The organism is Ignavibacteriota bacterium (assembly GCA_019637995.1).
Taxonomy (GTDB): Bacteria; Bacteroidota; Ignavibacteria; order Kapaibacteriales; family UBA2268; genus JANJTB01.
This window is the reverse complement of sequence record JAHBUQ010000002.1, coordinates 634,387-749,729: the sequence shown is the minus strand read 5'-3', so window position 1 is coordinate 749,729 and position 115,343 is coordinate 634,387. Positions and strand designations below refer to the sequence as shown.

Genomic DNA, 115,343 nt, shown 5'->3' with positions numbered 1-115,343 from the left:
TTATTCTGTCGGTCTGTAGAATAAGGTGGTCCAAAAATTATATATACCATACCTTTGTCAGTAAGCCATCCATCCTGAAAGGACTTAAAGGCACGATTAGCGTAATCAATTCTCGAATAGTAATCTTCGAATGCCTCATTTCTATCCGTTCCCGGTGAGGGATCAAGCTTTTTCCAGAATGCTTCAAATCTCTTTTGCTTCTCACCTGTAGTAGTAGCCTCATTTATAAAATCTATATCAGATCCAAATGCAACATATCTCAATTGACGTACGGCTATATCTAAATCTGCCAGAACACTGCCGCCAATAGTTCTTAAATATGTAACTGATCGCTGAGTAACAGCAAGCGTAGTGCCAGATTTCAGGTCATTAGTTGTATCTTTTTCTTTTGCTGTTATGCGTAAAATATAAGTTCCGTTTGTCATTTCATCAACCCTTGGAATATGGATGAAAGTCTGGTTTTTATCATTTCCGGCAAATTTTCGTATCCTGTCGCTGAAGGCAATAGTTTCGTTTTTGCTGTTAATAAATTCCCATACATAATCAACTGAATCCAAATCTTTGCGAGGTTTGTAGGATTCAAAAAAAGCAAAAAAACCATTTGAGAAATTACCGATATTGTCAGATATATGTGGTGTAATTTTAAATTTTCCACCGATATCTTCAATCGAACTTAGAAGCAAAATACCACTTAAGGAAAAATCAAATTCACCAAAATCCAGTACTGTGATGATTCTGTTCTTCTCATGCAACTGTTTGCTGAATTTATCGGTAATGCTTGCATTAACACGATACTTCCCGGGCATTAAGTTGAATATAGATTGAGTATAATCAAATCCAGCAGTACCGCCTCGTGTTACAAAATAATCTTCCTCCCGCAAAGTTCGCTCATAGCGACTTGATTCAATACGGTTACCAAGTGTGTCTGTTATACGAATATCAACATCATAAGAAGCACCAAAAACACCACCGCTTTTTACAAAATTAAGTGTTTGGTATGGCACCAACACATATACATCCACTCTTCCGGTATTTAAAGTGTCACCCTGAAATACAACCACATCAAAGTAGAAATTTTCTACTACTTCTTTAGGGATTCTTTGACTGAAAATTAATCCTGTGCTTAAGAATAATAATATAGTTGTAAGTATGTATTTCTTCATAATTATAGAAAAAATTTATATTAATTTATTTACAGTAAGACAAAAAAAATCAATATTTATTTGTTATTAGAAGGAAATATTTTTTTTCACCAAGTCAGATTATTCTAAATATTTAATTTCATCAAATTTTTCAATACTAAATTCCAGATTTTTATTCAATGAATATGTAATTTTTCTTTTTGCTTTGGGCTGGGTATTAAGTATCGGAAACTCTCGAATGAGTTTACTTTTACTTATATAAAAATGGTCGTTACCGCCGTAGCCATAAGCTAAATCAGAATCAAGAGGGGGCAAATCATAACGCCTGAAAATTTTGCCATCGAACTCATAGCCTACTATATCAACAAAACCCTTATATGAGTTATTAATACAAAGCAGCATAATTTCCGGTTTGGAATTGCCGTTTAAATCTCCGGTCATTGTTTCATAGATCGAACCCTCGATTTCATCATCTATTTTGCCAAGTAATTGACTATTCATACTTAACCGGATACACAAATATCTGATGCTGCCATAACCTCCGGTGGCTATAAAATATCGGCGATGTTCAAATTCAATATTCTTGGAGAAGCTAAGCTCTTCACCATTTACTGCACTTACTTCAATTGCTGTATCATCAAGCGACTTGAGCTTTTCGCTACACGACACTATTGTAATTGATAATAATAAAATAATAATTGATTTGAGCTTCATTTAATAATATTGTTCAAATTAGAAAGTCAGTTAAATTTTACTTAAGAAAATTATTCAAAATTACTAAATTTATGATTGAAAAAAAAAATATTTATTAATTTTGAAACAAAAGGTGATTTTTTATTGTAAAATTCTAAAATAAATCCCAGCCGAAATTTTCTTCCAAATAACCAATAACAGAACCTACCACAAATAATAATCCGAATAAAAGTACTCCTAAAGCTACCATATTGCTCTCGCTTGCAATTACAAAATTCTCGGAATTGTTTGGCTGGTATTGTATTTTTACCCGATAATTAACCTGATAAGCCGGCGGATAACTCCCGCGATTATGTTTCTTCCTGATGATATTGCCATAAATATCCTTAAACTCAAATACTGGATAATATATGTAATTATTATAGGAGTCAGAATTCATACTATATTCTTCTATCAATTCTACTACTAAGGCTTCTGTTTCAACTGAATTTGCAATGAATTCCCGTTTCTTTTTGAAAAGGTATATTGATATAGCTATAAGAATTATTCCTATAACCGGTATAAAGTTATCCATTAGCAACCTTGAATATTTTAATTAAATATAACTACGTAAATATTCAATTCCTATTATAATATTATGTATAAATGTCAAAATAAAGGCACTATAGTTACGATATTCTGTCATTTTTATATGTAAAAATGACAATATGACAATATAATGTCATAATTTTGAAAAATAATCAAAAATCGCTTTGTTATATCAAAAAAAAATGATAATTTTACATTTGTAAGTTTGACTGATTTTGAGAAAAAATATCATGAATAATGTTATCAAACAAATAACGGTAATTTTAGTGCTGCTGGTTGGCTTTAAAGCTTATGGTGAAGACAACTCAACGTGCTATGATTGTCACGATGATTCCGGCATTACTATGGAAAGAAATGGCATAACAGTTCCATTGACTGTAAAACGATTTATTCTTCCCCGTTCAGTCCATGGAAGTTTGAAATGCGTTGATTGTCATGAAGGTTTCGACCCGTTTGATATACCGCACAAAACTCCAATGAATAAAGTAAACTGTATAAGTTGTCATACAAATCCTGAAAAAGACCATAAGTTTCACCCACAGATGCTTGGTGCAAAAGGAACCGGTGGTAGTGCTGATGTAAACTGTAAAGGATGTCATGGAACACATAATGTAGTATCTAAAAAATTGCCTACATCAGAATTTCACTTTACTAAATCAACTGAATTTTGCGGAAGATGTCACCCGAAAATAATGCAAGAGCATCTTGTATCAGAGCATTTTGTTGAATTGACTCACGACAACCCTAATGCTCCGACTTGTATTTATTGCCACTCACAACCTGTAACAAAACGTCATCTTTTAGATAAGCGTCAGCTTAAGTTGAATCAAGAAAAGCTTTGTCTTGATTGCCATATGAATCAACCCCATAATCCAAGTAAATACGCAAAAACACTTGTTGACTATGAAAAGAGTGTTCATGGACAAGCGATTCTGAGAGGTAATGCTGAAGCCGCCGTTTGTGTGGACTGTCACGGCGCTCATAGACTTGAGAAAGAAGATATTCCTACTTCAACAATTCATAAGTCAAATATTCATAACGTGTGCGGCAAATGTCATAGAGACATTACTGATGAATATATGCTTTCGATTCATGGTCAAGGTGTAATAAAGGGTTTCAAGGATGTCCCTACTTGCACATACTGCCATGGCGAGCATAACATTCATGCAGTACCGGATGTACCTGAGCAAGCATTTACAACTTCCGGGATGAAATTCAATGTCGTTGTAAATAATAAGATGGTTTATTGTGTAGCTTGTCACTCTGACGCTGCTATGATGAAGAAGTACGGGCTTGCGACAGTTGAAGATGCTCACAAATGGATGCCTAATCAGGTTAAGCACTGGGAAACAGTGCGCTGTGTTGACTGCCACGCTTCACACGAGGGAAAGGATTTACATCATAATATTCTTGACAGGAGTAAAACTGTCAAACAATGTGAAGAATGCCATTCTACTAATTCCAGGCTTATGTCCCAGCTTTATGTTCACGAGAAAAAGCAATCCAGAATGAAATACGGATTTGTGAACGGCACACTTCTCAGTGATGCTTACGTCATTGGAACAACAAGGAATATTTATTTAGATACTCTGAGCGTTATCATTTTTGCAATGACATTCTTAGGTATCGGTATTCATGGATTCTTACGTTGGAAATCTAAGAAATCAGGGAACAATAAATGAAAAAAGTACTTTTATATCCACTTTGGTTAAGAATTTGGCATTGGTTTAATGCCCTACTATTTATAATTTTGATTGTTTCAGGAATTAGTATGCACTATTCCGATACAAATGAACTGTTCCTGCCATTTAGCATAGCGATGTACACTCACAATATCGCAGGTGTGATAATAAGTGTGATATTCCTTTTTTACACAATATTCAATATCGTCAGCGGGAATTACAAACATTACATACCAACTATGCAGAACATGTTTGAAAGAATGTTCAATCAGGGCAAATATTATGTTTATGGTGTATTTATGGGGCATGATCACCCATATCATACCAGCGAAAAACTGAAATTCAATCCTTTGCAACAACTGACATATTTTGGAATTATGTTTTTTCTTATGCCGGTGGTAATCATCTCGGGGTGGCTACTTATGTTTCCCGAGCTTGCTCCTGCAAATGTTATGGGCATGGGTGGAGTTTGGCCCATGGCGATTTTACACATTGTTGTCGGGTTTTTCCTTAGTGTATTTATGTTCGGGCACATTTATCTTGCCACTCATGGAGAAACTATTTCTGCTAACTTTAAATCTATGATTGACGGATACCATCATTTGCACGAAGAAGAACCTGAAAAACTGATTATCAAACATGATGATGTTACCGAATATACTGATGATACTGATATTGTTGAGGCACACGAAGATTATGAAGTCAGGAAAGAAGAAGACATAGATTACAATCCTGAAACTAAAGAGATAAAAAAGAAATAATATTTCACTATTATTTTACAAAAAAAAGTGGGAGATTTTTGGCAAAGTCTCCCACTTTTTTAATTTTGTAATAGTCAAACGAATAAGAATTAACAATATACAAAATCCAAATTTCAAAAATATGATTTATTCGGATAAAGCAACGATAAATTACTCAGCACTTACGCTATTATTAGTTTTAGCTACAGCTTTTGGGCTTAGTTTTTCTTTAACATCACTTTCTAAATCTTTGTAAAGCTCAGGATTTTCGATTAATAGTTTTCTCAATCCGTCACGTCCCTGAGTTCTTTCGTTTTTATATGAATACCATGATCCGCTCTTAGCTACGATGCCGAATTCAGTGGCAACATCAATCAAATCGCCCATCTTTGAAATCCCTTCATTGTACATGATATCAAATTCTACTTCTTTGAACGGAGGAGCGACTTTATTCTTGACAATTTTGCAGCGAACACGGTTACCTGTAATATCCTGCCCATCTTTAATAACTTCCTTACGGCGAATATCAATTCTCACTGAAGCGTAAAATTTCAGAGCATTACCGCCGGTAGTTGTTTCAGGATTGCCATAAATCACACCAATTTTACTTCTGAGCTGATTTGTAAAAATTACTGTAGTTTTGGATTTGCCGATAGCAGCATTTAGCTTTCTCATAGCCTGAGACATAAGTCTTGCCTGCGAACCCATTTGTGCATCGCCCATATCGCCTTCGATTTCAACTCTTGGAGTAAGTGCCGCTACTGAGTCAACCACGATAACATCCAATGCCCCGCTTCGTACAAGCGTTTCAACGATTTCGAGCGCCTGTTCTCCGAATTCAGGCTGTGAGAGAAGCAAATTATTCAGGTCGAGTCCAAGTCTCTGAGCGTAATTAATGTCAAGAGCGTGCTCGGTATCAACAAAAGCTGCTAAACCGCCGGTTTTTTGAGCCTCAGCAATTACATGGAGGCACACAGTTGTTTTACCCGATGACTCGGGACCAAAAATTTCTATTATTCTGCCACGTGGCACACCACCAATACCTATTGCCGCATCCAGAGAAAGGCAACCTGTGGATATTGCGTCAACCTGAACGACCTGCTGGTCATTGAGGCGCATAATTGAGCCTTTACCATGCGCTTTTTCTATCTGGTCTATCGCTATTTGAACTGCTTTCAGCTTCTCGCTAACTGATTTACTTGCAGACGAAGTGATTTCTTTTGCTTGTTCTTTTGCCATAATTATTATTTGTTTTGGTTAAAAATTTAAAAAACAAAATTACGGAAAAAAAATCTAATTGAAAAATTATATTAATTATTTGAGAAAACTGTAATGTTGTTTATAATAAAATGTAAAATTTTTGCTTCTACATCTTCACAAATTTCTCGACAATGGAGCAAGCTCCATTGCTGCAATTAATCCTGATGAAATACACTCCTGCCGGCAAATGAGATAGGTCAATTCTTAGTAGCTCAGACGCCCCCGTCTGAGTATTTTTCATATTATTCACAGACGAGGGCGTCTGTGCTACCTCCAATCCAAGCATATCAAATATTTGCACTTTATCTACTGCTGCAAAGGGCTGAAGCCCTTTGTTGCTGAGTTGGATTGTAATAAAATCGCTTGCGGGGTTAGGGAAAATCATTAAATCAGAATTAATCTTATCCTTTATTGAAGTATTTAAAAAATTAAACTTACCTATTAATCCTTCATTAATACTTGATACGTATATTGTTTTTTCATCTTCAATATAAATATCTTTAATGAATAAGTCATGATTAAGTGCGCTTCTGATAATATTAATATCTTCAAAATCATTATAAGAGTAGTAAGTATGGAATGAATTATGTGTAATTATCAGGTTATTCCTAATTTGTATATTTTCAAGTTGCGCAGATGTTATAGTAGAATCAGACAATATATCAAACCAGGTCTTTCCATTATCAGTAGATTTTGCTATCCATTCGTAATATTTAACTCCAACTTCTGTATCAAGTCTTTCCTTCGAACCTACTGTAATAATATTACCGGTAGGGCTGACTTCAAAATCCTTAATATATTGCTTTTCTGTATGTATATCAAATAATTTTTGCCATGAACTTCCAAAATCTTCTGAACTAAAAAAATGATAGTGATTTAAGTAAAGATTTCTTGTATCTCTAATATTTGTTAATGCATATATTTTGTTATTCCTTAATTTTGTTACACGATAAATAATTGATTGATAATTAGTATCTAATCCATAACTTTGTAAATTTTCAATATATAAATTCTCCCAGCTATTTCCATTATCACTTGATAAAAAAAGACTTGTTTGTCCACCAATATTAACATTGTTGGTAGTTGCTAATACTATATTATCAACACAATCAATTCTTCCAAAACGCTGATCTTTCGTTGTTAGAGTGTCATTTACTAATATAGAGTTGTCAAAGTCAATTTTACTAATAATTCCATGAGCTCTTGCCAATAGTACATTGTCTGAAGTTGTGATGGAAGCACTAATCTGCGCAGTCATGCTATCCAAATAATGTGTTTTAATTAGTTTACCATCCTTTTCTATAAAAATATATTTGGATGTATCCTTCAATATGAAATTAAAAATATTTTCTCCTTCAGATAAATAAATGAAATTACTATTGTCGAATCTAAAAGTTACTAAAAAATTATTGTTATATTTTGTAAGTGATGTCATTCTTATTGGTTGAGTCGTATTCAGTAAATCTTTAAAATTGAATATTTGTTTATAAGTATATTCTGAATTTAAGATAACTGGTAAAAAAAATGTATTCAACAATATTACAACTATCAATCTTTTTATGTTTTTCATGATACTACTCCTCGGTTAAATCGGGCTAATTATCCTCAAGCCAAAAAAAGAATAATTAGCCCTACGGTTTTTATAACTAATTAACTAAAAGTCTTCCTTTACTCTTGGTATTCTTTAATTTATCATTTATTAAATAAAGATACACACCTGTTTTTAAATTTTCTAATTGAATCAAAAAGTATTTTTCTTCTCTAGAATTAGTCAAAATCATACGACCTAATAAGTCATATATTTCGATTATGTAATTATCATTCTTTAGAATTTCCAAATTAATTAACGTATTAATATCCAGGTTGTCACTTGTCAAATCATTGTGCATAAATTGCTTGCAATTTGGAGGTGGGGGATCAAAAATTGAATCCTTATCACAAATGTAAATACAAGGCCAAGGAGCTAAGTAACATTGAGATGGGGCACCTTCCGGAATATATGCATCAATTAATTCATACTTTGGATATGTATCCTTTACTAAATATTGCTTCCAACAGCATTGCGGATTCACATCAGGACAATACTTAATAATTTCTACACCATTTTCAATTCCTCTGAACCAACATGGAATATTTACTGCTCTATAAATATATGGATTTTCTGAATCATAAGAAATATCATATTCTTCTACCATCCAGTCATTTAATTTTGTTAATGCAAAAGTATAAAAAGCTTCTACACCTTTCATATTAAGACATGGAGACTGACAGTTTTCATGATAGTAAATCTCCTTTATTTGAACATCATAAGCATTAATTAACTGATAGTGATGAATGCATTGAGCATGCCTATGCCAAAAAATAATTGTAATGGTACATCCAAAAGGAATATCAGGACAAAAATTGATGAATTCATTCCATTCGATAACCAATACTTCTAAAGCCCATTCAGAATTTGGGCAATCCATAGGGCATGGAGGTGGTGGTTCTACCGCTTTGATTTGTAGAAATAAAATTATAAATACAAATACTATTAATATAATCTTTTTCGTTTTAAATTCTCCGATATTTTTCAAAAAATATTTAATTTTTATTAGCTCAACAATTTCACATAAGAAATTGTCAAAAATTCAAAAAACGGACTTCAGGTTTTAAAGCGAAGTCGCTGCTGTTTCCCTTTTTTGCGACAGAAATGATTTATATTTTGTAAATCTTATCTGCCGCTAAATCGTAATTCCGGGAATTTTAAGCTCCTCAAATAAAATAAATATTTTAATTTTGTGAGAATACTTTTCGTTGAGAATTCGTTGAGAATTCGTTGAGAATTCGTTGAGAATTCGTTGAGACAAAATTTATTAAACAAAAAATCTATATTCAGTTGAAGTAATAAAGGAGAGATTAAGCGTTTGAAATATGCAGATAACAATATGGCAAAAAGATATATTTTTGCCCCAAGAGTTAGGGCAATGTTACTATAAATTTTATGATATTTACTAATCAAAATCATATTTTTTCTTAGTTACCATTATCTTTTTACTAAAATAAGTAATTTCTGAATATTATACAAATAAAATTTTAAATCTATCAATTCATTAAAAATAATATGGATTATATGGTTGATTTTAAAACAAATAATACAAAAAAGCCCCCGAGAAGTACATTGAATGTATCTTCTGCGGGGGATATATGTATGAGGAGAATGCTTTTTGTATTATTTTCTGCTATTATCTCTTCAGATTAGTGGTTTCATTCAGAATCTGGTCGCTGAGTGTGATTGTACGGGCAGCGGCTTCATAAGCACGCTGAGTAGAAATCATATCAGTGAACTGTACAGTCATATCAACATTTGACTGCTCAAGTGCCCCACCTGCTACTGCAGTAGATGGAAAAATATCAACTGCTGTACCGACATTAGGAATACCGCTGTTTGGTGATTCACGGTAGAAGTTTGCACCATTACGAACAAGTCCTTCGTTGTTTGTGAATTTTGCAAGCGCTACCTGCCCCAATCTTTCAGACTTGCCATTTGTAAACGCACCCCAAACCTGACCGCGACTATCAACTGAAAGGTCAATCAAACCGCCAGCCTGATAACCGTCCTGCTCAGTAAATGTTGCTGAGTTTGGAGCGGCATAATTTGTTATACCTGCTGTAATTTGATTAGGATCTGCAAGCTGAACAACAATATCATTATCAAATCTGCCCGGTAGCAATGTATCGAGGTCTGCCTGAAGCAAACTGAGTGAAAATGGAGCCTGAATTGTACCATCCGTATTAAATGCAATTTGACTTATAACGGCAGGAGTTGTATCATTCAAATCAATATCAACTCCATCAATCTGAGCCTGAATAGCATAAAAGTCATCTGTTGGGTCTAATGGGTCAGCACCTACATCAAAAGTAAATGTCAATTTGAGCTCGTGCACACCACCAACGTTATCATAAACACTTATAGTAGTTACTTTTTCAGCACCATTGGGGTTATTTGCATTCAAATTGCCTGTCATTTTAACAATCTGGGTCTGATTAGGTGCAGAGATGATATTATTTGGAATATTCAAATTTCCTACTGTACCGACTAAGTCATTGACTCCGTTAGTTTTGCTAACAATACCCGAGGCATCAGCTTTAACAGAATAGCCTTGCAGAATAGCACCTGTTGATGAGTCAACAAGGAATCCATTTTTATCACGGCTTACATTACCTGCACGGCTGTACATATTCTGTCCGTTTAGATTATAGATAAAAAAGCCTTCACCTTGAATTGCAAGATCCAGCGGGCGATTTGTAGCTTCGATTGTACCCTGAGCCATATCCTGAGAAATCGAACCGAGTTTGACACCAAGTCCAAACTGCAATGGGTTAGTTCCTCCTGTACCAATACCGTCAACACTTTCAGGAGAGCGACCCTGGCTTACAACCTGATAGAACTGCTCTTCAAAATTTGCGCGGTTACCTTTGTAACCAATAGTATTTAAGTTTGCCAAATTATTCGAAATTGTATCGAATTTTAGCTGGTGAGCTCTCAGAGAGCTTGCACCGATAGAAAGTGACCTTGAAATAGCCATTTTTAATTCCCTCCGGAATTTATAAATTTAACATAATATTTTATTCAAAGAATGAATCCCTCTGTCGTTCAGGATTCGGAGGGTTTCCGGCTTAATGATGCAATTGCTCAGAAAGCAGGTCCAACCCTAAAAAAAGTCAGGCAAAAACTGCCGAATCAATTTTCGTAACGATTCCGTCATCCATATTATCCCTCATGAACATTGTAATAACAGTTTTGTTTGGGATATTGACAATGAATGCCTTCTCGTCCAACATTACAAGTGAATCTATTGATTGCTTCACTTCTGCTTTTTCAATTGCACTTTCAAGTCTGGTAATCTCTCCATCCGAAAGCCCAATATCTCTGCTTGCCATTCGGGTCAAAGCATGCCCCGAGAATTTGATTTTGCCGAGTTCTTCAGCAAAAACTTCGCTAAACGGCGTCCCGTGATTTACTCTGCCTCCTTGATTTTCGATGAAGTTGCCTTCACCTACTCCTCTTACCGGCAGAAAAGGAACGGATACACCGCCAATTTCCAACATATTATCCTCCGTCTAAATAGTTCATAGCTTTAGTTTCCTGATATATCTGAAATACTGTTTAATGCAAGTTCGGTACCATTAATTACAAGCATTGTACCCTCTGCTTTGAATCTTACAGACTCAATTTTACCAAATAAAAACGTATATGCAGAGAAGTTGCCACCAATTTTGTCTTTACCTTCGACGCTGAAAGTATATTTACCTCCGCCTGCAGTGCTTCCACTGTCAGTAGTTCCGTCCCATAGGATTTTGTGACTGCCCATGTTTAATTTCTCATCAGAGAGTTCGATTTGCTTGATAATTCTACCCCCGGCATCACGAATGACAAGTCTTGCTGACTCAACGTTAGTAGGCAGGTCATATCCAAGAGTCGGTTTATTGATTCCGTCATAATCAAATGTGTTGGTCATGGCTTTGGCATTCTTGCCTATCATACCCGGGAGAGCAGAGTTTGCAATAGTTTGGGTTAGTACACTATTAGAGTAAACTTGCTCTTCAATGAGCGACCTGATATCAACCAACTGCTCAAGCTGAGAAAACTGTGCAAGCTGAGCCGCGAATTCCTGATTGTCATAAGGCTTAAGAGGATTTTGGTTCCTTAGCTGAAAAGTGAGCAATTTCAGAAATTCGTCTTTTCCGACGACACTCTGAGAAACGGCTCCACTTCCTGCGGCAAGAGCCGGAGTGGCAGTATTCATGCTGATTCCTTCAGTCATTTATGCAACCTCCTGTTGCTAAATTAGTAAATTATATATATTGTTCTATGTAATTGCCCTGATCAAATCTCTGCCTTGTTTTCGGCTCGATATCAATGGGCTCTTTTTCATTGAGTATTTTATCCATATCAAATACCCCTGATTTATTTCTGTTACCGGTTTCGTTATTTCTATCCCTTTGCGCAGAAGCATCCTTTTTCTGCTCGCCGGTAAAATGATTGATATTTATATTTTCAATCTTAACGCCGTTTGATTCAATTTTATCCCGAAGATTCGCAATATTACTTTCAATTGCTTTCGTTGTTTCACGGCTGTCAGCTTTGAAATTCAATTTTACACTATCTTCAGATACATTGATTTCCACAAATATCGTACCAAGTGACTTTGGAGTAAGAATCAATTTAGCTGTACCGATATAGTTTCCGCTTGAATTTGAAACTATATCACTAAGAATTCCCGGCATATTGCCAAGCTTAACCCTTGTAAATGTCATATACGAAGGCATTTCAGGTTTAGCTTGAGTCTGATTTGAAGACTTAAGCTGCCTTGATGAAGCATTTTCCAAATTCTTGATGAATGGATTTGATGCTTTTTTCTGAAATTCTTCTGACTGATTGCTGTTGCTATTTTTATCTGTATTTCCAAATCCTGTATAATTTTCGCCACCATTATTTGAATTTGAAAATTCACTTTGCTTAGATAAGCTTGAACTTTTAACTTCAGAAGCAGGACTAATTTCTACCTTCTTAATAGAATTTTGAACTAATTCAGGCTGATTAACATTATTATTAATCATTGAAGTTATTGAAGAAACAGGCTCTTTGAGTTCAGTGAGCTTGTTGGAAATCATAACATCATCTTTGCTGGTAATTTTGTCAGTAAAAGTAGGTTTATCCTCCTGCAACGATGCTTTTAACTCGCCTGAGTCTGAACTTTCAATTAATGATGCAGAATATTGTACATTTGATTCCTGAATTTCAATTTTCGGAGAATTTGATGGATTCTTATCATTTTGAGTTTCACTTTTAAATTTCGGAGTACTATTTATTGGTGAAATGTTTTGAATATTTTTATTATTTGAATTAATTTCAATTTGCAAATTATCAGAAGCTGAAGTATTGAACATATTATCAAGCAATTTCGCAATTTTCGGAATATCATTTTTTGGGCTTAGTTCTGCACTATTCTTAGTTTCTTCAATTTCTGTTTTGATGCTGTCAGAATGTAATATTTTCAGTGGCTCTGTGCTTTTAGTATTCTGTTCAAATTCACTTAATTTACCATTACTGATAATATTCTGTACAAATTTCATATTATTAATTTGCAGATTAAGTTCACCTTTGGATATATTTTCAATCGGCTGATTATTAAGAAATTTCGGCTGAATATTTATCGGATTAAAATCTTTTCCTGTGAATAAACTATCCACGAACCGAATATTATTCAATCTCAAAAGTACATCGCTATTCAGTGCGCTGCTTTTAGTACTGAAATCTTTATTTGGCGGTAAGTTATTATCATTCTTTGATAGTTCGGTATTGTCAGGCTTATTTATAACAATATCTTTAGAATTTACAATTTTATCGGTTGGAGGGGTTTCAATATTTAATTTTAAAGGTGATTTTACATCCTGTAAGATTACTTTTTCAGTTTGCGAAACGACCGATTCCCGCTTAATTTCAACTTTTATATCTTTAATATCTGATTTATAATCAATTAGCTTCGCTTCATTTGATGAAATATTATTCTCAGTTTTCACTTGTTTCGGATTAATATTTACAGCTTCAGCAAAATTCTGCTTAATATTAACGCGTGGAATTATGGTATCCGGTCTGACTTCAGATTTCACGTCTTTTGAATCAATCGGCTTTTCCGGAGTGAATGCATCTTTTAAAATATTAACCCCGTCAGATTTCGCTTCTTTAGGATTAATATTTACAGCTTCAACAAAATTCTGCTTAATGTCAACTCGGGGAATTATGGTATCCGGTCTGACTTCAGATTTCACGTCTTTTGAATCAGTCGACTTTTCCGGAGTGAATGCATCTTTCAAAATATTAACCCCGTCAGATTTCATTTCTTTCGGATTAATATTTACTGCTTCAGCAAAATTCTGCTTTATATTAACGCGTGGAATTTTGGTATCAGGGCTGATTGCTGATTTCAATTCTTTTGATTCAGTCGGCTTTTCCGGAGTAATTGCATCTTTCAAAATGTTAACGCCGTCAGCCTTCACTTCTTTCGGATTAATATTTACAGCTTCAGCAAATTTTTGTTTGATATCAACGCGTGGAATTTTGGTATCAGGGCTGATTGCTGATTTCAATTCTTTTGATTCAGTCGGCTTTTCCGGAGTGAATGCATCTTTTAAAATATTAACCCCGTCAGATTTCATTTCTTTCGGATTAATATTTACAGCTTCAGCAATATTTTGTTTGATATCAACGCGTGGAATTTTGGCATCAGGGCTGATTTCAGATTTTACTTCATTTGAATCAGTCGGTTTTTCAGGAGTAATTGCATCTTTCAAAATATTAACGCCTTCAGATTTCATTTCTTTCGGATTAATATTTACAGCTTCAGCAAAATTCTGCTTAATGTCTACTCGGGGAATTTTGGTATCCGGTCTGATTGCTGATTTTACTTCATTTGAATCAGTCGGTTTTTCAGGAGTAATTGCATCTTTCAAAATATTAACGCCGTCAGATTTTAGAATTTCAGAATTGCGATTTGATACAATATCTGCTTCAATTTTATCTGAAACAATTAGATGTGCAGGTGATTTTTTCGATGAAGTATTATCAGAAAAAACATCTGCTTTGTCAGAATTCTGCCCTGAATATTCTTTGAATCCTCTGCCAACAATTTCTTCGTTAAGCAAGGACAATTCTTTTTTAACAATATGCTTTAAAGGTCCTCCCTTTTCACTGGAATAATCTTTTGTTGGTAAATCACTTACATTAATTTCAAAATTGTTTTTTTCTGCAAAATTCAAGTTAGAAACATGATACTCATTGAAATCATTTGTCCCGGTCAATTCAGATAAATTTTTAGAATTTACTTTTAGAATATCTGATTTAAGTAAATCTTTTGGGTTCAAATTATGATTTTCACCATTTTCAAAAAAAGTGTTTTTCCCTGATGTTGCAAATAGAGATGTTTTTTCGGTCTTGTTTGCATCATTGCCAGCCAAATTGCTTTCCGAAATACCCAATAATCCCGAGAAGCTTATAGCAGGATGCTTGCCACCGGACTTTTCAGCCGTAGCAGATTTAGATTTTTTAATCAACTTGCCGATTAAAGAATCAGCATCAAATTTTAAAATATTCGTAAGCATTTGTGCATCCTGCATTCATAATATTAATAATTTCCTTTAAGCAGTATTTCGGCAGCAAATTCCGGTTTCATAGACTCCAGTACTTTGCCTGCTTTCTTTGGTTGCATTAGCTTGAGAATTCTTGCGGCATCCTTTCCGTCAAGTCTTTCAAGAATTTTAGCAACCTCTGCCGGTCCTGTGTTATTGTAAATTTTTGCAAATTTTTGTATATTTTCATCGTTCAGCGAATCAAGTTTTTCATATCTCAGAGAGTCAGTATCATTAACCAATTCTCTTGTTTGCCTAAGCTCAACCAAAACCTTACTCATCTGATTTTTTAGTAATTTAACCGAATCCCGCATTTGATTTTCGATATCATTGAATTCGACAATTCTTTTCACTAAAGCAGAAATTGAATCGCTGTAAACTTTCACAGTTAAATTTTTATATTCTAGACTGTCTTTTAGAGCATTGGTCATCAATTTCAAAGAATCATAGGTCAAAATAACTTCATTAGTATCGGATTCCTCACTCGATATAGCCAGCGAATCGGTGCCGTCTTTTTTCTTCTTATCATCAGTCTTGTGAGCCAATTGCGCTTTAATGTCTTTTTTTGGAGCAAATCCTAACAGTTCAGGATACAAGTAGTAGATTCCGACAAAAGTCCCTATCAGGAGCACAAATGTTCCTAATAATATCGCTACTGCCGTAAATAACTGCTTTTTATCCATTATGTTTATCTCTGTTTTTCATAGTAATCTGTAAACCAATTTCATCCAAAAATGCGCCCTCTTCCTTTTTTTGATTTTGATCATGGGCTAACTTTTGCTTATCTTTAAGTTTATCAATAACTTTTTCATCCTTCATAGCACTGGTTAACTTTTTTCTTCTCAGGTTTTCGATCTCCAGCACCTGTTTCTTCTCTTCGTTTAGTCTTTCAATTTCGTCATTCAAAAAATTTATATGATTATTTTTATTTTGCAAATCGGCAGCTTTTATTTTGCCTTTTTGAGTGCCGAAAAGCACTTGTTTTTTCTCTTCGTTTTGCTGAATTTCCTGCTCTTTTTCATTCCGGATTTTCACAATCTGATTAAGCGATTCAGTTGCTTGATTAACTTTATCAGCTCTGTATTTCAGAACAGACTCCAGCTTAAAATTAAATTTTTTCGCCATTTTAAATTATTTTAATTCATATATATAATTATGATAGTTTATATGCTCCAAATATTGTTAATTCAAATTTGCTTTTGCTTTAAATGCTTTAATATCCTTAATATTAAATATCTCAAGTATTTGCTTTACAGCTAAATCAAAATCAGTATGGTCATCAACTTCCTGCTTCAGAAAATTATTAATAATATCATAAAATTGAATTGCCTTATCTGTTTTAGGATTTATTCCTTGCTGATAAGCTCCGACACTAATCAAATCTTCAGCAGCTTTGTAAGTAGCAAGCATTTCCTGAAGAAACCTTGAAGCTTCTGCATGCTCTTTTGTAATGACATCGCTCTTGACACGACTGATACTTTCGAGTACATCAATCGCCGGATAATGCCCAAGAGAAGCAAGTCTCCTTGACAGAACAATATGACCATCCAGAATGCCACGAGCAGCATCAGCAATCGGCTCGTTCATATCATCACCTTCAACAAGTACAGTATATAGACCGGTAATAGAACCCTTGTCCGATGTACCAGCCCGTTCCATTGTTTTCTGAAGCAAACTGAATACACTTGGAGTGTATCCTTTAGTTGTCGGTGGCTCACCTATTGTCAAACCTACCTCCCGCTGTGCCATTGCAAGGCGTGTTGCACTGTCCATCATAAGCATTACATCCAAGCCTCTGTCTCTGAAGTATTCAGATATTGTTGTTGCCACAAGCCCTGCCTTAACTCTGACAAGTGGCGAAGAATCGCTCGTAGCAACAATAACGACTGACCTTCTTAAGCCCTCATCTCCCAAATCTCTTTCAATAAATTCTTTTACTTCTCTGCCTCTCTCGCCTATCAGTGCAATGACATTTATATCGGCTGATGTATTTCGGGCAATCATACCAATTAATGTGGATTTGCCTACTCCTGAGCCTGCAAAAATTCCTACCCTCTGACCTTTGCCAAAAGTAAGCATACCATCTATTGCTTTTATTCCTGTAGAAATCGGCTCGTTTATTCTGCTTCTTAGCAGTGGGTTTGGAGGTGGCGAATAAATAGAACGTGTCAAATTTATATCAAGAGCTCCTTTATTGTCAATCGGTTCTCCAAGCCCATCAAGGACTCTGCCTAAAAGACGGTCGCCTACTTTTACTGTAAGTTGTTTGCCAAGACCTACGATTTCCATACCCGGAGCTATACTTGAAACCTCACCCAAAGCCATAGAAAGTATTTTATTGCCATCTCTGAAACCAACGATTTCCGAACGGCATAGCTCTCTTCCTGAACGGTCTCTTAAAGAGCACACTTCACCTATGGGAGAAATAGGTCCGTCACTTTCAAGCACTAATCCGACAACTTTCTGAATTTTGCCTCTCATCACCAGAGAGTCAACAGTTTTCAGTCTGTCTGATATTTTTGCCTGCAATATGTCAGAATCAAGTGTAATCAAAAAATTAATTTCCTAATTGTATTCCTAATAGCGATGCCTGAATTTTCTCAAGTTGTGCTTCAATTGAAGCATCAATAATTCCGGCAGACGTTGTGATAATACATCCGCCTTTATTTATATGTTCGTCAGCATTAATTTCAATTTTTCTTGCAATTGCTTTATCTGAAATAAGTGAACTTTTTGCTGATTTCAGAATTTCAAGTTCACCCGGATTTACCGAAATCCTTAGAATCGCCTCTTCATCAATGCTCCTGATTGCTTTTTTAGCTTGTTGAAGAACCACTTCTGAGTCCAGTTCGATTTCCCTCATAAGTATATGTTTTGCGATTAATATTGCCGATGGCACAACTGATTCTTCCATTTTCACTATAAACCTGCTGAATTCTGACCTCAACTCCTGCGAAAGTGTATCGAAGCCACCAATCCAATCTTTATATTTTTCAACTTCATTTTGATAAGCAATCCCGGCAGCTTCATGGCCATCTGAAAATCCTTTGTCATAAGCTTCCTGAATTTCTAATTTAGCTTCATCAAGCGTCAATGTTGGCTCAGTAACTTTTTTTAAATCTATATTAATTGGCTGATTTGTATTTGAAACAACAAATTTCTCAGTAAAGACTGTTTTCTTGGCTTGTTCCTTTTTTCTTTCAGCCATCAGAGTGGCTGTACGTCTTCTTTTTTTATGCTCATTAATAAATGCCTGCATATCTGAGGATTTGCCTGAAAACTCTTCATAATGAAAATTATCAGTAAGCCCTACTTTTGCGTGCCTTGTAGTTCTGGGAATATTTATTGTTACTTCACTCAATTTTACATCACCAATTACGATTAAACAAACACATCTTCTTTACCTCTACCGCCGACTGATATTTCTTCGCTTTCTTCCAATTCCTTGATAATATCAACTATTCTCATCTGAGCAGATTCAACATCCTTCAGTTTAACCGGTCCCATATATTCAAGTTCTTCTTTCACCACAGCCGAAGCGCGCTCTGACATATTCTTAAATATCTTGGTTCTGATTTTATCATCAGAAACTTTAAGAGCCATAGCAAGGTCTTTCTTGTCAACATCACGAAGAATTCTCTGAATGCCTTTATCATCAATGAGTATAATATCTTCAAATAAGAACATAAGTCTTTTTATTTCTATAGCCATATCCGGTTTCTTCTCTTCAATTCTTTCCAGCATAAGCTTAGCCATAGCATTATTACTCTTATTGAGGATATTTGCTACAAGCTGTGAGCCGCCTGCCTGTGCAAGATTCTGTGAAAGAGTCTGCTCAGCGATTTGGTCAACTACATGTTCAATTTCTGAAACAAGCTGAGGTGAAACCTTTCCGATTGTTGCAATTCTAATTATGGTTTCTGTCTTTAAATCATCTTTGAATTCAGCTAATACTTCAGCCGATTGATCCGGTGGGAGATGAGAAATTATAAGCGCAATTGTCTGAGGGTGTTCTTTGGATAAGAAGCTTGCTAACTGCTGCGGGTCAGACTTTTTGAGAATATTGAATCCACGGATTGTAGTCAAAACACGGATTTTTTCAATTATTTCCTTAGCACGATCGTGTCCGTAAGATTTCTCAAGTAGTACCTGAGCATATTCAAGCCCACCTTCAACCATATAGCTTTGGGCTGACATCAATTGATAAAATTCTTCTATAACATCATCAATTGAATCAGGACCTAAGTCTCTCAAATTTGTTATTTCTACAGCTAACATCTCAACTTCTTTGATTTCAAGTTCTTGAAATACTTTCGCTGCGACATCTACATCCAAAGACATCAAAAGAATTGCGGCTTTCTGTTTGCCGGTTAAATCCTTTATGGTTCTTTTTTCTTCCGCTGTTTCTGTTTTTGCCATAATTAATTTATCATTTAATTTTACTTTTTCGGTCTTTCGTCAGGATCCTGACTTATCATTATTCGAATTAATCGAGCAGCATCTTCAGCTTGTTTATCAATAAAATCCTGTACTTTATTGCGTAATTCAAGTTTCATAAGATTTTCTTCGTCCAACTGTGCATTCTTACCACTATACATTCCTTTTTTCGATATCGAACCTTTTTCAGGATACAAACTTGATTCAAGCATAAGATTATCGTCACTTAAGGGCGACCTTGATTCACCTTCAAGCAATAGCTGCTCGGGTAGCTCAGAAGGAAGTAGCATAAGATTATCGTCAAGATTAAGCTCATCAACAATTTGCTGTTGCTGTGCTTCTGAATCTATATCAACCGAAAGTTCAGCCTTGCCCGGTAGTTCCATAGCAATTCTGACTCTTTCCTTTATCATTTTTGATTGCATAAATTTATACATCAGAAGTACAGTTATGAGTATAATACCAACAAGCAGCATTAGCTTTTGGTTGTAAGGCTCTTCGTACCATTCGAGTTTTGGAGCGATTTCATTTTCGAATTCGTCCATATTTGTATCAAATCTTATGTTGTTAACTGTGATTTGGTCGTTTCTTGCAGGGTCATAACCAACAGCATTTTTTATAATGTCGGTTAATTTTTGCATCTCCTCATCAGACCGCTCTTCGTAAGTTATGGACTTTTTACCCTCATTTTCGGTTACTTTTGGAATACTGTTCACAACTGCAGCTACGGATAATCTTTTAACATGACCAACGCTATGAACTATAAATTCTGTATTTTGAGGTATTTCATAATTTAATACAGAATTTGACTGAGCTCGGTCATTAACAACAGCTAAATAGTAGAGAGAATCAGTTGATTTAGAATCTTCTGTTATTATCTGTTCACTTCTTATGACCGCTCTGTCGGGGTCAAAATCAGTTTTAGTCTGCTCAATTCTTGTAAAATCAAGCTCGGCATTAAGTCTTACATTTGAATTCCCAACACCTAATACATTATCAAGTATTGCTTGCGCCTTATTTGTGAGATGTTCTTCGACTTTACGCTGCTGGTCAAGCTGTTTGGCTGTCAATCCTGCAGCAGTACCACCTTCAGTATCCTGAATTGAAAGCAATTTACCCTTGTGGTCAATAACAGATACATTGTTTGTTGCCATACCTTCAACACTGGTTGCAACTAAAGTCTGTATGGCTTCAACTATTTTTGAGCTCAAATTTCTGCCGCTTCTTAATTGCAATGTAACCGAAGCTGTAGGTATTTTCTGATCTTCGGTAAATAATGCTCTTTCGGGAACTACAATATGAACTCTGGCTTTTTTAATCTCTTCGATGGAGCCGATTGTTTTTGAAAGTTCCCCTTCAAGTGCTCTTTTATGATTTAATTTCTGTACAAATTCACTCATACCAAGATTTGTCTGATCGAAAAGTTCATACCCGACAACACTTGTTTCGGGAAGTCCCTCAGCGGCAAGTGCCAGCCTGGTATCCATTACAATGTTTTTATCAACAGTGATTGTTGCACCATTGTCTTTAATCTGATACTTAATTCCTCGCTCTTTTAGATTTTCGGTAATTTTACCTGCATCAGCACCTTCCAATCCACTGAAAAGTACTGCCTGCTCTTTTGTTCCTGTTGATATTAAAAAATATGCAAGTGCAAAAACAACCAAAGCCGGAATTATTACTATTGCAGCTTTCTGGACTATTCCTAACTTTCCGAAGAATGATTTTACCTGATTTTGAATATCGTTGTCAGCCATTTTTGTTCCCTGTGGTTAATATTATTGCATTCTCGAAACTTCACGATACAAGTCAAGTCCTTTGTTACGTAATTCAAGTAGAAGTTTAAATGAAGTAGCAGCTTTGTTAGAAGCAATCATAACATCGTGCAAATCAATTGGTTCGCCCCTTATAAAAGCTTCTGTCTTATTGCCAGCTTCTTTTTGAAGTGAATTTACATCGCTGACCAATTCTTTTAGTGTTTCGGCGAATCCACCTTTGTTGTTATAGCCTATAGAACCGGTATTAGGCGGTGTAATTTTTAAGCCGTCTTGGTTGGCATTTCCAATTCGATTTGTATTATCATTTTTGAAGTTGTCCATCAATCCCGGACTTAAATTTTCCATCATTGACTCAGGATTGAAATTCTTTGGGTCAATATTGTCAAGACCCGCTGCTTTCATAACATTTCCGGGGATAATTCCTCCCCCTAAGCCTATACCTTCTATCATTTGTGAATCCTTTCAATTTATTTTTTATTTGTCAATCCTTGACTAAATTCTTCCGTCTATCAAACTTCCTTTCTGAATAGCGGAATTTTGCAATTTACCGGCTCGAGTAAAGACTTCATGAGTCATTAGCTGTTTGGAACTTTCAGGAAACATATTTACAAAAAATTTCCTCTCGTCACCAGTAACAATTCTTTTATGATTATATTTTTCAAGTGTTGACGCTTGAGTGTTATTCTCAGACAGCTTCTTTACAGAGCTGTTCGATTTGACTTCAATTGCGTCGTTTCTCAGAGTATTTAAATTATATGCACGTTGTAAATTAAATGTATCAATTTTCATATACAATATCCGACTATTTTATATTTCAAGTGAATATTTAGCTATATTTTTTGCTGCTTCAGTAACTTGAACATTAGCTTCAAATGCCCTTTGAGCAGTCATCATTTCTACCATTTCAGTAACGATATTTATATTCGGCACTTCAACATACCCCTTATCATTTGCATGAGGGTGTGCCGGGTCATAAATCAATCTTGGAGGCGTCTCATCTTCTTCTGTTTTGAACTGTAAAACATTACCCGCATTTGCTCTTGATCGAATATTGCCACCATGGCTCATATCTGTACCTGATAAAGACAGCTGGTCTTCAAGCATATTATCAAACTTACGCTCTGTAACTTTCTGAGCAACCACAACCTGCCGTTTGTAAATGTTACCCTCAGCATCTCGGGTTGTATTTACATTTGCAATATTATTTGCTACAGCTGAAAGGCGAGCTCTTTGAAGGCTCATTCCTTTGCCACTGATATCAAGTGATGAAAATAAATTTTCTGCCATTATAAGCCAATCGGTTATTATTCTACAAAATTATGATTGAGAAGCTTGTCCTGTTATAGCTGAACTCAAACCCCTGAAATATTTTCCAAGCATTTGAGATGTAAACCTCATTCTAATCTGATTTCTTGCAAGCTCACTCATCTCTTTATCAATATTTACATGGGTTTCACCGGAGTGATATGTCTCTGCAGGAGGAATATTTGCCTGTTGTACAGTTACAGCCGATTCATATCCTGTGCCACTTCCTGCATTAAGATGACCACCGGAATTTTTCCTGCCCCGGAGAACTGTGCTATTCCTTTCCAAATGCTCCTCAAACCTTACTTCCTCAGGCTTATAGTGAGGAGTATTGACATTTGCGACATTCTTTGCTATTGTCTTTTGCCGAAGAGCATATGCGTCCAGTGCTGCATTCATCAGCGGTACCCTGCTCTTAAACAAATGATTCTTAACAATCATAATATTCTCCAATTTATATAATCAAATTATCTTAATCAATTTCAATGCCAAAGTAATTTGATAATATTATTGATGGAAATTATTCATTATCAGAAGTAATTGTTTATTGCAATAGTATATAGGAATAGATTTAAAGTTTATAGTAATCTAATAATGATTATACAATTATTTTTTAATTAATAAACTACCTTTACGGATGGTATTTTTAAAGTATCCGATATCCGATAGTTAAATATACAACCACAATTTCGTATTTTTAACCTAAGTATAACTATAGCGAAATTTTATGTAATTTGTAATTATCCTTTGACTTTTCAAGAATAAAATATGTTCCTGAAAGCAAATTTGGCAAGAACCAGGGAGTTCCATTTGTAGTTATATTATATATTCCAAGTAAATTTCCCCGCAAATCAAATAATTCAAGTTTTTCCAAATAAGCCCAATCCAAGTAAATATACATTACATTTCCAATATGAGAAATCAGCTGCAACCTTAGCAATTTATTGTCATCTTCGACACTGGTATATGGTTGGATACTGAAATCCTCAGAAACAGAGTAAATCCTGTAATCATTGCTTTTGGAGATTTTTACCCTGAAATTATCGCCAATCGTTACTGAATCATCGGGAAGCCATGAATATACACCTTCATTGGCTACATCGGCAGCAATATATCTGAAAAACAACGAATCTTTAAGCAATTCCAAAGTTATATTTTCATCAAAATTTGTTTCCCATGTAATATCAAAAGGTATTCCTATATGAATATCATTTGCCCAGTGCGGAGTTTCGAGGTGAAGATATTCGTATTTTTTAATTTCAAATGGTTCAGAATAGCCTAATATTTTATCGTCAATAGAGTGTGTAATTTTGAAAAAATAATTATTATCAGATTCCATATCAACTGTTAATTGCCATAAATAATTGTTCCCGTTAAATTTATTTACCTTACCAAAAAATTTGCCCGGAAAATTTTGATTTATTAACTCAATATCAAATGGAGGCGTCAGATTAGAAAACCAATTTAGTGATACTTTCTCGTTTGATAAATATGAGTTATTAAGTCCCAACTTAACATCAATAAAAGGCTTATTGAATCTGTACAAATTAAAATCTGCGATATAAACTCCGTACCTGTATTTGAATATCGGCTCCACTTTAATAATTACTGTTCCGGAGTTCTCAATTTTGATTGTTTGTGGATAAAGCAGTGTATCAATTCTACCTGAATGTGATACTGTTATTCTAAGGATTGCACCATTGTTAATATCTCCACTTTCACCGTAATACGAATCGGCATATTTTAAATCAAGGAGGTAATGATCTTCGTCTTCAGGAATCTCTAATTTGAAATAATCAACATCATTTGTATCATGAATGCTGAGAATATGATAAAAACGCAACTTATCGTTATTAAAGTCCATGGGAATAATGGTAGAACTTTCTATTGAATTATTGACTTCAAATTTATCAGAAGGAATTTCCCCATACCCAAGCGAAAAATCATTCGGTTTAGCAAATGCTATTATGTGCTGCCCTGAATTATACAGAAGATTAGTCTTCTGATAACCTACCTCAAAATAACCATCCTGTGAACCACCCCAACCCCAGTTGAAATGAAAAAATCCATTATCATATCCATCACATACAAACGCATGACCACCTCCGTTTTTCAAGCTGGAGCCGGCGTAATACATCGGAAGCCCTAGTGATAAATTATCATAAAGTAAATTTTTCCATTCTTCATCGCTTATATCTTGAGACAATCTTTTGTAATCAGCCGAGAAACCAAAATTTTCTAGTAAAGCATCAAATGCTCTGACGGAGGAAGCGCCACTTGCATCCAAGCCATAATTCATCCTAACAGCAACTCCGCAGTCAAACATTAACTTTGAAACTGCATACTTTGAAGCACTATCTTTAAATTCATGATGAAAATGCTTCATTATTCCATATTGGTATTTCGATTCTGAAAAATCACTTTTAATATCGCCAAACTGCTTGTGCTTGTACTCTACTTTACCTTTGCCTTTTAGCGGAAAGCGATGAAAATACAGCACTTGTGCCATTGCTGTAGCAACACAGCCGGTAATTGCTCTTTTCCCTGTCTCAGGGTCTATGGGACAAGATAAATTATACGGATAACCCTGATTCCATTTTGTTTTCAAAAGTGGCATAATAGGCTTTTTTGATGATTGAAATAACTCATTATCAAAATCATCTTTGATATACCAATTGTAATCTTCTAACGAATTTGCATCGGGATCAGATATTTTATTATATATTATTTCGCTTATATAATTAATCCATGATTCAAATGAAGGCGACTGATTTTCTAATGAATATCTTCCAGATACTGAGTATCCGATGACTGGTTTAACCTTATCATCTCCAGACATAATTATCCAACCATTACCGGATAAATTAAAAACAAACAACAATGTATCATTGCTTATGCTGACTTTGTAATCAACTAAATTAATATTGCTTAAAGTCAGTAAATCAGCATCATCTTTCGAGCTAATTAAAAAAGTTTCCGCATAATTTAAAGCCGCAATTTTTGCTGATTCAGAACTTACTGCCTTTGATAACAAATTTTGAGCTAACAAAGTAATTAACAATATATATAAATGTATTTTCATAGTTATACTTCCAAATTTATTAAAATTAAGTAAAATTATTTAAAATACCAAAATATTTAATATTTACATCAAAATTATACAAATATTTTTCTTTAAAAAGATTCGATATTTAATACAAATTTGATGAATTGTTTTTTGTAATTAAATATTTTAAATTCATAAATTTTGTATCATCACGAACAGATTTGAGATATATATAATATTTTATTAACTAAGTTCATAAAAAAAAATACCGCTGCAAGAAACAACTCTTGCAGCGGTATAAATTATATGCTAATCATTTACTCCTGTTCAGCCAGCCAGCGTTCGGCATCAATTGCAGCCATACATCCTGAACCGGCAGCAGTAACAGCCTGACGATAAACATGGTCCTGCACATCTCCGCAGGCAAATACACCCGGAACTCTTGTCTTTGTTGATTTACCTTCAGTAATCAAATAACCGTTTTCATCTTTATCAAGGAAATCCCCAAAGATGTCTGAATTTGGTGTATGCCCTATTGCAATAAAGCAGCCACCCGCCTCGTGAACAGACGTTTCTCCGCTCACCGTATCTTTAAGTCTGATATGAGTGAGCTTCTTGATACCCATTTTTTCTTCACCTAAAAATTCATCAACAACCGCATTAGTAATAATCTTAATTTTGGGATTTTTTTGAGTTCTTTCGACCATAATTTTAGAAGCGCGAAACTCATCCCTTCGATGTACAAGGGTAACTGATTCACCAAAGTGAGTCAGGTAATTAGCTTCTTCCATAGCAGTATCGCCGCCACCGATTACAAATATTTTTTCACCTTTGAAAAAGAAACCATCGCAAGTGGCGCAAGCAGATATTCCTGCACCCCAGTAAGTATCCTGGCTTGGTATGTCAAGTAATTTTGCTTTTGCTCCTGTTGCGATAATAACTGCATCTGCAGTGTACTGGTCTGATTCTGACCAAAGTTTGAAAGGTCTTTCCGAAAAATCTACTTTGATAATTGTTTCGTAAATAGATTTTGTACCAAACCTTTGGGCTTGCTTACGGAATGTGTCCATCATTTCCGGTCCTTGTATTCCGTGCTCAAAGCCGGGATAATTTTCGACTTCTGTTGTGATTGTAAGCTGTCCGCCCGGCTGTTGACCTTCAAATATTGCGACTTCAAGATTTGCTCTACTGGCATAAAGTGCTGCTGTGAAGCCAGCAGGACCTGTTCCGATTACTATAACTCTGTAATGAGTTGACATTTTAATAACTCCTAATTTTATTTAGTTTTTGGTCAATAATTTTATTTCAATACTTTTTTTTTTGCAAATTATTGTAATTTGAAAATGGTTTCAAATATATGAATATATGACGAAGTGTTCATTTGAATATTTTTATATGGATTATTAAGATTTGAAATTATAAATATAAACTATTCGTCTATAAATTGTTGAAATAATATCTTATATTTTTTTGGTGATAAATTGGATTTTAAAGATTACTACCAAATACTTGGATTGACCAAAACTGCATCAGCAGACGAAATCAAAAAAGCCTACAGGAATTTAGCAAAGAAATATCATCCTGACTCTAATAAAGATTCAGATGCTGAAAAGAGGTTTAAGGAAATCAGCGAAGCTTATGCTGTACTCAGCGACCCAGAAAAACGTAAAAAATATGACCTTCTGGGCTCTGATTGGAATCGTCATCGCCAGACCGGCGGCAGTTCTGATAACTTCAACTGGAGCGACTATATTTCCCAGCAAGCCAGACAGCGTTCATCAAATGCAAGACAAAAGGTCGGCGATATGTTTGGAGATTCCGGTTTGTCAGATTTCTTTGAGAGATTTTTTTCCGGCGGATTTTCTCAGAGCGGACAAAGAACATCAACCAAGTCAAAACCGGCTTACGCTAAAGGTGATAATTATAAAACGGAAATAACTATAACAATTGAAGAAGTTGCTAAAGGAGCAAAAAGGCAGCTTCAGGTCAATGGGGAAAAATTTGATGTAACTTTTAAACCGGGGCTTTCAGATGGTCAAAAGTTAAAAATTTCCGGCAAGGGACTTCCTGCTGATGGTGGAGGTGATAAGGGTGATTTAATCATATCTGTTAAAGTTTCTGAAGATACTATTTATCAAAGAACAGGAAACGACCTCTACAAGAACATTGAAGTTGATTACACCACAGCAGTGCTTGGTGGACAGGTTAAAGTTGAAACACTCTACGGCAAATTGATGGTCAATATTGCACCGGGCTCGAGAAGTGGTAAAGTATTAAAGCTTAAAGGAATGGGACTTCCGGATTATAAATCTATTAATCTAAAAGGAGACTTATATCTGAAAGTCTTAATTCAACTACCTGACAATATTAGTCAAAAAGAATCGGATTTAGTCAAAGAAATCCAGAAAATCAGAAATTAAATGTATTATTTGTTAAGAAATGTTAAATTATTAAAATAATTATTTATTAAAATAGTTTATAGTTTTTTTATAACTAAAAATTTAAATTATAAATTTAATTGATGTTAAGTAATAATTAATGCGAGCTATGTTATGGGATTCAGAACACTAGAACTTAAAATGAAAACCGATTTCGGTCCTGACGACCTAAAAAATGTAATTCGTAAAATCTGCAGAGTGCGTGATTTTACTTATACAATTGACAAGCAAAGTCTGGATGGCAGAAATCCGATGGAGATACACTGGCTTGTTAGAGTAGTTGTATCATCACCTGAGATACAAGGTGGTGCTCCTCCTGATAATCTTACACTTAAAGTGCCATTCAAACGCACAGATAAAAAGGTCTTAGTTGTGGGATCCGGTCCTGCGGGCTTTTTTGCCGCTTATGTATGTTTGATGGGTGGTTTGGATGTTACTCTTGTCGAAATGGGTCCTGATGTATATCAAAGAACTCGTGATTTGAGAGATTTCGAAAAGACAGGCAATTTAAACGAACGTAGTAACTATGCTTATGGTGAAGGTGGTGCCGGAACGTTTTCCGATGGCAAACTAACATCAAGAACAAAATCAATCCTTAGAGAAAAAAGATTTATATTTGAGCAGTATATCAAAGGTGGGGCGCCTGAAGAAATCCTTTATCTTGCCAAACCGCACCTTGGAAGTAATATACTCACTAAGGTAGTTAAAAATCTCAGACAAGATTTTATAGACCGAGGCGGTAATTATATTTTCAATAATAAACTGATTGATTTAAAAGTCAAGGATGGCAAAGTCGTATCAGCTGAAACGGAGCAAGGTGTCATTGACGCAGATTATTTTATAGTCGCAGTTGGACACAGCTCTTATGATACTTATCGTATGATGATGAGTAAGGGAGTGCAATTTGTAACCAAGAATTTTGCAATTGGAACCAGAGTAGAGCATTATCAGGAAATAATTAACCGTGCAAAATGGAGAACTCCATCACTTCCGGGTGTAAAGGCTGCCGATTATTCACTTACTTACAGTTATGACGATATTACTTCAGTATATTCCTTCTGTATGTGTCCGGGTGGTAAAGTCGTTCCGGCACCACCAATTGCAGGTCTTAATATTGTTAATGGGATGAGTTATTATAAGAGAAATTATCCGTTTGCAAATTCCGCTATAGTTGTTGGAATAAGACTCAGCGAGCTTACAGGTAAGGAAATGGATCCGCTTGAGTCACTTGAATGGTTGCTTACTCTTGAACGTAAGTTTTATGATTATTCAAATAGCTATAATGCCCCTGCTGTGAAAGTAAAAGACTTTTTGAAAGGACGTACTACCGGAGAGTTCGGCAAACATTCGTATCCGTTTGATTTGGTTCCTGCTGATTTCAGAGAGCTTTTCCCTGCAAAAATTACAGATTCTATGGCAGCGGCATTAAGAGATTTTATGCACAAAATCTGGGGCTTTGAAGACGGGACTATGATGGGACTCGAAAGCCGTACAAGTTCTCCAATCCAGCTCGTCAGAGACGGTATGCTGTGTGCAGGATTCGATAATCTATATTTTGCCGGAGAAGGCTCTGGTTTAGCAGGTGGTATTGTCAGCTCTGCTGCAGACGGTATCAAATGCGGTATGGATGTAGTTGATTCCATTTATTAACTATTTAAAAATATTTTTGCATCATAGGCAACAATTTCAACTTGAAAAAACAGCTTATGATGCATTTTTAATTGACTAAATTGTATAAATACTTGCAAATGTCAGTCTGTTGAGTGTTTGTTAAATATTTATGAACACAAAAATATTCATACAAATATTAATCAAATTTTGAAATTTTCAGTTTTCTTTTAGTTTATGTGAAGTTTATTGATTATTTTGCAAATCTTAATAATATAAATTGAAATTTTCGTGTTTAACAGTATAAATTTTACAAAAAAACTGAAAGATTTGTAGGCATAGATAATGATTTTAAGTGAAATTACAGATCCTGTTCTAGGTCATTTGGAGAAATTCAATACCTACTTTAAAGCGCTTTTACAAACAAAAGTGTCGCTTCTAAATTTGATTTTAAAATATGTAACTTCAAAAAAAGGCAAGCAGTTAAGACCTGTTTTAGTTTTCCTCTCTGCTCAAGCTTCCGGTGGTATATCTCAAAGAACATATAACGGCGCAGCTCTTGTTGAGCTTTTGCATACTGCTACTTTAATACATGACGATGTTGTTGACGAAGCATCCGAACGCAGGGGTCTTGCTTCAATAAATGCTAAATGGAATAATAAAATTGCTGTACTTGTTGGCGATTACTTGCTTTCTAAGGGTCTGATTTCTGCTATTGATGCAGGCGAAACAGAATTTTTATCAGTAACATCCAAAGCTGTTAAAAGAATGAGTGAAGGCGAATTAATGTCAATAGACAAATCTCGAAGCATTTCATTTGATGAAGATACATATTTTAGAATAATTTCTGATAAAACTGCATCCCTTCTATCAACCTGCTGTGAAATCGGTGCACTTAGCGCCTCAAATAACATTGAATATCGCGAAGCGATGAGAGAATATGGTGAGTCTATCGGAATAGCTTTTCAAATTCGAGATGACATATTTGATTACACTTCAAGAAGCTCTTTGATTGGAAAACCAGTCGGAAATGATCTAAAAGAGAAGAAAATTACCCTACCATTAATTCATGCCCTTGGTAATTCTATTGATAAAGAAAAGAATTCAATACTGAAGTTGATTAAACGCGGAAAATTAAAAAAAGCCGAAGTAAATTTAATAATTGATTTCGTTCACGAGAAAAAAGGCATCGAATATGCCGAGAAAATCGCTAAAGAATATATCAGTAAGGCACAGAACGCATTAGGTGTTTTTCCTGAAAGCCCCGCAAAAGAATCACTTTTAAGATTTACGGAGTTTGTCCTAACCCGAGATAGTTGATATGAGTGATATTTCCCTTATGTTTGCCGTGGAAGCTGAACAGCTGCTTCTTGCCGATTTACCTGAGGATGCTATAGAACTCTGCAACAAAGGACTTGAAATATATCCGGGCTATGCAGCAGCTTTGTCTGTATTGGCAAAAGCTCATAAAGCTTTAGGCGAAAAAAATATTGCCCTTCAAATCATTGATGATTCACAATATCAAATTCTTGCGCCAAGCTATGAGATAATCCATAAATCTGTCGAAGAGGATGCAAAACTTGAAGATGTTTTTATTGAGGATAATTTTACATCTAACTCCGAATTTGTTAATCCTGCGGTTATTTTGAATAGTGATGTTGCTGATATTCAAAAAGACTATGTGCTTTCAGATTCACCAGAAGATGATGATGAAAAATATTCGTTTGATTCAGAGGACATTTTAAATTTGGAAGATAATATTGAAGTTGAATTATCTGATAATTTCGATTCTGTGGCAAATAATGATGATACGATTTTAGATTCTTCAAATTTTGAGATTGCAAGTGATGAAACAATAAACATTGCTGATTCAGACTTGGACTATCAGCCTGAAAAATTTGCCGGATTAAATAGTAAATCAACCATTTCTGCTTCTAATATTGACTTGATTCCCGGACTTCACAGATTCCAAAACTCAAGGCTTCAATCACTTTTCACAAATAGAAAAAAAAGAATTAACGCCGACATTTATAAAATTATCAGTAAGCAATCTCAGTATATATCGCTTATTTCAAGTTTAAGCCACGCTAATCCTATCAAACCGGATAGTCACCATAAAGGCGACAGAAAAAAAACATCTGTAATTGTAACCGAAACTATTGCGGATATACTTGTTAAACAAGGTGCTTACGAAGAAGCTAAAGTTGCTTATAAGGAGCTATCCAAAAAATACCCTGAAAAGAAAAAACAATTCGACAAAATTATTGCTAATATAAATAAAAAATTAATTTAAAATTTTTTGCAATAATAAATAATATATTTCATTTGATACGTTTATTTACTTTGAAGTAGTATTCAAATAATTAATAAGGACATATTTATATCGCAATTAATTTACTTTTTTGTTTGTTTTGGCAAAAATATTAGTAACTTTTTACATTCTTATTTGTTATATAAGAATAATTTTTATCAAAATTGGTGAATTATGCGATATATAATTTTATTGTTGATATTACTTTCGGGGTTTATTCTTAACCCCCGACTGATATATTCAGAATCTTTCAACGGATTCGAAGTATTGCAGCAAACAAACAACTCAATTACAATCCAATTCATTTCAAATTTTACCGATTTTGGAATTATTACCGATATTGATGGGAATGAATTTCACGCACCTGAAATTGAAAACTCTCGGATGCAATTTGAACCCGGCAATTATTTTCCTGTATTTTTATCACCTGTAAATTTGATTGTACCTGCTCCCAATGCATATTCCTACAGCATTATTCATAAGATTGAAAGAGAATTCCAAAATATCAGGTTATCACCTCTACCCAAATATTTAGTAGATAATAACCGAAACCTGTCTGAACTTTTTGATGAATTTCAGATCATGGCAACTAATGAGGTCAATCTTGATTATGCAGGTATATCAAGAGGTCAGCATATTTCAGGTCTTACAATCCATCCTGTAAAATATAATAAAGCTGAAAAAAGCCTGAAAATTATTGATACAATAGTAATTAAAATTGACTTTGATATATCTCAAGCTAACATAATCAATAATTATAATGATTTTTCTGCATTGTCAACTATTAATTATGCTCAGGGAAAATTCTGGTCAGCTGATAAAGACAGAAAAAGATTAGATACTTATGAATTTCTTAGTGATAAACAAATCGCAATTTCTGAACTATCAAACGGTAAGTGGGGCAGAATTACTATTGCAGATGAAGGTGTTTACAGGCTTGATGCTTCTGATTTACAATCAATCGGAATACCGGCAACAGCAGAAGCCGCAAGAACAATCAAGATATTTGGAAAAGGTGGAAAGCCACTAAGTGAATTAGTCAGTGCCGGCTTGAATAATCAAATGGATGAGCAGGAGATAATTGTCAGAACTCGAAATGATGGTTCGCTTGAGTCCGTAATTTTCTATGCGAATAGCACAAATGGATTCGAAAGAAGAAATGGGGAATTCAGCCATTACAAAAATTTCTACAGCGATAAAAATTACTATCTCATTACCTGGGGTGGCACAAATGGCAAGCGTGCAGAAGGAATCCCAAATCCTGATGGAGAAATTTTATTTAAACCTACTAACTACATCGAGAGAGTATTTGTAGATGAAGACATCGTAAATGCACACAATCTTGGTGGAGGCAGAGACTGGTTCGGAAGGAGTTTCTTTTCTTCACCAATGTCACCTGTAATGCTTCACGACCTCGAAAGGGGCGGAGAAATTTCATACAAGTTTGCAATGGCGCACAGAGCAAGCAGCGTAGGTTCTTTCACGATTTTTGAGAATAATCAGCAAATAGGAATACTTTCATTGAATAGTGACCGTAGCGACCCATATGTATCATCTGTTCGTAATTTCTTGAATGTTAAAATTCCAGCAAGCCAGATTGCCGGTGACAATAGAAGCATAATACGATTTCAATATCAAAATTCACAGGTAACAGCAGTTGGTTATTTCGATTATTACGAAATGTCCTATCCAAGAAGATTTTTTGCCGTTAATAACCAAATCAGGTTTATTCCTGATCCTGATATGCACGGAATTGCAGAATTTAACATTAACGGATTTTCCGGCGAAATATTCGGATTTGATGTTTCTGATGAAAAAAATCCTAAACTACTTACAAATAAATCTGTAACAGGTAGTATTTACTCATTCTGTTACAATTTGAGTATGATAAAATTCAGCAGATTTTTTATCTCATCCAACTTAAGAAAACCTGCTGTAGAAACTATTGAAATTGCAAATCTCAGAGATAATAATGACAACGCAGAAATTGTTGTTATCACACATCCGCTACTCTTGGAATCTGCAATTAAATTCAAGAATTACAGGGCTAATCAAAGCGGTAAGAAAGTTGAAGTATATCGAACGGATCATATATATAATGAATTTTCATCCTCTATTCCTGACCCTACAGCTTTACGTGATTTCCTGATAAATATTTATAATCGCTGGGAAACCAAGCCGAAATACCTTGTTATTTGGGGTGATGGTCATTATGACTTCAGAAATATTGCTACAAATCAGGTTAACTATATACCTGCCTATCAAACATACAGAAATGATATAAGTGAATTCAATGACATTCATGAGGGCTATGCCACAGATGATTTTTATGCTTTGATTGATGGCGATGATTTGCTGGTAGATATTAATTTCGGGCGTGTAACAATTGACAATCCTGAAACAGGCAATTGGGTAGCAGACAAAATCATTCATTATGAAACATCTCAATCTGATGATATCTGGCGTACAAATATGATTTATATAGCTGACGACGGACCATCGGAAGGGACAAAATATGATGGTTCAACACACAGTGGTCAGTCTGAGAATTTACAGACAAATTTTGTAAGCAGGAACAACCCCGATTTGCAATTCGAAAAAATCTATCTTGTAGAATATCCGACAATTTATGTCGGAAGCGGACGCGCAAAACCTGCTGTTACTGAAGAGATGCTCACAAGAATCAATACAACCGGCGGTCTGATATTAAACTGGATTGGTCATGGAAATCCGAGAGTATGGGCTCATGAGAGAATCTTAGACCGCGATATAACAATACCTCAAATGCGAAACATTGATAAACTCTTTTTCCTTACAGCCGCAACTTGCGATTATGCTAGATTTGACGACCCAAATGTTCGAAGCGGTGCAGAAGAGATGTTTATTAGCCGGAATGGTGCTGCAATTGGTGTTTTTTCGGCTTCACGAATTGTTTACAGTGATGACAATGCAAGACTTACTTATGCATTCTATAACAGATTGATGAGTCGTAATCCTGAAACAGGAAAATTCCCTACACTCGGAGAAGTTATAAATGCTGTTAAGCAGACTTTCTATTTCACAAATGACAGAAAATTCTTCCTTTTAGGCGACCCTACAATGACTCTTCTTATGCCTGAATACAAAGTGAATATATCTTCAGTTAATCAGCAAGAATTGGGTGGGCAAATATTAAACCTTGAAGCCTTGTCAAAAGTAACAGTTAAAGGATATGTAAGCAAGCCTGGAACAAATGAAATTGATAATTCATATAATGGTACTGTGGTTGTGACTCTTCGTGACGGAGATGTTGTGATGCGGGTTCAGGAATATCATCAAGGTGTACCTCGTTCAATGTTTGTTTACAGAAAACTCGGTGGTAGTCTTAACCGTAGCTCTTATATTGTTCAAAATGGAGAGTTTGAAGCTGAATTTATCATCCCTAAAGATATTAGTTTTAGCGATTCATTAGGAAGACTTTTTATGTATTCCGCCTCAAATGATGGCAGATATGCGAGCGGAAGTTATCATAATATTATGATAAACGGATTTTCGGATGTTGATATTTTAGATACAATTCCTCCTGATATTTCGATATACCTTGATGGAAGAAAATTCAAATCAGGCGATGTTGTAACAGTCAATCCGCGATTGATTGTAGATTTGTTCGATGAGTCCGGTATAAATACAACAGGACTTGGTATTGGACACAGAATAGAGGCATGGATTGATGACTCACCTGTATCTATTGACCTTACCGATAAATTCAGTTCTTCTCTTACAGATTCACGAAGAGGAACAGTTGAAGATATTTTGTTTGGATTAAGTCCCGGAAAACATAAAATTCGTGTTCGCGCCTGGGATGTGTTTAATAACTTTTCTATAGCTGAAGTTTTCTTTGTAATACCTGAAAATAACGGTGGTTTGGTAGAAAACATATATAATTATCCAAATCCTTTCACTGATGGCACGAATATTGTATTCAGACATAACGCAGTGGCGCCTTATGATGTAAATTTAGAGATTTATACAATTAATGGCGTCTTAATACGAAATATAGAAAATACTTTAAACAGTTTGCATACATCAGAAATATTCTGGGATGGAAAAGATAGTGGCGGCAATAGAATTGCCGATGGTATTTATCTTGTAAACGTCAGAATTATCCATGATTCCGGTTTAACTCTCGGGCGTGGCAAACTAATTAAAATAGCTAATTAAAAAGTAAAATATAAAATTATAAACCAATATTGATGATCTGGAGGTTTTAACATAATGAAGTTATATCTTAAAGCGGCAATAATGACAGCTATAGTAGCAACAGGATTCTTTTTACCGGCAGCAATGCACGCACAAGCCGGCGGTTCAGCTGTGCCGTTTTTGCTCATATCGCCTGATGCGAGGGCAAGCGGAATGGGAGAAACCGGGACTGCAGTTGCCGATGATATTAATGCGATTTATTGGAATACAGGCGGTCTTGCCTTTTTGGACTATTTCCCTGCAACAGCAACTCGTGAAGAGCAGCCTTATACTCAGGTAGCTCTTGCTTTCTCTCCTTGGTTACCACAGTTTAATGCAGATCTATATTACAGCTACGCTACTGTAGGAAGATTTTTTGAAGAATTGGACGGTACAGTCGCTTTTAACTTTATTTTCATGAACTTGGGCGAATTTACCCGTACAGCTGATAACGGACAGGTTCTTGGAAAATTTATTTCAAATGAATTTTCTGTGGGTCTATCCTATGGAACTATTGTAGCACCTGACTTAGGTGTAGGATTTCAACTCAGATATATCCATTCAAATTTAACTCCGACATCTGCTCAAACAGGTGGCGAAGCCGGTACAGGTATAAGTGCTTCATTTGACCTTGGTGTTTTGTGGAAACCAACAGATATTGAATTCCTAGGAATTAAGGACAGATTATCATTAGGATTGAATCTTAAAAATGTAGGTCCAAAGGTGACATATATTCGCGAGTCTGACCCACTGCCGACCACACTCAGACTTGGAACAGCATTCAATTTGTACAAAGATGAGTTTAATGATTTGAAGATGGCAGTTGACTTTGGCAAATTACTTGTTAAGCGTGACTCATTAGGCTCAGACGCTTTGCCACTTTCACTTGTAACAGCATGGGAAAATCCCGGCGCAGAATGGTCATTTGGTTTAGAATACTGGTACGAAAGGGTTGTAGCTCTAAGAGCTGGATATTTTACTGAGCCGGCTGTACTTGGCAACCGTCATTACTGGAATTTCGGTGCAGGCGTAAGGTATGATATTTTCAGTCTTGATTTCAGCTTCATTAACACAATTGAAGAAAATCACCCGCTTGCCAATACCATGAGGTTCTCACTGCTTATTGATTTCAATTAATAAGGTAGTTTCTGAAAATATTTGATAGTTGAGAATTAAGAGATTTGTCCATACAACTCAGCAGAAATTTTAAAAACCACATCCTTTTAGGTGTGGTTTTTTAATATACTTTTATTTTTGGATTGCAACTTGATTTATCCTGCGCTCTAAAACTTTGAATTTTCTCTAAACTTAAGCCATTTCACTTTTAGACGGTCAAGAGAGAATATTTTAATCTTGTTGGTAAGCTTGCCGGCTCTGTAGCGAATATTAGATGACAACCTCCATGCAGAAGATATAAGAATATTTTTTGAAAAAGCTGAAGATTTTGATGAAACTGGCACAATATTCTGCTCAAGAATATATTTTAATCTATTAGAAACATTTTGCTTATCAACAAATTTATTTATAAGATTATTTTCAAAAGGTGGCTCGGAAATCATTTGGCGGTATAAATCATCATCATTATCATACTTAATTATTGCCTCTATAAATTCCTCGTCGCTGTTATAATCATGATAATTTATAAAACTTTTCGGGTTGAAATCCTTAGCTACTAATGGATTTCCCCAATATATTGGTATGCTTCCACAAAGCAGCGGGTCGAGGATTTTTTCTGTTGTATATCCGGGATATGAGCTATTCTCGAAAGCAAAAGTAAATTTGAATTTTCGGATATACTCACGTTTTTCCTTTTCAAATCCACCAATAGGTCCACCGATATTATTTAGATACCTGCCTGCAGAATGAATTTTTTTATAATTTGAAAGCTTATCAAAAATTAGTTTTCGCTTTTCGGGACCCGGATTAGAATAAATGAAGTTACAAAATTCTGATTTTTCATTCAGGATTTTATAGGTTTCTTTTGGTTTTAAAAGCTCATTCATATCTGCAAAAAGTGCATAAAGCGGAAGTCGGTAATTGCGGTTGTCGTCTGAATAATCAAATGAAAAAGCCCAGTCGCAATGATTAAAATCTGGACGGCAGTTTTCACCTGTGAAATATATTCTAATACAATTATAATTTTGATATTCTATACCAAAATTTGAATAAAAGAGGAAATCAGGATTTTGGGCATCAATATCAACATCGAAATGGTCTTTCAATATATTGACAAAGTAATTATCATAAATATCAAAAGTAGCCCAAAAATCAGTAAAATATAATTTTACCTTTTTTTTCATTAAAATAATCCTGCATTGCCGTCACTTATCCGTATCATCAGTGAGCTCTGAGAGCTTCAGCACCGCCGACGATTTCGAGCATTTCGGTAGTAATAGAAGCCTGACGGGCTTTATTGTACTGTAATTCAAGCATAGAAATAAGCTCTTTTGCATTTCTAGTGGCGTTATCCATAGCAAATCGTCTTGCTGCCTGTTCAGCTGCATTGGATTCGAGAATTGACCGCCATATTTTGATATTTACAAGTTTTGGGAGTAAGTCATCTAATATAGCTTTTTTATCAGGCTCAAAAATATAATCAGCCGTCGTTTTTTCTTCTTTCTTTTGCTTACCAATTGTTATAGATTCACCTGAAACTATAGGCAGAATATTACGTAATCTTGGCTCTTGCTTCATGACAGTAATAAATTCATTTCCGAGGATCATAATTTTATCATATTTTGCTTCAATAAAATCAGATTCATAAGCATTTACAATTTCTTGTGCAATAGTAAAATTCAGCTCTGAGAAAATTCCCTGAAATTCCGCTGCTACGAAATAGTGCCTTTTTTTAAAGAATGACACAGCCTTTTTTCCAATTGCAATCACTTTTGTTTGCGAACTTGGATAATCCTTTGGGAACTGGTTATTAAGTAAATGGACTGCTTCTTTCAGCAAATTCGTATTGAAAGAGCCGCAAAGACCTCTATCGGATGTCACCACAATAAGGAGAATATTTTTTACATCATCAGATTGTCTGAGAAGAGGATTTGTATAATCACTTCCCAATGTGGAGGAAACATTTGATAGTATCATATCAAGTTTCTCGAAATAAGGGCGTGCTGATTCGATAGCATTTTGTGCACGTTTAAGTTTAGCTGTTGATACCATCTTCATCGCAGATGTAATCTTAGCAGTATTTTTTACGCCTTTAATTCTGTTTCTTATATCTCTTAAAGTAGCCATTTTAATTTTCCGAAGAACTAATAAACTAAATAATTTTTTGATAAATAGTTAGTAACGTAATCATTTACAGAGTCTTCAAGACTTGCAAAATTGAAATCCAAACCCAAAACTTTCAATTTTTTCATTTCTGCTTCAGTAAAATTCTGATACTGATTTGTCAAATTTTCAGGCATATTAATGTACTCAATGTTAGAATTTAGATTTAAAGCCATGAAAACAGCATTAGCCAAATCATTCCAAGACCTTGATTTGCCGGTGCCGAGATTCAAAATACCGCCCTGAATACCTTTAGTGTAAAGTTGCCAGATCACTTCACAGGCATCTTTTACATAAATAAAATCACGCATTTGGCTTCCATCAGAATATTCAGAAGTGTTGGATTTAAACAGTCTGACCATACCTATGGATTTAATCTGATTGTATGATTTATAAATCATACTCGCCATATCACCTTTGTGGTATTCATTCGGGCCAAAAACATTAAAGAATTTAAGACCTGTAAATATTTTATCGTAACCATTTTGAATAACCCACAAATCAAAGAGCTGCTTGGAGAAGCCATAGCCATTCAATGGTTTAAGCTCGTCATAAGTTTCATCACTGTAACCATTATCACCATTGCCATAAGTAGCAGCAGAACTTGCATAAATAAACTTAACACTATTTCTAAGGCAAAATTCCGCTAAATCAATTGAATACTGATAATTATTATCAATCAGATAGTCATTATCAGTTTCAGTAGTAGATGAACAAGCTCCAAAATGAAAAACAGCAGTAATCTGACCGTCGTATTTTCCATTTTTGAGATTTTCTCTAAAAACAACTTTATTTTCAAACCGCTCAAACTTTTTGCCTGTCAGATTTTTCCACTTTGTACCATTACCTAAACGGTCAACGACAAGGACATCTGAGATGCCCTTGTCGTTAAGAGTTTTTAGAAAACATGAGCCTATAAAACCGGCACCACCAGTCAGAACAATCATAATTAAGCTATTGATTTTTTGAAATTTGCAACAAAACTTGTTATTGCTTCTGTAAGCTTTGTATTGTTTTCTTTAGTAATTTCCTTTTTATCCTTAATATCATTAAGAACATCTGAATGTAAATTATCAAGAAATTCGAAATATTCTTTTTCAAATCTGTGAATGTCATCCAATGGAATTTCATCAAGAAAACCATTTGTAGCAGCATAAATAAGCACAATCTGTTTATCAACAGGTATTGGTGAAAACTGCTGTTGCTTAAGAATTTCAGTAAGTAAAGCACCGCGTTTCAGTTTAGCCTGTGTAGATTTATCCAAATCAGAGCCGAACTTTGAAAACGCTTCAAGCTCACGGAACATAGCAAGTTCGAGTTTAAGCGGACCGGCAATTTTCTTCATAGCTTTAATCTGTGCCGAGCCACCCACACGAGATACCGAAATACCAACGTTCAATGCCGGACGAACGCCAGCATTAAAGAGGTTTGGCTCAAGATATATCTGCCCGTCAGTAATAGAAATTACGTTTGTTGGGATGTATGCAGATACGTCACCGGCTTGTGTTTCGATAACAGGAAGTGCAGTCATTGAGCCGCCTCCCTTATCATCTGAATATTTAGCTGCTCTTTCGAGAAGTCTTGAGTGCAAATAGAAAATATCGCCGGGATAAGCTTCGCGTCCGGGCGGTCTTCTAAGCAATAGTGAAACCTGACGATATGCTGCAGCTTGCTTTGACAAGTCATCATATACAATTAATGAGTGCATACCGTTATCACGGAAATATTCTCCCATCGAGGCACCGCAATATGGAGCAATAAATTGAAGTGGCGCAGGGTCTGAAGCGTTAGCAGCAACAATTATTGTATAATCCATAGCTCCAAATTCTTCGAGATATGATACTACGTTAGCAACGGTTGAGCCTTTTTGTCCAACTGCTACGTAAATACAATAAACGGGATTAATCCCTCTTGCTTTTGCTTCTTCAGTATGAGTATATTTCTGATTGATAATTGTATCAAGAGCAACTACAGTCTTGCCTGTCTGTCTGTCACCAATTATAAGCTCTCGCTGACCGCGACCAATAGGAATCAAAGCATCAATTGCCTTGATACCGGTCTGAAGTGGTTCCTTTACCGGCTGACGGAAAATTACGCCGGGTGCTTTGCGCTCAATTGGTAAAAATTGTTGGGTATCAATAGCACCTTTTCCGTCAATCGGAATACCAAGCGGATTTACAACTCTGCCAAGCAATTCCTTGCCAACCGGAACTGATGCTACACGATTAGTTCTTCTAACAATATCGCCTTCTTTAACAAGGCTGTCATCTCCAAAAAGAATAACACCAACATTGTCTTCTTCAAGGTTCAAAACCATCCCGAAAACACCATTTTGAAACTCTACAAGTTCCGATGCCATTACTTTAGTCAAGCCATATACACGGGCAACACCGTCACCAATCTGTAGTACGGTTCCTACCTCATATATGTCAGCTTCATTCTCGAAGCCTGTAAGCTGGCGGCGAAGAATCGCTGATATTTCTTCCGGACGTACATCTGCCATTATTAACTACCTTATATAATTTTTGTTTTTTAATTATCTAAATAATTTAAATTAATTTACCTTCAATTAGCTGATTTCTTAGTTTTGCAAGTTGGTTCTGCACCGATGCATCATAAACCCAATCTTCAACTCTAATCATTATGCCACCTATGATACTTTCGTCAACCTTGAATGTCGGAATCACAGTTTTTTCAAGTCTGCGACTTAATTCAGTCAGTATTTTTGTTCTCAAGGTTTCGTCAACTTCTCTTGAAGTAACAATATCAGCTTTGATTATGTTCATCTTTGCCAGATAAAGCTTATCAAAAGAGGCTATTATATCCTTTAATAAAAACTCTCTTTCTTTATCAGCAATTAATTGAATGAAATTAAAGGACAGTTCACTAATCATATTACTGAACAATTCCTTAAATACATTTTTTTTCTTCCAGGTCTTGATTACCGGACTTTTTAGCATAGTCCGAAGCAGTTGGGATTGATTTAAAACCTTCCCAATGGCAATAAAATCATTATATACAGTATCAAGAGTACCTGCTGCCAGAGCTGTTTCGTAAACGGCTTTGGCATATCTAAGTGAAACGCGTTGCTCAGTCATGAATATACTTAGTTTTTATTTAACTGCGAAATATAATTTTCTACTAATTGAAAATCTTTATCTTTATCAAGTTTGTCGCTGAGAATTTTTTCAGTAGCAATAATCACCATATCAGCAACTTCAGTTCTTAATTGCTTAAGAGCCTGTTCTTTACTTCTTTCGATTTCTTTGAGAGCATCTTCAACTTTTGCCTTTTTAACTTTTTCAGCTTCTTCAGCGGCACGTCTTAATTGCATTTCAGACTGCTCGCGCCCCTTAATGAGCATTTCATTGATTTGTTGCTGAGCATTATCGAATTGTGCCTGACTTTGAGCAAAAAGCTCACGCGCAGATTTCTCTGCTTCTCTGGCGGCATCAATTGAATTCTGGATACTTTCTTCTCTCTGATTGATTGCCTTGACAATTGCTTTACCGCCAAACTTCACAACAAGAAAAAGAAATACACCAAAATTGATAATCGTCCAGAACATTAACCCATGAGGTATATTCAGAATCGAATCCATTTGCTTCCTAAATTATAATACTTGTTTAAAAATAAGGGACCGAATAGAACTAATAAATTACTGCGAAGATTTAGGACATATAAATATGTCCGTTCCGAAAAACTTTTTCAGTCCCCTTTATCCAAAAATTACTTAATAGCCAATAACAAGCAGATAACTGCGGCAAACATCGCTACACCTTCGATGAGGGCGGCTGCGATAATCATAGTTGTTCTAATATCGCCTGCAGCTTCCGGCTGACGGCCACTTGCTTCAAGAGCAGCTGATGCTAATCTGCCGATACCCATACCGGCTCCAAATACTGTAAAACCGGCACCTAAACCGGCGGCTAAGAATGCTAATGCAGTTGCGTCCATTATTAAATACTCCAATTAATACGAAAATAAAGTTAAAAATATCTGAATTATTAAATTGCAAAATCATTAATGTGCGTGTTCGTGGGCATGTTCATGGTCGCCATGCGAACCAATTGCAAGACCTACGAATATTGCTGTCAAAATCGTAAATAAATATGCCTGAATAAATGCAACCAAAAGCTCTAAAGCGTATATAAAGAGAGAGAAGGCTGTTATTGCAGGTGATAATGCTACGGAATTAAAGAAAAAGAGTACGCCGAGCAATGATAAAAGTATGACGTGCCCTGCGGTCATATTCGCAAAAAGACGAATCGTGAGTGCAAAAGGCTTAACTAAAAGACCAATAATTTCAATCGGCACCATTATAAATGCAAGCCACCATGGAGCTCCGCCAAGTAAATGATGAAACCATGCACCTACACCGGATACTCTCATAGCTGTAATATTTATAACTATGAATGCTGTTAGTGCAAGTGTTGCAGTTACTGCTATTGCTCCCGTAGGAGTGTGAGCGCCCGGAATCAATCCGACTAAGTTCATAGTTAGTATGAAAAAGAAAAGCGACAAAAAGTAAGGAAGAAGAAAGTCAGCCGCTTTCCTTGAAGGAATATTAGGTCGTACAATTTCATCGCGAACATATAATACCATTGTTTCAATAGCATTTTGAAAACCTTTAGGTGCTTTGCCTGGATTCTTCTTGTATTTGTTAGATACAATTTTGAATATAAAGGCACAGATAAAAATTGCAAACCACTGGAACAATACAAAATTTGTAATAGAAAAATCCATTGCAGGAGGCTGCCCTGTCGCAGATTTTACTATTTGCTTGTGCCCGTGATGCTCTGTAACGGTATATTTACCTGAAGCAACAGCTGCATTTGTATTAAGATAAACATCCAAGCCTTCATCATAGTAAATTTTGGGGAGATCGAAAACTTTGTAAGCACCAAAATAAAATGCATCATGATCGGATAATTTTCCAAGTAACTGCATAAAAATTTCACCACGGTCCCCACCGTCGGTGTGTGCTGAGTGGTCAGTGGCTGCCGGAGCCTGTAAGTCTGACTTGTCAATATTTTGGTAACCGTCTGCTTTCGCTATCAATTGACTTTCAATAGAGTCATTAGAAGCCATTTGCTTTCCTTGATAATTTTATTTCTTAGGTTGCTTAAAAATTAAATTGCTATAACGTTTGTTTAAGTATATTATTTCAAAAATCAGTACTGCAAAATATGAAAGAAAAAAAGTAAGTGATAAATATAATTCACTAAAATTCGCATATTTTAGCAATAAAAAGAACATTAAAAGCACTATCACAAATCTTATAATCATCATTGAATAAAAGCGCTTAACAAAATCCTGCCAATTTTTGTTAAAAATTCGCTTGATGTAAAATAATGAAAAAGCGAGATTTAACAAATTCATCAATAATGCCGTGAGTATCGAAGGAATTTCCAAATTATTTCTTCTTATTTACTTTCAATACTGTTCTAAAAAGGCTGTACATACCAATCACAAATCCTGCAAGTGTAAGTATTACTGTCCATGTAGGACTTGTATCAAGTCGCTTGTCAAGCAGATAATAACCGGCTAATGCGCCAAGTAAAATCGGAAGAAAAGTTTCTGTACCTATTGATAAATACTGAGCGCCTTCTCTGATTAAACTATGCCTTTTGTCATTATCTTTGTCTTTTTCCGGCATATTATTTTCTTTTTTCAAAAAACTGAATTACAAAAATAACTGTTTTTTAGTTTATAAACAAAAGTAATATGAAAAATAAACTGTTTATGTTGATTTGATTAACATTATTATGTTTATTTGCAGATATTCCTGAAAATCAAAAGAAGTATTAAACAAAGCTAAACTGGAAATAACTAAAAAACCATACTACAGTTCCAATTCATTTATCAAATAGTCGTTATTTCTTTATTATTTGCTAAAATATTCTTATTTTAACAGATTATTTTATTACAAAAACAGAAAATAAATTTTAATTGATAAATTTCGGAATTATTTATGGATAACAAAACCTTGCATAGAGTATTCGGTACTCTGTCATTCCTTTTAGCGGCAGTTGTTTATATAATGACAGTACAGCCCTCGGTTCCATTTTGGGATTGTGGTGAATTTACTTCAGCAGCAACCTGGCAGCAGGTGCCTCATCCTCCTGGCGCCCCGCTTTTCCTTATGATTGGTAAGGTGTTTCAGATTATTATACCGTTTGGAGATTTAGGTTGGAGGGTCAACCTTGCAGCTGCATTCTCGGGTGCATTCAGTGTCCTGTTTGCATATCTTATCACAGTGAAAGTCCTTGAAAACTTCAGAGGTTTGCCAAAAAATACGGGAGAGGCACTCAGCATTTATACTTCCGGATTTATTGCTGCTGCAGCACTTACTTTCAGCGATACAATGTGGTTCAATAGTGTTGAGTCAGAAGTTTATGCTACTTCGCTTACATTCGTAGCTCTGATTGTCTGGCTTATGATGAAATGGAATGAAAAAGCAGACCTGCCCGGTCACGAAAGATACCTTTTATTGATTGCTTATTTAATCGGTCTTTCAACAGGTGTTCATTTGCTTTCAATTTTGACTGTTTTTTCTATAGTTCTTGTAGTTTATTTTAGAAAATATGAATTTTCGTGGCGCTCATTTATTATTATGGGCATAATTGCAATATTTATATTCTTTTTCATATATCCTGTAGTAGTAAAATGGATACCTGCATTCCTGGCAGGACATACTGCTGATAGACATGCTATGACAAGAGAGTACGCAGTTGAGAATTCTTCCTTCCTTCAAATTATAGCAATTGGCTCTATATTGTTATCTGCCTTTGGCTTTTGGTACGGAATCCAAAAGAAGAGAAATATACTTAGTTTAGCAACAGGAGCATTTATTCTGGTTATTCTGGGTTATACAACTTATACTCAGATACTTCTTCGCTCAAATGCAAATCCACCAATGAATGAAAACGAGCCTAAGAATTTCTCCAAATTGGCTTCATATCTTGGTCGTGAACAATATGGAAATGCTCCGACCTGGCCCCGCAGATATCAAACAGAAGATTATTTTATACAAAATTATGTATCCAAAGATCAAAACGGAAATTATATATACGGTGAATGGTATCCGCCTACACGCACAGAAGTCCGCCGCAAGGATGGCACTTATGTCGGGGCTCAGGAATTCACCAAAATAAATTCATCGGGTGAGATAAATTACCTTATGAAATATCAGATAAATCACATGTATTTCAGATATTTCGGCTGGAATTTCATCGGAAGGACTAGCGATGTACAGGATGCAGGTGTTGCATGGTTTTCAGTTCCACCTGACAATGAAGTTCTGAATTACAAATCCGGCTATGCTGACCAGTTCCCTGTTCGATTTTTCGCATTGCCATTGCTTTTCGGTTTGTTTGGATTTGTATTTCATTTCTACCGTGACCCGAAAATGGCTCTTGCATATCTTGCTATGTTCCTTGTTATGGGTGTTCTGGCGGCAATTCAGCAGAATCAGCAGGACCCTCAGCCAAGAGAGCGTGATTATTTCTATGCCGGTTCTTTTATGGTTTGGGCGATTTGGATTGGACTTGGCTCATTTAGTCTTGTTGAATGGTTTGGTAAAAAGAAAATAAGTTCAGCCTTGGCAATGGGTGTATTTGCAGGCTCATTTTTACTTGTTCCGCTTAATATGGCAATCGGAGGCTGGAAAATTCACAGCCGTGCAGGAAATTATCTGCCATTTGACTACGCTTACAATATTTTGCAAAGCTGTGAAGAAAATGCTATCATTTTTACCAACGGAGATAATGATACATTCCCACTCTGGTGGATACAGGATGTTGCCGGTGTAAGACGTGATGTCAGAGTCGCTAACTTAAGTTTGGGTAATACTTTATGGTATGTTGACCAGCTTAAGAACCGCCAACCTTGGGGCGCTGAAAAGCTTCCACTTTCATTCTCTGATGATAGTCTTCAGAAATTTGACGAAAGTGACGAAAGGTCACTTACTTACGATTTCGGCGAAGCACAGAATGTTGTCATTCCGGTTAGAAGAGAAATCCTTGAAAAATACACTGATGACCCGCAAATTCTTGCTGATGGAAATATGAGATTTACTTTCACGGGAAAAGAATACACAAAACAAGAAAATAAACCGATTTATTTGATTAGAGTTCAGGATAAATTAGTTCTGGATATACTAAAACAAATTAGATTTGAAAGACCTGTTTATTTCTCAAATACAGTAGGTCCTGATGCCTATGCCGGACTTGAATCATTCTTCAGATATGAGGGTATGGCTATGAGAATTTGTCCTGTTCAGCAAATCGGTAATCGCGTCGAAGTCGTAGATGAAGAAATTATGGAAAAATGTCTGATGACAGATGTTGATAATACTGATTATTACAGCACTACTCCAAGATACGGCTTCAAATTCAGAAATCTGAATAATCCTGACGTTTACTATGATGAAGTTGGCAGAAGACTTATGAGTTCGTACAGAAGTTTATATATGATGTATGCAAATCACTTAATTCGAAATAAGCAGGATAAACAAAAAGCTGTCGAAGTGTTGGACAAAATGGGCGAGTATATTTCTTATTCACAATTCCCGCTGTCTTTTGACTGGGAATACCGAATTGCTCAACTCTATAATGAAGCCGGCGACAAAGAAAAAGCCCAATTATATGCTTCGATGGGTATCAAAACATGCGAGGAGTTAATAAGCAATAATAATATTGCTCCCGAATACGGCTATTACGAAGCTATCGGACGTAGAATCGGTCCTTATACAATTGCAGCCTACCTTTATGAAATCAAAGAAGATTACAAGGGCGCTATTGATGTCCTTGAAAAACTGAAAAATTACTCTTTGCAGATTCTTTCAATGACTCAAGCTAATACTCAGGAAGGTCAAGCTTTAAATACCAGATTGGGTGATATCGAAGGTTTGATTTTGGACTATAAAATCACTGAAACCGAGCTCAAAGACGGAAAAGAAGCTGCATTAAAGCAAGCTTTGGATTTTATGAAAGTTTACGAAAATTCTAATCTTCCTTACAAAGACCGAATTCTTAATGCTCTCAGAATGAGAATTACAGAGATGACTCAAGGTGATGTTGCTAATATTCCGACTGCATTTTTGGAAGAGTATATGTCGAATTAGATCTTCATTAACTTGAATTCTTACTTGTTTTTTTGATGTGTATCATTGATACAATTGTCAATTTGAGCGGGGCTGAAGATTTTAAAAATATTGCTTCGGCTTCGCTCTATATGACAAATTTTTATTAAAGCGTAATTATTACAATAATTAAAACAAAAAAAGTGATTTTCTTACTATCAAAAACTCAATATAATGAGTTATAACATATCATTAGTAATACCGGCTTATAACGAAGAACAAAGACTTGCAGATACATTGAAGAGCGTACTTCAATATGTATCAGAACAGAGCCTTGATGTTCAGATAATAGTAGTTGATGACGGCTCATCCGATAAAACTTCCGAAGTTGCAGGCAGCTTCAGCGAGGTTACTGTTATCACACTGCCAAAGAATATGGGCAAGGGTGCGGCTGTTAGGGCAGGAATGCTCGCCGCAAACTGTGATTACAGGTTTTTTTCCGATGCTGATTTATCCACTCCAATTTACGAACTGCCTAAACTTCTCAATCCTCTTTTGCGAGGAATTGATGTATGTGTCGGAAGCAGGGCTTTAAATTCAAAAATGATAAAAGTACATCAACCTTTCTATCGTGAATTTATGGGCAAAACCTTTAATAAAATTGTTCAGTTACTTGTTGTTAAAGGGATTAAAGACACTCAATGCGGATTCAAGGGTTTCAGTGCCCAAGCCGCAGAAAAGATATTTTCAAATACAAAAATTGACGGATTTAGTTTCGATGTCGAAGCGATTTATCTTGCAAAAAAATTCGGATTCAGTATTGAGGAAATCCCTGTAGAATGGTACAATGACGAGCGCAGCAAAGTTGACCCGATAAAAGATTCTATCAGGATGTTCAAAGAAATACTAAAAATTCGTAATCTGCACAAATAATGCATTACCCTTAGAAATTATTTTAAAATCGGCAAAATTTATTCTAATTTATATATAAATTCCACTATTCCTTAACAAATTTGGAACTCCTGATACGATGTATCAAAATAAAGAAGTTGCAAGAATTTTATCTCAAAATATACATTCGCATAGTTTTTGTTTTGTCAGTCTGAGCGGAGTCGAAGACTAAAGAGTACATTTCAACTTCGATCAATGTGACACAACTTCGCTCAGTGTGACACTTGGTTGTTGTTATGATATTTTTTGTCAGTCTGAGCGTAGTCGAAGACTAAAGAGTACATTTCGACTTCGCTCAATCTGACAAATCATGTCATTGAATATATTTTTCTTACATAAAAATTGCGAAATTAATTTTTACATCGAATTAGAATTTCTGAATTTATCAATGAAGTTTGGGAAAAATTTAACTTTACTCAACCCTCTTCATTTTTCTCAAGATATGTTACACTCACTCTTTAACAAATTTCGAATACCAGATTTTATCTCCTGAACTAAAGAGCAGAAAATATACTCCCGGAACTAATGCCGAAACATCGAGCTCCTCGCCGGAAAAAATGCCATATTTTACCTCCTGACCACCTGCAGTGTAAATACTGTAGTCCAACTTTTGGGGCAGAATATCAGGCGCCGATATATTTAATACATTTACGGCAGGATTTGGGAAGGTAGTAATATTTGTAACATAATGATTATCAACAATGTATGTGGAATTATCAGCCTTAAAACGAATAACTTTGTGGTCTGAATTAGTTGATAAACCAATAGCGTTATTTTTATCAATCAAAAATATTGGTGATATTCTTGGGTCGCGACTGTAATCGTATGTTGTATCTTCAATCCAGGATTTTCCGCCGTCGCTTGTGCGAAAAATATTAGTTATTGAAGCTGCTATCCCATTTAAAGAATCTGAAAAATGAATTCCGGAAATTGAGTTGTTATTCATTCCGGCTCTAAGCACCTCCTCCCATGTTCTACCACCATCACTCGTCCTTCTTATCAGTTTCCCTTCCCGTGCAATTTTTAAACCGTAATCGCCAAAAGCAAAACCTAAATTCTCATCATAAAAATAGAAATTTCCAGACGGAGGGTTTTTGGGACCCTTATAAGGTTCTTCCCAAGTTTCTCCGTAGTCTGTGGATTTATGAAAATAGTAAACAGAGTCAACCTTATTGTCAACTTCAATTGAGTATATTATACCTTTGCCCAAAGTATATAGATAACTTGTTGCAACAATATTATTAACAGGTTTAGGTTCTGATATAAGTTTCCAATTCAATCCACCATCTTCAGTTTTCAAAACAATAGTTGAATCACTATAATTACTTTGAAATATGATGCCATTTTTATTATCCCAAAAATCAACTAAATAAATTCTGTTTCTATTTTCTATAAAGTGTTGATTCCAGGTTCTCCCATTATCAGTTGAACGCCAGTATGACCCTGAATCGCAAACCGCGATTGCAAGGTTAGTATCCGGAACTGCAAAATCATTAATTTTGAATGCCCAGGAGGCATCAACTGTTTCTCTAAGAGTTATTTGCCAGGTTTTTCCGCTATCATGACTTGTTATTATATGGGGGGCTTCCCAATTTATATTGGCAAATGCAATTATGTCTTTTTTATTAGGGCTGTCTAAGCCTAAAAAGTAGCATGAAGTTCCATAATTGCCTACTCTTATATCAAGTTTGAAAACTATCTCCCACTTTCCCGGAACTATTTGACTATAACCGATATTAACTGAGATTAAGATCAATAATATTATTAAATTTTTCATTTCATTTATCCTATTAATAAGGACTGTCTCATCCGTAAAAATAATAAATAACCAATAAGACAGCCCAGATTGAAAAAATTATTCTGACGGTTCGCAAACAAAAATGCAAGGATAAGGGTAAAAATGACATCCTTGTGAAGTAGAAGTAGAACTTAATAATTCGGGAGGAAGTAAGTCACCTTCAATATTTCTACACAGCTTGTAACGATGAACACAACAATTGTCATCACCACATTTAAGAAGAATCCTCTTTGGAGGTAAATCAATTGATGGATCGCCATCCTGATAATGTTCATGCCAACAGGCTGATTGGATTACCCTGTAATATTCATCACATTCATTTGGACCTGGTGATTGAGAAAATTCATTATTAATAAGGTGGTCCATCACGGTAGAATGGATGTATTGGTCGGGCATCTGACAATGATAGCATGGATCCATATATGAATCATAAAATTCTATTCTATCCAAGTAAATATCATTAAAAGATTCTGATTCAAATTCCGGGCATGGAGAAGTAGTCCGTGTTCTAAATGCCACTGTAACAGTACAGCTAGGACATCCGGGAATTTCAATTTTTTTTGTTTTTTCTGCACTCCAGAAACCTGTATTGCAAGGTGGATTACATAAAAATATCGCTTCTTCCATCATTACATTATCACATGTATGTTTGCAGCTACTTGGGCAACTAATTTGGTTAGGAGTATTATCATAAACTAGTATTTGTGGGTTTAGATTCCCCGGAAGCAAACTATCTACACTTTGTACAACTCCGTTCTCAATATCAATTTGTTTGCTATATCTGCAACAATATACACTAGAATTGCAGGAATTAGGAATTCCATTTGTATATTCAATATCACCATTCCCATTCTTTTGAAAACAACCTCCTGAAGTAATATACATATCCATTGTTGATGAACCATTGATTATTATTCCATACGGGTGTGTTTCATAACTAAAAAAACCGTATGGCTTTGATTTATAGAGCCATTCATGAAACTTATGTATAATTTCCCCTTTAGTTCTTAATTTGCAGTCTTCACCTTCGTAGATTATTGCGGTTATGTTACTTAAAAATTGGGTCGTCTGTTCGCCATGTAATACAGCTTCGTAATACACAATAGTATAACAACACTTTTCATAACCATCATCAACACCCCAATTGTACAAATCGTCAGTACATATACGCTTTTCTTTTTTTTCTCCCCAATCTACAGGAGTACTGGCGTAATTAATATTGACACACGGCTCAGGTGTTTCGATAATGACAGGTTGGGCATAGGTCATACTAACATCAAAGATACTAAAGCAGAAAAACAGCGTTATTATGACGCATTGGGGGGGCAAAACTACTTGCGATATTAAGTATATTAATTCTATTCATAAAATCCTCCAAAAAATATAAATGTTAAATATTTTAATATGCAATTTAACACATTAATTTATAACAACCAAATAATTATATATTTTTTACACATAAATTTATCCATTTGCATAATCAATGACTTTAGATAAACAAAGAGTAATATATAATTTAAAAATCTTAAATTTTTCACAATATTAATATATAGATGTTGTCTAATATAAATATTCCAAATACAAAGCAAATTTAGGATGAGAGCATTAAAATATATACTGATTTTCTTCTGTATGAGCATTATTGCCGAAAGCAATACCGTTACTGTCATTACAATAAATAGCGGCATCGGTCCTGCAACTGCAATGTACATACGCAATGGCTTGGATGAAGCAATAGACATCAAAAGCAATGCCCTTATCATCAAACTCAATACTCCCGGCGGACTTCTTGAGTCAACCCGTGATATAGCAAGCTACTTACTTGATTCCGAAATTCCCGTGATTGTATATGTCGCTCCCGGTGGTGCCAGAGCAGGCTCTGCCGGTGTATTCATTACCCTTGCAGGTCATATTGCCGTGATGGCTCCCGGAACAAATATTGGTGCGGCACATCCGGTAGGACTTGGCGGTACAAGTGACAGTACGGTAATGGGTCAAAAAGTGGAAAATGACGCTGCAGCTTTTGTGCGGACTATTGCTCAGAAGCGAAATAAAAATGCTGATTGGGCTGAGCGTGCCGTAAGAGAAAGTATCTCATCCACTGAAAACGAAGCTTTTGAAGAAGGCGTAATTGATTATATTGCTAAAGATATAAATGATTTAGTTCGGCTTTGCGATTCACATCCGATAAATATTGACGATAAGGAATTTTTACTGGACATCAAAGATGCTGAAATAATTTACCGCGATATGAACTGGAAAGAATCGCTGCTTGCATTTATCAGCAATCCCAATATAGCGTACATTTTGATTCTTGTTGGAGTTTACGGTTTATTCTTTGAAATAAAAAGCCCGGGAACGATAGTGCCCGGAACTGTTGGCGGTATATCTATACTTCTTGCGGCCTATTCTCTGCAAATGATGCCGATAAATTATGTCGGGCTCGCACTTATGGTGCTTGGAATTGTATTATTCATAATAGAAATATTTGTTACAAGTTATGGCGTTTTGACAATCGGAGGCATTATTTCCTTTACGATTGGTTCAATTATGCTTATTGACTCACCTTTTGAATTTATGAGAATATCTATGGGACTTATTATTACAGCGGTCGTTATAACTACTGCACTCTTTGCAGTAATTGTTATCTTTGCGGTAAAAGCACAAAAGGAAAGAAAAGTTACAGGCGAACATACAATTATTGGTGATGTCGGAGTAGCAAAAACCCTGATAGAACCCGGACTAAGAGGTAAAGTTCTGATTCAGGGAGAGCTGTGGCAGGCAATATCGGAGGATACAATACAGGTCAACGAAAAAGTGACAGCAATAGCTGTTAAATCAATGACGATTACTGTAAAAAAAGCCTGATAACCGAAAATTTTGAAACTTTATAATCGCAAATGAATCTTATGACTTGCCAAAAAAGTTTTAGTAATTTGGATTCGATGTTTTGTTTATAAAGACCATAATTTATTTGTATTATCCTAATTCATAAGTTGTAATGCCATAAATGCTGTTGATGTCAATTTCAGGTTTGCTACCATAATACATTCTTGCACACTCAAAGACGTAAGTGGCGTTGTACTTTTTAACTAATTCAACCGCTGCAGGATTTATAACCGGTATATCCAAATATACAGGCAGATTCGGCGCTGAATTCAAACAGGCTTTGTAAAGCTCATCAGCTATGAATGAATCATCTGCAAAAAGCGGACAAATCTTAAAGCCCTTTTTTACCCGACGAGTAATGGCAAAACCACGTAATTGACCATCATCTATGAACATAAAGCGTTTGCTTTCGTTAAGATTGATCCATCTGTTCATGAACTTTCTGCGTTCATATCCGAAGCATTTTTTGTCATACTCGAGAATTATTTCTAAATCATCTGCAGAAAATTCTATAATTCGATTGTCATAATTGTAACCTCCACCAATTCTTTCGAATCTTTCATCCCGAAAAGCAAGTTCAAACCCGCCTTTTGCATAGAATGGCTGCATTGCAACAACTCCATCCATACCTATGGTTGCTCCCGGCTTGAGTCTGCTAATAAGCATATTGCGCCTTTCATACCATAGCTTTCTGCCAATACCCTTAGAGCGATATTCCGGTTTGACTATAAAAAAACCCATAAAACCAAAATCGTCATTATAAGAAACAATCGAGCCACCGGCAATCATTTCATTATCAAAGAAATAACCTACGAATCCTTCAGGGTCTGTCTCATAAAATGCTTCCGCATCTTCATCTGATGGATTCCAACCCTCTAACTCAGCCCAGTAAACAAGTCTTCGGACTTCAGATAAATTTAATTTTCTGATTTTTAGATTTTCTAATATATCATCCATTTCGTCATACCTTAATTGCAGTGCAGGATACATATTTCATTTTCTTTTCCGATATTTTCCCAGATCTGCTTTCGTACCGTACCGCTTCCAAATACTTTGGATTTAACGGATTGGGAATTAAGAAGTGAAAGTGCATATCTCAATGGTAGCCCTATCAAGTCAGGTTTTGCTTTAGCAGAGTCACTTGCGACTATTTCAGCATCAAAAAGCACGTCAATAGCCTGTTCTTTAGTTAATTTGCTGCCATATTGTGGATTCTGAGATGCAATTTTATTGCCTTTTGTATCGTTCATAGTCAACTTAAAACCAGTGAGTGTTGCAATTTTAAGGGCTTCTTCCTTAGATTTTCCGACTAAATTCGGAACAGTGAACTCATCAGGCAACTCAACTTCAAGAGTATCAATCTTTGCAAATTCGAGAAGGTTACCGCTTTTAATTTCATCTGAAACAGAAGCCCATCTGAGAGCGATATTCTTAAATATCGGACCTGAAACTGCTCCCCCGTAAATTGAAGAACGAGGCTTATCGAGGATGACAATCATCGCAACTTTCGGGTTTTCGGCAGGGAAAAATCCTGCAAATGATGCTGTATAATTTGATTTGGAATATGAACCATTTTCAATTTGCTGAGCTGTACCAGTTTTTCCGCATACCTGAAGATTATCCACTCGTACACCTTTTCCTGTTCCTTTGTTAACAACTCCTTTGAGCATTTCATTAAGTCTTAAGGCAGTATTTTCTGAAATAACTCGTCTGATTATTTCGGGATTAGCTTTATAAACACTATTGCCGGAAAGGTCGTTTATTGATTTAATCAAATAGGGCTTCATCATTTGCCCCTTGTTGGCTATTGTAGCGTAAGAGTTTGTTATCTGAAGCGGAGTAGCAGATAATCCATAGCCAAATCCCATATATCTTTTAGATGCGGCATTATATTCTTCAGGTTTTGCAAGTTTGCCGGGTGCTTCACCGGGGAAATCTATACCTGATTTTATTCCATAACCGAAATCTCGTATATATTTGTAAAAAGTATTATCAGGAATCATATTGGCGACATTCGACATTATAATATTACTTGAATGCTGCATAGCTTCCTGAAATGTAACAGTCCCAACTCCGTGAACATCCCTTATAACGAAGCTCCTGAATTGCATAGCTCCGCCATAACCATTGAACTTGTCTTCTTCATGAACAAGATTCTCCTCCAAAGCTGCCGCAGCAGTTATAATTTTGAATGTAGAGCCGGGTTCGTAAGTGTCCGTAATTGCACGCATCCTCATACTTCCGATATTATTGCTTTGGGGATTATGCGGGTCATAAGTCGGATATGTTGCCATTGCCAGTATTTCGCCGGTTGATGGCTCAATAGCAATTACAGTTCCTGCTTCAGCATCAGCTTTTTGAACACCTTTCATTAGCTCATATTCAACAATTCTTTGAAATTCAATATCAATAGTAAGTTGAAGTGAATATCCGTCAATCGGCAGATAAACAGGAAGATCCGCCGCAGGTCGAAGCCTTTGACGACCGTCACGATACATCAACATATAGCCGTTTGTACCTTTCAAAAGACTATCATGAAGAAGTTCGACACCTGACAGACCATTATTATCAATATCAGTAAAGCCGACAACCTGAGAGCACACAAGTCCATAGTGATATATCCTGCGCGGCTCTTTAATTAGTATCACTCCTTTTTCGTTCATTTCCTCGACACGTTTCAACTTTTCCGGAAACAAACCTCTCGCCAGCCATACAAATGAACCTTTAGCAGAATTGATTTTATTAATTGTCTTCTCTCGCGGAATGTTCACATCCTCAAAAAGTATATCGGCAAGCTTACCTTTATTTTTCAGTAAATTAGGATCAACTGCAATTGAAACTGATTCGAGATTTGAAGCAATCAGCCTTCCGTATCTGTCAAAAATTTTACCACGCTGTGCAGACAAGTTGATTTTGGACTCATGCTGGCGCTTTGCCATTTGTTTGTACTTATCTGCATGAATTATCTGAACATTAATCATTCTGTAAATTACTGCAAACAAACCTATATTGAGTAATAGCATTACAAGCCAGAATTTCCAGAATTTCTTCTTGCGGATTTCCTCTAAATCAATATTTGTATTATTATCATTATCCATAATTTTTTTGATGGCTCGGTGTTATTTCAATATATCAGGAGCTTTTTGCGATTGCTCCATATTTAATTGTTCTTCTGCCAGATGTATGATTCTATCGGCAGACTGCAATTTGACAATTTCGTATAAATATCTTTCATTCAAATTTTCAAGACGTCCGGATTCCTTCTCAAGTTGCCTGATGTCTGACAGCAAGGAATTAATATTACGAACATTTGTAACCAATAGTAAAACCCACAATGAAGCAACAAAAATAACAATAAATATAATCCACCTGTATATCCGAACAAACTCAATTAAAAGCTCGGATAGCTCAAGCGAAATAATAAATTGTCTGATTTTGTTTAAAATACTCAAATGAAACCTCTTTAGCTATTCAAAATTAAGAAATTATTGGCATTAAATAAAGTTTTTTTTACTTTTTCTTTATTTTAATTCTATTTTTTGATATTTTTTTATTAATTTTACTATATCCGAAATTATAATTTTTAATATTATAATTTAATTTATAGTTTGTGTAACATTACAATAAGGTATTCTTAATGAAACTGCTTTTACGAATTCTAATATATGCTGCGATTCTTATCGCCTTATTAATTATAGCATTTCTCGGCTATTTTTCACTCGCTCTACCCTCGGTAGGTGAGCCTGAGGATATCACAATCGAGATTACTCCGGCACGGCTTGAAAGAGGTGAATATTTGTTCCACCATGTTACAATGTGCGGCGACTGCCACACTACAAGGGACTGGACAACATTTTCAGCTCCACCAAAGATTGAAATGCTTGCAAGTGGTAATTTCGATGAGTTTGTCGAAGAAATGGGATTCCCCGGCAATTATTATGCGTCTAATCTTACACCCGCTAACCTTGCTGAATGGACAGACGGAGAAATTCTCAGAGCGATTACAACCGGTGTTAATAAAGATGGAAGAGCATTATTTCCGGTTATGCCCTATCTTAATTATGGTAAAATGGATAGAGAAGATATTTACTCGATTATTGCATATATGCGTACATTAAAACCAATCGAAAGTGAAACTCCTGAATCAGTGCCAAAATTTCCGCTTAATTTTATTATTAAAACAATTCCAAAGCCTGCTGAATTTTCGAAAATTCCGGACAAATCCAACTCTGTCGAATACGGCAGATATATGACGATGGCTTCTGCATGCGGTGATTGCCATACTCCTGCAGAAAAGGGAGAACCTATACCGGGGATGGATTTTGCGGGTGGATTTAAGTTTATTGTTCCGACTGGTGGCGAGGTAAATTCTGCCAATATTACTCCGGATAAATCAACAGGTATTGGGAGCTGGACTAAAGAACAGTTTATTTTAAGGTTTAAACTTTATGCTGACAGTAATTATGTACCACATAAAGTAGCTGAAAATCAGTTTAATACATGGATGCCCTGGACGGCATACTCAAAAATGGATGAAGAAGATTTGGGTGCTATATATGACTATTTGATGAGTCTTGAACCTGTAAGAAATAGTGTAGTCAAATTCGAAATTAAGTAGGTATTTAATTCAACTTGTGCAAACATCAGTTCAGCTCTTAGTTGCATGTATTAAAAAATAAACCCTTCGACTGCATTTTCTTTTGAAAAAAGCCGAAGGGTTCATCATTTAAAAAAAATTATTCTTCACTTGATTCGGCGCTGCGTGAGCCGCCTGCCATAGAAATAATTTCATCAACATAGTGGTCAGCAATTATCGCAACAGCATTTACTGAAATAGCAAGCTCATTTGCATCAACATTAGTTCCTGCTATTGAATGCTGGAAGATTATTGAATTGTCAAATAATAAGCCAAAAGCACCAAAGTGCAATTCAGCATTTTTTCGCAATAAAAATTGCATTAAATCATTAGATATTACAGCACCAGAGACAACATTTGCCATACACTCAATAACTGTTTCTGATTCAGTAAATGGTCTTACGATTATCATAACTTGAGATGCACCACGTGAAATTGTGAAAGTACCATTACCAAAAGCAAGATAATCTTCAAATTTATCTTTCAGAATATTTTCAACTCTTTCGATTGTCGAATTAATTAACTCTTGCGGAGTTTCAATCATATTATTTTCTCCTTCGTTTAGATATACTTCTTTATTTTCCATAATACTAACTCCGTCTTAATTATTTTCATTACTTGATGAGTTAAGAAGTCCCATTTTGGCTTTTAATGCTTCAAGGTCGTTGTCAACTGTAGCACCTGAGGAAAGTTTCTTGAATTCGTCGTCAAGGCTTGTCGAACTTCCTGCAAGTTCTTCAAAAGCTGTAGCTTCTGCTTCGAGTTTCTCGATTTTACCTTCGAATTTATCGAATTTACTGAATGCATCCGAGCCTACACCACCAACAGATTGAGCAATTTGTTTCTGAGCTTTAGCTGCCTGCGAACGAGCAATAAGTGTGCTCTGACGGCTGCGTGCTTCATCGAGTTTAGATTTGAGTGAATCAAGTTGCTGACGTAGTTTGTTGGATGTTTCCCGAGCTTGAACGTGAATTGGAACAAGGTCGTTATAGTTTCTTTCAGAAATTGCTTTCTTTTCAAGAGCAGCTTTGGCAAGGTCTTCCCGTCCGGCTTGAAGTGCCTGCATAGCTTTTTGCTCCCAGTCATCCTTGTCCTTGCGTGCTTTTTCAATCTTGCGTTCGAGTCCTTTTTCATTAGCAATGGCTTGAGCAACGGCAAGAGTTGTCTTGTTAACAGACTCTTCCATCTCAATCACCATTTGTTTCAGCATTTTTTCGGGGTCTTCAACTTTGTCAAGTACATCATTGACATTAGCTTTGAATACATCAGCGATTCTGCTAAATAATCCCATATCAGCTCCTGTAAATTTTTAAAATATTAAGACAATTATTTAATTTTCTAAAAAATAATCAATTATTTTGAAAGTAAATCGCTTTCTTAAACGTTTATATTTTAATTAAATTTCATGGAACAATAAGGTAAGAACAAATTATGAAATTCGATATTCAGAATGTTATGCAACAAGCTAAGAAAATGCAGGAAGAAGTTGAAAATATCAAAAGGGAACTTGCAAACAAAACTGTATCAGCCGAATCAGGCGGAGGCTTTGTAACAGCTACAATGACAGGAGCTAACAAACTTGTTTCTATAAAAATAGCACCCGAACTTCTGGTTCAGAATGATGTTGCTATGATGGAAGACTTAATAGTAGCTGCTGTAAATAAGGCAATTGACAAAGCCGGTGATTTGGCAAATCAGGATATGAACAGAGTAAAAAATATGATTCCAAGTATTCCCGGACTTAACTTAGGCTGATTTTTCTAATGATATATACATCACAATCTATAGAAAAAGTAACCGAGATTTTTGCTTCACTGCCTTCAATAGGTAGAAAGACTGCTCAAAGACTAACTTTTCACTTGTTAAGACAGCCTGATGAATTTGTTGAATTATTTTCAAATTCTTTAATTGATTTGAAGCGAAATGTAAGATTCTGTTCCGAATGTTTCAACTACACTGAAAGTGACCCGTGTACAATTTGCAGCTCTCACAAGAGGGACAGATCTGTGATTTGTGTTGTGGAAGAACCTAATGATGTCGTAGTAATAGAAAAGACTCACGACTTTTTTGGCTTATATCACGTCTTGCACGGTGTAATGAATCCTTTGGAAGGAATTACTCAGGAGGAAATAAAAATTAAAGAGCTTATTGCAAGAATGGATGGGATTGAGGAAGTCATACTTGCTCTTAATCCGACTGTCGAAGGTGAGCTGACAACACATTACATAGCAAAAATTTTAAAACATCTTGATAAAAAAGTTACACGTATCGCAAGCGGAGTTCCGATGGGCTCTGCTTTAGAATTTACCGATGAAGCAACAATTTCAAGAGCTTTGGTGAGCAGAATTGCAGTTTAATTATAAAATATTAGAATTCAGTTTATTTTCAAAAGCTATTCAAATAGTTTTTGCTTTGATGTTTTTATCATTTTCTGTTTTGCTGAATTCCTGTGAAATGTTCACAACAAGAACACCTGAAAAACCCGATATCGGGAATACAAGCTTTCTGCCACCAACTGAGCCTGGAATTGTTATTCTTAATCTTGAGAAAGCTCTAAGTGAAAAAAATATTGAAAATTATATGAATTGCTTTCATAGCTTCACAGATGATACGCGAAACAATTTCAGATTTTCAGCATCTGCAGAAGCTACTACTCAATTTCCTTCTATATTTTCTGATTGGAGAATAAATGAGGAACGTCGCTCGTTCAATTCAATAGTCTCTGCACTCGGAGAGGGAACTTATCCTGTAATAAACTGGCTGAACCGCAAGCCTCTTCAGGAAACTGCCGATTCTGCAATCTTTACTTCGGACTATTATCTCAGAGCTCAGAATAATGACAATTCAATACCAAATGAATATGCCGGCAGGCTACAATTTACATTAACTTTTCGTGATAACGGTCTATGGTATATTTCTCGCTGGCTGGATTTTAATGCTGCTGTTAACGATACTGTTTCCAATACATGGAGCGTACTTAAGGGTGTTTATTATAATTAGTTTATGCAGATTTCTGAAAAAATATTGCCCCTTAAAATTATACCAATAATTAGAAAATTATTTCTTCCTTTTTCTATTCTATTCATATTTTCAATTATAATTCTACAGAGCTGCGTTAACCCATTTGCTCCCGGTCTTGCAGAATATGACGGAACTGATGATATAATTGGTGACCAAAGGACTGTCGAAGGTCTTTTTCAAAACTTCAGATATTCATATATGTTTAAAGATACACTCGTTTATGGATTTCTACTGGCTGATGATTTCAGATTTATTTTCCGTGATTTTGACAAAGGAATTGACGAATCTTGGGGCAGAGATGAAGATATGAGAACAACATTTCGACTTTTTCAGGCAACCCAGACACTTGACCTGAACTGGAATGACGTAATAAATTCCGTTGGAGATACTGTTCTTCAGGATATTTCGCGTGGTTTTAATCTTACTGTAGTATTTAGCCCGACCGATGTAATTACCGTCTTCGGCAGAGTAAACCTCCGCATTACCCGCCCCAATACCGAAACAGTTTGGAAAATTTCTCAATGGCGTGACGAGTCCAATTTTTAGAAGAAATCAATTACATATTTAAAATTCTTATCGAACAAATCTTAATAAGCTGAGCTGGCCATAGTTCCCGTAATTGATTGATAAATAATAATTTAAATTACTAATAAAAGTATATGTAAATGCAATTTATTTTTTGGATATATTGTTATAATACTTTATTTTTGATTAATTAGAAATATCGTTTTGAGATTATGTTATGAAAAAATATAATATTAATTGTAAAGTACTTACTGCATTAATTATCTTTATTTGCGGGTTTGTAAATCTAAACTCAAAAACAGATTTTCAATTTGATAATTTGACAATTCTTGATACTAATAATCAATTCAGTAAGATTTGGGCTTTGAATGATAATGAGTATTTGCTATTTGATGGCAACTTTTTGTATCAAAAAGATTCAAACCATGATGAGATTTTGCAGGTCAGAATAAAAAAAGATGATTTGGGATTGAAAATTTCGACTTTGCAAATGAATATCTTTCATGATTTTTTAATTCAAATGAACAATAATGAAATTTTCATTTTTTCAAAAGATTCAGTCAAAAAAATAAATTATTTATTTGCTGAAACCTTAAAATTTTCAAAAATTTCTACTGATAAAAACGGCTTATTTTATGCATATTCTTCAAATAAGCTATTTATAATTAATTCACAGAACTTAAATGTTGATTTTTTGACCTTACCTTCTGATTTCAATATACTTGATTTAGTTGTTGATAGCCAGGGAACATCATGGCTGTTAACAAATGATAAATTGTATTTTTCGGATGATTTTATCAAATTTGAAGAAGCCAAAGTAAACAATATTGAGATTTTCAGACCATCACAAATTTTTCAGTCAACATCCGGCAAACTTTATGCAACAATGGATAAAATGGGAGTTTTCATAAAAAATCCAAATGAAAACGAATTCAATTTTCATTCATTTAATATCCCACGGGGAAGTGCCTCTGCATTGAATAAGTATAGTTTGAAGGAGTTTGCACACGGATATGTTCAGCTGATACATACTGACAATAATTACTATGAGTCCTTCATTTTCGACGAAATTAATTTTGAGTGGATTTATCTTCCCAAAAATTATGCAAACTACATTTGTAATGATGTAATGTATCATAGCTTCCCATCCAAACAAAAACATTTTCAGACCTTTAATTCATTGAGTATTCAATCTGACAATATTAATCCATGGGTAAAAGATGGAATTTTTGAAAGGTTGGACTTTCGTGAAATATATCAGTTGATGAAAATTAAGGAAAATTTGGAAAATAATGAGTTTTATACATTTCACCCCAACAATTATTATTGCCGGTGGAATTATGAAAGTGGTATGCCAATAGCTAAGAAACTATTGCCAATTAAGAACAAAGTTTTTGAAGATGATTTAATCAGCAAGAAGATATATTTTACAAACGACTGGAAATATTATTTTTATTTAAGATTAGCTAAAAATGTTAAATATTATCATATTGAACTTTATAATTTGAGCAATGACTCTCTAATACGAGAATTTGAAATTGACAATTCAGAAACTCCAAGGAACTTTCCTGTTGGTTCCGGGGTTTATAATGTATATTACTTTATTCCCAATCCAAAAGCTGTATATTATCCTGAAAAAGAAGATTTTTTCATAAGTTTTAGGATTGATGAAAGTGGAGGACATTCTAATGCTGGTGGAAATAAAGGTTTTGGGGGCTTTTATCATGTAAAAATTAAGCCGAATGAAACATACGTTAATAAGATTAGCAATTCTTTTACCGCTGATTTCATGGTTGATTATGAGACAAACAGGATATTTTATACTAATCATGATTTTGATTATGACTACTACCAACCTAATGGTGGTGCAGGCGAAACAGAATTCAGATGGTATTCAAAAATATTTGAATATAATATGCAAAAGTCTGAATATTCTTTGTTACTTGATACAAATGTGATTGCAGGTACAACCTTGAAATATAATCAAGATAAGTCGGCATTAATAACTAATCTGGGTTCTGATATCATTGAAATCAATTCAAATAAAGAAATAAATATGAAGAATAAATTTCAAGGTAAAGAATTTATAAATGCAGAATTTTTATATAACGATGATTTTGTTTTTTACAAAGATAGAATATATGATATGTTCATTAATGAAGGTAATGCAGGGAGTTTAAATATATACAACATCATATTTGGTAAATCAGTTTTAAAATTTGGTTTGGAAAATCACTTTTTATATAATTACGATTTTTCCGTTTCGGAAAATACTTTACTGTTAACAAATAATGCAGGTAAAATTTTTAGATTCAGGTTGGATTATAATCTTAAAGAGAAAGCAGATTTTATTTGTAAGAATGGTTACGTTAATCAGAATATTGAATTCAAGGCAGTTTCAACCCTTGATAATTCTAAATTTTTATGGCATTTTGGAGATGGTACATTTTCAGACTTTAAAAACCCGGTGAAATCATTTAATGAGAAAGGAAATTATGATATTTCCCTTAAAGTATTCAATAATTCAGATACCTTGTTAATCGAAAAATTGGGTTGCGTTTCTATATACGATTCTACCAAGATTAATTTTTCAGCAGATGTTACTTTTGGTTATTCACCTCTAAATGTTAATTTTACAAGTAGTACCAGTGGTGAGATTTTACAATATCGTTGGATTGTGTATGTTGACAGTTTAAACCAACATCGTACATTTTCAGAACAAGAACACTCGTCTTATTCATTTACATTTCCCGGGACATATTCTATCAGATTTGAAGTTCGTGATAAAACTGATAACTGGGTTACACTTTTCAAAGAAGCATATATTAATGTCTTAGTACCATCGAGTATTGAGGAAATAACTAATAAATCTAATCAGTTGATATTAAATGCAACTAAGAATAATATGTACATCAAACACAGTAATATCAAAGACAACAATTATCAGATTATTATTTTTGATTTACTTGGGAACATTGTCAAAAAAATTGATTCTAAATTATTTTCTGCAAATTCAGATACTATTGAAATAAAATTTGACAATTCATTATCGAATGGAGTTTATATTGTGAATTTGCTTTTCTTTGACAGAGTAATATCTGGGAAGTTTATAATTATTGATTGATTTTATAACAAATTATGAACGAATTTATGATTGATTTATTCGTATAATTAAAAAATGTTTCCTACTCCTTCTCCTCAAAGAAAGTAGAAAGCGGCTTAAAATAATCCTGATAATGTACCCACATACACGCTGTCACTTAAATTTTTTTAAAAAGCACAAAAGGGAGCATTCCTGCTCCCTTTTAAAAATATTATCATCAATTAATTAATTATTTCACAAAACTCATACCGACTTTGAATGCTTCCATATTAAGCGGAATCAATTTGTGGTAGCGTTCGGGTAATACCTGCTCTAATGCTTTTGGTACTGTTTCTGTATTTACTGTGCCGGTTGCTTTAATCATCGCACCAAGCATAATCAGATTTAATACCTTGATATTTTTTAACTTAACGGCTTCTTCGCTACCCGGAACGGCAAAGATATTTATATCTGTGCGAGTAGGAGGAACAAGAATATTAGTGCTGTCAAAAATGATGTTTCCACCCGGCTTTACGCGTGATTCAAATTTTTCAACTGATGGCTGATTTAGTGCAACCACAGTATCATATCTTGAAATAATCGGCGAGCTTATCATTGTGTCTGATACTATTGTAACCGCATTAGCAGTACCGCCACGCATTTCAGGACCATAAGAAGGCATCCAGCAAACCTTTTTCTTTTCAATCATTCCGGCATAAGCAAGTATCATACCCATAGATAGTACGCCCTGACCGCCAAATCCTGCGAAAATTGCTTCTTGTAACATATTATTTGCCCTCCGGAACTTTTATATCACCAAGCGGATAGAAAGGAATCATCTTTTCTTCCACGAATTTATTAGATTGTAAAGGAGTCATCTTCATATTCGACGGGCAGTTGGATACAATCTCAACTATACAGAATCCTAAGCCCTGTTTCTGATATTCCAATGCTTTTTGTAAAGCTTTTTTAGCACGTTTCACGTTATTTGGTTTGTGAACTGACTGGCGTGTTACATAAGCCACACCCGGAAGCGGAGCCAGCATTTCACTGATTTTCAGAGGATAACCCTGATGAGCTGTATCGCGTCCATAAGGTGATGTTGTTGTTACCATACCTTGCAAAGAAGTAGGAGCCATCTGTCCGGATGTCATACCGTAAATACCGTTATTAATGAAAATAACAAGCATATTTTCACCGCGGTTTGCAGCGTGAACAGTTTCAGCAGTGCCGATTGCAGCCAAGTCGCCATCACCCTGATATGTGAATACATATTTGTCCGGCATAACACGCTTAATAGCAGTTCCCACCGCACAAGCACGACCATGAGCAGCTTCCTGCATATCCACATTCATATAATGGTATGCAAATACTGAACATCCAACAGGAGCAACACCGATAATTTCCTCCTGAATGCCCATTTCGGCTACAACTTCCATGAAGATTTTGTGAGCAGTGCTATGCCCGCAACCCGGACAATAGTGCATAGGTGTATCTATCAAAGTATCAAGAGGTTTTTCATATATTAAATTTTCTTCTAAACAAATAGTTTCTCTGACTACTGTTTCTTCGAGTTCGGATTCTATATCAACGAATGTCTTTTCGCTCATTATTTTCCTCCTTCAATAAAGGTTTTTATAAAATGCTCGTAAATTTCCTCCGGTGAAGGAATAACGCCGCCCATTCTTCCATAAAACTCAACTCTTGTCTGACCATTTACTGACAAGCGAACATCTTCAACCATCTGACCTGCATTCATTTCTACATCAAGTATGCCTTTTACTCTTCCGCCAAGTTCGTGATAAACCTTAGTTGGGAAAGGGAATAAAGTAATCGGTCTTATAAGCCCTACTTTGTAACCATCTTCGCGAGCCATTTGCATAGCTTTCATACAGATTCTTGCACCAAGACCGAATCCAGTAAAAATATACTCTGCATCTTCAGTTTCCATTTCAATGTAGCGAACTTCTTCTTCTTCCATCTTGCGATATTTTGCCTGAAGTCTGCGATTAATTTCTTCCATTTTTTCAGACTGAATATGAAGCGAAGTTATATAATTTCTTTCTTTACCCGGCTTCTTACCGGTTGTTGCCCAATCAGGGAATTCAGTTCTGCGTGGCACCTGGTCGAACAATTCGACCGGTTCCATCATTTGACCTACGGCACCATCGGTAAGAATCATAACAGGATTTCTGTATTTTTCACCAAGTTCAAAACCGAGCTTAACAAAGTCAACCATTTCCTGAACAGTCGAAGGTGCAAGTACGACTAATTTATAATCGCCATGACCGCCACCTTTCACTGATTGGAAATAATCCGCCTGTGATGGCTGAATCGTTCCGAGACCCGGTCCGCCTCTGACTACGTTAGCAAGTAAGCAGGGAAGTTCGGCACTTGCAATATAAGAAAGTCCTTCCTGCATAAGCGACATACCCGGACTTGATGATGTGGTCATCACGCGCCTTCCACATCCCGCAGCACCGTAAATCATGTTAATTGCGGCAACTTCACTTTCAGCTTGGAAAGCAAGCATACCTGTTCTTTTTTCAGCTTCCCTCGCCAGATATTCGAGTACTTCTGACTGGGGAGTAATCGGATAGCCGAAATATGCGTCACATCCGGCTCTTATCATTGCTTCTGCAAGGGCTTCATTGCCCTTCATTAATTTAAGGTCACCCATTTTTAATCCTTTGTTATTAGTTTGCTACTTCTACAATTGTTGCCGCTTTTTTGGGCTCGCGGAGAACCTTACGATATACTTTGATAACAGCATCCGGGCACACTAAAGCACAATTCATACAGCCTGTACAATCATGATTTACAGTTATTGCATACTGATAACCCTTTGCATTTATCGTATCAGAGATAGCAATTACTTCCTCCGGGCATGCTTCTACGCATAGCTCGCAACCTTTGCATCTCTCTATGTCAATTATTATTTCACCTAAAACTTTAGCCATTTTTTACCTCTTTTTATAAAGGATTTTGAAAACTTACAATTTTTAATTACTTTATGTCAAACAAATGTCATAAAAAGTTTTTTTTAAATACATTTTATAACAATACAAATTACGATTTTTTTTTCAAATAAAAAAGAAATATCAGTATTTTTGCACTCAATAATGATTGATTTTTAATGATTTAGTGAAAAAAGGCACTTATGATACTTTAATAATATTATTACGTTTGACTAAAAATACTTTTTTAAAATTGTGATATTCTACATAATGATTTATATATTCAATTTTTTAAAATAATAATTATGCTTATTAGTTAATATTATTAATGATTTTAAATAATTTTTACTTTGACAAATGAAAAAAATATTAGATAATCCATACATAATTTTAATTGCAAGAATAATTCTTGGATATATATTCATAACTTATGGTGCTGGTAAAATTAGCAATCCTGAAAAATTTGCTAGCGAAATTGCTAATTTTGCTTTAGTTCCTGAATTTACACTGAATATATTGGCATTAATTCTCCCTTGGGTGGAGTTTTTGGCTGGTGTGTTTATTCTCTTTGGTATAAGGTTAAAATCAAGTTCTATTATTACCGGAGGGCTAATGATTTTATTTGTATTTTCTGTAGCATGGGCAATGGCAATGGGTCTTGATATAAACTGCGGATGCTCCAGTACAAACCCTCAGAAAGTCGGGCTGCCAAAATTATTAGAAAATGTCGGCTTATTTACACTTTCACTATACATATTTTTATTCCCAAACAAAAGATTTTCGCTTGAGTCATTCACAGAATAGTGCAAATCCCGCAGCCAATATCCTGAGAATAATAGCTGATTCAATTAGCGATTTTCTGGCACCAAGGCATTGTGTCGTTTGCTCTGAATATACCGGACATTCGGCAAAATATTCTAAATTTGTTTGCGATAAATGCCATGACAATTTACCTTTTGCACCTGATAAAAAGCTAATTCTGAACAGATTTCACTCAAATTTCCCGGAGAATACACATATAACCGAAGCTACGTCTCTTTTTGAAGTTAAAGCTGATAATAATTATCTTGAGATAATTCATGCCTTGAAGTATTTAAAGTTTCAATCTGTCGCAGGCGAATTTGGAAAGCTACTGAGTCGTAGAATTTTAATTGACGAAATGACTGATTACGATTTTATTATTCCTATTCCTATTCATAAAGCAAAGAAACGGGAAAGAGGTTTTAACCAATCAGACTTGATTTGCAAAGCTGTTGAAAAAGAAATTGGAATTCCGGTTGCTGATAATTTTGTAAAAAGGCATAAATATACTGTTACCCAAACTTTGTTGGATAAAAGCGGAAGACAAAAGAATATGGAAAATGTATTTGAAGTTACCGATGTAAGCGATACTGCCGGCAAATCATTCTTAATTATTGACGATGTGCTGACAACCGGCTCGACAATAAATTCCACTGCTAAAGTACTCCTTGAGTCAGGTGCAGAAAAAGTTGGTGCAGCAACCATCGCATTAGCTGGAAATTAAGTATTCTATTTCAAAATTTTATTTGAATTACGGTTTATATTAACTATTTATTCATCTTGGTAATTTCTGTTTAATAAAAGGAATTCAAGAATTATTTAAAAAAAAGTATTTTATTATTTCACAAACCAAGATTTGAGGACGAATTTAATAAATTTCTACTTAATATTTCAGAAACAGGCGAAGCAAAATTGAGAAGTATATTTCTTAGAATAAAAAAGCCTCTTGCTTTTATTAAGCAAGAGGCACAATTATCTGAATACTGAATATAGTATTAATCAGCATCCATAGAAAAGCGGTGTTGCCTGCGAGCAGCTTTAATTCTCGCCATACGTTTCTCGACAGAAGGTTTCATGAACGCAGTACGTTTTTTAAACTCGCGGAGAACGCCGGAGCGTTCGTATTTTTTCTTGAAACGTTTCAAAGCTCTGTCAATATTTTCATTGCCTTGAATAGTTACGCCTATCACTATTAATTCACCTACCTTTCAAATGGCTAAATAAAATTTAAAAAATCAGTTTGATAAATTTTCAATCAATTTCTTTTCGCTAAGGTTCTCGAACTGAACGATAATAGCATTGCCCCCGTTACTTGTAACCTCTTTAGACCTGACGATACCGACATCATCCCATACAGAATGATAAATGACATCACCAATGCTGTATTCTTCCTTAGGAGAATATTTACGGGCATCTTCTCTCGAAATATGTACGACCGCTTTAGATTTATCTGTATCCACTTCAATTGCATCTAAATTTACAAGTTGCGAGTGGCGGCTTTTAGTACATCTAGCCCATTGGTGTCTGCCTGTTTCGGTTTCGATTGGCTCGCCAATAAGTTCATGTTTTGTTTCTTTCATAAGAAACGGTGAGTAGAGTGTTATATACTTAGCTCTACGTGATCTTTTTCTGGTAGTAGATACTGCCATATTGACCCACTTATTTTAAATTAAAAGAACATTTGGTTACAAAAATACGAATTTTTTTCAAGATATGCAAATTTCTGATATTTAAATAGATACGCCTACTACTTGAAACTTGTTTTTCGATAGCTAATTTCTAAGTATTTAAACCGCTGTGAATTTTTTATTCTTTAATATTGATAATTTTGAAGTAAAGCAATATTGCAATAGAATTTATAAATTAGCAATTTTTTAAGAAATTGCAAGTTCATGAAAAAAACAGATTTTATAATATTTCAGAATTCCTTTCATTTTCTAAATAAAGCATTTTTATTTAGAAAGTTACACTTGTTATGCTAATAAAATCACATTATAATGATAATTATAATATATTTATGCTATTTTTCATATTTTATTTGGATAATTCGTAACATATTATTAAATTAGTTGTGAAAAAAATGCGATTTAATTAAAAAGTAATATCAGGTATTCCTAAATAATATATTAGCCAAATTCCTAAAAGGAGTTACTTAATGCCACATACTAAAGAATTAGTCGAAAGATTAGTCGCTACCCACGGTTCGGGACGTGAATCACTCCTGCCAATATTGCAGGATGTTCAACGCCACGAGCACTATATTTCGGATGATGCAATGGTCGAAATTGCTACGCAGTTGGATGTATCCACCGCGGATGTATATGGGAAAGCCACTTTCTATACTTTTATTGATACTGTACCTCGCGGTAAGTTTGTTATAAGAGTATGCAAAACGATTGTCTGTGATATGCACAACAAATCGCAAATAATTGAAACTCTGGAAAATCTTTTGAAAATCAAAGTCGGTGAAACGACTTTAAACAGAAAGTTTTCTTTGCTTTATACCAATTGCCTTGGCTGGTGTCACATGGGACCTGCTATGCTCATCAATGATGATGTATATACAGACCTGACTCCGGATCGTGTCAGGGATATTATCACATTTTATAAAAATAAAAATTAAAGAGGTGAGATATGTCAGAAAGATTAAAAAGAGTAGATGTAATTCTGGGCAATTATCACCCCGAAAAGTATAAAATTCTTGGCAGTGTTATGGACCGTCCAAATGCCGAATTAATCAAAGATTTGATAGATTCAGGACTTAAAGGACGAGGTGGAGCGGGCTTCCTTACAGGGCTGAAGTGGAAGTTTGCTGCACAGGCAGAAAGTGAAGAAAAATATGTCATTTGTAACGCGGATGAAGGCGAACCGGGCACATTCAAGGACAGAGAAATTCTAACCAAAGTACCAAGAAAAGTACTGTCAGGTATGGGAATTTGCGCTAAGGTTATTGGTGCTAAAAAAGGTTATATTTACCTTCGCGGAGAATATAAGTTTCTAGTTCCACAACTGAATGTGGAGATTGAAGAGTTTCACGAGCATTGCGATAAATTAGGTCTTGATTTTCGTATTGAAATTTTCCTCGGAAGCGGTGCTTATGTTTGTGGTGAAGAAACTGCACTTCTGAACTCTATTGAAGGGCGACGCGGAGAACCGAGAAATAAACCTCCGTTTCCAACTAATCATGGACTTTTCGGAAAACCAACTGTTGTAAATAATGTTGAGACTTTAGTCTCTGCGATGATGGTTTGCAAAATCGGACCAGACCAGTTTAAGAAACTCGGTATTCTTGATTCCCACGGTTCTAAACTTTTCTCCGTATCAGGTGATACACCACGCCCGGGCATATATGACCTTGAATTTGGATTGTCATTGGAAGAATTTGTTCGAGAATTTGGCGATGGCGATACAAAAGCAGTTCAGGTGGGAGGTGCTTCAGGATTCTGCGTACCACGTAAGAAATTCAGCAAAACAACAATTGGATTCAAAGCCGGACTTGACGGAGATAATCTACCAACCGGCGGTTCGATGATGATATTCAATTCTTCACGCTCAATGTATCATGTACTGGAAAATTATCTCGAATTTTTTGAAGAAGAATCATGCGGACAATGTACACCTTGCAGAGTAGGATGTCAGCAACTCAAAAAAGGTATTGATGCCGTCAAACGCGGAATTAAAACTCCTGAGTATTTGGAACAACTACTCCAACTTACCGAAACTATGAAGATTACCGCTAAATGTGGACTTGGTCAGTCGGTCGCTAACTCATTCTCATCTATTGTTGAGAATTTCCGTGAAGAGATGATTTATTAATTTGTTCAAAAAATTTAAAAGAAAATAAAATTATGGAAAGTATAATCAGCTTAACGATAAACGGAATTGATGTTAGCGTAACAAAAGGTACTTCAATTCTTGAAGCCGCTAAAAAAGTTAATATCAGAATTCCGACTTTATGCTACCACGAAGATTTGTGTGTAGCTGGAAATTGCCGCGTTTGTGTTGTCGAAGCAGAAGGATACCGCACTCTTTTGGCATCCTGTGCCGTACCGTGCGAGCAGGGAATGAAAATCAAAACAAGCACTCCAAAAGTTCGTGCCGCAAGAAAAGATATTATTGCCCTGCTTGTTTCCGAGCATAATACTCAGTGTACAACATGCTACAGAAGTACAAATTGTGAATTACAGTCATTATCATCTGAATATAATATTGATAACGATATATATATGAGTATTCTCAAACCGGAGAGTATGAAAATTGACCGCTCATCCTGGTCAATTGAAAAAGATGACAGCAAATGTGTTCGCTGCCAGAGATGCGTGCGGACATGCTCTGAACTGCAACATGTGAATGCTATTACAGTTTCACATAAGGGTAATGAAATGAAAATTTCGACTTTCATGGATTTGCCTATGAATGAAGTTGTATGTGTTAATTGCGGGCAATGTGTTATCCATTGTCCTACTGGTGCTCTTACTGAACGTCGCTACTACGATGACATTTGGAATGCCTTGGGTGATGATAATAAAAAGGTTATCATTAATACTGCTCCATCAGTCAGAGTTGCTCTTGGCGAAACACTTGGATTTGCTCCGGGTAAAATTGTAACCGGTAAAATGGTTGCCGCACTTAAAAAAATCGGCTTCGATTTAGTACTTGATACTGATTTTACAGCAGATTTAACTATCATCGAAGAAGGGCACGAACTACTTCAACGCTTAAAAAAGGCACTTGTTGATAAAGAAGAAGTAGCACTGCCAATGATTACATCCTGCTCGCCGGGTTGGGTCAAGTTCATCGAGCACATGTATCCGGATAAATTAGAACATCTTTCGTCGTGTAAATCTCCTCAGCAGATGTTTGGAGCATTAGCTAAGACATATCTTGCTGAAAAAATGGGTTTCGAACCCGAAAATATTGTCAGTGTGGCTGCTATGCCTTGTGCCGCTAAGAAATACGAAGCAAACCGACCTGAAATGAAGTCAAGTGAGTTTCAGGATATAGATGCCGGACTTACAACCCGTGAAATCGGACACATGATTAAGCAGGCAGGTATTGATTTTACAGAGCTTGAAGAATGTGATTTTGATACATTTATGGGTGAGTCAACAGGCGCCGCTGTTATTTTCGGTGCTACAGGTGGTGTAATGGAAGCCGCTCTTCGTACAGCTTATGAAATCATAACAGGTCGGGAGGTACCATTTGAACATCTCGATATTACTCCGGTTCGTGGTCTTGAAGGTATCAAAGAAGCAACTATCAGAATTGAAGGATGTCTGCCCGAATGGAGCTTCCTCGAAGGCGTGGATTTCAAAATTGCAGTGGCTCACGGACTAAAAAATGCAAGAGTAATTATGGACCAGATTTCTGCAGGTGAATCTCCGTATCACTTTATCGAAATTATGGCTTGTCCGGGTGGTTGCATAGGTGGTGGCGGTCAGCCGATACCTACAAATGACGCTGTTCGTAAGCAAAGAATTAAAGCGATTTATGAAGAAGATGCCGGAAAACCAATCAGGAAATCTCACGAAAACCCTGAAATAAAGCAAATATATGAAGAGTTCCTGGTTGATGGTCCGCTCGGCTATAAATCACATAAACTGCTACATACGCATTATACAAAGAGAAACAGATATTAGAATTAAATATCTCAATAAAAACGTTCAACTTCCGAAGTCTTCAAGACTTCGGAAGTTTTTTTGTACAATTGATTAAGCTGCGAAGTAGCTTACCATTAATGGAAGGGAGAATGGAATTTGGGGCTGGGAGGCTCGGAAATAATTTACAATTGAAAATTGAGAATTGACAAGAAAGACCTTCCCTGTGTTAAAATTTTTGAAAAGGATTAGAATTGTTTTAGTAAAATTAATATAAAGGGTATGTAATTATTATATTTTTTACTATTTTTGTAAATCACTTATTGAGAGTACGTAGATAAGTGATATTAACGGTTTAAGTTTGGATATACGCAATAGCATATTTTATTTCGTAAAAGCGTATAATATTGGATGGATATACGCAATAAAATAATTAAAAAGCTATAGTTGCGTATATACAAATGTTCAGCAAGATTCGCTTCGCTCATCTTGCTGAATAGTCAGGCGGCAGGCGAAAATAAAAAGCGAATCGAACCGTCGCCGAACATGTCGGTAAGCAGAAATCCGGTGGACTTCGCCTACCGCCTGACTATTATAAGCCATTTTAAAAGACGACAACGAAAATGTTCAGCAGACTAATACCATCGTGGGAACAGATTAAAAACTTTAAGCAACCGTTGACTGACGGAGAAATATATCTATTGAAATTTTTGGACGACACACTTAAGAAAGATGAAACATTTAAAGAGGGTGACGACAAAGCAAAATACAATGGTTGGTTAATTTTCGTTCAACCTTTTCTAAATGGTAGCCGACCAGACATTATTATTTTCAATCCAAACGTAGGTGTTCAAATTATTGAAGTTAAAGACTGGAATTTGAACAACTATTCATTTGAAAAAAACAGTATGGGAAAATGGGACTTTTACGTTACGGACAGTAAGGGAAGTTATCCAATAAAATCACCAGTTAAACAAGTTGAGTATTACAAGGAGAAATTAACAGGACAACTCATTCCGCAGATAGGCGAAGAAATTGATAAAAATGTTCAACGCTATGGACTTATCAAAACTTCAATTTATTTCCATAAAGCAACAACAGAAGACGCACAAGAACTTTTCAAGCATCAGGTAAAAAACTATACTCATTTTCCAGTATTCGGAAAAAACTCCTTGACCGCTTCCAACTTGAGACAAATTGTTCCAGACAGTTATTTACCTCAAAGCTATTACTGGACAAGAGACTGGAATAAAGAAATTCTTTTTTGGCTTAATCCTCCTTTTCACTCAATTGAACAAGGAACTAAACTGACTTTAAATACTTATCAAAAGAAATTTGCAGAACCTCAAAAAGGTCATCACAGAGTGAGAGGAGTTGCTGGTAGCGGAAAAACACAAGTATTAGCTTACAGAGCAGGTAACCTTGCTTCGCAAGGTTACCGTGTTTTAATACTTTCCTTCAACATTACTTTGTGGCATTACATTAGAGATATGATTGCAAGAAGTCCTTTTGGTTTCAGCTGGGACAAGTTTACATTCGGACACTTTCACGGTTTTTGCAAGGATATTTTAAATGAGTTTGGCGAAAAGTGGCCAAGTGAAAGCGGTGATGATGAAGCTACTTTTAGAGAAATAGTTCCAAACAAAGTTCTTGAAGTAATTAAGAAAGGAGATTATGAAAAGTATGATGCAATATTTATAGACGAAGGTCAAGATTATTACATTGAATGGTATCATATGCTTTGTCATTTCCTAACCAATCGTGATGAAGTTGTTGTTGTCTGTGACAAGAAGCAAAATATTTATAGCCGAGAAATGGAATGGCTTGATAAAAGACGTGGAGGAGTTGAAAAATTTGGCGAATGGATAGAATTAAAAACCATTGTCAGATTGCCCGAAAAAATTGCAGGTATAACAAGAGTTTTCAGTGAAAAATTTAATCTCAATCAAGACGTTAGAGTTGACAAGGTAGAACGACCAGACCTTTTTAATCAATACGAAGAGCATTCAGTTTGGTGGAATATTGAGGAAAAAGACTGGTTAAATAAAGTAAACGAAGGTTTTGAAATCATAAAAGAAAAAGGCACTTCTACACACGGCTCTGACACGGTTATTTTATTGCCTGACAAAAACTTTGGACTTGAATGTGTTAAGCATTTTGAGACAACTAAGAATATGAAAGTAAATCACGTTTTTGAAAATGAAGAAGAGAAACGCTATCATAAACACAAAAAAGCATTTTGGATGGGTGACAGCAGACTGAAAATATCTACAATACATAGTTTCAAAGGTTGGGAGGTTTTAAACGTTATCTTATACATCCCTGAAAATTACTATGGTGGTGACGATGTTTACGACAAAATCGTTTATACAGCAATGACAAGGACAAGACAAAATTTAATAGTTATAAATGCAAACAAACGATATTTGGAATTTGGTGACGGACTTTCTAAAACGTGGAGATAGAAAAACGGCTTATAACACGGGTTTTGCGTCAGGCGGGGTGAAGTGCAAACTTGGAGCTTTGTGCTTCGTATCAAGTGCAGTGCTGGTTGACAGTTTTGTGCTCCGAAACCCGCCCGAACGCAAAGCCCGAAAACGTTCAGCAAGATTCGCTTCGCTCATCTTGCTGAATAGTCAGGCGGCAGGCGAAAATAAAAAGCGAATCGAACCGTCGCCGAACATGTCGGTATGCAGAAATCCGGTGGACTTCGCCTACCGCCTGACTATTATGCCTCACCCTAAAAAACGACACAACGAGCCAAGAACAAATGACGAACAGATTTTAAACGTTGAACAATATTAATGGTCAAAAGGAAAACAGGAAGCAGAATATGAAAAAAATAATAACATTTATAGCAGTAGTAGCTTTTACGACAAATGTAAATGCTCAATTCAATTTTACACCTATTACACAACTCCTCACAGACAGTATTGGTGTCATTGGTCAAGCTGGACAGAATTGTGGATTTATGGTAGTGCAAGGCGATAGTGTAATCTACGAGCAGTACTGGGGAACTTGGAACAATAATACGTATCAAGCGATTGCCTCAGGCTCAAAAATGCCATCAATGGCATTGATTATGAGATTAATTGACGAAGGATATTTATCTCCAAACGATACAGTTCAAAATTTTCTTCCAAGCTTCAGCGGCAAGCCAGTCATTAGGCTTCACCAGTTGATGAATCATACTTCCGGACTCCCGGGACAATCGCCTTTTATCTCTGACAACAGTATTACTTTGCAACAAGCAGTAGACAATATTGGGTTGAATACGCCCATGTCATATACACCAGGCACAGAATTTCGATACGGTGGTGTAAGTATGCACGTAGCAGGAAGAATGGCTGAAATTGCTACAGGAATGAGTTGGGATAGCCTTTTTCAGCAAAAAATTGCAATTCCTCTGGGAATGACAAATACAGACTATGTAGCTTTAGGTGCAACAACGAACTATCGTATAGCCGGTGGAATGGGTACAACTATGCCAGACTTTTCTAAACTACTAACTATGCTTCTTAACTATGGCGAGTTCAACAACGCTCAAGTTATTGACTCATTAACCGTGAAAATGATGCAGAGCGACCAAACTAATGGTGTTCCTTTAATTGGCACTCCTTATTCAGGCGACCCATTAAGAGAAAATTTAAGATATGGCTATGGCGTTTGGGTTGAACAAGAAACCAATGGTGAAACAACACAATACGGTAGTCAAGGTGCTTTTGGTTTTACGCCTTGGATTGACCGTTGCAGAAATATTGCCTGTATATTTTTTGTACGAAGAACATTAGGAATTATTCAACCAACCCATACTGAATTAAGAAATCTCGTGGAGCAAATTATACCAATAAAATTACAGCAGCCGACAATATCCCTTAACGGCAACCAATTGCAATCAAGTTATCAAAAAGGTAATCAATGGTATTTGAATGACACCTTAATGTTAGGTGAAACAAGTCAATTTATCACACCTACCCAAAGCGGCAATTATTCGGTTAAATATACATCTGAAGAAGGCTGTGAGATTTTTTCTGATGATTTCAACCATATAGTCTTGAGTGTAACTGAACATCCAAATCAAGGTACGGTTTCAATTTTTCCTAATCCTGCAAATACAATCATCAATTTTGACTGTAAAAAAGGCTTTCAAATTTATAGTACGACAGGACTATTGGTAAAGCAGAGCAGCCAACCAACAACCCAAGTCAATATTTCGGACTTGCCAACTGGGCTTTACATTCTTAAGACAGAAAATCAAGTGGGGCGATTTATAAAGACAGAATAAGTATGAATCCAATTTTAAATCTAATAACAATAAGAAAATACTTGTGGATAGTATTCGTAATGTGTTTTAGCACCATAAATGCACAAAATGTAAGTTTTGATTGGCTTAAATCTTTAGGCGGTCCCAATAACGATGTACTAAGAGGTGTGTGCATTGATAGTTCAGGGAATATTTATGCCACAGGTTCGTTTATAGGTACAACAAGCATTGCAAATCAAAATTTTGTTTCAAACGGTGCTACTGATATTATAGTAAATAAGTTCGATTCAATCGGTAATTTGTTATGGGCAAAATCATTAGGCTCAGTTAGTTTTGATTACGCTTTCGATATTGACTGTGAACCGAATGGAAACTTTTATATTACAGGTGGATTTCGTCAAACATTAAATTTCTCACCAAGTATATCTTTAATAAGTTCGGGGGAAATGGATTTATTTACAGCAAAATTTGATACCCTTGGAAATTGTATTTGGGCAAAATCTGCTACTGGTTATTCATCAGAATATGGAAATGAAATTGTTACAACAGCAAATGGTAATGTGGCTGTGATAGGTAATACTCAAGGTACTATTGTCTTTACAACAGACACCTTATTTCATATGGATAGCACCGATTTATTTCTGGTAAAATATGATTCAAATGGCAATGAAATATGGTGTAAAGGATTGCCAGGTCTTGGTAATGCGGGAGGAAGGGCAATAAGTACCGATGATTTTGAAAACACTATCATAGCTGGATCCTTTGCAGGAAATATTTATATTGATACAGTAATTTTCAATTCCACTACTGTCCCCAATAACGACATTTATATTTCTAAGTTTTCTCCTACCGGAACTTTAATTTGGGCAAAGCAATTTGGCGGCACGGGAGATGATTATGCAAGAGGAATTGATGCCGATGCGAATGGCAATATCTATGTGTCAGGTGTTTTTTCTAATTCGGTTAATTTTGATGGTATTACATTAGCAGCGAACGGATCATCCGATATTTTTTTAATGAAATTAGATTCTAACGGTAATATTATTTGGATAAAACAAATTGGTAATTTAGGTGCAGAAGAAGGATGCGAAATAGAAGCATTACCTTCAGGGGATATCTTTATAACTGGAGGCTTTTCACAAACTATCATTCTGGGATCTAACAATTATACAGCATTAGGCATGAGAGACGTTTTCATTGCAAAAATAGATAGTAGTGGTAATATTATATGGGCAAAGACTGCGGGAAGTGCTATGGATGATGTAAATTATGCTATCGGTTTAAATATGTACAACGAAGATGTATGCACAGTTGGCACATATTCAGGCTCTTTTACAGATGGATTAAATTCAATTACTTCTTTAGGTGGTGTAGATAGTTATATTTCAAAAATTAAATCTTCATTAACAACAAGTATAAACGATATTATAAATAGTAGTACAACAATTGCGATTCATCCGAATCCATCTAATACTATTATAAATGTTGACTGCAAAAAAGGCTTTCAAATTTATAGTTCAACAGGACAATTGGTTAAACAGAGTAGCCAAGCAACAACCCAAATAAATATTTCAGACTTGCCAACTGGACTTTATATTCTTAAGACAGAAAATCAACAGGGACGATTTATAAAGACTGAATAAGCAACGTAAGAAAAAACAAACATGACATAAAGATGAAAAAAACGACAGAAATAGAAGGGCGAAGGCATAACATCACCTATACGCAAGCAGGGGTTTCGTGCTTCGTAGGGCAGGAAAGTGGTATAATTGAAGTTCAGTTCTTCGTAGGAAGTTCAGTGGTAAAAATCCCTGCCTGCGTATAGCTGAAAAACGTTCAGCAAGATTCGCTTCGCTCATCTTGCCGGCAGTAGTCAGGCGGCAGGCGAAAATAATAAGCGAATCTTTACCTATTAACAGATAAAGGATTAGCTTTAGTTTCAATAATTGTAGAGCTTGCTTCTTGGGGCGATAAATACTTGAGGGAACTTCATCCATCTATTTTCAATGGAGAACAAATGGAATTATTGCGTAATGACAAAGTTGCTTTTACGAGTGTATTGGAGGAAAAATACAGGGAAAAATTGGCTAGAATATCAATTTTACAAAACGAGATTTAACCCTTCGTTCTGCTAATAAATTATATAAATGGAAATTAATGTTTCCAATCTGTCCGTCGGTTTGTATTTCATTCAAATAGGTAATTATACGGAAAAATTTGTTGTGGTGAGGTAGATGAAGAATTAATGAATTTATGGTAGCTAAGCCCTTTATTAATTAAGATTCTTTTTCAATCTGATGTACGGAGTTAAGAAATTTAAAATTTCAGGCAAATGAGGATTTTCAATAATAAAATTAAATAATCCATAAAATACTTTAAAACTTAATTAGTTTATGTATTTTGATATTTTTTACATTCATTAAAGAATTTTGGAGAATTAATTATGAATCATTTAAGAAATATAATATATTTGGCATTATTTGCAGCTATCATTTTCGGATGCTCTGAAAACGCCACTAATATTAATGCAGAGCAAATGACTTTGCAGAATTTATCAAAGACACCCGGATTTACCTAGATATATATGGAAATTGAAAAGTACAGTCCTAATGATAGTATTATCAATGAAATACAGACTTCTTTTAATGCCGATTTGCATAGTTTTATTGTTTTTGCAAAGCCATCATGCTCTTGCCAGAGGAAGTGCAACCACGCCTACTATCACCCCTGCCGATAAGTCAGAATAAAAATCATTTTTTGTGTATGTTTTTAGCGTAGTCAGCAGTTTTGGCTGAAAAGATGTATCTATGAATTTAAAGTATTTCATTTTTCTTCATTGATAAAGAATCAAAAATACTAAAATTTTCGTTTCGTTGTTCTCATTGGTGGTTAACAAGAATAAAAATATTAGAGTTTTCAATAGAACTATCATAAATAAATTTGGATAATTTTGATTTACTCAATTACTTATATTCTAATATATTCATTTAATTGCAACCAAATACAAAATGATGTGTATATTAATTAGTCATTGATTATGATAAATAACTAAATTGAAATTGATGAAAGTGAACTACGATAAATATTCTGATTCCGAACTTGTATCTTTGCTTGGAGAAGACAGGGAAACTGCATCAGAAGCCTTCAAGGCGATATACGACAGGTATTCGCCGGTAGTTCATTCGTATTGTATCAAAGTTCTTGGTTATGAGGAAACAGCAGAAGATGTTTTTCAGGAGACTTTCATTAAGTTTTTTAACAATTACAGCAGGGAGTCTGACAGATTCAATATACAAGGGTATTTGTTGACAATCGCACGTAATTTATGCCTCAACGTAAAGCGTGATAAAAAAGAAACTGTTTCAGATGATTATCTCGATGTATTATATTCAGAAGAGCAGTCATACGAGCAGAAAGAACTTTTAGGGCTGATTAACCGCACAATTGAACTTCTTGATGAAGAGCACCGCGAAGCTTTTGTTCTTCGTGAGTACAGTGGTCTTGAGTATAGCGAGATAGCTGAATTATGCAAAACATCAGTAAGCAATGCCAAGTCACGTGTATTCAGAGCCAAGCAAAAAATAAAGAAAATATTAGAACCGTATTTAAAAGAATTGAGTCAGTAATATAATTGAGTATCAGAGATGGAAAACGAATTATTAGTTCATGATTTTCTGGACGGCACTCTCGCAGGAGCCGATGAGGAGAAATTATTTTCTCTCCTTGCAAGCGAGGGTGAACTTCGGAATGAGCTTAAGCATCAGCTTGCTGTTAAAATGGCAGTAAGGGCTGACGTGAAAGCTTTTGTACCTAAAGCAGATTCGACCCTGCAAATTTTTGACAAATTAGGTCTGGCTTTGCCTCTTGCGGCACTGCCTGCAGGCACCGCTGCAAGTGTATCTTCGGCAGGTATCGGCAGCTTTATTAAAACCAATTACGCTTATATGCTGACAGGTCTGCTTTCGGCGGCAGCTGCAGTTGTTGTGATGTTATTACTCTTTGATTTCGGTCCTAAAAACGTAAACTATCTCGCTGACTCATATTATTACAAGATTTCTCCGAATGATAATCATATTATTCCGGTGATGGAATCAAATGCGGTATCTGATGATAAACAAGTGCAAGAAAAAGTTGTTTATAAGTATGTTTATTTGAATAAATCTGAGAATATATCTCCTCAATCTAACAGTCAGGATGAATTGCTTGCTGACAACAAAAATAATAATAATGCAGAATTGTATTCATCAAGTATTTTAAGTGAGATTGAGTTTGATAATATTAATTTAGTAATTTCTGATGCATTTTCAAGAGTGAATCAAAATCAGATATCTCTCAATTTGCCCTATCAACATTTCAACATTTATGATGATGATGACGCAATTAATAATTTTGCTTTTGAATTTCGGGGCTCGGAATATTTTAATAATAATATTCCGGGAATAATTACAATGGATAATCTTGGTCTTCTGAATACCGGAGCTACATTCCTTTATAAGTACGACGACGAGCTCAGTTTTGGTATTGATTATCGCAGAGAAACTTTTGCTCAGGAATTCACCGGAAAAGAGCAGAATAATTATTTCGTTTATCGTCAGGAGCCAAATTTCCAGACAATTAGTTTTGTAGGTAAATTCAGCCCTGAATTTATTAGATTTTCTAATTTTAAGCCATTTATCAATACCGGTTTCGGACTAAACTCGGCAGGAACAGTAGGACGATTAATGCTTGGAACAGATATTGATTTTTCAAACAATTTATATTTTACATTTGGTGCTGATTATAATATACTATTCTTTACTCAAAACGGGGCATATTTCATCTCACCTAAATTCGGCGTGCATTTTGGTGCAGGAATAAAATTTTAAGGGAGAAAAAATGAGAAAAATAATTATTATCAGCATAGCATTTCTGACATTAATTTACATATTATCAGGTTGTTCGGATTCACTCGGAATTAATGGCGCTGATTACACAAAATCTCAGCTCAATGATGAAATTATTCGGCGTGATACTATGATTGATTTCAAAAAAGTAATTATCGAGACAATCATTACGAAGACAGATACTATAATTGAATATATACCTGTAAACAAAACTTATGACCCTATTTACAGCAATGGATATAATTTTCAGTTAATTGAACAATTTATAAATAATAACAGCCAGATTAAACAAGAGCGAATTCCGGAAAAAGCAAAAATTGAAATCAACGGAATACTTGACTACAACCCACTTACACCAGTGGCAAGTCTTCAATTGAATATTGATAATTCATTAAGTGTTGAACCAAATTCATTTAAGGAAAGAAATGAAATCATTAAATCCATGAAATTGGTTTTTAATAAATTATCTGTCCTTCATGATAACCCTGTTAATTATCGTGAACTAATTTCAAACAGACAGTTTTCAGCCGATATATTACTTGCCGGACGGAACGGAAGTACAAGAAGAGTAACCGAACAAGCAATTGTTGGAGAAGTAGTTATAACAAATCGTACAATAATCGAAGGTCAGCTTCGCGGACTTCTGATTAGAGGCATATTATTTATCCCGGCAAGAGAGCCAATTGATTTAAAAGAATATGAAATTGAGTTTGCTGTATATTTACAATTTCCGGCTATTTAATAGAATTCATAATTTTTATCATCATTTGGAATAATTTACTCGGAGATTTAGCTTGATTTGTGCAACCTGTTATTATTAAATTCCTCTCAGGCACAAAAAAAGCAGCTGTTCCTGTCGAGCCACTATGCCCAAGCATATCAGGAACTTTGTTGAAAAGGGAGAGTATTAATGGCACATAGAACTTTTGGATACCGGTTCCATACTTAAACGGAAAGAAAATATTGTTCCAATTTTGTAACTCATTTAGTTTTGATTCAGGATATATACTTCCATCGAAGAATTTGCGGGTGAATTTTGCTAAATCCTCTGCTGTCGAAACAATATCCTGACCGGTCGAAATTAAATAATTCATCACACTAATATTATTATTCCCAACATAGATCGGTGCAAAATCATTGGCTGTTGATTCAGTAATCACATAAGTATCATCCATATTACACAACTTAAACAGCTCGCCAAGCAGTTCTTCTGTGGATTTAGAGCTTGCTTTTTCCAGGATTGCTCCTAAAAGTCGAAAATTAGTATCCGAATATGATGCTTTTTGGGGTGCGCCCGGAACAAATTTTGGAGGAATTCGTTTTGCGTAATCAACGACTCTATCTATGCTCCATTCTTCATCATTTCCTGATAGTAGAGACTCCATTACCGAACTTTGCCCCTTGGGCTTATCAATCAAATAGCAGGGCAAGCCTGAAGTATGCGACATAAGATGCCTGACTGTAATTTCATCAGTATAATTTTTACCATCAATAACCAACAAATTATTTGTTAAATCATTTGGCAAATATTTTATGATTTTATCATCTAAATTGATTAAATTACCCAAAGACATCTTCAAAGCGATTGCAGAAAGCATTATTTTGTTAATACTTGCTATATAAAATTGTTTTGATTCCTCAAGATTGCCGGCACTATAATTAAACTTAATATCATTATCAAGGGACTCAATATGAATGGCACAACCATGGTAATTTTTATAATCTACAATTGAGTTGATTATATTTTCAATTTTTTTTTGGTTATTTTTTTTCATTTAGTTTATCCTCCTGATAAATTGCAAGTTGTAACATAGTTAAAAATACGCAGAAAATCCCTGTCAGTTTCAAAAAAAATTCACTGATAAAATGAAATAACTTCAAAATATGATTATTTTTACAAAAAAATAAACTTTTTTTTGAAAATTGAATTTTTTTATGAGATTTTTTTCAAGTTAATGTGTTATTGTAAGTAGAAGATAGTACAATGTCAGAAAAATATATAAATATTGCCAAAATTTCAGGAAAATGCCTTACTATAGGCAGCAGGATATTTTCATATACCATTGGTTTCTTTGCCTTGATTCTTTTCAGTCGTTGCGATACCTGCATAGAAACCAGTGGTAATGGCAACACTCCTGAGGAGCTTGTATATTTCTCAGCGGCACCTGTAAACAGCAGTCTTCCGAATGTTTACCAAACAGATGGTGAAGGAAGTTTTATAGATAATTTATTGATTAATGGGATCACCTTCTCGGCTCCCTCTGATAATGGCAAAATTACATATATCCGAAAAGATATTGAAAATGGTAATAGTAGCTTGTTTATATCGAATATTGATGGAAGTAATCAAAATTTAATTGTATCAGATAACGATATTTTCAGTGTATCTTTTCCGGTGATTTCATCAAATGGTAGATATATTGCATTTAATGCCGGAAATTCAAGACTATTTGTTTATGATGTAGAGTCTGGCTCACCAACATTTAATCAAATAACAGGAAGACTTGCTCAAGGTTCATTTGCATCATTCTCAAACAATTCACAATATTTCGCTTATATCGAAGGCGATGGCTCTGCCACTGCTTATACAGTAAAAGTAGCACAATCAGCCGGAAGTGACAATTTAATAACAAAATACAGCAAATCAATAGGAAATATTGATTTTGCCGGCGAGAGCGATTTAAAAGTAAATTGGTCGGATGACTCCCAACAAATTATATTTAGTGTAAAAAATGGCTCGAATGATGATATTTATCTGATAGATATAAATTCCGGAACCGAGAGAATTGTTTCAATTCCCAATGAAAATATAGGAGGCAAAGATGCCTCACTTTCACCAAAAAATGATTTTCTTGCAGTAAGTGGTCGCGATGGTAATATATGGCTTATTTTCACAGCAACTAATGATTTAAGATACTCAAACATCACAAGAACAGACGGATTTGAAAGATACCACAGCCCAAAATGGTCATGGGATGGAAGCAAAGTTCTTTATAACAGCACAACATTACTTGATTCAGATATTTACTCGACATTGATTTGTTCGGAGATAAATTACGAACTTGCACTTGCAAGTATCAAACGTTCATATATACTAAGCAGCAATGCATTTAAAGGATTCTGGAGTTATCGTAAGGCGGTGCTATGATGTCTCTTGCCGAGATGCCTGATAACGAATTAATGAAGATGCTTGCCGGCAGAAAGTCTGAGTCAGAAGCGGCATTCAGAGAGATTTATGCTCGCTACTCTCAGAGAATTTATGCTTACTGCCACAGAGTTTTGGACTATTCTGAGGAATCCAATGATATTTATCAGGATACATTTGTTAAGTTCTTTGAAACTTATAAACAAAATCTAAATGTCAGCAATATCAGAGGTATGCTGATTAGAATTGCAAGAAATTTATGCCTTAACTACAAAAGAGATTCTAAATACAGCATAGAATTTGATGAAATGAAAATGCCGGTTTATGATAAAAGTTTTGACGATGATGAGCTTGTAGATCTGATTGCCAAAGCTGTAAAGATGCTTGATTTCGAGCATCGCGAAGCTTTTGTTCTAAGAAATTACGAAGGTATGTCATATCAGGAAATTGGAGAAATTTTAGGACAGAATGTTTCAACTATACGAAACAGAGTAGTCAGAGCTAAAGAAAAAATTAAAGAGATCCTTCAGCCTTATCTGGAGGAGTTGGAATGACGAAAATTATTATTAAATATAAACTTAGAGTTATCAATGAATTATAAGAGATTGATACACGATTATCTGGACGGAGAGCTTGATGGCACAGGTGAAGAAGCTTTATTCGCTTCACTTTCAGGTAGCTCCGAGCTCAGAAATGAATTCAATTCGCAAGTAAAAATCAATAATCTTGCGATGATGGATATGAATCGTATTACTGTACCGCCTGATATCACCGATTCTGTGTTTGCTCAGCTCGGTATGGCTGCTTCCGGAGGTGCAGTTTTAGCGGCTACTGAATCAGGAAGCTTTTTCCGCAGGTATTCAGGTTTGCTACTGCTACTTTTGTTCCTTTTTACAGCAGGTACATCAATATATTTACTCAATGAGAATAATTCCCTTAAAGGTATTCTCGGCTCTGCTATTAGCAAAAAGCAATCCGTACCGATGATTGAGTCATACGATTCAGGCAATAATCAAGCAGAAAATATCGGGAATATGGCAAATTCGGAATCCATTGCAGCTCAATCATCAGATGGCGGTAGTACTTCCTCAGCTTCTGTTGGCAGAGATAATTCAGGAAATGCCGGCTCTCAAAAAACTGCTCAATCCGGAAGTGCAGATAAACCTGAAGCTGCATTAAAGACATCTGATTCTGATGCGTATTTTGGTGAGTTATTAACATTTTATTATCCGATAAGGCTTGATGGTTCATTTTCCTCTACATTAAGTAATAATGCAAAATCAAGCATTAATGAAATGAAATCAAAAATGTCACATAATCCAGCATTTGGGAATTATGGCAATGATAATTTCATTTATAATGCCGGCGTTTTGGGAATGATTAATCTGCCTAAGTTGAGCGTTCAATTTAGGAGAGTCAGTTCTCAAAACAGCTATCCACCGGTAGTAGTTTCAGGCGAGAGCAACTTATTTACAGATAATTCTTTAGGAGTGTGGTATCATTTTATGGAAGAAGTTTCTATAGGATTGGAAGGCGGCCAGGAGATGTTTTCACAGGAATTTACTTTGAATAATTTGAATTATTCTCAGGCACCAATGCTTTACTGGGCAGGTATTTCAGCGAGATACAACCCAAATGAAATGCTGATTCCATATACTCTGAATCCTTACTTTACACAAACAATTGCCTGGACTAAAGTAGGACCACTCTCGAGAACACAGGTGGGTATGACATTTAATGTAAGTAGTCCTGTCAGTATATTTGTAGGCGGTGAGTACAGTTGGTTATTTTATAATGTTGGTGGCAATATTTATAATACAGGCAAGCTTGGAATTACAGGCGGTATAAATATTAATTTCAGATAAGCAGATTTCCCTGCTCCGATAGCAATTTTTTTATAATTTTCGGTCTCAAACCAATTTATTGGGGCTATGAGTCATATTCGAAGAATACTTGTATAAGTTTCGGCTTATATTTTTATATACTACAATGATAAAAGTTTTAGTAGTTTTATTTCTTATCAATCAACTGTTATTTGATGTGTTTAGTATATATGCACTTACTCAAATCAGCACAGGAGTTTATGCCCAATAATACAGGAACTTCAAGAAGTCTGATTCACGCATAAGCCATATTTTTACTACGCCTTTATTTGCTATCCGTTAATTACATTTAAGTTCTATAAACAAAAAAAAGTAATAAAATTTGCTTTAATTCATCATTTCAATTTTGAAAAAATACCAGGGCGAACTTATGGATTTATTCAGTGAGATTAAGGGCAGGATTGACGAGCTAAGAGGCTTAATCAGTCAATATGACAAAGCATATTATCAAGATGCCGAATCACTTATTCCCGATAGGGAGTATGATTTACTATTTGCGGAACTGGTCGCTCTTGAACAGGAAAACCCGCAGTATAAATCTCCGGATTCTCCAACACAAAGGGTTGGCGGTAAAGCACTTGGAAAATTTGAGTCTGTTACTCATCAGGTACCTATGCTTTCACTTCAGAACACATACAATCGCCAGGAAGTAGAGGATTTTCATAAACGAATTTCAAAAGAAATCGGCTCATCAGATATTGAATTTTGTTGTGAATTAAAAATTGACGGTGTTGCTGTCAGCATAACTTACGAAAGTGGCATTTTGAAAACAGGTGCTACACGTGGAGATGGATATACCGGAGATAATATCACTCAAAATATTAAGACTGTTCGCTCAGTTCCGATTTCTGTCAAAGGAAATTCGTATAATCTTACTGATTTTGAAGTTCGTGGCGAAGCATATATGAATGTCTCTGATTTTGATGAAATTAATAAGGAGAGACTGGAAGCAGGTGAGAAATTATATGCAAATCCAAGGAATACGACAGCCGGCTCGCTGAAACTTCTCGACCCGCAAATTGTTTCTAATCGAAAAATCAATATCTTTACATATTATCTCAGAACAAATGATGTTCAGATTTCAAAACATTCCCAGAGCCTGGATATTCTCAAAGATATCGGGTTTCAAGTGAATCCGGCATATCAAACAGCTAAAAATATTGATGAAATTTTCGAATTTATTAATCATTGGGAGACAGAGAGGCATAATCTGCCATTTCAAACTGACGGTATTGTAATTAAAGTAAATTCGTTCAGAATGCAGGAAGAGCTTGGAACAGTTGCCCGCTCACCCAAATGGGCGATTGCTTATAAATATGAAACGGAATCTGCTGAAACACTACTTAAAAACATCACTTTGCAGGTTGGAAGAACCGGAGCTGTAACACCGGTTGCAGAGCTCGAACCTGTACTTCTTGCCGGCTCGACCATTAGCCGTGCAACACTTCACAATTATGATTTTATTAAGGAAAAAGATATTCGTATAGGCGATACGGTCATCATAGAAAAAGGGGGCGAAGTAATTCCAAAAGTCGTTTCTTATATACCGAATTTAAGACTACATAATTCAAGCCCTTATATTTTTCCGGACAAATGCAGCTGCTCTCTTGAAAGCACGCTTGTAAGAATAGAAGGTGAAGCAAATTACTACTGCATTCATCCCGAATGTCCATGGCAAATAAGACGCTCAATAGAGCATTTTGCTTCACGAGATGCTATGGATATTGAAGGATTCGGCGAGAAAGTTGTCGAGCAGTTCGTAGAGCTAGGATATATCAGGAATATTGCTGATATTTATAAACTTCATGAGTACAAAGATGAAATATTGGCACTCGACCGATGGGGCGATAAGTCTGTAAGTAATCTGCTGGAAGCAATTGAAAATTCCAAGATACGCCCATTTGAAAGAGTACTTTATGGGCTTGGAATAAGATTTATCGGACAGGGCGGTGCTAAACTTCTTGCCCGCAATTTCAAAAATATTGAGCAATTGCGTTCTGCTACTAAGGAGAAGCTGGAAGAAATTCACGAAGTTGGCGAAAAAATGGCTGATTCAGTGGTTTCATATTTTGCTGACTCTAAAAACATTGAAATTATAGACAGATTAATTTCTTATGGACTGAATATGGAATCAGTGCCGGCTTCGGAAGTTAATCAAAATATTAATATAACCGGAAAAACCTTTGTCTTCACAGGTGAACTTGAGTCAATGTCAAGAGGTGAAGCCGCAAAGAGGGTAGAGGAATTTGGCGGCAAAGAGGTTAAATCAGTTTCTAAAAATACTGATTATGTAGTTGTAGGTACTTCACCGGGTAGCAAGTACGATAAAGCACTCAAGCTTGGTACAAAAATCCTGAACGAAGAAGAATTTTTGAACTTGCTCAATACTACTAATTGATGATAATTCATGCACTTATTGGCTCAGAGATTCTATCGCAATTTCTTTAGATTGATAGATATTGATAATTCCATTTATGCGAAGCATAGAAAACAGAAAATCAACACTTTTGTTTAATGAGCAAATGGAAACAGAGCCCTTTGTGTCATTCGATTTTGCGGCTTCGTTGATACTGTTGTAAGTTGTTATAATTGAACCAAGTGCAGAGCTATCCATATAATTTACTTTTTCAAGATTAATTAAAATATTGAAATTGCCTTCGTCAATCAGATTCTGCATTTTGTCTGTGAAATTTGCAGAGAGCATATTAGTAAATTTATCTTCATTAAGATTTACTATTGTTATATTATCCTGTTTTTCGATCCTAAGATTCATCTTTTTTCCTTAGATTGAATTTTAAAAATGCTAAATTATGACTTTTTTTCTATATATGAAAATAATTTTTGATAAAAAGACTTAAATATCAGTAAAATTTAATATACTCAACTTCAAATTCAAAATCGCTTGCCTTTTTGTCGGAAGTGATAAAACCCATACGGATTATTTTCTGAAGTTCATTTTCAGACAAATAATCACCTGTTTCCCGTGCGAGTCGATATGCTTTGAAGTCACTTAATTTAATCTTCGTAATTACAAACTCATCTGTGCCACTTGAAACAATAAATTTATAATATGGCATAAAAAAGCGATTGTCAGTCTCAAGAGTAAAAGCGATAATTTGCCCTTTTGAGCGGGATTTTATCTCTAAGTAATCAAATTTTGATAAGTCATATTTTCCAAATGGGGAGCGTAAAGCAGAAAATCCACCATTATTATCAAGTGATATATTTCCACTGAAAACCATGGAATTTTCTGCGAGCTTGAAATTACCTAAAGACAGCCCGCCCATTACACCGTCATTGATGATATACCAATCACTACCGGACTTTTCGGTGCCAAAATCAATCAGGTATTCATTTGAAGAAATATTTATCAACATAAGCATAATTATTAATAATACTATCATCCTTATTTATTCTCTTCATTTGCATTGATAATACCATTTTCCCAATAACTATCGAAGAAAGTCGTACCAAGTTGCCGCCTTAATCTTGGTTTCAACTCATCTTTTGCATGATCATCATCCAAAACATCGCTGCCTGCCTGATATCCGATTGCTATGCAAGCCATTGCTGTGAATCTTTCGTCAATACTAAATTCTTTCTTGATTTTATCTCCATCAAACCCTCCCAACGGATGAGCTGCAAGTCCAAGTGCAAATGCCTGAAGAAGTATATTTTGAGTGGCAAGCCCTGTATCGTGCTGAGCCCAACGATTTGGTTCTCCGTTCAAACGAAACCTGTCATCAGCAAAAGATGTAATTATTACAGGTGCCGTCTTAACCCATCTTTGATTCCACTCTCCAATACAATTAAAAGCACGCATATATGCATTTTCGTCATGGTAAATATCCCAAACCATAAATCTCCAGGGTTCATCTCCAAAGCAGGATGGTGCCCATCTGCCTGCTTCACAAATTGATATAATCTGCTCACGGGCGACCGGTTTATTTATATCAAAAGCTCTCAACGACCATCTGCGTGAAATCAAATCATGAATAGGTTCTTCTGTTAAAGCTAATTTCGTTATCATATTTCCAACCTTAAATTTAATCTGCAATACCAAATTCTCATGAATCAAACTTTTCTATCTTATTTCATTATCATTCCGGTAAATTGTATTTAATAAATTCAATAACCTGAACAAAATCCGCCGGCAATTCACAATCAAAACTCATAAACTCTTTTGTAACAGGATGTGTAAATCCAAGAGTTCTGGCATGAAGTAATTGACGATTTACCATCTTCAAACATTTATTTGCAATTTTATTAATTTCGGGTGTTCCGCCATACAAATTTTTATCGCCACCATAAGCCGGATCACCAAAAACTGTATTGTTGATATGATTTAAATGCACGCGAATTTGATGAGTTCTGCCTGTATGAAGTTTGAGTTTTACAAGAGTTGCAAATCGAAATCTATCAATTACTTTGAAATCAGTCTTTGCATACTTACCGCCTTTCTTTACTACCGCAAAATTTTTGCGGTTTCTCGTTGACCTTCCGATATCACCTTCAATCGAGCCTTCGTCTTCATTAATTTTTCCCCAAACAATGGCGTTATACTCTCTTTCGGTCGTCCGAGCTGCAAACTGAGCTGCAAGATTTGCATGAACAGCAGGATTTTTTGCTATTACCAGAAGTCCGGAAGTATCCTTATCCAACCTATGTACTATTCCTGGTCTGATAGATTCTGAAGCATAAATTTCACCTTCAGTCGGCTCGCTTATTTTATCCTCAAACTCCTCTAAATCTGCTTCATCATCATCGTCTTCAGCTGTTTCAATTTCTATCGGCTGGCGTAGTCCAAAGTGATACAATACAGCATTAACCAAAGTGCCGTAACGGTGACCGAATCCCGGGTGAGTAACCATTCCGGCAGGTTTATTGACAACAAGCAAATAGTCATCCTCGAATTTTATGTCAAGAGGAATATTTTCAGGCAGGAGTTCAATAGGCGGCGCTTTCATTATTTTACAAAGAATTTCATCATTCGGCTGGACTTTGCGACTTGATTTCACCACATACCCGTTTATAGTAACATTGCCATCGTCAATTGCCTGCTGGACGCGGTTGCGTGTAGCATTATAAATATATTTTGTCAAATAAGTGTCAATTCTTTCAGGGGACTGACCTTTAGCTACCTTGAATCTAAATTCTTTTTCGACATACTCAGGGTAATTATTTCTTTCTTCGATGTCATTCACTTTTTTTCTCCGTGTTGCTGATAATTTCATCATCGGAAATTACAGCATGTTCGTTATCGGTATTCTTTGGAAATATGTCGTGCCATTCGGGCAATCTGTTATGAAATATTATGAGCAGTGAAACACCAACTGTCACGCATGAATCAGCGATATTAAATACCGGAAAATGCGTCCAGCCTAAAAAAGCTATATCAGGTATATCAACCTGTATAAAATCAACAACCTTGCCATAAAAAAGCGGAGCTTCGCCAAATATCACGCCGTAGAATACGCGGTCAATGAGATTACCCACAGCCCCGGCAAATATCAAAGTAAAACCTGATAATACAAATTTGTCATTATTGCGGATTTTGTAAATCAAAAAGCCAAGAGCAATACCTGCGATGACGGAAAATAAACTCAGAAATATTTTTCCCCAGCCAAATTCAATACCAAAAGCCATTCCCGGATTTTCTATATAAGTCCAAAGTAATATATCGCCGATTACGGGTACTTGTTCACCGTATCTGTAGCCCTCGTGTGTAATTCCCAAAAAATTAAATCCCTTGAAATATAATTTCGTTGCCTGGTCAAAAAATATCAACAAAGCAGCTGAAATATAGAAATACTTAATTTTATTTGTGTCTTTGCTCATCAGTTGAAGATTTTAATTAAATAAGAAGTATTCGTATTTGATTATGCTTTATTGTATTATTTTCGGACAACGATTTACTGCGGGTGATTCCGTTTGTACTCTTCGCGGTATTCTTTGACATATTTTATATAATTATATGGAGTTTGTGAAACTCTCTCAAGCTCTTTGTCTGAAAGCTCGCGAATTACTTTGGCAGGCACACCGGCAACAAGAGTTCTTGGCGGCACTTTAAAGCCTTCACGTACTACAGCACCGGCACCTACAAGAGCATATTCTCCCACTTCAGCACCATCGAGAACAGCAGCACCTATGCCAATTAAACATCCTTCACGCAGAATGCAGCCGTGAACACTGACTGAATGAGCGAGTGAAACATTTTTCTCCATTATCAGGGGCCAGACGCCATTTGTTACATGAAGCATGCACATGTCCTGAATGTTGGAGTTTTCTCCTATTCGAATATAATGTACATCTCCACGGATAACAGTATTATACCAAACAGAAACATTTTCACCTATTTCAACATCACCAATTATTTTCACACCTTCGCAAAGAAATGCTGAAGGATGTATTGTTGGAGTTACACCGTGATGCGTAATTATACTTGCATTATTTCCGGATTCAAATTTCATAATAATATTTTTAGGGAATTAATTTGTTTAATGATGTCTGAGTTAATTTAATTTGCGATAATTTATGAGAGCCGTAAAGGCGGATAGTTGCATCATCATAAACCATAGGACTTAAGTACATGGGCGGATAATTTGCAAGGGAATGATTCAGAATGAATAATCCGTCAGATTTTCGTTGATAAAAGACAGCCGCACCGGCTCCTGTAATAACAGACATAGCAAGATATTTATCGCTTATCATTAGTGGTGAAACAGCCGCTGCGCCATGATAAATCCTCCAGCGTTCTTTACCGTCAAAATCAAAAGACAAAGTACCGGTTTGAATTTCGCCAACACCTGAGCTTATACTTGTAATATAAGAATTGCCATCATAATCCAAAGATATATTCCGTACCGGTAGTGTTGTCTCGCTTGCCCAAATCAGATTACCACTTAAATCGAAACAGAATAGTTTACCATAGCGTTCATCATCTTTGTCAACAGAGCCACCAACAAAAACACGTGAATTTTTGAAAGCAGTCGAAGTAAGAATTCTTACATTCTCAAGCCCATGGCTCCATTTCTCTTTGCCCGATTTATCAAGACAAAGCAGTGAGTCGGTTTCACCAAAAGTATTATTTGTCATAGGAAAGTAAATATTTCCGAGCGAATCGGCGGCAAAAGTTTTATTAACAGCAAGACTGCTTTTATAGTGCCAGTCAATATTTCCGTCAAAATCGAATTTAATAATATCTCCTGCATTAGTACCTATATATAAACCATCTACTGTAGCGAGCAAGTCTGAATATGACAATGCTCTGCTTGACTTAACAGGTAATTCTTTTATCCAATTAAGCTCAAAATCATTATTTATTGAGTACAATTTATCATCTGAAGCAATTATGTAAATATTCGAATTTTTATCAACCGCCATTCCGGCTGCAGGTATAATCTTTTCTCCAAGATTGAATGACTTTTCAAATGTGGAATTGTTTATTTTTAAAATATTACCATTGCTTGTCGCAAGAGCAAAATACGGACTTTTGAGACGTAGAGGAGTTTGCACCACTCCTGATGAATCTTCAGAAACTAGTGGCTCATCAGTAATCAGCTGCAACGGGAAACTGCCAAATTGTTCATAAGCATTTGTTCTTCCGATTCCACCGTAAATATTAAAATCTTTCTCGTCATAAGGATAATCCTTAGAGCAGGAAAGCAGCATAAGAGAAACTACAAAAGATAAATATGATATTTTCATTTTCAATATTTTTAAATCTATCAACTTATTAATTTTTCAAAACAATAGCATTTGAAATATAATCATGTATAATTTATGGACGGAAAGCAGCCTATAAATATTATTTTCAGAAATTAGAAAGCATCATCGTCATCGTTATAATTATCGTATTGAGGAAGATGTTCAGGAGGTGGAACTACTCCTTTGTCAGCGGGGTTATCCTCATAATGATAAGCAAGATTCTCGAACCTTGCATAATTTTTTTGAAATGCTACGCGACAAGTTCCTGTAGGACCATTCCTTTGTTTTCCGACAATCAGCTCTGCAGTCCCTTCTGTTGGAGTTTTATGCTCATCATCATAAAACATCTGCTTATAAACTTCGGGGCGATTTACAAACATAACAACATCGGCATCCTGCTCAATCGAACCTGATTCTCTTAAGTCCGAAAGCATTGGTCTCTTGTCTGTACGGCTTTCCACTGAGCGATTAAGCTGAGCAAGTGCCAGAACAGGAACATCCAATTCTTTGGCAATTTGTTTTAATGATGCAGAAATAAGCGAAATTTCACGCTCACGGCTGTCAGATTTTGGTGCAGTAATCAGCTGAAGATAATCCACAATAATCAACTGAACCTGATGCTCTGCTTTAAGCCGGCGACATTTTGCTCGAAGTTCCATAATAGTCAACATTGGACTATCATCAATATAAATCGGTGCATTTGATAATCTGCTTAAGCCGGACACAATCCAGCGGTCTTCCTCTTGATTTATCCTGCCGGTTCTTAGTTTTTGCTGGTCTATTCTTGCTTCTGAACTTAGCAATCTGATAACAAGCTGCATCGCCGACATCTCTATGGAGAAAACAGCCACAGGAATTCCGCTTACTACGGCTGCACTTCTTGCTATAGATAGTGCTAAAGCAGTCTTACCCATTGACGGACGTGCAGCAATGATAATAAGGTCAGACTTCTGAAAGCCACCAAGCAAATGGTCTAATTCTTTAAAACCGGTAGGCACACCTGTAAGTCCTTGCTGGTCTCTTTGAGAAAGTTTGAGAATCATTTCGTATGCGTCTCGTGTAAGCCGGTTAATTCCCACATAGCTCTTTCTTAACCGTTTCTCCGCAATTTCAAAAATGTGCTTTTCGGCAATATCAATTTCTTCAAGAGCGTCAGTTGAATCATCATAAGCATTCATTATAATCTGACCGGCTGTACTTATAAGAAGACGTTTCAAATATCTCTCCTGAACAATTCTTGCATGCTGCTCGACATTTGCGCTTGTTGGAGTTGCAAGTGTTATATTTGACAGAAAAATAGTATCTACGATTTTATTGTCATCAATAGCTTTTAATTCCTCACCGACAGAAATAAAATCAGGAGTACCACCTCGCTCGAAAAGTCGAACTATAGCCCTGAAAATCAGCCTGTGCTTCTCATGATAAAAAGCATCTTCCTGCAATATTTCGACTGATTTTGAAACTGCAATTCTGTCTATCATCATTGCACCAAGTACTGCGACTTCAGCATCATCGCTGTGTGGAGGTACTCTGCCATGATTGGCTGTATTTACATTTTGATTCACATTGTCTGAAGTATTTTTCTTTGCCATATTTATTAAAACTTTTTTCCAATTTACAAATTATAGGGATGTAAATATGCAACTATTTTTTGGAATAAAATTGAAATTCTAAATAATATTTATCAACAATTTTGTGGAAAATTTTTTTTTTACAGAACTAAATAAACTAAACTTTCATCATATTTTCGTGAAATCAATTTTATTACGATTTTTTTAATTTTTAAAATATTTTTGATAGCTACCCCTTTGAATTGGTATTTACAAATGTGTTTTGGAATTGATGATATGAAATCAAGTTTTATCTCAGTAAATTCTGGTAGCTGAAACAATTATGAATAATTTCCGTAAATTTTAATGTAACTTAATCGAAAATAAAATTAGTGAGAAAATAATGCAGACAATTTTAGGAGCAAGTGGCAGTGTAGGCACTTTGCTTGCAAAAGAATTAGCAAATTATACCGATAAAGTTCGACTTGTAAGCAGAAATCCAATAAAAGTTAACGGCAAAGAAGAACTTATCAAAGCGGATTTAAGCTCTGCAACTGAAGTTGACAAAGCAGTAGCCTGTAGCGAAGTAGTATATGTTACTATCGCCTTTGAATATAAATATAAAGTATGGAACGAGAAATGGCTGCCTTTTATCAAGTCAGTAGTTGATTCATGCATTAAGCATAATGCAAAACTTGTATTTTTTGACAACATCTATATGTATGACAAAAATTATTTGTCTGATATAAACGAAAATTCCCCGATTAATCCTTCAAGCCGCAAAGGGCTTATAAGGATGCAAGTCGCTGATTATATTTTGAATAATATCGAAACCGGCAAACTGACAGCATTAATAGCAAGAGCACCGGATTTTATTGCAGCAAGAAACAGTATTTTAATCGAAACAGTTTATAATAATTTGAGTAACGGTAAAAAAGCCAGATGGCTGGGAGATGCAGTCAAAATCCACGATTTTATTTATGTTCCAGATGCTGCCAAAGCTACTGCAATCCTTGGAAACTCGCCCGATGCTTATAATCAGGTGTGGCATCTTCCAACCTGTAACGGCAATCTCACCGGTAAGGGTTGGATAGAACTTTTTGCTAATGAAATAAATGTTGAACCGAAATTTTCTACAACTCCTGCCTGGATGCTTGGCATTTTGGGAATATTTATTCCAATATTGTCTGAAGTAAAAGAAATGATGTACCAAATGGAAAATGATTATATTTTCAACAGTCAAAAATTTCAAAAACAATTCAATTTCACACCCACAAAACCGGAAGTAGCAGTCAGAGAGATTGTTCGCATGCTTGGAAAGTAAAATAATGAATAATTAATCAATATTATTATTTACAAATTAAGCATTTCAGATATGGCTTTAAAATTACCGGTAATTTTAATTGCTAAATCAAAATGGTTTATCAGACTATCACAATAGAATTTTAACAAAAACATAGTTTTTTTACAGTAAATATTTATTTTTTCAATTATTAATGCAAATTTTTAGCAACTTTTATTTAAATTTGTTGTTAATATTTAGTGAAAATGTAAAATAATATTTATTTAAATTTGAAGATAGCTGTTTTTACTATATTGACTGCTTTTTTATCAGGGTTTTTATTATTAGCTGATGAAGGGGAATTTAGTATTTATCATGGGAAAGCTAATATTTCCGATGATTATGTTGATTTCAGTAATCGAGGTTTTAGTAAAACGCAGGACTATATTAATTTAATAGGTAATAATGAAGAGATTCAGCTGCTTATAAATACTGTAAATGGTAATCTCTATCACAGACGCTCTGATTTTTTCAGCCCTGATATTGGTATTCCTCTCAAAATTGACTTTTTTTATAATTCAGGAAGTTCATTTCGTGGCAGCTTTGGTAATTTTTGGCAGTTCCTGCTCAATATAAGATATGTCTCGAATAATTTTAACAATCATATAATCATTGTCTATCCTGATGACCGTACTGAATTATATATTTTCAATAAAGAATTAAAATCCTACCTGCCTTATAGATTTTCATTCGATTCTCTTACTCAGGATGAGCAAGGGAAAATCAAATTCCGATTTACTGACGAGATTTTAACAGGTGAAAAGAAGAAAATTACAGCACATTTCCCAAATGACAGCACACATCTGGTTGAATTAATAAGTGATGAATACGGCAATAACATAAGTCTCAGCTATAATGAAGATTACAATCTGAAAACAGTTGTCTATCCAAGTGGCAAGAGCATTACACTTGAATATGAAAATTCTTTCCTTAAAAGAATAATTCTCCCGGGTGGCTTGGAAACTACTTATTTTTATGATGTGAAAGGTAATCTAATCAGTGCTATTCTGCCCTCTGATAAATATTACCTTTACAAATATGACAGTTGCAGCAATTTGATTAAAATAAGCACAGCTCATAATGAACTTACTTTTTCTTATGATGATATGAACAGAGTCAGTGGATTTATAAACCATTATGATGATTTAGTTTACAGAATCGAATATGATACTCTGCAAAAGAAAACTACAGTGTATATGCCAGATGGAAGTGAGAAAATATTTATGTATGACAGTTTGGAACGTTCGACTGAATACCGCTTCTTGAATTTTAGAAGCAGGAAAGCATACAATTCCGGTAATCAAATAATTCAAAAAAGTGACAGCTATGGTAATAATACAAATTATATCTATGATGATAAGGGTAGATTGTCAACTGTAAATTTTCCGGACAATACTTCCGAGAGATTGAATTACAGCAATAATTTAAATACTGTAGAATATCGCAGTAAATCAGGTGCATCAAGTATTTACAAGTTAGACAAAAACGGTAATCTAAGTTCGCTTACAAATTCATTAATTGAGACTTCGACAATATCAAGATTTTTTAATGGCAGCATATCGGATATAATAATAGATGATGATATTAATGTTCGTTTTTTGCGGGATAATCTATCGAGAATCAGACATATTATTATAAATAATGAAGAGCATCTTGATATTGATTATGATGCCGAGGATAACTTATCCTCAATTACTGATTTCAACAAAAAACGTACAAGTTATTATCATGACCCTCAAAAACGATTAATTAATATTGATTATCCGAATGGTGATAATTACGGCGTTTTTTATTTTGATAATCAGGGGCACACGATTGTTTCGCATCGCAATAGTTCCGTAAGTGAGTTTTTCTATGACAAAACAGGCAGAGTAATTTCAGTCAAAGATAAAATTGGCAGGATGTTTGATTTTGACTACCCGGACTTTAAAACAATTGATTTCAGATTTAATGTTAATCCATATTCGATTGAATTACTTGACTGCAAAAATCCCCAACTATTACTTATGCCCGATGGAAGAAATCTTAATATATTATATAACGACAACCACTTAGTGCAGGAAATTAATCATAATCAAATCAGACATAAATTTAGTTATAATTTAGTTAACAAGATATCTGAAATAATATTCCCGGGTGGACAAAGTGTCAGATATGATTATGATGCAGGAGGACAGGTAAACACTTTCAGCAATGAAACCGGCAAAACAACACTTATATATTTTGACATTCACGGCAGAATAACAAGAAAAACACTTGGCAGCATAAACATTAATTACAGCTATACAGATAAATTCAGTCAGTCTGTAAATTTTGATAATTTAAAATCTATAAATAGAAAATACGACATTTATGGCAGAATAATCGAAGAAAGAACAGAAAATGGCAGCAAATTTAATTATAGATACGACTCGTTTGGCAATAAGAAAGAGGAAATTTTAAATGATATATTCGTAACAGAGTTTCGCTATGATTTATCTCATAACCTCTCAGAAATTTTATTTCCAAATTCGTACAAAATGAATTTTAAGTATCTGAATGAGAATATTATAAAAGAAATATCCGATAATGTCGGCTATCGAATAAATCTTACTTATGATGAAGCAGGCAGATTAGTGAGTTCTGGCTATCAATCTTCACCAAAGAATATATATTCATGGGACATCTACAATAACCTTACTAAATTTGTAAACAAAACTGGAAACCGATATACTTTTGATTATAATGTAAATGAATTCAGTTTATTATTCAACGATAATTTGATTGCGAAATATCGCTATGCCGGATTTATCAATAATAAATTATTAACCTCAGTTGAAAACAGTGATAATGTAAATATCCGCTTTAATTATGATTATAACGGTAATTTTTCGCGCAGTACAAATGATTATGCCGAACAAATTACTGTAGCATATTTTTCGGACGGATTACCTTCTTCAATTTTTAATTCCGAAGGTCAAAGTCATGAGTTTACTTATGATTTTTTGGGAAGAGTAATTAATATTAAAAATCCCGAAAATTTTAATAAGACATTTGCTTATGACGCATTAAGCAATATTACAAGATTGATTGATTATTCAGGCAATATATATAATTTGAGCTACCTGAATAAAAAATTATCAGTTGTCCAATCGGATAATTTCAGATTACAGTATAATTATAATGAGAATAATTTATTACATTCGTATGCATATCTTGATAATAATCTTTTATCATATTATTATGAATATGACAAAATTTCAAAAATCAAATCTATTGCGGGCGATTCAATTTTATTTTTCTATGACTTAGCCGGCAGGCTTGAAAGGAAAATCTCAGAGAGCGGATTAATTTATAATTACAGCTACCAATCGGGAAATTTGATTAATAGAATACTGACTTCTGACGGCAACATACTTACTTTTTCAAGAGACGATTTAGGGAATATTAAAAATATAAAACTTGATGAAATAAATTTAGCTGAATTTACTTATAATCCCAATGGAGCTGTAACAAGCATAAATTCAATTGATACAAATTTGACAATATCATATAATCTGCTTGGCAACATAATCCAAACGAATACTGCAGGAAGCTTACTACACCAGTTTTCATACGATATTCTTGGAAGACCTATTTTAATCAGATACCCTGAAAACATACGTGAACAGTTCGCTTATGATACAAAAAGTAACCCGAAAAGTTTTACAACCAAAGACGGTTTAGTTTATGAATATAAGTATAATTACCAAAACCTTCTTTCTCAAGTCAAATGGTCGAGAATTGATTCAATTAGTATTAATTATAACCGCGATGGATTGATTACTCAAATTACCGAACCGAACTATGTCAAAACTAATTTTGAATGGCTTTCAGGTGGCAGACTTAATAGTTTCAACCTTTTTGAAAGCGGTACAAAATTAATTAAATATAATGGAATAATCAATAATAATAATATTATAAGTATACAAATTAAACCCGGTGACACTATTCCTCTCATTTTTGACCGGAATTTACGGTTTTCAGGCATTAATTCACCGAATTTTGGTAAAATCGGCTATAATCATTCCGGTTTAAAACTTAACAAGTATAATATTTTTAATACAATTCAAAAAGATTATGATGAATTGTTATTTTACAAGCATTTCAAAATTAAAAGTACAGTACTTAATGGCGATACTTTGCAATTTGTTTACAATGAACCAAAGAATTTCGTTCCTGAGTATTTGCAAGGAACAGCAGGACAGAATAATTTATTTTTTACAGACAAATTACTTCTTAGAGATACACGTTTTAACGGAGTTAGCGAAATGGGAATTATATATAATACTAATGGAGATATTAATTCACTAAGGTATTATAATATTAATTATTATAGTGACGGCAAAGTTATATGGCATAATTTTGCTTATAATTCATCAAATCAATTAACTTCAATAAATAAAAATCAGGAGTATCAGGTAATCATAAATTATAATAATTCCGGGGATATATCAACGGCATTTGATAATTTTGGAAATTGGTTTACCCTAAGCTATGATACAAAAAGAAATTTGCGAACAATTGGAAAAAATGACGGAAAAAAACTCGAATATTTATATGATAATTATTCAAATATTATAATCAAAAAGAATGAATCACTTGATGAAACAGGAATCAAGTATCAAAAAAATTTACCGGTTGAATCAGAATTTTCTGACCTTACTAAATCATTTTTCAGCTATAATGAATTATTCAAAACTACTTTATTCCGCACTACAAGGATTACTTCAGCGAATGTAACCATTAACTCCGATGGTTTCAACGGAAATGAAGATTTTACTGTCAATTTTTTCAATAAATTTTCTAAGAATTACAGAAGCGAATTAAACAAAAAAGTTTTGGATAATTTTACTTTACAGGAAATTGTTTCCGAAAACCGTGATGCTGAATTTGTGATTGCCGGCGATAAACGACTAAAGCTAAATGGCAGCTATGTTTCGAATCTGATTGAACTTCATAACGGTATAAATATCATTGCAAAGAAGAGCAAAATTTTGTACGACAAAATGTATTATCGTGATTCTATTTATATTCGGAATGCTACAGGCAATATTTTAAGCTCTTATGGAATAACGAATAATTCATTTGGATTCCTCAATATATTAACCAGCAAGGACACCGGGCATTTAAATTTAAAATACGACAACTATGGAAGACCACTTTCATTTGAAACTAATACAACACCGCTTAAGCAAATTGAGTATTATCCTGATGGCAGAATATCGAGAATAACAAATTCAAATAATATTGATGTAATGCAATATGACGAGCATAATTTGCTCATCAGCAGTAGTGGGTATGAATTAGAAAATGACCTTCGCGGAAATATAATCAAAAAATATAATGATGACAATAGTACTGAATTCAGGTTTAATCATGATAACATTCTTACGAGTATAATATATAATCAAAGCGATACAACCCGTCTTTTGTATTCGGATGCCAATACTTTAATTGGAATTATCGCTAAAAATGACACTTCGTATTATATGCCGGCATCAGCAAGGCAGCCCATTAAATTTCCATATATTACGGCATGTATAAATTCCAAAGGCGATGTTACTGAATATATTGATTATATAAAATACGGTGGCGTCGATCTGCTATATAATTACAAAGTTCAAACAGGCTCGTTGGATTATCAGACGATATCCAAATCCGGAAATTCTTTTATCGGTATAGATAATTCCGGAAAAATTATTAATTTGTGGAAATATCTGAATCTATTGGGAAATATCATGGAATCAGCTGAAGAATCGAGTCTGATTATCTATAACAATATGATTTATATAAAACAACTTTCACTATTTTTTGATGGTCGCAACTTCTATGACCCTGAAATAAAAAACTACTTGAACAGTAAAAATTTCCACGAAATAAGTGCACTAAAGCGATTTGAAAATATTAATACTAAATCAGATAAACAGAAAAAATTCTTTGCTATTCCGGAAAATGTGCTGATGCCGGAAATTAATCCATTTTATAACAGATTTACAAATTTAATGCAGGAAGCAAATCCTTACCTGCAGATTCAAAATGAACTAAATTATAATATAAATAACTTTCAAAATTTTTCTTTGAAACCTTATATAAATCATGAAGTTCCAAAGTTGGGCGAGAACTTAATCACTCCGGTTGATTTGAGCAGTATATTGTCAGGTCAAAATAATAATACCGGACTGATACTGATTCCCGAACTACCTTACGAGCTTTGTGATACAATGCTTTTGCTTTCAAATACACGAATTGCACCTGAACAAATATTGATGGCGCCAAAAGGTAATGAGTTTGAAATTATAAAGGGATATTTATCACTTAGCGACATACCGGATAATGCTGTAATCAATATTGTATTGAATAAAATTTTAGAATTAAAACTTCCTTATTTGGAGCCGCAAGCAGACAACATTTATGATATAAGCCCTCCGAAGCCTGATTTTGATTTTATAGATATTTTACTTTCAGACAACAATATTTTTAATAGAATTTTAACTAATAATATCAGAAGTAAGAAATCGGGAGATATTTATCTTGAAAAAGTAATGCCTTACCTGCCAAAGTATATTGATGAAGACGATATTGGCTATAATAATATCCTCGAGCCCAAAAGATTCGTTGCCCAGACAGATAATTCGGAATTTTCTACGCAAACACTTCTAACCGGTGTAGCCCGACTTTCTCAAAAAGCTGTAAGATCAAATATTGGCAATTTTATCAAGGAATCCATAAGCATATCGCCGAAAGATATGTTTCCCGGGAGAACTTTTTATAATCATAACCTAATACCAATTCCATTCTATTATGACTATGAAAAAAACCTCCCTGACAACAAAATAAAAAAAAATCCTATGTTTTTTAAAATAAATACAAAATAATTCCCTTCTAATGTGGTTAATAAAAATATTTTCAGTAATTTTGCTAATTAGTTGATATTGAATTATCAGAATAAAATATCAAATGTAACACTATTAATTATAAATAATAAATTAGCAAAATTTAAACAGTTAATCGTAAAAATGAATTTATTAAATAAATATAAAATAAGTAGATTTAGCAACAGAGATTATCTTCTTTTGATAATGTTGCCGGCGTTTGTAATATTAATTACATCAGGTTGCAGCTCAGGTCCCAAAGAGGTAAAAACGGAGTCATTCAGACAATTGTCAAATACAGGATTCGACATAAACGAATATGATGCAAAAAAAAGGCAGGATTTTGCCCGCAGACACATGACCGATGCCTCCAAATACAAGCAACAGGGACGTTATTCCGATGCCATCATTGAGTATCAGGAAGCAATTCGATGGGACAAAATGGCTTCAATATATTTTGCGATAGCCGAATCCTATTGGGCACTTGACAAGCCTTTCTCAGCAGTTGAGAATTGTTACAAATCAATAGAAATGGACTCTACTTTTCTGCCTGTTTATGAGCTTCTTTTCAACATTTATTCTTCAATGCGAATGAGCAAAGAAGCCTACATCGTAACAGAACAAATCTTAAAATTTGACCCTTCAAGAGAAAATCAAATCCGATTTGCTATAATGAAAGCAGTCGAAAGTCCTTCAGAATCCACTAAAATGCTCGAAAATCTTCTTCGCGATAGCAGCGATACAGAATTAATGCTCATTTTATCCTCTGCTTATGAGCAAAATCAGGAATTTGACAAAATGGCGGTTCTTCTTGAACGGCTTCACAAAGACCAGCCGTCTAATTTCGAACTTGCCTCAGGTCTAATAGAATACTACAGCGATAAAGGTGATTTAGAAAACTCGTTCAGAATTTTGGGTGAGTCCGAAAAGTTCTTTTCTCCATCTGAAATTGTTCAGATTTATAACAATATTGGTATCAATCTTCTTTCATTAGATGCTGAAGAGCAATCATCAACAATCAAAAAATATATCAGCAATATTGATGAGCGGTTTTATTTTGATTGGGTTACGCAATCTGTTGCCGGTAAGTTGTCTGCTAACATACAAGATTCAATCGCATCTGATAAATTCTACAGCAGAGCACTAACGCTAAATGATACTAATGCATTTCTGCAATTAGATGCCGCAATTTCATACTCAATACTAAAAAATAATAAAAAATCAATAGAACTTTTGAAAAAAGGCATAGAAAAATTTCCTGATGATGTAAGATTTATTTTCTATCTCAGCAATACTTATATGATAGAAAAAGAATATGAAACAGCAAGAAACTATGGTAAGAAAGCTTACGAATCAGATAGCTCTAACGTTATATTTATCTCAATTTATGCTTCAATTCTACAGGAATTAGGAGAATATGAAGAATCGGACAGACTTTACGAAAAGTCACTTGGTATAGACCCCGGAGATGCCAATACTAATAATAATTACGCTTATTCTCTTGCTGTTCGGGGAATAAAACTTAATCGGGCATTGAAGTATTCTCAGCTTTCGCTTGAGCTTGAGCCTGACAATGCCGCATATTTGGATACTTATGGCTGGATACATTATCAGATAGGAAATTATGACACAGCGCTTGAATATATTAAAAAAGCTATAGATACAGGTGATGTTTCTGCTGAAGTTTTTGAACATTTGGGCGATATATATATTAAAATGAATAAAAAAGAACTTGCTTTGGAGGCTTACAATAAATCACTTGAATTAGATAGTGATTCAAAAGAAGTAATCAGCAAGATAAATGAGTTGACCAATTAAAATATCTCTTTGATAGGAGTTTGTTTTTATGTTTGTAATTGTTGGTTTTATTGTTGTATTTGTTTGCGTATTCGGTGGTTTTTTCTGGGCTTCCGGATTCAATATGGATGCTGTGGGCTTCTTTCTCCATCCTTATGAATATATAATCATAGGAGGCGCAGCAATAGGTTCGATGCTGATTTCAAATCCGATGCACCTTAATCAGCAAATAATTAAGGGTATCTTAGGGACTTTGAAAGGAAGCAAGATAACAAAAGCGGCTTATGTTGACCTGCTGAAAATGCTATATGAGCTATTCCAGTTTGCTAAGCGTGAAGGACTGATTGCTCTTGAGCAGCATATCGAAAATCCCAAGGATAGCTCAATTCTATCCAAGTATCAAAGCTTTCTTGATAATCCACACGCTGTTGAGTTCCTATGTGACACACTGAAAGTAGTGCTTTCCGGCGGTGTGCCCGCTCACGAGCTTGAAGAACTTATGGATATTGACCTTGAGAATATTAAAGCTGAAGCTCATCATGCTCCTGCAGCACTAAATACAGTATCCGATGCCCTTCCCGGACTTGGTATCGTAGCCGCAGTACTTGGAATTATCATTACAATGCTTGTAATTACCGAAGGTGCTGCAACTGTGGGTGCTAAGGTAGGTGGTGCGTTGGTTGGAACATTTATGGGTGTACTTTTAGCTTATGGATTTGTCGGTCCGCTCTCACGAAATATGGAAGGACTTGCCCATGCAGAAGGAAAGTATCTTGAAGTAATTAAGGCGGCTTTGCTTGCATTCAGTAAAAGTATGCCTCCTACAGTTGCAGTTGAATATGGCAGACGTTCAATTGACCCTCATAACAGACCAAGCTTCGCAGAAACAGAAGAAGCTATTAAAAATAATTAAGATATGATTTATTATGGCTGAAGATAAACATCAAAAAGAACAACCTATAATAATCAAGAAGGTTAAGAAAGGAGGAGGACACGGACATCACGGCGGTGCCTGGAAAGTGGCTTATGCCGATTTCGTGACTGCAATGATGGCTTTCTTCATAGTGATGTGGATTCTTGCATCAAGCGAAGAGGTCAAGCAACAAGTATCCGATTACTTTAATAACCCTATGGAATACAGTATATTTACAGGCGAGCGCAAAACAGGCTCTATACCGGTTGAACTTGACCTTGCTGACCCTAAAACAGGAAGAAAGGAAGACGGTAAATCAGATAATGTAATGAAATTTGACAAGGAAACAACTGATACGCTATTCAACAGAATTATGCAACGAGCCTCTCAGGACAGTGTTCAGGCAGCACAAAGAGTATCAAAGGTGAGTCAGGAAATAGCTGGAATGATGCAGAGACTAAGGGCGGAAAAACCTGATTTAACTACTGTACTGGAAAATATAAAAATTGAAATGACTAAAGAAGGACTTAGAATCGAACTCTTAGAATCTTCTGAGAATTGTTTTTTTGAAATCGGTAGCGCAAGATTAAGTAAGCAGGCTGAGGAAATTTTGCGTATTCTTGGTGAGGAAATCGGAAAGCTGCCTAACTTTGTCGAGCTTGAAGGTCATACCGATGCACGCGCTTACAAAAGCAGTACAGGTTATACAAACTGGGATTTGTCAACCGACAGGGCTAATTCAGCTAGAAAAGTATTGCAAATTTATGGTTTGTGGGAAGGACAATTGACTAAAGTTACCGGTTTTGCAGACCAGCAACTTCGAACTCCCGACAACCCGTTCGATATGACTAACAGAAGGGTGAGCATTTTGGTTAAACATATTTCTGTTAATCAATTTTTACCACAGTCGCAGGAGAAAGCAAATGACTGATATAAAAATGTTGATTGTAGATGATGAGCCTGCTGTACTGATTTCATTAAGTAAAATTATTGAAAAAGCATTTCCTGAAATCAAACTTCAAACAGCAAGAAATGGTAATGATGGCTGGTCTGCTATCAAAAATTTTCATCCACAAATCGTACTTTCCGATATTTCAATGCCCGGATATAACGGAATTGAGCTTCTCAATATAGTCAGAAATGACAATAAATTCAAAGATATTTATTTTGTCATTATGACAGCCCATGACGAAGAGATAAGAAATATGATGAATATGGAAGCTGCACCTGATGATTTTATCACAAAACCTGTAGTGCCTGAAAAAATCATCGTCAGAATAAAAGCAGCTAAACGTCTGGTTGAATTGCAAAGCCAGATGCTTGAGGAAAACAAACTCCTCATCCAGCTTGCCGACCAGCTTGAAACTGAAGTTCAGGATATGATTAAACTCGCAGTTAAATTTCTTGAGGCAAGAATTCCTGCATCAGTTGATAATCTGAAAAAAGTAGCTGAGGCATCAGTTTGGATAGCCAAATCTTATGGCGATTTTACATCTGAACAAATCCGCGATATTGAAATTGCGGCTTACCTTTCACAAGCAGGCAGGATATTCCTTAATGACAGTTTGCTGAAAGTTCCTGTGATGGCAAGCGGAAGACCTTCAAATGAATATATGTTCCAGGTTCCGAAGCTTGGTCGGGATATTTTATCAAGCGTAAGAAGATTTGATGATGTATCAAAAATTGTATACCATATCTACGAAAATTTCGATGGAAGCGGCATACCCGACAGAATGAAATCATGGCAAATTCCGTTTGAATCCCGTATAATCAGAGTTGCGCTTGATTATCAGGAAATAAAAAGTATGTACCAAAAGACACCGAAGCAAGCTATAGAAATCATCAAAACTGAGGCTTCCAGACTTTACGACCAGCGCGTTACAGTATTGATGGAGCATTATATAAAGTCTTTTGAAGCAAGCGAGAAAATTGAAAACGAAATTGCTGTTCAGCTTACCGAACTCAATGATTTAATGAAAATCACACGAGATGTTTATACTGAAAAAGGTTTGAAATTATTGCCGGCTGGTGCAACATTATCACAAAATATTATCAAAAAAATTATAATGCATAATACTACTGACCCGATTCTTGGCAATATTTATGTCAAAAGGTTCTGAAATTAATGGCGGATTATGACATTATTATCGCAGGGGCAGGTGCTGTCGGGCTTGCAATTGCTGCAAAATTATCAGTCAAGAAAAGAAATATTCTGATATTAGAAAAAAACTCTTCTTTTGGAAATGAAATCAGCTCACGCAATAGCGAAGTAATTCATTCAGGAATATATTATGAGCAAAACTCTCTAAAAGCAAATTTATGCGTCAGCGGGAGAGAATTGTTGTATAGTTGGTGCAAAAATCATAATGTTCCTCACAAAATTACAGGTAAATACATTATTGCAGTCAATGATGATGAATTGTCCGGACTTGAGAGGCTAAAAAATAATGGCATTCAAAATGGCGTCGAAGGGCTTGAAATCGTTTCCGGCGATAGGGTTACTTATAATAATCCGGGTATAGAATGTGTTTCGGCTTTATATTCTCCGGGTTCAGGCATCTTGGATTCCCATAAATTAATGGAAAGTTTTATTTTTTCTATGAAAAATTGCGATATTGTTTATAATCATGAAGCAATTAAAGTAGAATTTAGTAATAGCACCTTGAATTGCACAGTCAGAACAAATAATGGTGAAGAATTTCAGGTCAGTACTAAGTATTTCATCAATTCCTGCGGGCTTGGTGCAGACCTGTTGGCAGAAGCAAGCGGTATTGATATTGACGAACATAACTACAGGATAAATTATGTGAAAGGGCACTATTTCAGAATTGCTCCGACTCTTTCACATATTGCAAAGAATCTCATATATCCACTTCCGCCAGCCAATTTTACCGGATTGGGAGTTCATGTAACAATTGATTTAGCGGGTGGATTGAAATTAGGTCCTGATGTAAATTATTTAAATGAAAGGGTTGCAGATTATTCAGTTCCTGAAGAATACACTGAAATTTTTTTCCGTTCAGCAAAAAGATTTATTCCTGAGCTGAAGTTCGAAGACCTGACACCTGACCAATCGGGAATACGTCCAAAACTGCAAAAACCCGGTCAACAGCCTCGAGATTTTATAATAAATGAAGAAACTGATAAAGGTCTTCCGGGCATGATTAATTTGATTGGAATCGAATCTCCCGGACTTACTTCTTGCATTGCTATTGCTGAATATATTGATAGAATTGTTTCATATTAATTCCAATTAATTCAATAGATAAGTTATATCTCGTTTTGTAATAGAAAAACGAAACCCAAAAAAAATAATCAACATAAAACCACCGGATAGGCTGTGCTGCTGCTTCGTAGTCTTCGTTTCATTCAGATGGACAATGTCAGTTGTTTTACCGAAAGAATTGAAGCTGCTCTAATATTGAGGTCGTCATAATTAGAAAATTTTCATATCGAATATTTTTCAATCATACTTTTAATTTTGCCCGGTGTGGTGTTGCTGATAACATCATAAGATTTGATTTGGTTCAGCCATGTATATTGCCTTTTGGCATATCTTCTTGTATTTTGTTTAGTAAGTTCGATGGCTCTTTCAAGCGGAATTTCACCATAAATCATACTGATACATTCCTTGTATCCTACTGTATTCAGGCTATTTAGCATTGGAGGATAACCCATCTCAAGAATTTGAGCAACTTCTCGAATGAGCCCTTTTTCGAACATCATTTCAGAGCGTTTATTTATTCTGTTGTAGAGGTCTTCTCTGTTTGGCTTCAAAACATAATACTGAGGATTATACCCCGAGCCTGTTTCCATACCAAATGTATCGGAAAATTTATTCCCTGTAAGCCTGAAATACTCAAGTGCTCTAATTACTCGCCGAGGATTTTTATCAGAATATTTATTGGCAGCGATTGGGTCGTCAGCTGATAAAATTCCGTAAAGATAATCTTTTCCGAATTTTTCAAATTCGAGATTTAATTCTTCGCGTATTTTTAGTCTTGCTTCACTTTCATCATCTTCAATATCCGACAACCCCTCAAAAAGTGCTTTAATATAAAAACCTGTACCGCCGACCAAAACCGGTATTTTTCCACGATTCTTAATATCATTAATGATGCTGATTGAAACTTCTGCAAATCGTCCGGCACTAAATTCCTCATCAGGATTAAGAATATCTATTAAATGGTGTTTAACACCTGCAAGCTCTACAGCACTTGGCTTGGCTGTGCCAATATCCATATATCTATAAACCTGCCTTGAGTCTGCTGAGATAACTTCGATATCGGTATATTCAGCAATTTTAAGTGCAAAATCTGTCTTGCCTGAAGCTGTAGGTCCTGTGATAACAATTACGTTATTATTCATACATATTTAATTATTCTTAGCTGTCAAATCAGTTGTTAAAGTCATGAAATCTTCTTCAGTGAGATAATAATGCTTATTGCAATACTTGCAAACAAGCTCATTCTGACCGGTTTTCTGCATATCTATTATTTCTTGCTTGCCTAGTGTCATCAATTTGCTGATGAAATTGTCCTTTGAGCACCTGCAAAAGAAATCAACAGCCGAACTGCTCAGTACTTCAAACTCAAATGGCAAAACTTCTTTCAAAACTTGCAGTGGATTCAAATCCTTCTCGAAATAATCTGTTAGTGGATCGAGCTGAGATAAATGCGTAAATAGTTTAATAAGTTCAATTTCGCTGAAGCCCGGCATTGCTTGAACAAGCAACCCACCTGATTGAATAATCATACCATTGCTGTCGGGCTTGGAGTCAAGTATTACAGCAGAGGGTATTTGTTCCGATTGAGAATAAAAATAAGCCAAATCAGTTGATATATCGCCCTTCTGGATTGGGACTATTCCCTGCACCGGTTCAGAACGATTGTAAAGAACACGGGTAACCCTAAGCAAACCTTCACCTAATAACTTATCCATTCCGGTGAAATTTATACTACGACCGGCATCCTTAAATTCGACAAATCCCCTAACCTCTCCCAACTGAATTGCTTCAGCAAAAACTTTGCTTATATCGCCGTCGCCATTTGCTTCAATTGATACTCTTTCTTCGCCATTTAGTAAAGCAGCGGCAAGAGAAGCACCAGACAAAGCTCTTGCAAGCATTGTTGCTGAAATTGAATCGAGTTTATGATTTTCCTGTGCAGTTTTCGCTGATGTAGAATTTTTTACACAAACAGCTCTGAAAAATCCGTCATTTGAGAGTACTCTGACAGTTCTGTCTCGCAATTGAATATTTCTTTTTAATTCTTCTTTATTCATATTTATAATAATTTAAATTAATTCCCCATAAGCGTATTCACCGGCAGCTGAATTAATTTTTACTTTGTAAAAATCTTTATTTATTTCGCGTGGAGCTTCGAACTTAACTCTCACATAATTTTCAGACCATGATTTCCACATATTTTCAACAGGTAAATAAGTTTCAGGAATCACAGTTAGAATTTTTCCGACCTGCTCAAGATAAAACTTTCTCTGCTTTTCGATAGAAAGTTCACGTAGTTTCCGTGTTCTCTCCTTTCGGATATTGACAGGTACTTTGCCTTCAAAACTTGCAGCAGGTGTATTATCTCTCTCAGAATATGTAAATACATGAAGATATGAAACCGGAAGCTCATTCAGTAAATCATAAGTCTGCATAAAATGCTCATCTGTTTCGCCCGGAAAACCTACAATTACATCTACACCAATTCCGCAATTTGGAATTTGTACTTTGATTTTGTATATCAGATTTCTGTAATATTCAGCTTTGTAGCGACGTTTCATTTTTCTGAGAATTTCAGGTGAACCACTTTGCAGAGGTATATGAAAATGAGGACAGAATATATTCGAACCCGCTACTGTACTAAGAATATCATCATTCAGCAAATTTGGTTCGATTGATGAAATTCTGACACGAAGGTCAAT

At 35.2% G+C, this 115,343-nt stretch carries 99 protein-coding genes (2 of these 99 only partly in view); 41 read left to right on the top strand and 58 right to left on the bottom strand.

Going from position 1 to position 115,343, the window contains the following annotated elements; translation table 11 throughout:
- The 3 genes from KF896_09090 to KF896_09080 all read right to left on the bottom strand — a co-directional run.
- A protein-coding gene (locus tag KF896_09090; protein MBX3043860.1) for a GWxTD domain-containing protein crosses the window boundary here: on the bottom strand, window positions 1-1,163 show its 5' portion. 139 nt of this gene lie to the left of the window's left edge; only the first 1,163 of its 1,302 coding nucleotides appear in the window; the start codon lies at window positions 1,161-1,163; its stop codon lies beyond the left edge, outside the window.
- 99 nt (window positions 1,164-1,262) lie between these two features.
- A complete protein-coding gene (locus KF896_09085) occupies window positions 1,263-1,856 on the bottom strand; it encodes a hypothetical protein (GenBank protein MBX3043859.1) in 594 nt (197 codons plus the stop codon).
- Between the two features lie 133 nt (window positions 1,857-1,989).
- Complete coding sequence (locus KF896_09080) at window positions 1,990-2,409, bottom strand: DUF3592 domain-containing protein (protein MBX3043858.1); 420 nt, start codon at window positions 2,407-2,409, stop codon at window positions 1,990-1,992.
- 244 nt (window positions 2,410-2,653) lie between these two features.
- Here KF896_09080 and KF896_09075 point away from each other — a divergent pair, with 244 nt between their 5' ends.
- On the top strand, window positions 2,654-4,105 hold the full coding sequence (locus KF896_09075; GenBank protein ID MBX3043857.1) for a hypothetical protein: 1,452 nt from the start codon (window positions 2,654-2,656) through the stop codon (window positions 4,103-4,105).
- Window positions 4,102-4,866 carry a cytochrome b/b6 domain-containing protein gene (locus tag KF896_09070; protein MBX3043856.1) on the top strand — a complete coding sequence of 255 codons (765 nt, stop codon included), beginning with the start codon at window positions 4,102-4,104 and terminating at the stop codon, window positions 4,864-4,866. The genes KF896_09075 and KF896_09070 overlap by 4 nt, the downstream gene beginning before the upstream one ends.
- Before the next feature lie 150 nt (window positions 4,867-5,016).
- On the opposite strand, the gene recA is transcribed toward KF896_09070, so the two are convergent.
- From recA to trxB, 19 genes are all read right to left on the bottom strand, one after another.
- On the bottom strand, window positions 5,017-6,084 hold the full coding sequence (recA, locus tag KF896_09065; protein ID MBX3043855.1) for a recombinase RecA: 1,068 nt from the start codon (window positions 6,082-6,084) through the stop codon (window positions 5,017-5,019).
- A 127-nt stretch (window positions 6,085-6,211) separates the two neighbouring features.
- Window positions 6,212-7,675 (bottom strand): T9SS type A sorting domain-containing protein, encoded by a 1,464-nt coding sequence (locus KF896_09060; protein ID MBX3043854.1) that lies wholly within the window; start codon window positions 7,673-7,675, stop codon window positions 6,212-6,214.
- Window positions 7,676-7,751: 76 nt separating this feature from the next.
- Window positions 7,752-8,573, bottom strand: coding sequence for a T9SS type A sorting domain-containing protein (locus KF896_09055; GenBank protein MBX3043853.1), 822 nt, complete (start codon window positions 8,571-8,573; stop codon window positions 7,752-7,754).
- A 756-nt stretch (window positions 8,574-9,329) separates the two neighbouring features.
- On the bottom strand, window positions 9,330-10,673 hold the full coding sequence (locus tag KF896_09050) for a flagellar hook protein FlgE (GenBank protein ID MBX3043852.1): 1,344 nt from the start codon (window positions 10,671-10,673) through the stop codon (window positions 9,330-9,332).
- A 136-nt stretch (window positions 10,674-10,809) separates the two neighbouring features.
- The gene (locus tag KF896_09045) at window positions 10,810-11,196 is read right to left on the bottom strand and encodes a flagellar protein (protein ID MBX3043851.1); all 387 of its coding nucleotides are present in this window, start codon (window positions 11,194-11,196) and stop codon (window positions 10,810-10,812) included.
- 29 nt (window positions 11,197-11,225) lie between these two features.
- Window positions 11,226-11,912 carry a hypothetical protein gene (locus KF896_09040; GenBank protein MBX3043850.1) on the bottom strand — a complete coding sequence of 229 codons (687 nt, stop codon included), beginning with the start codon at window positions 11,910-11,912 and terminating at the stop codon, window positions 11,226-11,228.
- A gap of 31 nt (window positions 11,913-11,943) precedes the next feature.
- Window positions 11,944-15,249 (bottom strand): flagellar hook-length control protein FliK, encoded by a 3,306-nt coding sequence (locus KF896_09035; GenBank protein ID MBX3043849.1) that lies wholly within the window; start codon window positions 15,247-15,249, stop codon window positions 11,944-11,946.
- Window positions 15,250-15,272: 23 nt separating this feature from the next.
- The gene (locus KF896_09030) at window positions 15,273-15,959 is read right to left on the bottom strand and encodes a hypothetical protein (protein ID MBX3043848.1); all 687 of its coding nucleotides are present in this window, start codon (window positions 15,957-15,959) and stop codon (window positions 15,273-15,275) included.
- The gene (locus KF896_09025) at window positions 15,952-16,401 is read right to left on the bottom strand and encodes a flagellar FliJ family protein (GenBank protein ID MBX3043847.1); all 450 of its coding nucleotides are present in this window, start codon (window positions 16,399-16,401) and stop codon (window positions 15,952-15,954) included. Before KF896_09025 ends, KF896_09030 begins: the two co-directional genes overlap by 8 nt.
- Window positions 16,402-16,458: 57 nt before the next feature.
- On the bottom strand, window positions 16,459-17,805 hold the full coding sequence (locus KF896_09020; GenBank protein ID MBX3043846.1) for a FliI/YscN family ATPase: 1,347 nt from the start codon (window positions 17,803-17,805) through the stop codon (window positions 16,459-16,461).
- Window positions 17,806-17,833: 28 nt separating this feature from the next.
- Window positions 17,834-18,637, bottom strand: a complete 804-nt coding sequence (locus tag KF896_09015) for a hypothetical protein (protein MBX3043845.1) — start codon at window positions 18,635-18,637, stop codon at window positions 17,834-17,836.
- Between the two features lie 20 nt (window positions 18,638-18,657).
- A complete protein-coding gene (gene fliG, locus KF896_09010) occupies window positions 18,658-19,695 on the bottom strand; it encodes a flagellar motor switch protein FliG (protein ID MBX3043844.1) in 1,038 nt (345 codons plus the stop codon).
- 20 nt (window positions 19,696-19,715) lie between these two features.
- The gene (gene fliF / locus KF896_09005) at window positions 19,716-21,470 is read right to left on the bottom strand and encodes a flagellar M-ring protein FliF (protein ID MBX3043843.1); all 1,755 of its coding nucleotides are present in this window, start codon (window positions 21,468-21,470) and stop codon (window positions 19,716-19,718) included.
- Between the two features lie 21 nt (window positions 21,471-21,491).
- Window positions 21,492-21,941 (bottom strand): flagellar hook-basal body complex protein FliE, encoded by a 450-nt coding sequence (gene fliE / locus KF896_09000; GenBank protein ID MBX3043842.1) that lies wholly within the window; start codon window positions 21,939-21,941, stop codon window positions 21,492-21,494.
- Between the two features lie 42 nt (window positions 21,942-21,983).
- A complete protein-coding gene (locus KF896_08995) occupies window positions 21,984-22,280 on the bottom strand; it encodes a hypothetical protein (GenBank protein MBX3043841.1) in 297 nt (98 codons plus the stop codon).
- Window positions 22,281-22,298: 18 nt separating this feature from the next.
- The gene (flgC, locus tag KF896_08990) at window positions 22,299-22,778 is read right to left on the bottom strand and encodes a flagellar basal body rod protein FlgC (protein MBX3043840.1); all 480 of its coding nucleotides are present in this window, start codon (window positions 22,776-22,778) and stop codon (window positions 22,299-22,301) included.
- Window positions 22,779-22,808: 30 nt separating this feature from the next.
- Complete coding sequence (flgB, locus tag KF896_08985) at window positions 22,809-23,237, bottom strand: flagellar basal body rod protein FlgB (protein ID MBX3043839.1); 429 nt, start codon at window positions 23,235-23,237, stop codon at window positions 22,809-22,811.
- A gap of 271 nt (window positions 23,238-23,508) precedes the next feature.
- A complete protein-coding gene (locus KF896_08980; protein MBX3043838.1) occupies window positions 23,509-25,878 on the bottom strand; it encodes a C10 family peptidase in 2,370 nt (789 codons plus the stop codon).
- Window positions 25,879-26,159: 281 nt separating this feature from the next.
- Window positions 26,160-27,101 carry a thioredoxin-disulfide reductase gene (gene trxB / locus KF896_08975; protein MBX3043837.1) on the bottom strand — a complete coding sequence of 314 codons (942 nt, stop codon included), beginning with the start codon at window positions 27,099-27,101 and terminating at the stop codon, window positions 26,160-26,162.
- Window positions 27,102-27,323: 222 nt separating this feature from the next.
- Between trxB and KF896_08970 the strand changes: the two genes are divergently transcribed.
- The 6 genes from KF896_08970 to KF896_08945 all read left to right on the top strand — a co-directional run bounded on the left by KF896_08970 (window position 27,324) and on the right by KF896_08945 (window position 37,554).
- Entirely contained in the window at window positions 27,324-28,262 is a 939-nt protein-coding gene (locus KF896_08970; GenBank protein ID MBX3043836.1) for a J domain-containing protein, read from the top strand.
- A 132-nt stretch (window positions 28,263-28,394) separates the two neighbouring features.
- A complete protein-coding gene (locus tag KF896_08965; protein ID MBX3043835.1) occupies window positions 28,395-29,930 on the top strand; it encodes an FAD-dependent oxidoreductase in 1,536 nt (511 codons plus the stop codon).
- Between the two features lie 303 nt (window positions 29,931-30,233).
- Window positions 30,234-31,208 carry a polyprenyl synthetase family protein gene (locus KF896_08960; GenBank protein ID MBX3043834.1) on the top strand — a complete coding sequence of 325 codons (975 nt, stop codon included), beginning with the start codon at window positions 30,234-30,236 and terminating at the stop codon, window positions 31,206-31,208.
- Between the two features lies 1 nt (window position 31,209).
- The gene (locus KF896_08955; GenBank protein ID MBX3043833.1) at window positions 31,210-32,181 is read left to right on the top strand and encodes a tetratricopeptide repeat protein; all 972 of its coding nucleotides are present in this window, start codon (window positions 31,210-31,212) and stop codon (window positions 32,179-32,181) included.
- Between the two features lie 192 nt (window positions 32,182-32,373).
- Window positions 32,374-36,399 carry a type IX secretion system sortase PorU gene (gene porU / locus KF896_08950; protein MBX3043832.1) on the top strand — a complete coding sequence of 1,342 codons (4,026 nt, stop codon included), beginning with the start codon at window positions 32,374-32,376 and terminating at the stop codon, window positions 36,397-36,399.
- A gap of 54 nt (window positions 36,400-36,453) precedes the next feature.
- A complete protein-coding gene (locus KF896_08945) occupies window positions 36,454-37,554 on the top strand; it encodes a PorV/PorQ family protein (GenBank protein MBX3043831.1) in 1,101 nt (366 codons plus the stop codon).
- A 146-nt stretch (window positions 37,555-37,700) separates the two neighbouring features.
- Here the strand turns inward: KF896_08945 and KF896_08940 are convergent, their stop codons facing one another.
- The 9 genes from KF896_08940 to KF896_08900 form a co-directional block, all read right to left on the bottom strand.
- On the bottom strand, window positions 37,701-38,717 hold the full coding sequence (locus tag KF896_08940; GenBank protein ID MBX3043830.1) for a glycosyltransferase: 1,017 nt from the start codon (window positions 38,715-38,717) through the stop codon (window positions 37,701-37,703).
- Window positions 38,718-38,754: 37 nt separating this feature from the next.
- On the bottom strand, window positions 38,755-39,660 hold the full coding sequence (gene atpG, locus KF896_08935) for an ATP synthase F1 subunit gamma (protein MBX3043829.1): 906 nt from the start codon (window positions 39,658-39,660) through the stop codon (window positions 38,755-38,757).
- Window positions 39,661-39,677: 17 nt separating this feature from the next.
- Window positions 39,678-40,643: an ADP-glyceromanno-heptose 6-epimerase gene (gene rfaD, locus KF896_08930; GenBank protein MBX3043828.1), complete on the bottom strand. Its 966-nt coding sequence runs from the start codon at window positions 40,641-40,643 to the stop codon at window positions 39,678-39,680.
- A gap of 2 nt (window positions 40,644-40,645) precedes the next feature.
- Window positions 40,646-42,202, bottom strand: coding sequence for a F0F1 ATP synthase subunit alpha (gene atpA, locus KF896_08925; protein ID MBX3043827.1), 1,557 nt, complete (start codon window positions 42,200-42,202; stop codon window positions 40,646-40,648).
- 43 nt (window positions 42,203-42,245) lie between these two features.
- Window positions 42,246-42,794: an ATP synthase F1 subunit delta gene (gene atpH, locus KF896_08920; protein ID MBX3043826.1), complete on the bottom strand. Its 549-nt coding sequence runs from the start codon at window positions 42,792-42,794 to the stop codon at window positions 42,246-42,248.
- Between the two features lie 8 nt (window positions 42,795-42,802).
- Complete coding sequence (atpF, locus tag KF896_08915; GenBank protein MBX3043825.1) at window positions 42,803-43,297, bottom strand: F0F1 ATP synthase subunit B; 495 nt, start codon at window positions 43,295-43,297, stop codon at window positions 42,803-42,805.
- A 128-nt stretch (window positions 43,298-43,425) separates the two neighbouring features.
- On the bottom strand, window positions 43,426-43,653 hold the full coding sequence (gene atpE, locus KF896_08910; protein ID MBX3043824.1) for an ATP synthase F0 subunit C: 228 nt from the start codon (window positions 43,651-43,653) through the stop codon (window positions 43,426-43,428).
- Window positions 43,654-43,719: 66 nt separating this feature from the next.
- The gene (gene atpB, locus KF896_08905) at window positions 43,720-44,787 is read right to left on the bottom strand and encodes a F0F1 ATP synthase subunit A (GenBank protein MBX3043823.1); all 1,068 of its coding nucleotides are present in this window, start codon (window positions 44,785-44,787) and stop codon (window positions 43,720-43,722) included.
- Between the two features lie 325 nt (window positions 44,788-45,112).
- Window positions 45,113-45,355, bottom strand: coding sequence for an AtpZ/AtpI family protein (locus tag KF896_08900; protein MBX3043822.1), 243 nt, complete (start codon window positions 45,353-45,355; stop codon window positions 45,113-45,115).
- 315 nt (window positions 45,356-45,670) lie between these two features.
- On the opposite strand from KF896_08900, the gene KF896_08895 reads away from it, so the two are divergent.
- Window positions 45,671-48,823, top strand: a complete 3,153-nt coding sequence (locus KF896_08895; GenBank protein ID MBX3043821.1) for a DUF2723 domain-containing protein — start codon at window positions 45,671-45,673, stop codon at window positions 48,821-48,823.
- Window positions 48,824-49,015: 192 nt separating this feature from the next.
- A complete protein-coding gene (locus KF896_08890; protein MBX3043820.1) occupies window positions 49,016-49,714 on the top strand; it encodes a glycosyltransferase family 2 protein in 699 nt (232 codons plus the stop codon).
- A 469-nt stretch (window positions 49,715-50,183) separates the two neighbouring features.
- Here KF896_08890 and KF896_08885 read toward each other — a convergent pair whose 3' ends face one another.
- Window positions 50,184-51,509 (bottom strand): T9SS type A sorting domain-containing protein, encoded by a 1,326-nt coding sequence (locus KF896_08885; GenBank protein MBX3043819.1) that lies wholly within the window; start codon window positions 51,507-51,509, stop codon window positions 50,184-50,186.
- A gap of 78 nt (window positions 51,510-51,587) precedes the next feature.
- Window positions 51,588-52,799 carry a hypothetical protein gene (locus KF896_08880; protein MBX3043818.1) on the bottom strand — a complete coding sequence of 404 codons (1,212 nt, stop codon included), beginning with the start codon at window positions 52,797-52,799 and terminating at the stop codon, window positions 51,588-51,590.
- A gap of 327 nt (window positions 52,800-53,126) precedes the next feature.
- Between KF896_08880 and KF896_08875 the strand changes: the two genes are divergently transcribed.
- Window positions 53,127-54,398, top strand: coding sequence for a nodulation protein NfeD (locus tag KF896_08875; protein ID MBX3043817.1), 1,272 nt, complete (start codon window positions 53,127-53,129; stop codon window positions 54,396-54,398).
- 111 nt (window positions 54,399-54,509) lie between these two features.
- Here the strand turns inward: KF896_08875 and KF896_08870 are convergent, their stop codons facing one another.
- From KF896_08870 to KF896_08860, 3 genes are read right to left on the bottom strand one after another with little or no spacing between them, the layout of a single operon-like run.
- Window positions 54,510-55,376 carry a GNAT family N-acetyltransferase gene (locus tag KF896_08870; protein ID MBX3043816.1) on the bottom strand — a complete coding sequence of 289 codons (867 nt, stop codon included), beginning with the start codon at window positions 55,374-55,376 and terminating at the stop codon, window positions 54,510-54,512.
- 11 nt (window positions 55,377-55,387) lie between these two features.
- A complete protein-coding gene (locus KF896_08865; GenBank protein ID MBX3043815.1) occupies window positions 55,388-57,517 on the bottom strand; it encodes a PASTA domain-containing protein in 2,130 nt (709 codons plus the stop codon).
- 21 nt (window positions 57,518-57,538) lie between these two features.
- Window positions 57,539-57,871: a cell division protein FtsL gene (locus KF896_08860; GenBank protein ID MBX3043814.1), complete on the bottom strand. Its 333-nt coding sequence runs from the start codon at window positions 57,869-57,871 to the stop codon at window positions 57,539-57,541.
- 185 nt (window positions 57,872-58,056) lie between these two features.
- Between KF896_08860 and KF896_08855 the strand changes: the two genes are divergently transcribed.
- On the top strand, window positions 58,057-59,037 hold the full coding sequence (locus tag KF896_08855) for a c-type cytochrome (protein ID MBX3043813.1): 981 nt from the start codon (window positions 58,057-58,059) through the stop codon (window positions 59,035-59,037).
- Between the two features lie 118 nt (window positions 59,038-59,155).
- Here the strand turns inward: KF896_08855 and KF896_08850 are convergent, their stop codons facing one another.
- Both KF896_08850 and KF896_08845 read right to left on the bottom strand, forming a co-directional pair.
- Window positions 59,156-59,641, bottom strand: a complete 486-nt coding sequence (locus tag KF896_08850) for a hypothetical protein (protein ID MBX3043812.1) — start codon at window positions 59,639-59,641, stop codon at window positions 59,156-59,158.
- A gap of 15 nt (window positions 59,642-59,656) precedes the next feature.
- Window positions 59,657-60,346, bottom strand: a complete 690-nt coding sequence (locus KF896_08845) for a PspA/IM30 family protein (protein ID MBX3043811.1) — start codon at window positions 60,344-60,346, stop codon at window positions 59,657-59,659.
- Between the two features lie 140 nt (window positions 60,347-60,486).
- Between KF896_08845 and KF896_08840 the strand changes: the two genes are divergently transcribed.
- The 5 genes from KF896_08840 (at window position 60,487) to KF896_08820 (ending at window position 65,725) form a co-directional block, all read left to right on the top strand.
- Window positions 60,487-60,810 carry a YbaB/EbfC family nucleoid-associated protein gene (locus tag KF896_08840; protein ID MBX3043810.1) on the top strand — a complete coding sequence of 108 codons (324 nt, stop codon included), beginning with the start codon at window positions 60,487-60,489 and terminating at the stop codon, window positions 60,808-60,810.
- An 8-nt stretch (window positions 60,811-60,818) separates the two neighbouring features.
- Window positions 60,819-61,412, top strand: a complete 594-nt coding sequence (gene recR, locus KF896_08835) for a recombination mediator RecR (protein MBX3043809.1) — start codon at window positions 60,819-60,821, stop codon at window positions 61,410-61,412.
- The gene (locus KF896_08830; GenBank protein MBX3043808.1) at window positions 61,402-62,055 is read left to right on the top strand and encodes a hypothetical protein; all 654 of its coding nucleotides are present in this window, start codon (window positions 61,402-61,404) and stop codon (window positions 62,053-62,055) included. The genes recR and KF896_08830 overlap by 11 nt, the downstream gene beginning before the upstream one ends.
- A 93-nt stretch (window positions 62,056-62,148) precedes the next feature.
- On the top strand, window positions 62,149-62,622 hold the full coding sequence (locus tag KF896_08825; protein MBX3043807.1) for a hypothetical protein: 474 nt from the start codon (window positions 62,149-62,151) through the stop codon (window positions 62,620-62,622).
- Window positions 62,623-62,818: 196 nt separating this feature from the next.
- Window positions 62,819-65,725, top strand: coding sequence for a PKD domain-containing protein (locus KF896_08820; GenBank protein MBX3043806.1), 2,907 nt, complete (start codon window positions 62,819-62,821; stop codon window positions 65,723-65,725).
- Between the two features lie 208 nt (window positions 65,726-65,933).
- On the opposite strand, the gene KF896_08815 is transcribed toward KF896_08820, so the two are convergent.
- From KF896_08815 to KF896_08800, 4 genes are read right to left on the bottom strand one after another with little or no spacing between them, the layout of a single operon-like run.
- Window positions 65,934-66,470, bottom strand: a complete 537-nt coding sequence (locus tag KF896_08815) for a 2-oxoacid:acceptor oxidoreductase family protein (protein MBX3043805.1) — start codon at window positions 66,468-66,470, stop codon at window positions 65,934-65,936.
- A 1-nt stretch (window position 66,471) separates the two neighbouring features.
- Entirely contained in the window at window positions 66,472-67,293 is an 822-nt protein-coding gene (locus tag KF896_08810; GenBank protein MBX3043804.1) for a 2-oxoglutarate oxidoreductase, read from the bottom strand.
- Window positions 67,293-68,363, bottom strand: coding sequence for a 3-methyl-2-oxobutanoate dehydrogenase subunit VorB (locus KF896_08805; protein MBX3043803.1), 1,071 nt, complete (start codon window positions 68,361-68,363; stop codon window positions 67,293-67,295). Before KF896_08805 ends, KF896_08810 begins: the two co-directional genes overlap by 1 nt.
- Before the next feature lie 16 nt (window positions 68,364-68,379).
- Window positions 68,380-68,643 (bottom strand): 4Fe-4S binding protein, encoded by a 264-nt coding sequence (locus tag KF896_08800; protein MBX3043802.1) that lies wholly within the window; start codon window positions 68,641-68,643, stop codon window positions 68,380-68,382.
- 354 nt (window positions 68,644-68,997) lie between these two features.
- Between KF896_08800 and KF896_08795 the strand changes: the two genes are divergently transcribed.
- Both KF896_08795 and KF896_08790 read left to right on the top strand, forming a co-directional pair.
- Window positions 68,998-69,444: a DoxX family membrane protein gene (locus KF896_08795; protein ID MBX3043801.1), complete on the top strand. Its 447-nt coding sequence runs from the start codon at window positions 68,998-69,000 to the stop codon at window positions 69,442-69,444.
- Window positions 69,425-70,165, top strand: a complete 741-nt coding sequence (locus tag KF896_08790; GenBank protein MBX3043800.1) for a ComF family protein — start codon at window positions 69,425-69,427, stop codon at window positions 70,163-70,165. Before KF896_08795 ends, KF896_08790 begins: the two co-directional genes overlap by 20 nt.
- A 271-nt stretch (window positions 70,166-70,436) precedes the next feature.
- Here the strand turns inward: KF896_08790 and rpsU are convergent, their stop codons facing one another.
- Together rpsU and KF896_08780 are read right to left on the bottom strand one after the other, a co-directional pair.
- Complete coding sequence (gene rpsU, locus KF896_08785; protein ID MBX3043799.1) at window positions 70,437-70,631, bottom strand: 30S ribosomal protein S21; 195 nt, start codon at window positions 70,629-70,631, stop codon at window positions 70,437-70,439.
- A 45-nt stretch (window positions 70,632-70,676) separates the two neighbouring features.
- Window positions 70,677-71,090, bottom strand: coding sequence for a hypothetical protein (locus KF896_08780; GenBank protein MBX3043798.1), 414 nt, complete (start codon window positions 71,088-71,090; stop codon window positions 70,677-70,679).
- A 506-nt stretch (window positions 71,091-71,596) separates the two neighbouring features.
- Here KF896_08780 and nuoE point away from each other — a divergent pair.
- The 8 genes from nuoE to KF896_08740 all read left to right on the top strand — a co-directional run bounded on the left by nuoE (window position 71,597) and on the right by KF896_08740 (window position 80,945).
- Window positions 71,597-72,064, top strand: a complete 468-nt coding sequence (nuoE, locus tag KF896_08775) for an NADH-quinone oxidoreductase subunit NuoE (protein MBX3043797.1) — start codon at window positions 71,597-71,599, stop codon at window positions 72,062-72,064.
- 11 nt (window positions 72,065-72,075) lie between these two features.
- Window positions 72,076-73,257, top strand: coding sequence for an NADH-quinone oxidoreductase subunit E (locus KF896_08770; protein MBX3043796.1), 1,182 nt, complete (start codon window positions 72,076-72,078; stop codon window positions 73,255-73,257).
- Window positions 73,258-73,289: 32 nt separating this feature from the next.
- Window positions 73,290-75,080, top strand: a complete 1,791-nt coding sequence (locus tag KF896_08765; protein MBX3043795.1) for a [FeFe] hydrogenase, group A — start codon at window positions 73,290-73,292, stop codon at window positions 75,078-75,080.
- Window positions 75,081-75,485: 405 nt separating this feature from the next.
- Window positions 75,486-75,677 (top strand): hypothetical protein, encoded by a 192-nt coding sequence (locus KF896_08760; GenBank protein ID MBX3043794.1) that lies wholly within the window; start codon window positions 75,486-75,488, stop codon window positions 75,675-75,677.
- Window positions 75,662-77,503, top strand: coding sequence for an AAA family ATPase (locus KF896_08755; protein ID MBX3043793.1), 1,842 nt, complete (start codon window positions 75,662-75,664; stop codon window positions 77,501-77,503). The genes KF896_08760 and KF896_08755 overlap by 16 nt, the downstream gene beginning before the upstream one ends.
- The gene (locus KF896_08750; GenBank protein ID MBX3043792.1) at window positions 77,475-77,843 is read left to right on the top strand and encodes a hypothetical protein; all 369 of its coding nucleotides are present in this window, start codon (window positions 77,475-77,477) and stop codon (window positions 77,841-77,843) included. Before KF896_08755 ends, KF896_08750 begins: the two co-directional genes overlap by 29 nt.
- A 28-nt stretch (window positions 77,844-77,871) precedes the next feature.
- Window positions 77,872-79,323, top strand: a complete 1,452-nt coding sequence (locus tag KF896_08745) for a serine hydrolase (protein ID MBX3043791.1) — start codon at window positions 77,872-77,874, stop codon at window positions 79,321-79,323.
- Window positions 79,324-79,382: 59 nt separating this feature from the next.
- Window positions 79,383-80,945 carry an SBBP repeat-containing protein gene (locus KF896_08740; GenBank protein ID MBX3043790.1) on the top strand — a complete coding sequence of 521 codons (1,563 nt, stop codon included), beginning with the start codon at window positions 79,383-79,385 and terminating at the stop codon, window positions 80,943-80,945.
- A gap of 72 nt (window positions 80,946-81,017) precedes the next feature.
- Here the strand turns inward: KF896_08740 and KF896_08735 are convergent, their stop codons facing one another.
- Together KF896_08735 and KF896_08730 are read right to left on the bottom strand one after the other, a co-directional pair.
- Complete coding sequence (locus KF896_08735; GenBank protein ID MBX3043789.1) at window positions 81,018-81,299, bottom strand: hypothetical protein; 282 nt, start codon at window positions 81,297-81,299, stop codon at window positions 81,018-81,020.
- Window positions 81,300-81,985: 686 nt separating this feature from the next.
- The gene (locus KF896_08730) at window positions 81,986-82,129 is read right to left on the bottom strand and encodes a hypothetical protein (protein ID MBX3043788.1); all 144 of its coding nucleotides are present in this window, start codon (window positions 82,127-82,129) and stop codon (window positions 81,986-81,988) included.
- A 235-nt stretch (window positions 82,130-82,364) separates the two neighbouring features.
- Between KF896_08730 and KF896_08725 the strand changes: the two genes are divergently transcribed.
- From KF896_08725 to KF896_08715, 3 genes are read left to right on the top strand one after another with little or no spacing between them, the layout of a single operon-like run.
- Window positions 82,365-82,928, top strand: coding sequence for an RNA polymerase sigma factor (locus tag KF896_08725; GenBank protein ID MBX3043787.1), 564 nt, complete (start codon window positions 82,365-82,367; stop codon window positions 82,926-82,928).
- Window positions 82,929-82,946: 18 nt separating this feature from the next.
- Window positions 82,947-84,167, top strand: a complete 1,221-nt coding sequence (locus KF896_08720; protein ID MBX3043786.1) for a hypothetical protein — start codon at window positions 82,947-82,949, stop codon at window positions 84,165-84,167.
- A gap of 10 nt (window positions 84,168-84,177) precedes the next feature.
- Window positions 84,178-84,927: a hypothetical protein gene (locus tag KF896_08715; protein ID MBX3043785.1), complete on the top strand. Its 750-nt coding sequence runs from the start codon at window positions 84,178-84,180 to the stop codon at window positions 84,925-84,927.
- On the opposite strand, the gene KF896_08710 is transcribed toward KF896_08715, so the two are convergent.
- On the bottom strand, window positions 84,920-85,960 hold the full coding sequence (locus KF896_08710; protein ID MBX3043784.1) for a beta-lactamase family protein: 1,041 nt from the start codon (window positions 85,958-85,960) through the stop codon (window positions 84,920-84,922). The two genes, KF896_08715 and KF896_08710, sit on opposite strands and share 8 nt — an antisense overlap.
- A gap of 209 nt (window positions 85,961-86,169) precedes the next feature.
- Between KF896_08710 and KF896_08705 the strand changes: the two genes are divergently transcribed.
- The 4 genes from KF896_08705 to ligA all read left to right on the top strand — a co-directional run bounded on the left by KF896_08705 (window position 86,170) and on the right by ligA (window position 91,611).
- Complete coding sequence (locus KF896_08705; GenBank protein MBX3043783.1) at window positions 86,170-87,333, top strand: hypothetical protein; 1,164 nt, start codon at window positions 86,170-86,172, stop codon at window positions 87,331-87,333.
- Complete coding sequence (locus KF896_08700) at window positions 87,330-87,884, top strand: RNA polymerase sigma factor (protein MBX3043782.1); 555 nt, start codon at window positions 87,330-87,332, stop codon at window positions 87,882-87,884. Before KF896_08705 ends, KF896_08700 begins: the two co-directional genes overlap by 4 nt.
- A 36-nt stretch (window positions 87,885-87,920) precedes the next feature.
- Window positions 87,921-89,195, top strand: a complete 1,275-nt coding sequence (locus KF896_08695) for a hypothetical protein (GenBank protein ID MBX3043781.1) — start codon at window positions 87,921-87,923, stop codon at window positions 89,193-89,195.
- A 388-nt stretch (window positions 89,196-89,583) separates the two neighbouring features.
- Entirely contained in the window at window positions 89,584-91,611 is a 2,028-nt protein-coding gene (gene ligA / locus KF896_08690) for an NAD-dependent DNA ligase LigA (protein MBX3043780.1), read from the top strand.
- 15 nt (window positions 91,612-91,626) lie between these two features.
- Here the strand turns inward: ligA and KF896_08685 are convergent, their stop codons facing one another.
- The 8 genes from KF896_08685 to dnaB all read right to left on the bottom strand — a co-directional run bounded on the left by KF896_08685 (window position 91,627) and on the right by dnaB (window position 98,512).
- Complete coding sequence (locus KF896_08685; protein ID MBX3043779.1) at window positions 91,627-91,986, bottom strand: STAS domain-containing protein; 360 nt, start codon at window positions 91,984-91,986, stop codon at window positions 91,627-91,629.
- An 88-nt stretch (window positions 91,987-92,074) separates the two neighbouring features.
- Window positions 92,075-92,617 (bottom strand): CIA30 family protein, encoded by a 543-nt coding sequence (locus KF896_08680; GenBank protein ID MBX3043778.1) that lies wholly within the window; start codon window positions 92,615-92,617, stop codon window positions 92,075-92,077.
- 2 nt (window positions 92,618-92,619) lie between these two features.
- The gene (locus KF896_08675) at window positions 92,620-93,243 is read right to left on the bottom strand and encodes a nitroreductase family protein (GenBank protein MBX3043777.1); all 624 of its coding nucleotides are present in this window, start codon (window positions 93,241-93,243) and stop codon (window positions 92,620-92,622) included.
- A gap of 70 nt (window positions 93,244-93,313) precedes the next feature.
- Window positions 93,314-94,450, bottom strand: coding sequence for an RluA family pseudouridine synthase (locus KF896_08670; protein MBX3043776.1), 1,137 nt, complete (start codon window positions 94,448-94,450; stop codon window positions 93,314-93,316).
- A complete protein-coding gene (locus KF896_08665) occupies window positions 94,410-95,051 on the bottom strand; it encodes a signal peptidase II (GenBank protein ID MBX3043775.1) in 642 nt (213 codons plus the stop codon). The genes KF896_08670 and KF896_08665 overlap by 41 nt, the downstream gene beginning before the upstream one ends.
- 74 nt (window positions 95,052-95,125) lie before the next feature.
- Window positions 95,126-95,683, bottom strand: a complete 558-nt coding sequence (locus KF896_08660) for a gamma carbonic anhydrase family protein (protein MBX3043774.1) — start codon at window positions 95,681-95,683, stop codon at window positions 95,126-95,128.
- Window positions 95,684-95,693: 10 nt separating this feature from the next.
- Window positions 95,694-96,920, bottom strand: coding sequence for a hypothetical protein (locus tag KF896_08655; GenBank protein MBX3043773.1), 1,227 nt, complete (start codon window positions 96,918-96,920; stop codon window positions 95,694-95,696).
- A 113-nt stretch (window positions 96,921-97,033) separates the two neighbouring features.
- On the bottom strand, window positions 97,034-98,512 hold the full coding sequence (gene dnaB, locus KF896_08650) for a replicative DNA helicase (GenBank protein ID MBX3043772.1): 1,479 nt from the start codon (window positions 98,510-98,512) through the stop codon (window positions 97,034-97,036).
- Window positions 98,513-98,873: 361 nt separating this feature from the next.
- Between dnaB and KF896_08645 the strand changes: the two genes are divergently transcribed.
- The 7 genes from KF896_08645 to KF896_08615 all read left to right on the top strand — a co-directional run bounded on the left by KF896_08645 (window position 98,874) and on the right by KF896_08615 (window position 112,662).
- Window positions 98,874-99,794, top strand: a complete 921-nt coding sequence (locus KF896_08645; GenBank protein MBX3043771.1) for an NAD-dependent epimerase/dehydratase family protein — start codon at window positions 98,874-98,876, stop codon at window positions 99,792-99,794.
- Window positions 99,795-100,042: 248 nt separating this feature from the next.
- Window positions 100,043-106,708, top strand: a complete 6,666-nt coding sequence (locus tag KF896_08640) for an RHS repeat protein (protein ID MBX3043770.1) — start codon at window positions 100,043-100,045, stop codon at window positions 106,706-106,708.
- A gap of 141 nt (window positions 106,709-106,849) precedes the next feature.
- Window positions 106,850-108,523 carry a tetratricopeptide repeat protein gene (locus KF896_08635; protein MBX3043769.1) on the top strand — a complete coding sequence of 558 codons (1,674 nt, stop codon included), beginning with the start codon at window positions 106,850-106,852 and terminating at the stop codon, window positions 108,521-108,523.
- 28 nt (window positions 108,524-108,551) lie between these two features.
- The gene (motA, locus tag KF896_08630; GenBank protein MBX3043768.1) at window positions 108,552-109,415 is read left to right on the top strand and encodes a flagellar motor stator protein MotA; all 864 of its coding nucleotides are present in this window, start codon (window positions 108,552-108,554) and stop codon (window positions 109,413-109,415) included.
- Window positions 109,416-109,428: 13 nt separating this feature from the next.
- Window positions 109,429-110,346, top strand: coding sequence for an OmpA family protein (locus tag KF896_08625; GenBank protein ID MBX3043767.1), 918 nt, complete (start codon window positions 109,429-109,431; stop codon window positions 110,344-110,346).
- Window positions 110,339-111,535, top strand: a complete 1,197-nt coding sequence (locus KF896_08620; protein ID MBX3043766.1) for a response regulator — start codon at window positions 110,339-110,341, stop codon at window positions 111,533-111,535. The genes KF896_08625 and KF896_08620 overlap by 8 nt, the downstream gene beginning before the upstream one ends.
- Window positions 111,536-111,540: 5 nt before the next feature.
- Window positions 111,541-112,662: an NAD(P)/FAD-dependent oxidoreductase gene (locus tag KF896_08615; protein ID MBX3043765.1), complete on the top strand. Its 1,122-nt coding sequence runs from the start codon at window positions 111,541-111,543 to the stop codon at window positions 112,660-112,662.
- A 200-nt stretch (window positions 112,663-112,862) separates the two neighbouring features.
- Here KF896_08615 and miaA read toward each other — a convergent pair whose 3' ends face one another.
- The 3 genes in view from miaA to mtaB are tightly spaced (at most 12 nt apart) and all read right to left on the bottom strand, a layout consistent with a single transcriptional unit that may run on beyond the window.
- Entirely contained in the window at window positions 112,863-113,783 is a 921-nt protein-coding gene (gene miaA, locus KF896_08610) for a tRNA (adenosine(37)-N6)-dimethylallyltransferase MiaA (GenBank protein ID MBX3043764.1), read from the bottom strand.
- A gap of 6 nt (window positions 113,784-113,789) precedes the next feature.
- Window positions 113,790-114,698: an Hsp33 family molecular chaperone HslO gene (locus tag KF896_08605; protein MBX3043763.1), complete on the bottom strand. Its 909-nt coding sequence runs from the start codon at window positions 114,696-114,698 to the stop codon at window positions 113,790-113,792.
- Between the two features lie 12 nt (window positions 114,699-114,710).
- Window positions 114,711-115,343, bottom strand: partial view of a tRNA (N(6)-L-threonylcarbamoyladenosine(37)-C(2))-methylthiotransferase MtaB gene (gene mtaB, locus KF896_08600; protein ID MBX3043762.1) — the final stretch only. 660 nt of this gene lie beyond the right edge of the window; only the last 633 of its 1,293 coding nucleotides appear in the window; its start codon lies off the right edge, out of view; its stop codon occupies window positions 114,711-114,713.

Bases quoted from the DNA above. Each gene is read 5' to 3' on its own strand.
- KF896_08685 (MBX3043779.1), bottom strand. From the start codon at position 91,986: ATGAATCTTAGGATCGAAAAACAGGATAATATAACAATAGTAAATCTT.
- KF896_08870 (MBX3043816.1), bottom strand. From the start codon at position 55,376: ATGGATGATATATTAGAAAATCTAAAAATCAGAAAATTAAATTTATCT.
- KF896_08805 (MBX3043803.1), bottom strand. From the start codon at position 68,363: ATGGGTGACCTTAAATTAATGAAGGGCAATGAAGCCCTTGCAGAAGCA.
- KF896_08965 (MBX3043835.1), top strand. From the start codon at position 28,395: ATGGGATTCAGAACACTAGAACTTAAAATGAAAACCGATTTCGGTCCT.
- KF896_08670 (MBX3043776.1), bottom strand. From the start codon at position 94,450: ATGATGAAATTATCAGCAACACGGAGAAAAAAAGTGAATGACATCGAA.
- KF896_09040 (MBX3043850.1), bottom strand. From the start codon at position 11,912: ATGACTGAAGGAATCAGCATGAATACTGCCACTCCGGCTCTTGCCGCA.
- KF896_08780 (MBX3043798.1), bottom strand. From the start codon at position 71,090: ATGGCAGTATCTACTACCAGAAAAAGATCACGTAGAGCTAAGTATATA.
- recA (MBX3043855.1), bottom strand. From the start codon at position 6,084: ATGGCAAAAGAACAAGCAAAAGAAATCACTTCGTCTGCAAGTAAATCA.
- dnaB (MBX3043772.1), bottom strand. From the start codon at position 98,512: ATGGCAAAGAAAAATACTTCAGACAATGTGAATCAAAATGTAAATACA.
- KF896_08850 (MBX3043812.1), bottom strand. From the start codon at position 59,641: ATGGAAAATAAAGAAGTATATCTAAACGAAGGAGAAAATAATATGATT.
- atpE (MBX3043824.1), bottom strand. From the start codon at position 43,653: ATGGACGCAACTGCATTAGCATTCTTAGCCGCCGGTTTAGGTGCCGGT.
- KF896_08665 (MBX3043775.1), bottom strand. From the start codon at position 95,051: ATGAGCAAAGACACAAATAAAATTAAGTATTTCTATATTTCAGCTGCT.
- KF896_08960 (MBX3043834.1), top strand. From the start codon at position 30,234: ATGATTTTAAGTGAAATTACAGATCCTGTTCTAGGTCATTTGGAGAAA.
- nuoE (MBX3043797.1), top strand. From the start codon at position 71,597: ATGCCACATACTAAAGAATTAGTCGAAAGATTAGTCGCTACCCACGGT.
- KF896_08635 (MBX3043769.1), top strand. From the start codon at position 106,850: ATGAATTTATTAAATAAATATAAAATAAGTAGATTTAGCAACAGAGAT.
- KF896_09045 (MBX3043851.1), bottom strand. From the start codon at position 11,196: ATGTTGGAAATTGGCGGTGTATCCGTTCCTTTTCTGCCGGTAAGAGGA.
- recR (MBX3043809.1), top strand. From the start codon at position 60,819: ATGATATATACATCACAATCTATAGAAAAAGTAACCGAGATTTTTGCT.
- KF896_08710 (MBX3043784.1), bottom strand. From the start codon at position 85,960: ATGAAAAAAAATAACCAAAAAAAAATTGAAAATATAATCAACTCAATT.
- KF896_08765 (MBX3043795.1), top strand. From the start codon at position 73,290: ATGGAAAGTATAATCAGCTTAACGATAAACGGAATTGATGTTAGCGTA.
- KF896_08900 (MBX3043822.1), bottom strand. From the start codon at position 45,355: ATGCCGGAAAAAGACAAAGATAATGACAAAAGGCATAGTTTAATCAGA.
- KF896_08875 (MBX3043817.1), top strand. From the start codon at position 53,127: ATGAGAGCATTAAAATATATACTGATTTTCTTCTGTATGAGCATTATT.
- KF896_08770 (MBX3043796.1), top strand. From the start codon at position 72,076: ATGTCAGAAAGATTAAAAAGAGTAGATGTAATTCTGGGCAATTATCAC.
- fliE (MBX3043842.1), bottom strand. From the start codon at position 21,941: ATGATAGAAGGTATAGGCTTAGGGGGAGGAATTATCCCCGGAAATGTT.
- KF896_08895 (MBX3043821.1), top strand. From the start codon at position 45,671: ATGGATAACAAAACCTTGCATAGAGTATTCGGTACTCTGTCATTCCTT.
- KF896_08660 (MBX3043774.1), bottom strand. From the start codon at position 95,683: ATGAAATTTGAATCCGGAAATAATGCAAGTATAATTACGCATCACGGT.
- KF896_08815 (MBX3043805.1), bottom strand. From the start codon at position 66,470: ATGTTACAAGAAGCAATTTTCGCAGGATTTGGCGGTCAGGGCGTACTA.
- KF896_09085 (MBX3043859.1), bottom strand. From the start codon at position 1,856: ATGAAGCTCAAATCAATTATTATTTTATTATTATCAATTACAATAGTG.
- KF896_08820 (MBX3043806.1), top strand. From the start codon at position 62,819: ATGAAAAAATATAATATTAATTGTAAAGTACTTACTGCATTAATTATC.
- KF896_08695 (MBX3043781.1), top strand. From the start codon at position 87,921: ATGAATTATAAGAGATTGATACACGATTATCTGGACGGAGAGCTTGAT.
- KF896_09080 (MBX3043858.1), bottom strand. From the start codon at position 2,409: ATGGATAACTTTATACCGGTTATAGGAATAATTCTTATAGCTATATCA.
- KF896_08945 (MBX3043831.1), top strand. From the start codon at position 36,454: ATGAAGTTATATCTTAAAGCGGCAATAATGACAGCTATAGTAGCAACA.
- KF896_08885 (MBX3043819.1), bottom strand. From the start codon at position 51,509: ATGAAAAATTTAATAATATTATTGATCTTAATCTCAGTTAATATCGGT.
- KF896_08995 (MBX3043841.1), bottom strand. From the start codon at position 22,280: ATGAAAATTGATACATTTAATTTACAACGTGCATATAATTTAAATACT.
- KF896_08725 (MBX3043787.1), top strand. From the start codon at position 82,365: ATGAAAGTGAACTACGATAAATATTCTGATTCCGAACTTGTATCTTTG.
- KF896_08980 (MBX3043838.1), bottom strand. From the start codon at position 25,878: ATGAAAATACATTTATATATATTGTTAATTACTTTGTTAGCTCAAAAT.
- atpB (MBX3043823.1), bottom strand. From the start codon at position 44,787: ATGGCTTCTAATGACTCTATTGAAAGTCAATTGATAGCGAAAGCAGAC.
- KF896_08645 (MBX3043771.1), top strand. From the start codon at position 98,874: ATGCAGACAATTTTAGGAGCAAGTGGCAGTGTAGGCACTTTGCTTGCA.
- motA (MBX3043768.1), top strand. From the start codon at position 108,552: ATGTTTGTAATTGTTGGTTTTATTGTTGTATTTGTTTGCGTATTCGGT.
- KF896_08855 (MBX3043813.1), top strand. From the start codon at position 58,057: ATGAAACTGCTTTTACGAATTCTAATATATGCTGCGATTCTTATCGCC.
- rfaD (MBX3043828.1), bottom strand. From the start codon at position 40,643: ATGATTGTTCTGACTGGTGGTGCCGGTTTTATAGGCTCATGTTTTCTA.
- KF896_08625 (MBX3043767.1), top strand. From the start codon at position 109,429: ATGGCTGAAGATAAACATCAAAAAGAACAACCTATAATAATCAAGAAG.
- KF896_08880 (MBX3043818.1), bottom strand. From the start codon at position 52,799: ATGACCTATGCCCAACCTGTCATTATCGAAACACCTGAGCCGTGTGTC.
- KF896_08795 (MBX3043801.1), top strand. From the start codon at position 68,998: ATGAAAAAAATATTAGATAATCCATACATAATTTTAATTGCAAGAATA.
- porU (MBX3043832.1), top strand. From the start codon at position 32,374: ATGCGATATATAATTTTATTGTTGATATTACTTTCGGGGTTTATTCTT.
- KF896_08700 (MBX3043782.1), top strand. From the start codon at position 87,330: ATGATGTCTCTTGCCGAGATGCCTGATAACGAATTAATGAAGATGCTT.
- fliF (MBX3043843.1), bottom strand. From the start codon at position 21,470: ATGGCTGACAACGATATTCAAAATCAGGTAAAATCATTCTTCGGAAAG.
- fliG (MBX3043844.1), bottom strand. From the start codon at position 19,695: ATGGCAAAAACAGAAACAGCGGAAGAAAAAAGAACCATAAAGGATTTA.
- KF896_08865 (MBX3043815.1), bottom strand. From the start codon at position 57,517: ATGGATAATGATAATAATACAAATATTGATTTAGAGGAAATCCGCAAG.
- KF896_09075 (MBX3043857.1), top strand. From the start codon at position 2,654: ATGAATAATGTTATCAAACAAATAACGGTAATTTTAGTGCTGCTGGTT.
- KF896_08810 (MBX3043804.1), bottom strand. From the start codon at position 67,293: ATGAGCGAAAAGACATTCGTTGATATAGAATCCGAACTCGAAGAAACA.
- flgB (MBX3043839.1), bottom strand. From the start codon at position 23,237: ATGATTGTTAAGAATCATTTGTTTAAGAGCAGGGTACCGCTGATGAAT.
- KF896_09060 (MBX3043854.1), bottom strand. From the start codon at position 7,675: ATGAAAAACATAAAAAGATTGATAGTTGTAATATTGTTGAATACATTT.
- ligA (MBX3043780.1), top strand. From the start codon at position 89,584: ATGGATTTATTCAGTGAGATTAAGGGCAGGATTGACGAGCTAAGAGGC.
- KF896_09070 (MBX3043856.1), top strand. From the start codon at position 4,102: ATGAAAAAAGTACTTTTATATCCACTTTGGTTAAGAATTTGGCATTGG.
- KF896_08680 (MBX3043778.1), bottom strand. From the start codon at position 92,617: ATGATAGTATTATTAATAATTATGCTTATGTTGATAAATATTTCTTCA.
- KF896_08755 (MBX3043793.1), top strand. From the start codon at position 75,662: ATGTTCAGCAGACTAATACCATCGTGGGAACAGATTAAAAACTTTAAG.
- KF896_09035 (MBX3043849.1), bottom strand. From the start codon at position 15,249: ATGCTTACGAATATTTTAAAATTTGATGCTGATTCTTTAATCGGCAAG.
- KF896_08620 (MBX3043766.1), top strand. From the start codon at position 110,339: ATGACTGATATAAAAATGTTGATTGTAGATGATGAGCCTGCTGTACTG.
- flgC (MBX3043840.1), bottom strand. From the start codon at position 22,778: ATGGCAGAAAATTTATTTTCATCACTTGATATCAGTGGCAAAGGAATG.
- KF896_08655 (MBX3043773.1), bottom strand. From the start codon at position 96,920: ATGAAAATATCATATTTATCTTTTGTAGTTTCTCTTATGCTGCTTTCC.
- trxB (MBX3043837.1), bottom strand. From the start codon at position 27,101: ATGTCAACTCATTACAGAGTTATAGTAATCGGAACAGGTCCTGCTGGC.
- KF896_08745 (MBX3043791.1), top strand. From the start codon at position 77,872: ATGAAAAAAATAATAACATTTATAGCAGTAGTAGCTTTTACGACAAAT.
- KF896_08735 (MBX3043789.1), bottom strand. From the start codon at position 81,299: ATGGATGAAGTTCCCTCAAGTATTTATCGCCCCAAGAAGCAAGCTCTA.
- KF896_08740 (MBX3043790.1), top strand. From the start codon at position 79,383: ATGTGTTTTAGCACCATAAATGCACAAAATGTAAGTTTTGATTGGCTT.
- KF896_08890 (MBX3043820.1), top strand. From the start codon at position 49,016: ATGAGTTATAACATATCATTAGTAATACCGGCTTATAACGAAGAACAA.
- KF896_08705 (MBX3043783.1), top strand. From the start codon at position 86,170: ATGTCAGAAAAATATATAAATATTGCCAAAATTTCAGGAAAATGCCTT.
- KF896_09055 (MBX3043853.1), bottom strand. From the start codon at position 8,573: ATGGATTGCCCAAATTCTGAATGGGCTTTAGAAGTATTGGTTATCGAA.
- atpH (MBX3043826.1), bottom strand. From the start codon at position 42,794: ATGACTGAGCAACGCGTTTCACTTAGATATGCCAAAGCCGTTTACGAA.
- KF896_08730 (MBX3043788.1), bottom strand. From the start codon at position 82,129: ATGAAATACTTTAAATTCATAGATACATCTTTTCAGCCAAAACTGCTG.
- miaA (MBX3043764.1), bottom strand. From the start codon at position 113,783: ATGAATAATAACGTAATTGTTATCACAGGACCTACAGCTTCAGGCAAG.
- KF896_08675 (MBX3043777.1), bottom strand. From the start codon at position 93,243: ATGATAACGAAATTAGCTTTAACAGAAGAACCTATTCATGATTTGATT.
- KF896_08715 (MBX3043785.1), top strand. From the start codon at position 84,178: ATGAGAAAAATAATTATTATCAGCATAGCATTTCTGACATTAATTTAC.
- KF896_09030 (MBX3043848.1), bottom strand. From the start codon at position 15,959: ATGGATAAAAAGCAGTTATTTACGGCAGTAGCGATATTATTAGGAACA.
- KF896_08615 (MBX3043765.1), top strand. From the start codon at position 111,541: ATGGCGGATTATGACATTATTATCGCAGGGGCAGGTGCTGTCGGGCTT.
- KF896_09050 (MBX3043852.1), bottom strand. From the start codon at position 10,673: ATGGCTATTTCAAGGTCACTTTCTATCGGTGCAAGCTCTCTGAGAGCT.
- KF896_08955 (MBX3043833.1), top strand. From the start codon at position 31,210: ATGAGTGATATTTCCCTTATGTTTGCCGTGGAAGCTGAACAGCTGCTT.
- atpG (MBX3043829.1), bottom strand. From the start codon at position 39,660: ATGGCTACTTTAAGAGATATAAGAAACAGAATTAAAGGCGTAAAAAAT.
- KF896_08940 (MBX3043830.1), bottom strand. From the start codon at position 38,717: ATGAAAAAAAAGGTAAAATTATATTTTACTGATTTTTGGGCTACTTTT.
- KF896_08605 (MBX3043763.1), bottom strand. From the start codon at position 114,698: ATGAATAAAGAAGAATTAAAAAGAAATATTCAATTGCGAGACAGAACT.
- KF896_08845 (MBX3043811.1), bottom strand. From the start codon at position 60,346: ATGGGATTATTTAGCAGAATCGCTGATGTATTCAAAGCTAATGTCAAT.
- KF896_08840 (MBX3043810.1), top strand. From the start codon at position 60,487: ATGAAATTCGATATTCAGAATGTTATGCAACAAGCTAAGAAAATGCAG.
- KF896_08720 (MBX3043786.1), top strand. From the start codon at position 82,947: ATGGAAAACGAATTATTAGTTCATGATTTTCTGGACGGCACTCTCGCA.
- KF896_08800 (MBX3043802.1), bottom strand. From the start codon at position 68,643: ATGGCTAAAGTTTTAGGTGAAATAATAATTGACATAGAGAGATGCAAA.
- atpF (MBX3043825.1), bottom strand. From the start codon at position 43,297: ATGGATTCGATTCTGAATATACCTCATGGGTTAATGTTCTGGACGATT.
- KF896_09025 (MBX3043847.1), bottom strand. From the start codon at position 16,401: ATGGCGAAAAAATTTAATTTTAAGCTGGAGTCTGTTCTGAAATACAGA.